This window comes from Collinsella aerofaciens (assembly GCF_028209395.1).
GTDB lineage: Bacteria > Actinomycetota > Coriobacteriia > Coriobacteriales > Coriobacteriaceae > Collinsella > Collinsella aerofaciens_AZ.
The window spans coordinates 115,344-230,686 of sequence record NZ_JAQLDQ010000001.1 but is presented as its reverse complement, the minus strand read 5'-3'; the positions used below and the strand labels follow the sequence as shown (position 1 = coordinate 230,686).

The following is a 115,343-nucleotide window of genomic DNA, read 5'->3' as shown; positions in this document are numbered from 1 at the left end:
GATATCGCCGTACTCGTTGCTATACACAAACGGTGGATAGAGGTCGCTGCCAACGTTGAGCGTCTTAAGGTTGTCGTCTTTGACCTGCGAGGCGGCTGCGCCTTCTGATGCAGACGCCGCGGCCCCATCATTCAACCCGGAACAGCCAGCTATCGCCACGACAAAGGCGCCCACCACTGCAAGCGCAACAAACAACGATATGGCGGCCGAGCGACGAGGTCTTTTCATCGAGCTCCAGACGATCCTGTTTACAGACTCAAGAGCTGAATAATAGCAGACAAAACCGCGCTTGCGCTCAATGGTTACAGATGCTTTACCATACGGGGCCTTCCAGCCAATCTGGCAGACAGCCCCGCATGCAGCACTCACTTACCGTGCATTAAAAACGTAGCGGTCCAAGCGGTCGCACGCCTCCCTTACACGCGAAAGCGGCAGCGCCAGATTCACGCGAATGTGGCAGGGCCCGTGGAACGGACGGCCGTCCTGATACCCCACGCCCACGCGCGCCCCCTCGTCGAGCAACCACTGAATATCGCGGCCATGCTCGCGACACCACTCGGTGCAGTCCAGAAACACCATGTAGGTGCCCTGTGGACGCGAATAGGACACGCCCTCAAAATGCTCGTCCACGTAATCGCAGAAGTAGTCGATGTTGCCGGCAAGCACCTGGTTGAGCTCGTCAACCCACTCGTAGCCCTGCGGCTGGTAGGCACCGATAAGCGCGTGCATGGAAAGGACGTTCATCTCGTTGTAGTGAGTCTTGTTGGACACGGCGCACACGCGGTCGCGCAGCGTCTCGTTATAGATGATGTGGTAGCTGCCGACCAGGCCCGCCAGGTTAAACGTCTTGCTGGGCGCATAGAGAGCAACCGTGCGCATGCGGGCATCTTTGCTCACCGACTGCGTCGGGATATGCTTGTGACCCGGCAGGATGATATCGGACCAAATCTCGTCCGAGATCACCACGCAATCGTGCTGGCGATAGATGTCCATGGCGCGCTCGATCTCGTCGCGCTCCCATACGCGGCCGCAAGGGTTGTGCGGCGAGCAGAACACCGCGGCATGGATGTGGTTTTGAGCGAGCTTTTGCTCCATGTCCTCAAAGTCCATACGCCACACGCCTTGGTCGTCGAGCTTAAGCGGGCTGTGGACAATGCGATAGCCCGCGGCTTCGATAGACTTGGTAAAGCCGATGTAGGTGGGGCTGTGGACCAGCACCGCATCGCCCGGCTGGACATACGCCCGCAGGGTCGACACGACACCGCCCAGCACGCCGTTTTCGTAGCCGATATGCTCCGGGAGCAGACCCTCGACGCCATTACGTCGGCTCTGCCATTCGATGATGCGGTCGAAGTACTCGTCGCGCGGATCGAAATAGCCAAACATGGGATGCTGGGCGCGCTGAATGATGTGCTCCTGGACCGTGGGCACCGTGGCAAAGTTCATGTCCGCCACCCACATGGGGATGCGGTCGAAGCCCTCGTCGGGCGCGTTCGGAGCCATGCCAGGGATCTCGCCCCAGGAGTCAACGGCGATGGCGTCCATGCCGTGGCGGTCGATAAGCGAAGTAAAGTCGTATTTCATGCTGAGCTCCCGTGCAAAGCGGATTGTTTTGATAGGCGTTATTGTCCACCAGCGTGGGCGATTTTGGCACGGGGTTTGGCGTTGAATTTGGCGAGCGCCGTCGAATGGCCAGCTAGTCCCGTGCGTCGTTGACGGCGATTACCGTCAACCTGGTTCCATCAACCGTAAAGGATATGTCGAGTCCGGCGTAGGCCAGATGGTAAACGCGGCTTGGCTCGTGCTTGCTACCCGCGCGGCGCGGATCTTGGCGAAGGACCTCTATCAAGCCGGGGAGCTTTGCGGGCGGAATCATATCCTGCAGCGCTTGCGGAAACTCGACGTCGAGCTCTTGCCACGGCGCATCCTCAATCCAGCCGCCGGTCGCATCCGGGTGACAGTCCGCAAACGGAATGTAGGGCTTGACATCGTAGATGGGCGTGCCGTCACGCAGATCGGCCCCCAGCACATGAATGATGGGACCATCGTCAGTGAGCTCGACACGATCGAGCTTGACACAGGTGAGCCCGATGGGATTAGGGCGAAACGGACTGCGCGTGGCAAACACGCCCACGCGCTCGGCTCCGCCCAGACGCGGCGGACGCACGGTTTTCGACCATTTTGCGTTGGTGCCGGACCTGTCCTGCGTTTTGGCATCGGCGGCAATATCCTTAGCCGTGCCGCCGGGCGTGCCGTTTTCGAAGCGCCAGAGCAGCCATAGGTGAGAGAAGGAGTCCAGACCCTCAACCGCTGCGTTGGAGGCAAATTCCGGCTCAAAAACGATGCGTCCCTGCAGGTGAGGCGCCAAAAAGCTGTTGCGCGGGATGCCGAACTTCTGCGGCAGGTCGGTATGTATGTGTGCGATAGGTTCCATGTCGGTCATTGTACGGCATGGAGGTGTGGGACGTTACGCGCAATTCTTCGCCGCGGTCCCCCGTCGTGCAACCAACGGTTGCTTGGAAGGGCGCCCGCCGCCGCTTATGCTTAAGCCATCAACCAGCAGAAAGGAGCCGTTATGGCCTTTGCAGAAAAGCTCATCGCCGTCCGTCGTGCCCATCACCTTACTCAGGAGCAGCTCGCCGCCAAGCTCTTCGTCACACGCCAAGCCGTCAGCCGTTGGGAGCGCGGCGAGGTCACCCCGGGCATCGACATGATGAAGCTCATTGCCGCCGTGACCGGCGAGCCACTGTCTCATCTGCTCGAAATGCCCGAGCACTATTGCCAGAGCTGCGGCATGATACTCACGCCCGACGATTGCGGTACCGATGCCCACGGCGCCACGACCGACCATTACTGCAAGTGGTGCTACGACCATGGCCAGTACACCTACGACACCACCATGGAGGCAATGATCGAGGACTGTGCCCCGCGGCTGGCACAAAACACCGGCATGTCGCTCGACGAAGCCGTCTCGCTTATGGGCGCTGTCCTGCCACAACTGGAGCGCTGGCGTACCGTGCAGGAAAACGAGGAGCGCTACGGTGCCGAAGCGCGGGCGCGCTATGGCGACGAGGCCGTCGATGCAGCAAACGAGGCACTGCTGGACATGGATCCCGAGACATGGAACGACATGAAGGAACTTGAACGCGCTATTCTGGGCCAGCTCTCGATCGCCATGAGCGTTGGCGACCCAGAGAGCAACGAGGCCCGCAAGCTTATCGCAATGCACCGTCGATGGATTGGCCTTAACTGGGGACGCGAACCCCAAGACGAAGCATACCTGAGCCTCGCCCACGGCTATCTTGCCGATCAGCGCTTTATCGACTACTACGACAAGCCCTGCGGCACCGGAGCCACGGCGTTTCTGGTCCATGCCATCGAGTCGTCGTTGACGCGCGCATAGACTGCGGCGGCTTTGGGTATCTCAACCGAAACCTCAACCGATTGGAGACCTATGGCTACTGATCACAAGCTCGAGCTGTACGTTATGACCGGCTGCCCGTATTGCATAAAGGTCAAGCGCTTTTTGGCGGATAACGGCGTGACCATCCCTGAGCGCAATATCTCGACCGACCCCGATGCCGAGCAGACGCTCATCGCCGTCGGCGGAAAACGCCAGGTTCCCTGCCTGTTCATCGACGGCAAGCCACTCTACGAATCGAGCGACATCATCGCCTGGGTACAGGAGAACCTGATCTAGTACTCATTGGGGACGCACTTAAATGAGTAGTCGTTAAAGAACGTCCCCAATAACTAGTCCCCCGCCGAACCCAAACATATACGCCAGCATCCAAAGTCGACTTTTTTCGACACCTTTGAATGCTGGCGTACAGCTTTTTGTGGGCGGTCGTTGGGGACGTTCTTAAATGACTAGTTGCTTGAGACGGCCTTTGGATTATGGCTGTTTGAAGCCATCCGACGTCTCTGGAAAGGGCTCCTTAGAGGACCGTGTTCAAAAAATGGCAAATATGAGTACTGCTACTTGTTTAGTAACAGCGATTTTAATCATTTCAGGGATCATTCAACGCCCCAAGCGTCCGCAGATGGCGTTATTTATCCCCATATGTTCAATAAAAGAGAAGCCTAATGGTATTAAATCTCATCAGGGACCTTATTTTTGAAGAAGATAAATGCAACCACAATGGCAACAGTACTCATATTTACCCTTTTTTGCACACTGCCCTCCAGAATAGTCGTTAGGGACGACTCAAAATAGCAATTCCGGCACTTAGACGCTCTCTTCTTGAATGACTAGTTGTTAAAGAACACTCAGCGACTACTCCAATTCGCGACACACTGTGTCGCGAATTGAGCTGTTCTCACCACCGAAGACCGGTGAAAGCTCCTGGCCAGAACCTCGATAGTTTGTTAAAGTGCCCCCTCTGCAGGTTCAATGAGCGCTCATGTTCCGACTTGGAAAGTGAAGAAATATCGAAACCATCGATGCCCATTTCCTATCGAAAAAACTAGTCAAAACACGCTAATTAGCTTGATAAGCTGCTTGTATTTTTGTCTACAAAACTGTATACAAAAAGAGATTCCGAGAACCAGCGCTCGACATTATGTCGATCGATAGGAGGCGCTATGGATGCTAAGCAGCTCGAAAAGATGATGGGGTTTGCACCCGGAGAGTTGGAGAAAGCCGCGGAGGCATACGAAAAAGATGAGTGGCCGAAGGGTCGCACCATCAAGCTGGGAAGGCCGTCGATCTCTGATGAGTCAAGCGTTGTTTTATCGGCACGTGTGGGTGAATCGGTTCTTGAGGCGTTTGACGCAAAGGCAAAGCGTCATGGGCAGACACGCACAGAGCGGCTCAGGGAGCTCATTACCCTTGACGCAAGGATTGCCTAGTCCCCCGCCGAACCCAAACGTGTATGTCAGCATCCAAAGTCGACATTTTTCGACATCTTTGGGTGCTGACGTACAGCTTTTGCAACATAGTCGTTGGGGACGCACTTAAATGAGTAGTCGTTAAAGAACGTCCCCAACGACTAACTAGCCGTGAAAGCGGGCTATGGGCGCAAGTGGCTGTTCGCGAAAGACGCGCTCGACGGCGGCGCGGTATTCGTCGACCTTTTTGGTCTTGCGCACGATCTTGTGAACGTTAGCGGGATCGGCGAAGGCGCATTTGGCGTAGAACCACCACTCCTTCATGCGAAAGACCGCATTGCCGCCAATCTCTTCCGCATATGCCGCAAACAGCGTGTCGTGGAAGCGCTGCAGCTCAGCAGCCGTGGCAGTAGGGCCGCCCTTAACCATGCGAGCCAGTGCGGGGTTCGCAAGCAAGCCGCGCCCCAACATTACGTGACGCGTTCCGGGATAGGCCTCCACCAGCGCGTCCATGCCCTCAAGATCAAAAATGTCACCGTTATAGGCCACGGGAAACGGCGCCCGCTCCAGCGTCTCGCCGTAAAACTCTTTGCGCGGCGAACCCGCATAGCGGTCCTTTTGCACGCGCGGATGCACGATCAGCTCTGCCAGCGGCATGCGGCAATAGAGGTCAAGCACACGCTCGTATTCGTCGTCGCTTTCCAACCCCAGCCTGGTCTTGACCGACACCGGCAACGGCGAGCGTTCGCACACGTCGCTCAAGAACACCTCGAGCTCGTCGAGATTGCGCAAGAAACCCGAACCCTTCCCCTTGGCTACAACCGTGCCCGAGGGGCAGCCAAGGTTGAGATTGACCTCGTGATAACCCATGTCGGCGAGCACCTGCGCCGCCCACACAAACTCATCCGCATTCTTGGACATCAGCTGAGGCACCACGTTAAGCCCCTGGTTATTGGCGGGATCGACCTCTTTAAACGCCTTACCGCCAAAGCGGTTGCCCACGCGCGGCGGCGGCAAAAACGGCGTGTAATAACAATCGAGTGCGCCGAAACACTCCGCATGCACGCGACGGAACACATGCCCGGTAATCCCCTCCATAGGGGCCAGCGATAAATACATCAACATCCACTCTCAGATCAATGCGGCAAAGGGACTGCCCCCTTGTCACATCCTATTCAAACGGTTCAGAAACTCTTCGCAGGCGCGAGAACGCAGGCGATATTTTTTCCACACCAGATACGATGCAATGGTGAAGGGGCAAAAGGGCAGTCCCTTTGCCCCAAGTGCCGGCTACCGGACGCAAGCTAGTTGCCGTTCGCGAACGCCGCCCATATTTCGAGGTCTAATACTTTTCCCGAGAAGTGAACGGCTGTATTTGGACCCCCGAAGCATTAGCATTTTTAGGCGTCAAAACCGCAGGATTTGACTGGCAAAACCGCAGGAAATTGCACGCTAAAAGTGTCGATGCTTCGGGAGTCCGTTTTCACTCGTTCACTTCTCGGGAAAAGTATTAGACCTCGATTCCGCAGTCCCCGATGTGACAAAGGAACAGTCCATTTGTCACATTCAGAATTGACCCCCCCCCCCGCAATAGCTCATCGATGGCGGGATTCTCTATACTGGGTCACATATGACGGTATCGCGCCAAAGGAGAACGCCATGACCACCTCGCAGATATCTCTGCTCGCGCTCATCTCGGTTGGAGGCATCGGCATCCTGTTTATCGGAGCGAGCATGCTCATGAAGGCCGCCGCCCGCAAGAAAGCCAAGGCCTGTACCGCCGTGACCATGGGGACGGTCATCGACCATCGCTTTATGGGTGAAGGCAGAATGAAACCCGTTTTGGAATACACCGTCGACGGCACGCAATACCGCGCGAAAAAACAATTCCGTGGCATAAAGACCAAAAGCTTGTCGGGACTCCCCATCCGCACGCAAGCCACCGCCTACGAAGACGCCAAGGGCTGGCTGCACGTGCAGACAGGCCCCATCGCCCGCCTAGGCACCCTCGCGGAGCAGCTTTGGCCCCTCGGTAGCCAAATGACCGTGTACTACAACCCCAGCAACCCAGACAAAAGCTATGTCGAACGCCCCATCGTGGGCAACTTTGCCACACTGATGTTTAACATCGCAGGCTTCTTGCTCATCGCGATGAGCATCTTGTTCTATGTTCTTATCCAGCGCTAGCTCAAACTGATGCGCCCCGCGCCCCATGCGCCGCAACGACCGTTACGACACCAAGGATCAGCCATGGCAACACTTTCCGAACAAGAACGCAAGCGTATCCAGCGATACTGCATCTACCCCAAGGTTGCCGGTGCAGCGCTTGCCATGGCGTTTGTGCTGCCTTTTTTGATCATTCCCTTCGAAATGATTGACGACATCGTCTTCCATCACGAAGGCTTCCAGGAGACGGGCATGATGGCCGCCCTGGTGCTCACCGCCGTCGAGCTCGCCATCTTCTGCTATTGCGCGCTCGCGCCGCGCTTTGGCATGCGCGGCAAGCAGTGGAAAGAAATGCAGCGCCGACTCGCCGTCGAGCAGTCCGAGAAAGACCGCTCGGCACAAATCGCGGGCGTTATTGGCACGCAGGCCGCCGCGCGCCTGCTCAAGAACAGCGACAACGAGACCGCGCGCAACCTGGGTGGCGCGGCAGAAGTCGCCGCTGCCGTAGGCGCCGTCGCCACCGCAGCGGACGTACTTACCGAAAGCTATGTCAACGCAAAGGCCATGGCGGAAGTCCATGGCGTGCCTATCCCCCGTGCAAAAAAGTGGATTATCGCGCTTGTGGCGCTGCCCCTCGCAATCGTGTGCGGTGCCTATATCCCGCAGCTGGCACAGGGAAACATCGAGATGCAGGAGAATGCCGAGGCCGCGGCCGAGCAGATCGCCATCGCCCGCAAGACGCTAGAGCCCGCATGCGAGTACGTGTCCGCCGATGACCCTTACGAGCGATATCAAGATTACGGCTATCACGTCCGCGGCTATCTGCACGACGGCGACTCCGATACCCAGAAGACCTATACGTACCTGGATTTCGACAACAAGGGAACGCTCAAGGAAGTGAGCTACATCGCAGAGATCGGCCCCGACGCGAGCCTTGAGGACAACCTCGCCCGTGTCGAGCTTGACTTGGATGAGCTTTCCTCTGTCGTCCAAACCGTAGACGTCAAGACCGTGAGTCCCGAGCTCCTAGCACCGCAAAAGCTCCCCGAAGAGTTTAGGCAGGCTTTTTTGAACGGTTCGCTCTACGAGAGAATCTCCATCAGGACGAGTGACAGCCCCATCAAAACGTACTATTCGTTTGACACGGATCCCGAGGATGAATTTGACGAGTACACCCATCCAAGCATCCGTATCACATTGATGGGCAAAACGAGCTAGCCACCCAATGTGACAAAGGGACTGTCCCTTTGTCACATTATTCGGAGCGTAGGGCTTCCACAGGGTCTTTCTTGGATGCGCTGCGAGCAGGCAGCAGGCCGGCAACGACCGTCAGCAGCACCGAAATTACAATGAGCATCAGCGCGTCTTGAACGGGCAGGCTCATCAGGTTGGGCACCTGCTTGGCCGCAAGCGCCCAGGCATTAACCGGAAAGCTCACGGCCACCACGACGACAATGGCAAAGACGCCGGCAATGAGGCCTTCGATGAAAGTCTCGGCGTTGAACACGTTGGCCACATTGCGCTTCGACGCGCCGATCGCGCGCAGGATGCCAATCTCCTTTTTACGTTCCAGCACGCTGATGTAGGTGATGATGCCGATCATGATGGAGCTGACGACCAAGCTGATGCTCACAAATGCGATGAGCACCAAGCTGATGGTGTTCACGATGTCGGTTACCGAACCCATGATAATGCCCATGTAGTCGGTGTACGAGATTGCCTGCTCGTCGTGGCCGGCGGCTTTGACCTGCTTGTTATACGCATCGATGTGATCGAGTACGCGCTCCTTGGCCTCAAAGTCGCGCGGGAAAATCTTAACCGAGATGGGATCTGCCTCATCCGCATAGCCCAACGTGGTCAGATTGTTATCGTAGGTGAGCTGCGACGCCTTGGCATAGCTCATCATGAGCGAACTCAGGTCCTCGGCGTCCATGTTGAAATGGATGGCACGAGCAAAGGCGCCCGCATCCACACGCATAGCGCTCGCCAGGTTGGTAAAACTCGAAGACATCTGCGTCGCCATCTGATCCATAAGCCCTGCTGCGCCCGCCTTGAGCTGGGACGATACCGTCGTCGCAATCTGCTCGCTGATCGTCTTCATGACCTGGTCCATAGCCTGCTGCAGATACGGAGCCAGCTGCTTTTGCACATAGTCGGTCATCGCCTGCTGCAGGCGCTCGGCCAGGGCATCGCCGCCCAGCGCCCTGAGCTGAGCCAGGCATTGCTGGGCTGCGGCATCATTCTCAAGATACGACGAGAACGCGGCGGCGAGCTTCGACGCGTCCTTAAGATCTTCGGGCGACAGCGCCTTAAACTGATCAGACTGCAAAAAGCCCTCAAACAGTTGGTTGGCAAGCGTTCCCACCTGCTGCATTTGCTCGGGCGTGAGCTCCAGACCGTCAAAGATGCCCGAGAAATCTGGGGCCGGTGCTTTTGCCATGATGCTGCTGAAGTCGATGTCCTTGCCAACGCCCGAAAGGTCAATATCCAGGCCCGACAAATCGATGCCCGAAAGATCCATGCCACCGGCAGCACCCGAGAGTGCAGATGCATCGAACGAGAACGCGCTCTTCAACGCCGCCTCGTCCACACTGAACATGCTGCCCAGATCCACGCCCTGCTTGGCCTCGCCCTGCAGTTCATCGAAAGATTTGCCCGTAAAGACATCCGTCTCGGGGTGGACAAGCTGCTCCTGCACGATCTGCGAATCGGCGGCGCGCTTCATAAGCTGGCAAGTCAGCGCATGCGTATAGGCAATGCCCGGAGTCAATGCGCTCGCGTTGGCCGTCTCGTTGGGTCGCACCACGCCCACAATGCGCACGTCAATACCGTCGGCAACCTTGGCTTTCATAAAGTCGGCGTCGCCAGACATGTCAGTCCACATGCCGGTCTCTTCGTTTTTGCGATAGGCATCGGACGGCGACAGCACCTTAAACGTCGTGGACAGCGCATCGTCGTAGGTAAAGTCGGTGCCGGCCTTGGGCGTCTCGACCTTGCCGTCGGCCGTCATGGCACTGTTAACCAGGTCGTTGAGCTCATCGATATCCAGCGCACCGATGCTGTAGAGCGTGTAGTCACCCACCGTGCCGCGGCTCGAAAGCACCATCACGGCCTCGTTGGCAGACGTAGGCCAATGGCCGGCAACGACATCGTACTGGCTGTCGAGCAGGCTCTGGTCGTCAATCATCTCGTTAAAGACCGAGGTTCCCATGGAATCCATGCTCACCGTTGCCGCCGAACTTGCGCCGCCGCTCATGGCCTCGGTCATAGCGTTGGGCACCAGCCGGACAGGCTTCTCATCGCCCTTGCCCGCACGATAGACAACCGGCGTCACGCCGTAGCCGTACTGGATAGCGTTGACCTCTTTATTGATACCGTCGCCGTCGTCGTCAAGCCATGCCTTAAAGCTTGTCATATCGTTAGATTTAACACTTGCGAACATGTCCTTTACGGCTGTGACCACAGGGATCTTGTCGGTTCCCTTAGCTTTGCCACCGGTAGCGTCATCGGACGAGCCCTCGCCCTTGGACGCCTCCTCATCGGTAGCCCCATGGCCGCCCATCATGGACGACAGGTCGTAGTCTTGTTTGGAAATCGTCAGCGGGTAGCTCGAGAGCGTGTCCTCCTCGACCTTTTTGATGTAGTCGTTTACGCCGTTGGACAGCGCCAGGATCGCCGCAATGCCGATAATGCCAATCGAGCCCGCAAAGGCCGTCATGGCCGTGCGACCCTTCTTGGTCATGAGGTTTCGGGCAGAAAGCCCCAGCGCCGTCACAAAGCTCATCGAGGTTTTGCGCGTGGGCTTGGCCTCGCGACGCGCGGCCTCGGCAGCATCAAAGGGATCTGAATCGTCGGTGATCTTGCCGTCCGCCAGGGTGACGATGCGCGTGGCGTACTTGTACGCCAGCTCGGGATTGTGCGTGACCATGATGACCAGACGGTCGCGCGCAACGTCCTTGAGCAAATCCATGACCTGCACGGATGTCGTTGAGTCCAAGGCGCCGGTCGGCTCGTCAGCCAGCACAATCTCGGGATCGTTGATCAGGGCGCGGGCAATAGCCACGCGCTGCATCTGGCCGCCCGATAGCTGGCTCGGGCGCTTGTTAACGTGCTCGCCCAGACCGACTGCCTCAAGCGCCTTGCGTGCACGCTGGCGGCGCTCGGCATGCCCCACGCCCGTGAGCGTAAGCGCCAATTCCACGTTTTCCAAAATGGTCTGATGCGGAATGAGGTTGTAGCTCTGAAACACAAAGCCAATGCGATTGTTTCTGTAGGCATCCCAATCGCGGTCGCTGAAGTCCTTGGTCGAGATGCCATCGATCAGCAGGTCGCCGGAATCGAAATGGTCGAGTCCACCAATGACGTTGAGCATCGTAGTTTTACCCGAGCCCGAAGGACCCAGGATGGCTACAAACTCGTTATCGCGAAAAGACAGGCTTACGCTGTCGAGCGCTACCTGCGTAAACGACTGCGTAACGTACCTTTTGCAAATAACTCTGAGATCCAGCATGGACGGCAACCTCTCTCGCGCGGGCGCGCTCGCCCGCTCCCCCGCCGTTCACGTTCGGCGCGTTTGTCCTACTCTATCCTCATTTTTGGCCGATACCAGTGAGGAATGTAACGAACCGCGCCAAAAAACGAACGGGACAGCACGCCGCATGGCGCACCATCCCGCATATAACATCCCCGACGCGACAAAGAGGCTGTCACTTTGTCACATTCCAATGCGCGCTACTTTTCGAGCCCGCACGGCATAACGTTAGCGCTGCCGTGGCGAGCCTCAGTCACGGCTGCAAAGAAGCGATAGCCGCCCGAGAAGTTAAAGCACTCAAAGCCATGCTGCGCCAAAATACGGCAAGCAATGTAGCTGCGAATGCCGCTCTGGCAAATCACGTAGACCGGCTTGGCCCGGTCGAGCTCGCCCAGGCGATTGCGCAGATCATCGACGGGAATGTTTACGAAACCATCGATATGCCCGCGCTCATACTCCCCTTCCGTACGAACATCGAGCAGCTGCACGCTGCCATCGCGTGGCAAGTTGGACTCATCCTCCCAATGCCACTGCGCCAGTATGCCGCGATTGAGGTTCTCGATCATAAAGCCCGCCATATTGACGGGATCCTTCGCCGATGAATACGGCGGCGCGTATGCTAGGTCCAAATCCTTAAGCCTATCGCCGCGCATGCCTGCCTGGATGGCAGTCGCCAGAACGTCGATACGCTTGTCCACACCATCGATGCCCACGATTTGCGCACCCAGCAGGCGCAATCCCTGCTTCTCGAAGACAACCTTCATGGTCATGGGCGTTGCACCCGGATAATAACCCGCATGCGAACCGGGCGACAGGACCACGCTGTCGCAGTCAATTCCCGCCGCGTGTGCCGCCTTTTCGGATAGTCCCGTGCTTGCCGCCGTCAAGTCGAATACCTTGATAACCGATGAGCCCAACGATCCGAGGTAGCAGCTGTCCATGCCGGCTATGACATCGGCGACGACACGCCCCTGCTTGTTGGCGGGGCCGGCGAGCGAAATGACCGCGTCCTCGCCGGTCACCTGATGCGTGACCTGCACGGCATCGCCCACGGCATACACGTCGGCAGCAGAGGTCTCCATGCGGTCGTTGACCACAATAGCCCCCTTGATGCCCAGTTCGAGCCCCGCCTCTTGCGCCAGATGGCTCTCAGGTGCCACGCCAATGGCAAGCAGCACCATATCGGCTCCGATAGGGTCATCGCCCGCAACATGGGTGACAACGCGGCCATCAACTTCCTCAAAACCTGTCACATCGGCCTTGAGGCGCAGATCGATACCGTGCTCACGCACCTCGGTATGCAAAAGGGTCGCCATGTCGTAATCCAGGTTGTTCATAAGCTGGACGGGACGCTGCAGAAGGGTCACCTGGAGCCCCAGCTCACACAGATTCTCCGCCGTCTCGACGCCAATGAAGCCGCCGCCGATCACGACGGCACTGCTCGGTCGCCGCTCTCGAACATAGCTGTGAATACGCAGCGTGTCCTCAACGGTGCGTAGGCTAAAGATTTTATCCGAGTCGATGCCCGGCAACGCAGGGCGAATCGGCTTTGCACCCGGCGACAGGATGAGCTTGTCATACGTCTCGACAAATTCCTCGCCCGTCAGCATATTGCGAACCTCGACCGTATGCGAATCGGGATGGATGGCAAACACCTCGTGACTCGTCTTGACCGCAATGCGAAAGCGATCCCAAAAGCCCTTGGGAGACTGCAGCGTCAATGCGCTCTCTTCTTCTATCACGCCGCCAATGTAGTACGGAAGCCCACAGTTGGCATACGATACAAAACCCGTGCGCTCAAAGATGACAATTTGGGCCTGCTCGTCGAGTCTGCGCAAACGTGCCGCCGCCGATGCGCCGCCCGCGACGCCTCCAACGATAACCACCTTCATAGCTAACGCACCACCTTTCCCGTGTAGCCGCTTATGCCGCCGATATTCTTGACACTGCCATACCCAGAACGCTTAAGAAAACTCACAGCTTGGTTGCTTCGCGCACCGCTCAGGCAATGCACGAAAAGCTGCGTGCCCTTTCAACGTATACCCATGATGCTACCCCGAAGCAGAAAAAGAGTCGCTGTTTCCAGCGACTCCCCTTCAGTTGTCTGTCCCACGGACTTACTGTTCGCTCTTCGCGAGTGCTTGATCGATCAGTTTATTGAGCGCCTCGCGCTGCTCAGCGGAGTTGATGCCGCCCATGATCGGCTCTCCCACAATGTTACCGTTCTGGTCGATCACGTACGTGGTCGGGAACGAGTACAGGTTGGAGGTGAACTTGCCGGCCTCGCTATCCGACTTGAACCAGATGTTCTTGTACGTCACGCCCTTCTTGGAAAGTACGTCCTTGGCGTCTGCCACCTCGTCTTTGTTGCCATCGAGCGTAAAGGAATTAACGCCCACGACCTGGCCGCCCTTCTCGGCAAGCTCCTTGTTGAGCTTCTCCAGATCGCCCAGCTCTCCCACGCACGGCTTGCAGGTGGTAAACCAGAAGTTCATGACGGTGACCTTGTTCTTGGAGAACAGCTCGTCGCTGTTTACATCGTTGCCGTCCAAGTCCTTGCCCTTAAAGCTGGGGAACTTCGTCTCCCCGCTCTCGCCGTTGGTCATGCCTGCGGTCGAGGCATCGACGCTCTCTCCCTCGCCGGGCGTGCTGCCACATCCGGGAAACTCCTTCTCCAGCGCCATGAGCTTATCCTCGATCTCCTTGACCTGCTGCGCGCCGGCCTTAAGCGTCTTGAGCTCGTCAGCCGTAAACTGATCCTTGGCGCCCTCGATGGTATCAAGCAAAAAGTCGCCGTAGTTCTTGCCGTCCTCAATCATGGGAGTGTCTTTGTTGGCCGCAAGAAACACCTTTTCCCATAGGGCGTTATCGCTCGCAAAGATCTCGTTTTCCTTTTGCAGCAGCTGCTGGTACAGCTCGGCCGCCTCCTCGGCGCTCGACGGCTTTTGTGCCACAAGCTCGGCGATTTGCGTATCGCCGCTCGTGGCATCCTTTGCGTCGCCCTTGGGGGCAGAGCACGCTGCGAGAGTCAGCGCCAGCACGGGCAGCATCAACAAGGCCGCAATTTTTGACAGTTTCATGGTTCCTCCGTTTATATCGAAGCTTATATAGATACCTATTTGTTTTCGCAGGCTTGCGCGGGCTGCGCGGGTTTGTCGCCCGTCACACCCAGCCCGTAGCGAAAGCTAATGGCATCGACGGGGCATGCGCCCACGCATTTGCCGCAACGAATGCACTCGGCATGGTTGGGCGTACGCGTAACGTCCACGTCCATCTGACACACTTTGGCGCACTTACCGCACGAGACGCATTTGCACTGGTCAACCTGAATCCCGAGCAACGACACCTTGTTCATGAGTGCATAAAACGCACCGAGGGGGCAAATCCATTTACAGAAGGGGCGGTAGAACAGCACGCTCAGCACCGCAACCACAATGAGGATCGCGAGCTTCCAGGTAAAGAGCTTTCCCAGCGCGGAGCGGATTCCCACGTTCATGATGGACAGCGGAATCGCGCCCTCGAGCACACCCTGCGGGCAGATGTACTTGCAAAAGAACGGGTCGCCCATGCCCACATCGTTGACTACCAGAACGGGCAGTAGCACCACGGCAAACAGCAGCACGGCGTACTTGATGTACGTGAGCGGCTTGAGCTTTTTCGTCGAGAGCTTTTTGCCGGGAATCTTATGCAGAAGCTCTTGCAGCCATCCAAACGGGCATAAAAAGCCGCATACAAAACGTCCCAGCAGCACGCCGATCAGGATGAGTGTTCCGGTGACGTAATACGAAAAGCTGAACTTAGACGAGCCCACCACCGACTGAAACGACCCGATGGGGCACGCACCTGAGGCCGCCGGACACGAGTAGCAGTTGAGCCCCGGCACGCAGACGGCTTTGCCCGCCCCCTGGTAGATGCCTCCCTTGGCAAAATTAGGCAGGTGAATGTTGGTCGCAAGCGTTGCCGCCGCCTGAATCAATCCGCGAAATCTCGCCAAAAGATGCGATACGGTATTTTTTCTTTTAACCAATTCCGATACACTCCAAGCACAGCCTGATTGCCTTGGCCAGCACGGCATCTGCCTCGCCGCGCATAATGCCAAAGCCAACCATGGCTACCCCAACGATCAGCAAAGCCACCTGCGCCACAGGCTTAATCGCTTTGAACAATCTGACCACTCCTTTCGTTTCGCGACCCATTGGACCATACCGACTATAAAATCCGTGTTAAGCGCGAATGACTATGCAAGGAGAACGTTATGCGCATCTTGGTCGTCGAGGACGAGCGGGCGCTGTGCGATGCAATCGCACGCAGCCTGCGCAACTTGGCCTATAGCGTCGACTGCTGCTACGACGGGCAGCAGGCCCTCGATCTGCTCGATATCGAGACCTTCGATCTTGTCGTGCTCGACCTTAATCTCCCCCACGTCGACGGCATGACCGTACTCAGGCAGCTCAGAATTACCGATTGTGAGACCAAGGTGCTCGTGCTGTCGGCACGCGGCGAGGTCTCCGACAAGGTAGCGGGGCTCGATGCGGGCGCCAACGACTACCTCACCAAGCCGTTCCACCTTGACGAGCTGGCGGCACGTATCCGCAGCCTCACGCTCAGGCGCTTTACGCAAAGCGATGTTGTCCTGACCTGCGGATCGCTGAGCTTTGACACCAAGGCGCGCGTCGCCTCCGTGGGCGACGAGGCCCTATCCCTCACACGCAAGGAGACCGGCATCTTGGAGTACCTGATGCTTAACCAGGGACGACCGGTGAGCCAAGAGGAGCTCATCGACCACGTATGGGATAGCAGTGTCAACAGCTTTAGCAACGCGACCCGCGTGCACATCTCGTCACTGCGCAAAAAGCTGCGCGGCGCGTTGGGGCACGACCCCATCCGTAACCGAATCGGCGAGGGCTACGTTATGGAGGACGGCGAATGAAGCGACTGTCCCTGCAATGGCGCATCACGTTGATGACAGCTCTGCTGATATGTTTGACCTGCGTACTTATTAATTGCCTGGTTGGCTACTCCGGCATGCGCTACATGGACTCAATCGGTACTGAAATGTCGGAGCATAGCAAGGCGGAGGCGGCCTCGCCCAACTCGTTCGACCCGACGAGCAAGGAGCTCGACGACGATCTGACCATCGTCGTGAGCGACGCCCAAGAATCGTTTGGTGCGACGAGCTGGTACATAACCGCAGCGGTGACGCTACTCGGTGGCGTGCTGGCCTACTTTGTGAGCGGGCATGCGTTGCAGCCGCTGCGTACCTTTGCAGCGCAAGTCGAGAGCGTGCGGCCCGACAACCTCGCCGACACAAAGATCAGCGAAGATGTGCCCTCTGAGCTTAGGCGTTGCAGCGCGTCGTTTAACGACATGATTGCCCGCCTTGACGAAGGTTTTTCTGCACAAAAACAGTTTACGGGCAATGCGGCGCACGAGCTGCGCACGCCGCTTGCGCTCATGCAAGCTCAGGTTGAGCTATTTTGCGCCGAGCACCCCGACGCCGATGCAGATACAGCGCGTCTGCTCGGGCTGCTGCAAGAGCAGACCGAGCGAATGACGCACATGACAAAGACCCTGCTCGAGATGAGCGAGTTGCGCAGCGTCCCCTGCAACGATGCGATTGACCTGGCGCCGATGATCGAAGAAGTGCTCACCGACCTGGCGCCCCTTGCCGAGCAAAAGGGCATCGCGCTCGCAAGCGAGGGCGACGCGCAAACGACCGGCAGCGACACGCTGATCTATCGGCTGCTGTTCAACTTGGCCGAAAACGCCATTCGCTACAGCACGCCCAACTCGACCGTGCGAATCAGCGCCCGCGTCGAGGGCGACCGTGTACTGCTACGGGTGCACGACCAGGGACAAGGCATTCCCGAGCAATACCAGACGAGCATCTTTCAGCCCTTCTTTCGCGTCGATAAATCGCGCAGCAGGGCATATGGCGGCGTGGGGCTGGGGCTTGCGCTGGTCTGGGAGATCGCCGCACTCCACGGCGGTTCCATCGAGGTCGAAGAGAGCTCAGAGAGGGGAACGACTATGCTCGTGACTCTTCCCGCGCATAACATCGAAGATGCGACAAAGGAACTGCCCCTTTGTCACATCTGTTAGTTCGCAGGATACGTGAGGCCCAAGATGCACGAAATTGGGCGAAGCGCCAGCAAAAAGCCCCCGCTTCCAAGCGGAAACGGGGGCTAGGTGAGTTAGCTTACTCCCACTCCACCGTGCCAACCGGCTTCGGCGTGAGGTCGTAGCACACGCGGCAGATACGGGGAACCTCGGCGGTGACGCGAGCGGTGATGCGCTTGAGCAACGCCCAGTCGAGCTCAGGCACCTCGGCGGTCATAACATCGACGGTGTTGATGCAGCGAATGATGCAGGGCCAATCGTAGGCGCGCTTGCCCTCGCGCACGCCGGTGGCGCGGAAGTCGGGCACGACGGCAAAATACTGCCAGATGGTCAGACCCGCCTTGTCGATCTCCTCGCGCACGATCGCGTCGGCTTCGCGCAGCGCCTCAAGACGGTCGCGGGTGATGGCACCAAGGCAGCGGACGCCCAGGCCGGGACCGGGGAACGGCTGGCGCTCGACCATGTTCTCGGGCAGGCCGAGCTCGCGACCGACCACGCGGACCTCGTCCTTGTACAGCAGTTTGACGGGCTCGCAGAGCTCAAACTGTAGGTCCTCGGGCAGACCGCCCACGTTGTGGTGAGCCTTCACGCCGTCTTGGGACTCAAGAATGTCGGGATAGATGGTGCCCTGGGCGAGGAAACTGACCTCGTCGCCAACCTTGCGGGCCTCCTCCTCGAACACGCGAATGAACTCGGCGCCGATAATCTTGCGCTTTGCCTCGGGCTCCTCGACGTCCACGAGCTTATCCAGGAAGCGATCAGTAGCGTCGACATAGACCAGGTTCGCATCCATCTGGTTCTTGAAGACGTCGACGACCTGCTCGCTCTCGCCCTTGCGCATCAGGCCGTGATTCACATGCACGCAGATAAGCTGCTTGCCGATGGCCTTGATCAGCAGTGCCGCGACAACGGAGCTGTCAACGCCGCCGGAAAGGGCCAGCAGGACTTTCTTGTCGCCGATCTGCTCGCGGATTGCAGCGATCTGCTCTTCGATGAACGCCTGGGCAAGTTCGGGAGTGGTGATTCGCACCATGTCGTCGGGACGCTTGTTGGGATCCATGCAGAGCTCCTTTTCGGTTCGATGGGAGTGCGTTGCATGTATGCAAACGCACCGTCATATGACCTCATTATATGCAGAGCAAGGTCCGTTTCCCATCGCTGCGTCAGGGCTTTTTGCAGGGGTGGCAGTTTTTCTATATTCCAAGGTCAGCTAGGCTTCGACAGCCACCTTGGGAGCATCGCCAATAGACTCTTCCTTTATACGTTCGGCATAATCGTAGGCGATACCCACAAATTCCAGTCCCGAGCAACAGGAGTACAATTGCTGCTAGTGTTGCCAGCTGTTGGGAGATGGAAGATGGACTGCGATGGCTACCCATGCGTTCCCATGCCGTTGATGTGTACCGCCTTTGTGCCGGGGCAGATTGACGCTGCGGTTGCAGGCATTTCCGACCCCGATTCGCGCGCCATTGCCACGGCAGAAGCGCTGTACTTTCGCGGACAGGCCACCCTCGCCGCCGAGACAGCACGCCCCCATCTTGACGCCACCGACCCCGCACTGCGCTATTCCGCATGCTTTATCTGCGGATATGCCAGTCTGTCGCTCAACCGTATCGCCGATGCCCGCCGTTGCCTTGCGGGCATCCTCGATACGCCAACTGACGAGGAATCGTCTGCCGTCCACGCCACGCATATCCTGTTCGCCTCCGCCGCGAGCGTCCTGTTGCACTTGCCTTCCCCGTATTCTGCCGAAGAGTTTTATCCGCTTGCGGCACATCTGCCCGAAGGCCTGCGCCTGTTCGCCAGCTACGTGATGGCGCATGCCCTGTACCTGCGCGGCGAATATGGCCGCAGTCTGGGCATGGCAGAAAACGCCCTGATCATGAAACAGGGAAGTTATCCCATCTCGGAGCTGTTCCTGCACCTGTCGGCTTCCATGGCCTGCATGAGTCTCAAAGACGTCGACGCCGCAAAGGCACACTTCGGAGCCGCTTGGGACATTGCGCGTCCCGACGGCCTTATCGAGCTCATTGGCGAGCACCACGGCCTTTTGCAGGGGCTTATCGAGGCATGCTTAAAATCGCAATACCCCGACGATTTCGCTCGCATCATCGAGATCACGTACCGCTTCAGCTACGGCTGGCGGCGCATCCACAACCCCGATTCGGGCGAGGACGTGGCCGACGATCTAACGACCACGGAATTCACCATGGCCATGCTCGCCTGTCGTGGGTGGACCAACGCCGAAATCGCACGCCATATGGGAGTATCGCCGGGCACCGTCAAAAACCGCCTATCCGGCGTATACGCAAAGCTTGGCATCGGCACGCGCGCCGAGCTGGTCGCGCATATGTTGCGTTAGCGACCGGGCTGCCAAGCGCATCGAACGCGTTCCGGAACCCGGCGCTTCGCTCGATCAATTTGGACATTTTGACCCTTGAACGGCACTACCGCCACGAAGCGGCTTCTCGCAAAATTGGATTATTTCCATCGATACCTGCGGGATGGGAGCCAAAGATGCTTGATCGCCGTTCGTTACTTGTTGCCGGAGCGTCCTCGCTGGCGAGCATTGTGTTGCCGCGCGTGCCGGGAAGCGCAAACGCCTTCATATTGCCGTTTGCGCCCACCGAAGCCTATGCCGACGAAAAAGACCCCTTCAGGGTGCTCGTTCTCTCGCGCACCATGTTTGGTGTGGTCGTGGTCGACGTCGCCAACAAGAATGCGCCCATCGCAGGTGCCCAGGTCACGCTCACATCACGCTATGCCGCAGGCAAGCAGCTCACCGCCACGACCGACGACGAAGGCACGGCCATCTTTGAGGTCGCGCCGCTTTCGGAAGGCTACGTGGACGAGGCAACGCTCCTTGACGCGTACGACTTTAACGGCGGCATCTCCATTAGTGTGGCGGGCTACCGTGATGTCGAGATTCCCCTTGCGCGCATCCAGGGCGGCACCGCCATAACCGCGCCCACGCGTCCGCTTTCCGACGGCGAGCCGTACTTCCGCCAGCTCACATTCGACGAATGGGACATCCAGTACGCTGAAGCCACGTTTATGGCATTGCCGAAAGACGACACGGCAAACGAGCAGCCCGACACGCACGCCTTCGCTGTACAGGCTCATCTGCCGCAGGGTGGGCAGGCAACGCTGCGCATCAACAAAGTGACGTCTGCCGCGGGCAGCTCACCCGAAACCGTCACGCAGATCGGTCAGATCAAGGCCAGCGCATCGGGCGCGGATAATCTGGCGACGTTCACACTCGAAGACATGTTTCTCGACGCGGCATCGGGCCTTCTGGAAGAAGGGTGCAAACTGCGCTTTGTCCTCGACTATCAGGGCAAAACCTACACGCTTTCATCCCCTATGGCCGTTGTCACCGCGCCGGCCGCAAAGGCGGAATCGGGCTCGACCACCATCATTCCCACCACCATGGACCAAGAGATCACTCCGTTTGATTTCCCCGCGGCGTTTCCCGGCATCGGCGGCAATAAGTTCACGTGCTGGATACCCACATTTCCGATCCTCTTCGATTTCTCGTTTGCTGGATACGTGCTGTTTGGCGGAGGATACAAACCAGCCAGCTATATGAACGATTCAGGCAATCCTGATCCGGAATACTGGAAGAAATCGCCGCGCGAGTCGGGTGCCAAGCAGGCGAACCGCTACCTCGACGAGATGGAGGGGAAGTGGAATCAGTACAAGAGCATGAGTGCCGGTTCGGGCACCGACCCAAGAAACACCAAGCTCCTTCGCCACCATTGCACGCTGCTGTTCACGATGGATATCGCCACACAGCTGTACGGCTCGCTCGCCTACGATTGGGCGGGCAAAACCTGGGGTGACAACAACGACCCCGCATACGGCAATATTAAGGCCCTCTTCCAGGTAAGAACCGACCTCAACTGGACCGAACAGTTCACCTTGGGACCGGTGCCGTTTTTCCTAAACGTCAACCCCTGGGTGCTGGCAAAACTGGCGCTCGCCGTGGGCGCCCACACGCACGGTAGCGGCGCGGCGTTTTTTAAAAACATTTCGCTCGATTGGTCAAACACGTCGGGCTCGTTCACCATCCAGATCGGGCTTGCCGTTACCTTTGGAGCCGGCGTTGCGGGCGTCGCCTCGTCTGCCGTGCGCGGCGCCGCATCCCTCACGCTGTTCATTGGGTACGAGAAGGCAGATGGACACCCGCTTCCGCGACTGCGCGTAGGTGCAGACGTCGATGTCGATGTGATACTCCAGTTCGTTATGTTCAAGTGGACCACCAAGGCTTGGTCGGGATCGTGGCCCACACTCGCCGATTCGTGGAATATGTCGGTGAACAACGGCGACCAGTATGTACTCCAGCGCTCTGAGCTGGCCTTGGGTGGAGATACGCCTTATACGCTGAACGCCTGCTTCGGCTCGGGCGGCAACGCCGAGGCAGGTGGTGTGCCGCAGTTTATCGCGTCGGCCACCATCGTCACCAACGCCGAGCTGCTCGCACGCGCCGAGGTTAAGGCCACTGCCGTAAACGCCGCGCCTGTCGTGCGCGATTGGGATCAAGCGGTCACGCGCATTGAGCTCGAGGCGGATGCAGAAAGCGACGACACGGGACAGATCGAGCATTTCGTCCATGCACTGATAGAGAACGACGAAAACGCCGCGTCGATGTATGCGTACACCCATATCGGGCAGGCGAAGGACGCCGCTGCGGACCCCAACGCCAATTCTGCCGGCGTGTCGGAAGACGAGCGTGGCGGTATCAAGCCCTCGAACGACAACGTGCTGTTTACTGGCGTGCTCAGCGAAGCTCACATGAAGCTGGCAATGATTGCCGGCGTAGAATGCCTGTTCCGTATCGCCTCGGTGCGCTACGGCGACAATGGCCGCTCGCGCCTGGTGGTGCACACAAAGGCAAACGGCACGTGGTCCGCTCCCGCGCCCGTGGACTTTCCCCTTGGGTTTGGCGAGGGCGACGTGGAGCGCGACGGCATATACGATTACGACTTCGACGTGGTGGAATATGCGGACGGAAGAGGAAACCGGGACGCCTACGTGTTGCTGGTCTCGGGCGAGCGATGCGACGGCGATAGTACCCTTTTCGATACGGCAAGCACATCCGGCATACTGTCCGTCGTGCGCCTGCGCATAAGCAACGACGGAGTTCGCGTGGTGTCGCATACGTCATGGCGCAGCATCTCGCGCGGCCGCTTGCAAGAGGATGGCTACCATTGCCTGCAGTGCCCGCGTATCACGGTGGGCAAGACGCTGGTCGACGGGCGCCTGTCGGGTGCCTACCTCCACCGCCGCGGAACCACCGCAGAAAAGGCGCTCGGCAGCGAGGCTGAGGTTGCGCTGGAGTGCTTCACCCTGTGGTCGGATGATTTGGGCGACAGCCTGACGTTCCGCCAAGTTCTCCGCTTTCCGCAGGCACCGTCGAGTATCGAGCTGGGCGAGCCCGAGAATATCAACGGTAAAATGGTGGTGCCCGTTGCGTACGAGACCGCAGACGGTTGCGGCTGCGCATCGTACGCCGTGATTGGCCAGTCCATTGCGGGCTGGGGCGTTATGCCGCCGGACGCCACGGTACCCCATGCGGTGCCGTGGCCACAACATTCGGGCTTTTTGGCAACCGTCAACGAGCAACTGCAGCATATTACTTGGAGGCGAGGCGCATCGACATTTGCAACGCAGCCTGTGGGTGCCGCAGGCTGTGGCCCGGCATCGTTTAGCGTAAGCAACAACGGCAGATGCGTGCTCTATGTAGAGAACACCGATGGCAAGGTGGGACAAACCTACGACGAAGAAGGCAACCCGGTAGCAGTGATGGGCAAGCACTTCCGCATCTTCGCCAGCACCTTGGCAGGCGATCTGTTCACGGAGCCGTTCGTGATGTGCGAGCTGGACCATCCCGTCGATCAGATAACGACATTTTTGACGTCGGGAGGCATGCTCTCCGCGCTCGCCACGCACATTGTGAGTGCCGAGCAGAGCAAGGCGGAGCTGCACGGCATCGAAGTGCCCTTGGTGGCGTGTGCCACTCCGACGGGCGCGGTCGCTACCTCGGGCGCGGTGGTACCCGGAGCAGCAGGCGAATCCTTCATGGTCACGGTGCGAAACGACGGCAACACCTTGCTGACCGCCGGCACGATCGATCTGTACCGAGAGGGCTCCAGTCAGCCGTTCTCCAGCGCATCCATCGGATTCGGAGTGAACGCACGCATGGCTTCGATCTACGATCCAGAGCTTGCCGAGGACGCTTCGGCCAACGACATGGCACACGTGAAGTACGCACTCGAGACGCTGGGCACACGTTTTGCAACGCACCCGCTGGTAGCCGACAACGGCAACGCCGTGCTGGCACCGGGTTGCACGGCACAGTTCCGCATGAGCTTCGCCATCCCCGAGAGTTGGAGCGACGAAGTGGGCAAACGCGTAACGCTGTATGCGAAGGCGCGTAATCTGGTGGCGCTCGATCCCGTAACGCTCGAGGAAATTCGACCGGGCGCAAACTCGGCGCTGGGTGCCGTACTGCACGAGCTTCATGTGCCCGACGCGGCATGCGAACGCTCGGAAGTTCAGGTCGGTGTATGCGACAGCGTGGATACGACAGGACTTCACGACGCCCCGATGACGGTCGACGGCGATGGTGGCTCGAGTGGCGGCGGTACTGACGAGGGCGGCGGCTCCGGCGGAAGCAGCTCCGGCAGTGGCAAGGACCACGACAATAACAAGCGCTCCGGAAAAGCGGGCGCACTTGCGGGCACGGGCGATGTCAACGCTCCCCTTACGGCAGCCGCTGCAGCACTCGCCGCGGCAGGCGCCGGCCTCGTCGCCTACAGCGCCCGCCGCACGGCGCTCGAAACCGACACCGCCAATGAGGTCAATTCGGATAGGCCTCGCTAGCTCCTACTTACTTTTGTGAGAGGCGCCGACTCGGCTAATCGAACATCAAAATGGGCTGGTTCTGGATACCCAGAGCCGGCCCATTACACATTAGATGTGGCCAGCGGAATCGAGCTCGGCTTTCTCGCCCCGCATTCCACCGAGGACAGTGGGGCACTATCGTTTAAGGGCTTCCTTATTGCTCGATGGTCTTCTTGACAACTGCGGGGACGCCTGCCGCCACCACATTATCCGGAAGGTCTTCCGTCACGACGCTGCCCGCGGCAATAATGCAACCGCTGCCGATGGTAACTCCCTGCAGCACTGACACGTTCGCGCCAAACCAGCAGTTATCGCCGACAACGATGGGCAGAGCCTTCTCGAGACCCAAGTTGCGGTCCTTTGCCTTTAGGGGGTGCGAAGCGGTGTAGAAGCCGCAAAACGGCCCGATAAACACGTTGCCACCAAAGGTGATAGAGCCGCCGTCCATAAAGTAGCAGCCATGGTTTACAAAACAGCCCTCACCAAAGGTCGTCTTGCTCCCGTAGTCAAAGTAGGCAGGCGAAAGGACCGTCAGCCCCCCGGGAGGATCGGTATCGAGCAAGGACTTCAAAGCATCGAGCTGTGCGTCGCTTCCAGGTTTTGCCATATTAAAGTCATAGCAGAGCGCCTCCGCCTTCGCGCGTTGCGCCAGGAGCTCCTCGTCAAAGTTGGCATCATGCCACTCACCGCGCTCCATCTTCTCTTTCTCGGTCATTGCGCCCCCTCAAACAACATGCAGTCTTGATGCGGCAATTCTACCAGCCGATAAGCCACCGTTTTAACACGAGCACCACACCGCGCAGGGAATGACCGCAGAAGCCAAAGGTGCCCGACTCCGAACGATTGTTCGATGGATTTCGTGTTGGGTGGAATCGCCCAAGGGCTGGGCTATGCTACCTTGACTATCTATATGACTTAAACGCAGCAAAGGAGTATCGAGAGAGCGAGCATGGCAAAAAACACCGCAAACTATGGTAACGACAGTATTCGTCAGCTCAAGGACGAGGAGCGCGTACGCCTGCGCCCCGCCGTCATCTTTGGCTCGGACGGGCTCGACGGTTGCGCGCATGCCGCCTTCGAGATCCTGTCCAACGCCGTTGACGAGGCGCGCCAGGGCTACGGCAAACTCATCACCCTTACCGCCTTTCGCGATGGCTCCATTCAGGTAGAGGACAACGGCCGCGGCTGCCCGCTCGACTGGAACCCTTCTGAGAAGCGCTTTAACTGGGAGCTCGTCTTCTGCGAGCTCTACGCCGGCGGCAAGTATAACAACAACCAGGGCGGCGACTACGACTTCTCGCTCGGCACCAACGGCCTGGGCTCCTGCGCGACCCAGTACGCTTCCGAGTACATGGACGTCACTGTCTGGCGTGACGGTAACAAGTACTCCTTACACTTTAAGAAGGGCAAGGTCGTCGGCGCCAAGAAGAAGGCGCTCGAGATTGAGCCCAGCGACGAGGACCGCACCGGCACCACCATCAAGTGGCGCCCCGATCTTGAGGTCTTTACCTCCATCAGCATCCCCCACGATTGGTATCGCGAGACCATGCGCCGCCAGGCCGTGGTCAATGCCAACGTGACCTTCCGCCTATGCATTGAGGGCGACGATGGCGAATTTACCGAAGAGGATTTTTGCTATCCCAAGGGCATCGAGGACTACGTGCTCGAGAAGGTCGGTGCCGACTACCTCACCGAGCCCTTCTTTATCGAGGCCGACCGCCGCGGTCGCGACCGCGAGGACCTGCCCGACTACAACGTCAAGATTACCGCGTGCATGTGCTTCTCGCGCACCTTCATGATGCAGGAGTACTACCACAACTCATCATGGCTCGAGAACGGCGGTTCGCCCGAAAAGGCCGCCCGTAGTGCTCTGACCAGCGCCATCGATGCCTACATCAAGCAACAGGGCAAGTACAACAAAAACGAGAGCGGCATTAAGTGGCAGGACGTCCAGGACTGTCTGGTGCTGGTGACCAACTGCTTCTCCACCCAGACGTCCTACGAAAACCAGACTAAGAAGGCCATCAATAACCGCTTTATCCAGCAGGCGATGACGGCATTCTTTAAGGAGCGCCTCTCGACCTATCTGATCGAGAACAAAGACGCCGCCAACAAGATCATGGAGCAGGTGCTCATCAACAAGCGCTCGCGCGAGAACGCCGAGAAGACGCGCCAGAGCATCAAGACCAATCTGCAACAGAAGACCGACATGGCCAACCGCGTGCAAAAGTTCATCGATTGCCGCTCCAAGGACAAGAGCCGCCGCGAGATCTACATCGTAGAGGGCGACTCGGCAGCAGGCGCCATTCGCACGTCGCGCGATGCCGAGTTCCAGGGTGTCATGCCCGTCCGCGGCAAGATCCTCAACTGCCTAAAGGAAGATTATCCGCGCATCTTTAAGTCCGACATCATCATGGACCTCATGCGCGTGCTGGGCTGCGGCGTAGAGATCAAGGACAAGCGCATCAAGAACCTCGGTGCCTTCGACCTGGACAACCTCAACTGGAACAAGGTCATCATCTGTACGGACGCCGACGTCGACGGTTATCACATCCGCACGCTTGTGCTCACCATGCTCTATCGCCTGGTGCCCACGCTTATCGACGAGGGCTACGTCTATATCGCCGAGTCGCCGCTCTACGAGATTAACTGCAAAGAGAAGACCTACTTTGCCTACACCGAGCTCGAGAAGAACGGGATCCTCAAGGAGATTGGCGACCAGAAGTGCTCCATCAACCGCTCCAAGGGTCTTGGTGAGAACGATCCGGACATGATGTGGCTCACCACCATGAACCCCGAGACGCGCCGCCTGATCAAGGTAGAACCCGAGGACGTCACCAAGATGGAGACCATGTTCAACCTGTTGCTGGGCAACGACGAGACGGGCCGCAAGCGTCACATCTCCGAGCACGGCAAGGAATACCTGGACCAGCTGGACCTGCAGTAGCAGCAAATCGATAACGACGGCCCATAAGAAGTTCAAGAGGAAATCGTGGCAAAGAAGAAGACGAAGAACCAGCCCAAGAAAAAGCAGGTCAACGCCGAGAACGTCATCGGCCTGCACTCCGAGGTCACCGATCAGCCGATCACGCAGACGCTCGAGGTCAACTACATGCCCTACGCCATGAGCGTCAACGTCTCGCGTGCGTTCCCCGAGATTGACGGCTTTAAGCCCTCGCACCGCAAGCTGCTCTACACCATGTACAAGATGGGTCTGCTCAAGGGCGAGCGCCAGAAGAGCGCCAACATCGTGGGCCAGACCATGAAGCTCAACCCGCACGGCGACGCCGCGATCTACGAGACGATGGTGCGCCTGGCCACCGGCAACGAGGCGTTGCTCGCCCCCTTCGTGGAGTCGAAGGGCAACTTTGGCAAGTACTATTCGGGCGACCTGAGCTACGCCGCCTCGCGCTATACCGAGGCAAAGCTCTCCCCCATTAGCGCCGAGATCTTCAAGGACATCGACAAGGACCCGGTCGACTTCGTCGACAGCTACGACGGCGCCATGAAGGAGCCACGCCTGCTGCCCACCACGTTCCCCAACATCCTCGTCTCGGCCAACAAGGGCATCGGCGTCGCCATGGCTTCTGACATCTGCGGTTTCAACCTCAACGAGGTCTGCACTGCCACGATGCACTACCTCAAGGATCCCGACTGCGACCTGCTCGAGTACATGCCCATGCCCGACTTCTCGACCGGCGGCGAAATTATCTACCGCCGCGAGGAGATGGAAAAGATAATCGAGACCGGCCTTGGCAGCTTCCAGATCCGCTCCCGCTGGCGCTGGATTCCCGAAGAGCGCATCATCGAGGTCTACGAGATCCCCTACACCACCAAAACCGATGTCATCATCGAGCGCATCGTCAAGCTCTCCAAGGAGGGCAAGGTCAAAGAGATCGCCGACATCCGTGACGAGACCGACCTTTCGGGCCTGCGTATCGCCATCGATCTTAAGCGCGGCGTCGACCCCGACAAGCTCATGGCCAAGCTCTATCGCTCGACCACGCTGCAGGATTCGTTCTCGTGCAACTTCAATGTGCTGGTCGATGGTTACCCTCGCGTTATGGGTGTGCGCCAGATCCTGCACGAGTGGGTCAAGTGGCGTATTGAGTCCACGCGTCGCCGCATTAACTTTGACCTGGGCAAAAAGTCCGAGCGTCTGCACCTGCTGCACGGCCTCGAGGCAATTCTGCTCGACATCGACAAGGCGATCGCCATCATCCGCGGCACCAAGCTCGAGGCCGAGGTCGTGCCCAACCTTATGAAGGGTTTCGACATCGACGAGACCCAGGCCGAGTTTGTTGCCGAGCTCAAGCTCCGCAACATCAACGAGGAGTACATCCTCAACCGCACAAAGGACATTGCCAAGCTTGAGGGCGAGATTGCCGAGCTTGAGGAGATCCTCTCCAGCGAGGAGAACATCAAGAAAGTCATCAGCGACGAGCTGGCAGCGGTCAACAAGAAGTACGTGATGCCGCGCCGCACGGGCAGGATCGAGCCCCATGAGGTTATCGAGGTGAGCCTGGAGCCCGAGGTCGAGGAGTACCCGGTCACCATCATGCTCTCGCGCGATGGCTATCTTAAGAAGATGACGGACCGCGTGCTCAAGAAGGCGACCACGCTCAAGTACAAGGACGGCGACAAACCCTTTATCGAGTTCCCGTCCTCCAACACCCACGAGCTGCTGGTCTTTACCAATAAGAGCCAGGTGTACAAGTGCAAGGTTGCGGCGTTTGAGGACACCAAGTCGGCCCAGCTGGGCTCGTACCTGCCGACCGATCTTGAGATGGAACCCGACGAGAGCGTCATCTGGGTCATCGACCCCGAGGATTACAAGGCCGATGTGCTGTTCGTCTTTGAGAACGGCCGCGTGGTGCGCGTCGCACTTTCCGGATACGTCACCAAGACCAACCGCAAGCGCCTCAAGAACGCCATCTACGGCGGCAGCAAGCTGCTGTATGCGCAGGTGCTCAAGGAAGACCGCGACCTCGCGCTGGTCTCGAGCGACTACCGCCTGATGAACTTCAACACGTCGCTGCTCAAGACCAAGACGACCACCAACACGCAGGGCGTCCAGGCTTTCACGGCCAAGAAAGGCCGCTCGGTCACCACCGTCGGCACGACCGAGGAGATTCTTGGCGCCGGTGTCTCGGCCGAGAAGTTCACCGCACAGAGCCTCCCCTCTGCCGGTGCGCTCATGAAGGAAAACGACATGCCGAGCTTGTTTGACTAAAACAACGGCGACCAAACCGTCATGGTTTAACTAAGCAGCGGGGCCCGGAGCGCAGCAACATCGCACTCCGGGCCCCATGCATTACAGCAGCATCATCCCTATAGACAAAATGCCGCATAAAGTGGAACAGACATCAGCCCATCATTCATTCCGAAGGGCTTAGTCGATAGCCTGATTCGGCGCACGCCCGGATGGGTCTTTTTAAGTGAGGACAGGCTTCGAGATCTTGTGTTCTCTCCCGCCTTGACTTCAATCGCAGACAAGCATCCCTGCTTTTCTACTACAAAGTCGATTTCCGCGCGATTATCTCGCGTCCAATAATGCAGCGGATAGCCCATGGCTGAAAGCTGTTGGGCAACGTAGTTTTCGGTAAGTGCACCCATGAATGTGCCGCCGATACCGGCAAGAATATCGGCGCGTTGAGCACCGGCCTTGGAGACGAGCAGCCCTGTATCCGCCTGATAGATTTTAAAAGCAGAAGGGTTAACGAAGGCCTCTAAAGGGCTTTCGATCTGCCCGACTAGGCTGCAGCGCGCCACCGTACCCGACAATACAAGCCAGTCGAGAGCATCTCCAAAGAGAGACGCATTGCCCCCCGCTCGCACTACCTTGTATTGAAATTTACGATTCTCTTTGGCAAGCTGCTGTGGAATGGAATCGAAGCACGCACGCGTCTTTGCGCTCAAGCGCTCATCAGCATATTTATTAGTGTCGGCGGAGTATCCGTCGAGAATAATCCGATGCTTTTCGGCCACATCAATGATTGACTGATCATCGATGTACGTTTGGACCGCCTCGGGCATTCCGCCAACAACAAGATACTGCCGATAGAGCCCAAGCGCCTTTTCATGAAGGCTTGGCGCAAGAGGACTCATTAACTCGAATGACGAGCGTATCTCGCCGACCAGCTGATCGTGTCCCATCGCCCAGAGAAACTCCTCGAAATCGAGTGGAGTCATCTCAATCAAGTCGGTCTTTCCGACGGGGAACGAATACGACTGATGGTTAATGGCAACCCCAAGAAGCGACCCAGCAGCCGCAACGTAATACTCGGGAGCATCTTCGCAAAAGTATTTAAGGGAAGTAAGCGCTTCCTCGCATGCCTGGATCTCGTCAATGAACAGTAAGGTTTTGCCAGGCACGATACGCTGTCCCGTACGAGCCTCGATCGCGCGTACGATCGAATGAGGGTCAAGACCGCCCGAAAAATCCGCTCGCGCCGACCGGTCGTTCTCAAGATTAACGTAGACAACCGATTCGAAAAGATCCTGGGCGTACGTTCTGAGCAAATAGGTCTTGCCACACTGGCGCACGCCTTTGACCAGCAAAGGTTTTCTATCAGCTCTGTCTCGCCATTCCCTAAGTAGCTCGTCTGCCTTGCGACGCATACGCTACCTTCCCTCATTAACTTCTGTTTGACAATATTTTAACGCGGATTAATTTGTTTTCAGTTATTTTTCTGCGTTTAAAAAATGTTCTATACGGCGCTTGAGGGAATACACCCCTATCTCTTGGTAAGGATAGCAAGCATTTCCACCAACGCTGATTGCCATGCGTTCTTCTTGTCCTTAGGCGAGCTTGCGAGCGAGCTCTCGCACCTTTTCCAGCTTGGGCGACGATACCATGCTGTCGCGCTCGGTCATACCGCTGATGGTGACAATGCCCTGGTCCTCCCACTTGCAGTACGCACAGGTTGACTTGTACATAGCGATCGCCGCATCATAGACGCCCTCGCTGTGGCTATCGAGCAAAAGGGCCGTCTTGGTGAACGGGAATCCCGTGGCACCGAAGGCGTACAGGCGGTCGATGGCGGTCTTTTCCTGCGCAGTGATATCAAACCAGTAGATAGGCGAAGCGAAGACAACCATGTCGGTGTCTTTCAGCGACTCAATCACGTTGGCCATGTCATCCTTCTGCACGCAGACGCCCTCATGGGCGAAGCAGTACTGGCATCCCAAGCAGCCGGCGATCTTCTTGCTGGCAACGCGGATGACCTCGACCGTATGGCCGCCCTCACGCGCGGTCTCGGCAAACGCCTCGACCATGGTATCGGTATTAGCGCCCTTACGCGGGCTGCCGCTCAATACAACGATATTCATAGGATTCCCTCTCCCTCATGCTGCAGGCGCGCAGCATGCTTTCTTGTAACCAAAACGAATGGTGTTAATCAATCGCCAGCAGGCCATATCTCTTGTTCAAGTTCCCTAAAGAAGCTCAAGACGATTGCGATTGCCTTATACAACGTCGAAAATCAAAGAGGGCCCATAGCAACGCCACCTACCTGAAATGACATGCGGTCAAGACGAGCTACGAGGATCGTGACGAGCCGATACCGCCCGCATGCCCCCTTCGGAATAGGCGCTGAGCAGCTCCTGAGCGTGAGCAAACTCGGGCCCTCGCCTCCAACCGAGCAGGCGGTTGACCGCGAGATTTCCCTGGACGTTGTGGACGAAGAGCAGATAGGCGTCCTCGCGCGAAAGCCCAGTCTCCTCCATGATCGAGGGAACCATCTGCTCGGCGCCGCGCTCGACGACGCGCTGTGCCACCCGGGCGTACGCGTCGTCATCCGAGTAGAGCAGATAATAGTCATCGTTTGCCGGCGGACGCTGGCAGAGGGCACCCGCCTCCGTTCCCTCGAGCGGCGGCACCGCCGCCAAGGCCTCGTCGATAAGCGCGTCGAGCAGGGCGAACTTGTCCTCGTAGTGCAGATAGAACGTGCCACGGTTGATATCGGCGCGGCGGCAAATATCCGCTACCGTCATCTTCGCGAAGCCGACCTCGGCCAGCAGCGCGAAGAACGCCTCCCGTATGACCGAGAGTGTATAGCGTCGGCGACGATCGATCTTCCCCGCTTCCATTACCCCTCCAATTGCAACGCTCGACAATGCCCGGCAAACGCTCGTTTATCGACAGCAGGCCGAAGCTGTTCATTGCTCTTAAGCAAATCGACATGGATACTTTTTATAGACACCTGTTTATAATAGCTGAAAGAAGGTATCCAGTGACCCTGTACGAGCAGCTCGTTATCGAGCTCACCAACCGATCGTTTTCCCTTCATGCCGCCTACCGCAGCGGCAGCACGCCCTATGAGCTGAGTGACCGCGAGCCCGAGCCCTACGACCAGCAAATCGAGGACTTCGCCCGTATGATCGAAGAAGCCGATTGCGTGCTGGTGGGCGGGGCCTCCGGGCTCTCCGCGGCGGGCGGCGGCGACTTCTACTACGAGGACAACGCGACCTATCGCAAGCATTTCGGCAAATTCGCCGAGCGCTACGGTTTCAAGGGCGCTTTCGAGGGGTCGTTCTACCGCTGGCCCACCGCCGAGGCGCGCTGGGGATACCTCGCCACCTTCCTCGACACCACGCTCAACGCCCCGCTGCGCAAGCCCTACAGGGACCTCGACGCCATTCTCGCCGAGAAGGATTTCTTCGTGCTCACCACCAACCAGGACACGCAGTTTGTGAAGCTCTATCCCTGGGAGAAAGTGGCAGAGATCCAAGGCGACCACCGCTTCTTTCAGTGCTCCCGCTGTTGCACCGACGCGGTGTGGGATGCGGTCGAGCCGGTCTCCAACATGGTAGAGGCCATGGGAGACGGCCTTGAGGTTCCGACAGAGCTCGTGCCGCGCTGCCCGCACTGCGGGGCAGAGGCGTTCCCCTGGGTTCGCGGCTACGGCAACTTCCTGCAGGGCGAACTCTACGAGGAGCAGTACCGCAAGGTGTCCGAATGGCTCGACGCGCACGCACGGCAGAGGATCCTCTTCCTCGAGCTGGGTGTGGGCCGCATGACGCCCGCGCTTATCCAGGAGCCGTTCTGGGCCCTCACGGCGCAGTTACCGCAGGCCAGCTACATCGCCGTAAACAACAAGACGCAGTTTCTCCCCCGCGCGATCGAGGATCGGGGGCTCGCCGTTCGCGCCGACATCGCCGACGTGCTTGCCGACGTGCGCAAGACGCTGGGGAGGTAGCGCATGGAGACGGCGAAAGCAGTTCGCATAGGCAGGGCGCTAGCCGAAGCGGATCTTGTCATCATCGGCGCTAGCAACGGACTCGACATGGCGGAGGGGCTCAACCTTTTCTGCGCCGATGCTCATTTCCAAGAGGCGTACGGGGACCTCGCCCAGGCAGACGGCATCGGCTGCATACTGCAGGGGCTCGCTTCCCCGGATGCCAGCGTGCGACGCCGATGGGCCGAGCGGTTCCATCAAAAGGAGTATCTCGAATATGAGCCCGGCTCGCTCATGAACGGGCTGCGGCGTCTTACGGAGCACGCCGACACCTTCGTGGTCACATGCAACATCGACGGGCACTTCGCGCGCGCCGGGTTCGACGAGAACCGCGTGCTCGAGACGGAGGGGGGCATACGCACGTCGATCGACGAGCGGCGTCTCGCCCATCCAGACGCCCTCGCCACGGCCCAGCTCGAGGAGCTCGAGCGCCTTGTGCAAGCCCATCGCAACGGCAGGGTCGCCATCCTCGAACTTGGCGTGGGACTGCGCAACGGCATCATAAAGCACATGCTCGCCCAGATCGCGAACGTCTGCGAGCACGCCACCTACATCGTGTTCAACTACAGCCAGGCTATGGCGCCCGATGCATCGTGCGAGACGATTCTCGTTGACGGCGATATGGCCCCGGCTTTCGAGGAGATTGCCCAATGCCGTCTCTAGAGAGGGAAGCGTATAGGCTTCGAAGCCTTATCGACGATGCCGACGCCATCATCGTCGGCATCGGCTCGGGCATGTCAAGCGCCGCCGGGTTCAACCATTACAACCGCGCAGGCATGGCGCGCGCCGGAATGACGGACTGGCAGCAAGCCTTTGGCTTCAAGAGCCTTTTCGACGGCTTCTACCACCTCTACCCCAGCCTCGAGCAGCGATGGGCATACTATGCGCGATACATCGACTTCATGCTGCGCGAGCTGGCCTCGCAGCCCTATCTCGACCTACGGTCCCTCATCGGCCATAAGGACTACTTCATCCTGAGCACCAATGTGGACACCCAGGCCGAGAAGACGTTTCCCGACGAGAGAACCTGTAACTATCAGGGAAGCTTCGCGCACCTTCAGTGCAAGCAGCCATGCTGTGACGAGCTCTTCGACGCGAGCCCCTACGTCGAGCGCATGCTCGCGGGCATGGCGGGGTTCGAGGTCCTCAGCGAGGATGTCCCCCGATGCCCGCACTGCGGCTGGCAGCTTGTGCCGTGGGTGCGCGACGACACGTTTCTGCAGGGTGCGGCCTGGCGCGAGAGCCTCGGACGATACGAGCGCTTCGTGCGCGAGCGCAGCGATCGCCGCGTGCTGTTGCTGGAGCTCGGCGTGGGCGAGATGACCCCCGGCATCATCACGCTCCCGTTCTGGAGCATGACCGCGAAGCTGCCGGATGCGCACCTGTTGAGCGTCAACATCTCGAACGGCTCGGCTCCGCTGCAGCTCGGAAGCAAGGCAGAGGCGATTCAGGCAGATTTGGGCGCGCTGCTCTCGGCGGCGCGGACGGGCGACGGTGCTTAAGCCTCCTTGTTGGTCGCTTTAAGGTATGCATCGTCGCCCACGGGCTCCAGCCACTCGTTGGAGGTCTCCTCGCCCGGAACCTCCAACGCGAGATGCGAGAACCAGCTGTCGGGCGCGGCGCCGTGCCAGTGCTTCACCCCCGGGGCGATGTTGACCACGTCGCCGGGGCGCAGCTCCTGTGCCGGCTTTCCCCACTCCTGGTAAAACCCTCGACCAGCCACGCAGACGAGGATCTGCCCACCGCCGCTTTTGGCGTGATGGACGTGCCAGTTGTTGCGGCAGCCGGGCTCGAACGTCACGTTGTGGACACCGACCTGCTCGGTGGAAAGGGGCGCGAGGTAGCTTTGCCCGATAAAGTACTTCGCGAAGGCGTCGTTGGGGGCACCGATGGGGAAAACCATCTCGTTTTGGTGCTGAGCCCTTGCGTCGGCGGCATCGTCGGCCGCCCAGACCTCCTTCGCCATGCGGAAGGCAGCCCACGCCTTGGGCCAACCCGCATAAAACGCCGCGTGCGTAAGGATTTCCGCTATCTCCGTCCTGGTCACTCCATTGTTCTTTGCGGACATCAGGTGATATTTGAACGAAGAGTCCGTCAGCCCCTGCGACATCAGGGCAACCACCGTCACCACGCTGCGGTCGCGCAGGGAGAGCTCACTCTCTCGGCTCCACACCTCGCCGAACAGCACGTCGTCGTTGAGCTGTGCGAATTTGGGAGCGAACTCCCCCAGGGCGTCTCTGCCTGCCGTCTGTTTAACTGCCATGATCGATTTCCTCCTGTCGATAGTTTTGGCACAAATCTGTTTCCGCGCGGCCAAACAGCCCGGCTAGATTCCCATGCCCATTCGCCGCGCCTGCTCCAGAGCGGGATGCCCGGCGATTTCGCCCACGCCGTTCACGCCGCCGGCGAAAACCGTTCCAGCGAGCGTGCAGCGGGAGAAACAGTCAACCCATCCCTGCATCGCCTTTTTCGCCCCGTCGAAGGTCGAGCGCCCGTTCTCCGCCGCCGTCGCCAACAGATATGCCTCGGTGAATGCATAATCGGAGCCAAAAAGCGGGTTAGCGCGGTCCAGCATGGTTTTGAGCTGGCCGCAGACGCTGTAGTAGTAGACGGGCGTTGCAAACACCAGCACATCCGCATCGTGCATTTTGGCGGCAATTTCCACGGCATCGTCTTGGATGACGCAACGCCCCAACTTTAAGCAGGCAAGGCAGCCCCTGCAGAAGCCCATTTGCTTCTCGCGCAGACGCACGGTCTCAACGCTGTGACCTGCCTCCCGCGCGCCGTTGGCGAAAGCCTCCGCCAGCGTCTCGGAATTGCCATTCTTTCGTGGACTTGAAGAAACTATCAAAACCGTTTTGCCCATTACGGAATACCCCTTGCGCTCCCGATTTACATTGACGAGAATGAAGGTAATACCTAAACCTGACTTTAGGTCAAGGAATGAATTCGACATTGTTTCGGAGGAGCCATGTACACAATCGGACAGGTGGCGGAAATGTTCGGTTTGCCCGCTTCAACGCTGCGATATTACGACAAGCAGGGATTGTTCCCGGGGCTGGAGCGGGCATCCGGCATTCGCCGATTCAGCGATACGGAACTCGAAGCGCTTCGGGTCATCGAATGCCTAAAGAAGGCTGGAATGGAGATCAAGGACATCCGGCTGTTCATGGAATGGTGCGCAGAGGGTCCCTCAACATACCCCAAACGCAAGGCCATGTTCGAGGAGCGCAAGGCCCACATGGAGTCGGAGATCGTGAACATGAACCGCGCGCTCGACATGCTGAAGTTCAAATGCTGGTACTACGAGCAGGCAATCCAAGATGGCAACGAGGATAGAGTGAAGGCGCTGATTCCCGGTAATTTGCCAGAAGAAATCAAAGATACCTACGATAACGCCCACACTCAATAATGCCGCCCGATGCTCAAGGGGCTTTGGCAAGGAGTCGTTTTAGGCAGATATGCAAAAAGATAGCCTCCGAACCAGAGGGTCCGGAGGCTTTTATTCCCGTTATTTCGCTGGTGGCTTTACTCTATGGCGGCGCCGAAACAGCATCAGGCGGTACTCGACGGTATCAAAACGCGAGTTCAAAAGCCAGTTCCCGCTATTCCCGCTCAGTGACTAATCCAGGCCGAGTGTTGTCGATGCGTGTCGCGTCGTACCGCCTAAGGGCCAATTCGTGCGCAATTTGGGCGAATCAGGCCCTTAATTCGCGATTTTGTGAATGACTCAATTGATTCGCAAAACCGCAGGTCGCCTTTTTAATCACTCCCTAGTTTCCGCCGGGGTTCGTAGCGGGTGGCGTGAAAAGGGGTGATTCAAAGGGTCGGAGAGATGTCTATAGCGCAATCTTCTGGTATTGGCGCAGTGAGGGACTTCTCACCTCCATCAGTCCAAATCGTCAAGCTCCGAAAGACGTCGAGCTAGAGAAAAGGACCTATTTCCCGTCATGGATTGGGTTTACCTGCATGACTAGAGCCCTGGTGTAATTGGCTGGATCACCGTTCCGGGAACCGGTATCGACCTACCTGTCCGCCAAGCTCCTTCTTCAGCTCCAGCTTAGTATCTGACTCACACCGTTATAAGCAAAACCGAAGAGATGCGTCTTGGCCAAGAAATAAGGTTAGCCTTATCTTACTGCATGATTCGTGTGTTATAGTTAGATTGCTCTAACTGTTTGGGGGGCGATAGCCATGCACGAACGCAAGGGCTTCTGGGACAAGAATGCCGGTCGGTACGACCGTTTCATGCGAAAGGACCGGGCGGCGTATGAGAAGATGTATGAGCTGATCAGGCCGGTGGTGAAAGCAAAAACCGTACTGGAGGTTGCCACCGGCACGGGGCTTATCGCAAAGAGCATCGTGGATGCGGCGGTGCACATCGAGGCTACGGACGCTTCTGCACAGATGATCCTTGAAGCAAAGCGGGACAATCAATCCGCAAAGCTGCACTTTTCCGTACAAGATATGTTCCGCCTGCCCTATGCACAGAAGTCCTTCGAAGTGGTGATCGCGTCCAACGCGCTTCACATAGTGCCGCATCCGGAAAAGGCACTGCAAGAAATCAGGCGGGTACTGAAGGACGACGGCGTGCTCATCGCGCCAACCTTCACCCACGCGGGGAACTCGGTTTCCGGCAAGGCAAAAGCCTTTTTCATGAGTATGGCGGGATTCCCCCTCCACAGCAGGTGGACAAGCGAGGAATACCTGCGTTTCCTGCGTCAAAACGGCTGGGCGGTGCAGAAAAGCGCGGTGCTGAAGGCCTCGTTCCCATTGACCTATGCGGAATGCACGAAATCGGAGGGGCCAGATGTCGTTCTTTGAAAACACCCGCAAGCCCGTGGGCCTCGGCGGAAAACTTATGGTTGCCATGATGAATCTGGGCCACAGCCCTGTGGCGCGGTGGGGACTTCGATTTCTACGACTTGCGCCAAATGCCAAGGTGCTGGATTGCGGCTGCGGCGGCGGGGCGAACATAAAACGGCTGCTGAAAAAATGCCCGCATGGCGTCGTCAAGGGCGTCGACTATTCGCCCGTCAGCGTGGAGAAGACTAGAAAGCTCAACCGAATTGCAATTCAGGAGGGGCGTTGCGCCGTTCTGCAAGGCAGTGTGGCGGATATGGTGTTTGAGGATAGCTACTTCGATGCCGCCACGGCCTTTGAGACCGTCTATTTTTGGCCTGATTTGCCCCGATGCTTCCGTGAGGTCTGGCGGACGCTGAAGCCAGGCGGGACAATTCTTATCTGCAACGAGAGCAATGGCGATACGGACAAGGACGAGAGGTGGACGCAGATCATCGGCGGCATGACCATCTACAAGGACATTGAATTAAAGGCATGTCTGGAGCAGGCGGGTTTTCACGAGGTGCAGATACACAAAAAGAAAAAGTGGCTCTGCGTCACGGCGCGGAAGTAGGGGTATCAAGCACGGGCATTTTTGCATCCATCCTGCACATGGCGATAGGCATGACGGTCATAGCGGCTATGCTGGCGGCAATTATGACAGTTTTTATTCACTGAGGAAGAAACCTATGAAATGTAAAATTGAGAAAAACACCGTGCAGGAGACGCTGATCCTCCCGCTGTATTCCCGGAAGCTGTGTACGGAGTTGTACCCGAACCTTTACAGGGATGAAACAGCGGTTCGTCTGCTCGACCAGATCGACTACGACTTTTCAGAGGCAGAGAAAAACTCCCGCAGCCTGATACAGCGCTTTGGTGCGCTGGAGGTGGCCACACGGCAGAGTGATCTTGCTTTCGAGGTGCGGGATTACCTGAAAGGCCACCCCAATGCGGCGGTGGTCAATCTGGGCTGCGGGCTGGACAACACCGGCAGAACCTGCGACAACGGTAGATGCAAGATCTACAATCTGGACTTCCCGGATGTGATTGCCTTGCGGCAGCAGCTACTGCCCGCCGGGGATCGAGAACAAAATATCCCCTGCGACCTGAAAGACACCGCATGGTTTAGCAAAATCGATGCCTCCCGCGGGGCGGTGTTCTTTGCCTCCGGGGTGTTCTATTACTTTCTGACCCAGCAGGTCCGGGAACTGGTGCGGGGGATGGCGGACGCTTTCCCCGGCAGTGTGCTGGTCTTTGATGCTGCCAATCGGACGGCGGTAAAGATGATCGCAAAAACATGGCTTAAGACTGCAAAAATCAAGGATGTGGGGGCATATTTTGCGGTTTCGGATGCCGCCAAGGAAATCGGCACGTGGGACAGCCGTCTGCAGGTCACAAGTCGCGGCTATATGCTGGGCTACAACGATTTGAGAGACTCTTCTGTCAGCTGCTTTTTCCGGTTTCTCGCAAGGGTCGGTGACAACGGGATGAAAATGCAAATCGTGAAAATAAGATTTTGAGAGGCGAAAACGAAGCGCATTCACTTTGACGTCGAAGAAGACGGCTTTTACGGCGCATATTGGGCGTGCAAGGACACGCATACAGCAGCGGGCACGGATTCAATTGAAACCGTGCCCGCTATCTGATACTATATTATTTTATCGAACGTATGTTCTATTCCCACTCAATCGTCGCGGGCGGCTTGGACGTGATGTCGTAGCACACGCGGTTGGCGCCGGGAACCTCGGCCACGATGCGGCCGGAGATGCGGGCCAGGACGTCGTAGGGCAGCTTGGCCCAGTCGGCGGTCATGGCATCGCTGGACTCGACGGCACGCAGGATAATTGGGCGCTGGTAGGTGCGCTCGTCGCCCATAACGCCGACGGACTTAATGTCGGGCAGGACGGCGAAATACTGCCAGCAGCTATGCTCGGAGTTGCGCTCGCCGGTCTGCTCAAACAGACGCTGGTTATAGGCGTCGAGCTCCTCGCGCACGATGGCGTCGGCATTCTTGAGGATCTCGAGCTTCTCCTTGTCGACCGCACCGATGATGCGGATGGCCAGACCCGGGCCCGGGAAAGGCTGGCGGAACACGATATGACCCGGCAGACCGAGCGCCAGACCAAGCGCGCGGACCTCGTCCTTAAAGAAGTGGTCGAGCGGCTCAATAAGGTCGAAGTGCACGCCCTCGGGGAACGGGATCAGATTGTGATGGCTCTTGATGGTAGCCGTCTTGCCGCCCGTCTTGCGAGCGCCGGACTCAATGATGTCGGGGTAGATGGTGCCCTGAGCCAAGTACTTGACCGGCTTGCCATCGGTCTCGAGCTGCTGCGCCACGGCGAAGAACTCTTTCCAGAACTGCGTACCGATGATGCGGCGCTTCTCCTCGGGCTCGGTCACGCCGGCCAGAAGCTCGGCATAACGGTCCTCGGCGTGGACGTGGATAAAGTCGACGTCAAACTGCTTGGTGAAGACCTCCTCCACCTGCTCGGGCTCGCCCTTGCGCAGCAGGCCGTGGTTGATGAACACGCAGGTCATCTGCTTGCCCACGGCGCGAGCGCCCAGCGCAGCCACGACGGAGGAGTCGACGCCGCCGGACAGGGCCAGAATCACGCGGTCGTCGCCGACCTTCTCGCGGAACTCGGCTGTCATGGTCTCGACCAGGTTATCCATGCTCCAGTTGGGCTCCAGGCCGCAGATCTCAAACAGAAAGTTGCTCAGCAGCTGCTGACCGTACTCGGAGTGCTTGACCTCGGGGTGGAACTGCGTGGTGAAGATCTTGCGCTCGACGCACTCCATGGCGGCAACCGGGCACACGTCGGTGCTGGCGGTAACGGTAAAGCCCTCGGGCACCTCGGACACGGCGTCGCGGTGGCTCATCCACACGGTCTGCTCCATAGGCGTGGAGTTAAAGAGCTTGGCGCCGGCCGTACGCGTGATGGTGGCGCGGCCGTATTCGCCCACCTCGGAGTGACCGACCTTGCCGCCGAGCGTCACGGCCGTGATCTGATGGCCGTAGCAAAAGCCCAGAACGGGAAGGCCCAGGTCAAAGATGGCGGGATCGATGGACGGAGCGTCCTCGGCATACACAGAAGCCGGGCCGCCAGAGAGGATGAGCGCAGAGGCGTTCATTTCGCGAATCTCATCGGCCGAGATGTCGCAGGGAACGATCTCGGAATACACGTTGAGGTCGCGGACGCGACGGGCAATGAGCTGACCGTACTGCGCACCAAAGTCGAGTACGAGGACCTTTGCGGAAGCCTTTTGATCCATGGTTTCCCCCTCTTGTTGGCGGGGAGCCTGTGCCCACCCGCGCGAATAAACGAAAACAGCTTACATAGTGTACACGTTATATGGGGTTTCTCGTCCCTCGCAGCCATCAGCGCACGGCAAACGCACGACCGGGGCCTATTTGACGGCAATTGAAGTGTTACCAAACGTTACAGATGATGTAATACGTTTGAACATTGGACGCCCTGTGCCACAATACTGCCGAACGACTCCGCCTCTGCGGCGGCAAATACGATAGGAATACCAGCATGAAGCGCATCCTTCTCATCGCCACGGGCGGCACCATCGCATCGACCGAGGACGGCAACGGCCTCTCCCCCGCCCTGACCGGTGAGGAGCTCGCCCAGAGCGTCCCCGAGATCTCGGGCCTCTGCGAGCTCGACGTCGTGCAGCCCATGAACATCGACAGCACCAATATGCGTCCGAGCGACTGGATGCGTATCCGCGACGTCATCGTCGAGGGTTATGCCGACCACGACGGCTTCGTGATTCTGCACGGCACCGACACCATGAGCTACACCGCGGCGGCGCTTTCCTATCTGATTCAGGACAGCCCCAAGCCCATCGTACTCACCGGCTCGCAAAAGCCCATGGGCAATCCCTTTACCGACGCCAAGCTCAACCTGTACCAGAGCCTGCTCTATGCGCTCGACGAGCATTCGCACGACGTCTCGATTGTCTTTGGCGGCGTAGCCATTGCCGGCACGCGCGCCCGCAAGCAGCGCACCATGAGCTTTAACGCGTTCATTAGCGTCAACTATCCGCCCATTGCCTATATCCGCAACGACCGCATCGTTCGCAACGGACTCCACGGCACTCACCAGGACGAGAACCCGGTTCGCTTCTACGACAGCATCGACCCGCGCGTATTTGTCCTTAAGCTGACACCCGGCGTGAACCCGGGTATCCTGGACGCTCTTGCCGATAGCTACGACGCTGTGATTCTGGAGACCTTTGGCATTGGCGGTATCCCCGAGTTTGGTGAGTCGGGCGAGTCGTTCCAAGAGGCAATTTTCCGCTGGGTCGATTCGGGTCGCACTGTCGTTATGACCACGCAGGTCCCCGAAGAGGGCCTTGACCTGGGTGTTTATGAGGTCGGCCGTGCCTACGCCGATCATCCGGGCATTTTGCGCGGCGACGACATGACCACCGAGACGCTCGTGGCCAAAACCATGTGGGCACTCGGCCAGTCACGTGATGCGGCCGAGATTCAGCGCCTGTTCTACAGCCAAGTCAACCACGACCGCATCCCGATGGCGTAATTCAGTTGTCGACGGGTATCCCCTATTCGATCCCCTCGAGAAGCTCTGACACCGTCATGCCGAGTGCGGGCGCGATCTTAAATAGAACCTTGAGCGTGAAATTTGCCGTCCCATCTTCGATTCGGTCGAGGTAGGGTCGGCTGATTCCTGTCGCCACACAAAAATCAACCTTGGAGATACCAAGGTCCCTGCGTGTCTCTTCGACCCGCCTGCCAAGAATCTGTTTCGCACGTTCGTCCATGCAGCCGAGTTTGAAATGGAGCTGAACAAAAACGTAAACTATAGTTTACGTTTTGCCGAATACACAGAGTTTTCTATGTCGGGTTCTTCGGTCCGCATGTACCGAGCCACGCTTCGCACAAACAGCGCACCGCCCAAGCTCGTCGTCGTTGAAGCCGAATGCCTTTCGCCCGATGAGCGCACAGCATTTGCATTACTATCAAGTCGCGTCGCCGCCGTTCTGGTCCCTTGCCCGGCGCAAGGCGAACTTGCCATCCAATGCCAAGCGCACAGCTGCTCGCTCAATCAGGCTGCCGTAATCGCAACCAGCCAACGCGGCCTGCCGCTCCTTTTAGAAGCCGGTATCGCACTCGCCCTCCGCGGCTCCGGATACGAAAACGAGGCCGCCGCCGATATGGTCTTTAAACCACGATCGAGCGGCGGCCTCGCAGCAGCCATTGAATATGCGTGCAGGCTCGTTGCCTAAAAGGACAGGCTAGAAACCAAAGCCAAAGCCTGTTCCGGTAATAGCCGAGTACATAAAGTAGACGTTGATTACGTTGAGGAACACACCCGTGATGCAGCCGTTTCGCAGGTAGCGCTCGCACACGATGCGCGCCATGGCGGCGGAGTCATCATTGTTTTTAGCCTGACGTCCTGCCGTAAAGTACGTCGCCACGCTCAGCAGCAGGTTGAGCACCGGCAGTGCCAGCAGCTCGTAGCTCTTGCCCCAGCGCGTCACCTCACCGGCCGCGTTAAACTTCGTTGCCACCTCGGGACCAATGTTGGGGATAACACACGCTGCAACCACCAGCGGAATCACCGCAAGTACGAGCAACGCAATACCCATGTAGCCAGCTTTTTTGCCATATTTAAACATATGCGTCGTCCTTACACGTTAAAGCGGAAGTGCACGACGTCGCCATCGGCCATGACATACTCTTTGCCCTCGATACGCAGCTTGCCGGCGGCCTTGGCGCCCTGCTCGCCACCGAGCTCGATGTAATCGTCGTAGCCAATGACCTCGGCCTTAATAAAGCCGCGCTCAAAGTCGGTGTGGATGACGCCGGCGGCCTGCGGAGCGGTTGCGCCCTGACGAACCGTCCAGGCCTTGACCTCCATCTCACCAGCCGTAAAGAACGACTGCAGGCCAAGCAGCTTGTAGGCGGCCTGCGCGAGCACGTCCAGGCCGGGCTGCTCCAGGCCCAGGCTCTCCAGGTAGTCGGCAGCGTCCTCGGGATCGAGCTCGGAAAGCTCGGCCTCAATCTTGGCGCAGATCGGCAGCGGCTTGACGCCATCGATGGGCGCCAGGTCCTCGTTGAGCATATCCTCGTCCACGTTGGCCACATACAGGATGGGCTTCATGGTGAGCAGGAACAGGCCCTTGGCGGCGGCGCGCTCCTCGTCAGTCATCTCCATGGATGCGGCGCGCTTGCCCTCGTTGAGCCAGGCAAGCAGACGCTTGGCGACCTCAAACTTGGGCATGAGCTCCTTGTCGCGCTTGGCCTCCTTCTCGAGCTTGGGCAGCTGCTTCTCGAGCGTGCCCATGTCGGCCAGGATGAGCTCGGTCATGATGGTGTCGGCATCGCCGGCGGGATCGACGAACTCGCCGGTGCGGCCCACCTCACGCATGACGTTGGGGTCCTTAAAGTAGCGCACGACCTCGCAGATGGCGTCGGTCTCGCGGATGTTTGCCAAGAACTGGTTGCCCAGACCCTCGCCCTCGTTAGCGCCCTTCACCAGACCTGCGATGTCGACGAACTCGACCGTAGCCGGCACAATGCGACCCGGGTTGACGATGTCGGCGAGCTTTTGCAGGCGGCTATCGGGCACATCGACGATACCCACGTTGGGGTCGATCGTGGCGAACGGGTAGTTGGCGGCAAGGCCGGTCTTTTTGGTAAGCGCGGTGAACAGCGTCGACTTGCCCACGTTGGGCAGGCCCACGATACCGATGGAAAGGGACACGACAGCTCCTTTTGATACAGGTACTTCAAACTGCATAAGTATAGCGCCGCCGCAGCATCCAGGCGAACCCGGACGCCACGGCGGCGCAAATGAAGCAGAGATAGGGGTCGCTGACTAGTCTGCGAGCTTTTCCACCTGATCGAGCATCTTATCGAGCTTGGCCTTTGCCTCGGCCTTGACCTTCTCGGCCTCCTCGTGAGCCTTCGCCTTCTGGGCGGCCTTTTCCTCGGCCTCGGGATCGGCGACGACCAGATTGGACGCATCGTGTTCGACCAGCTTGAGCGCATGTTCGGGACAAACCTTGACGCAGGCTCCGCAACCCAAACAATACGTGGACTCCAGTGCAAAGCGACCGCTTCCCACCAAATCGCAGGCGGACGTGGGACACGCGTTAACGCACTCGCCGCACGACGTGCACTTGTCAAAATCGCACTCCGGCGTGCTCACCTGCATGTTCTGGGCAAGCTCGGGGTGGTTTTGCAGCGTCGAGAGCACCAGCTGGCGCCCATGGGTGAGCGAACGGCGACGCTTGGTCGTCGTGGTGCCGCACATGGTGTTGAGCGTGCGCTCCAGCTGGGTGATCTGATGGCGATGGGCTTTGAGCTTCTGCGTCACCGAAGCCAGTGCCGCCGTCGCCGGATTGAGTTTGGTCACGGTCAGGCCCGTGGTACGGGCGATCTTTTCCATGTATTCCTTGCGCTCGTACTCGCGGCGCTTATGGCATTTGAGGCTCTTGGGGTCGACCTCCAGGCCCATACCCGTACCAGCCCATTCCTCGGCCTTCGCAATCGCCTCGCCCAGCATGTCCTCGCCACCGGTGTTGCGGCATTTATCGCACACGCCCAGCGGCAGATACACACTCACGTTGGGATAGTCGGCCAGCACCGAGAACCAGGTCTCGGCTGTAATATCGCCCACGCAGGCAACGACGACCTCGTTCTCGCGCGGCAGGCGCTTAAGGGCGCGCGTGCAGGTAACGTAGGCGGTCTCGTGACTTGTAGCCGCCGAGACAATGTCGTCATACAGGTTTTTGGGCGCCAGGCGCGGCGAGATGATCGCCTCAGTCGGACAGGCAGCGGCGCACAGGCCACACTTGCGACAGGAATCGAGGATCTCGATGGCATCTTCCTCGACCTCGATGGCGTTGACCGGGCACACGTCCATGCACGCGGTGCAGCCACTCTTTTCGTTTTTGCAGGTCAAGCACGGAATGGTGTTGCCGCGCGGACGCTCCTTGTAGTCAGCAGGATTCCACTGCGGCGCCGACGGATCGAGCGCATCGGTCACACCGCCAAGCGGGTTTTTAAGAAAGTCGAAACCCTTGCTGATCTCGATAATGTCATCAAACAGATCGTGTTCCTGCGCCATGCGCGGCCCCTCCCTGAGCAGTGCAAACAAGCAAGAGATAATGATACGCTATCGGCCCACGCCTCGGGCAAATTACACGCGGAGCATCTTTGCGGCAAATAGCCCATGGCCTATCGCCGCCTCGATTGCACAAGGCCAATCAAGCGCCAAACTATGCCTCGCACATGAGCTGCACGAGCTTTTGCCTGGTCACCTTTGTCTGTTCGTTGGCCATGTTGCGCTCGTTCTTAAAAGTTGCGTCAGCAACGCTCAGCAAATCGGCATCGGTAATCTCATCAAGCCCCAGCTCCTCAAGCGTCGTCGGCAGACCGACGCGCTGGCAAAACTCGAGCACCTGATCAAGCTCGGGTGCACGCTCCAGGCGCAGCTGCACCACCAGACCAAATGCCACGGCCTCACCATGCATGGCCTTGCACTCGGGCAGAATCGTCAGCCCGTTGGCGATGGCATGCGCCAACGCCAAGCCGCCACTCTCAAAGCCGACACCCGAGAGCAAAATATTGCACTCGATCAGGCGTTCAACCGCTGGCGACGTACGCCCCTTTTTGAGATCGCGCTTGGCAGCGACACCGCACTCCATAAGTGTGTCGTAGCAGGCACGAGCCGCAACCAGAGCCAAGTGCCCCGGCGCGCCACCGTGCTCGTTGGCGCCGTGCGCCGCGGCGCACGAACGCGCCTCGAAGTACGTTGCCAGCGCATCGCCCATACCAGCGACCGTCATACGCAGTGGGGCCGCTGCGACCACGTTGGTATCGACCACGACCAGATCTGGATTCTTCTCGAGCATCAGGTAGCGGTCGAACGACCCATCCTCGTGATACAGCACCGAAATCGCGCTGCACGGACCATCCATTGAGGCCGCCGTGGGACATACGCACAACGGCAACTCGGCATAAAACGCTACTGCCTTGGCGATATCGAGCATCTTGCCACCGCCAATACCCACCACCATGTCGCAATACTCAGCCTGGGCTTCCTTAGCCATTTCGGCAACAGCCTCTTCCGTACACGGACCGTTGTAAATTTTAAAGAACGGCTCGCTTAGATCGTCGTCCAGAAATCCATCGACAATCTGCCTGCACAGCCGATCCTCGGTGCCCTGGTCAAACAAGACATAGGCAGCGCAGCCCAACCATGACAAATACCTGCCCTGACGCGAAAGTTCGCCCGGCCCCTGAACATACCGACCGGGACCGCCGTAAACCATAGGAAGCGCCATACGAGAATCCGCCCTTCATCAAACAACGATTGGTGCAAAGTAACCTGACCCCTTTGCACCAACTTGGTGCGATGGGGTCAGGTTGGTTTGCACCATAGCAAAAAGGGGCAAAGCCGTCTGCTGGCTTTGCCCCTTCCTTAGCTTGATTTACTCATCCATAAGGTAGTAGTGACCCAGCGCGTCGGCACCCAGGATGGCGTTTGCGACCATCTCGGGCGTCACCTCAAACGGCATGTTGCACATGGTGTCATCGGGCGCGCAGGCGGCCTCGGCAACAATCATGGCCTGCTCGCGCGTAAGCTCGGCAACGCCAAGTTCCTTCATCGTGACCGGCAGGCCCAGCTCAATGCAGAAGCCCAAGACTTCCTCGAGTTTCTCAGTCGGAGCATCCTCGAGTACCAGCTGAACGATGGTGCCAAAGGCGACCTTCTCGCCGTGATACATGCCGTGGCACTCGGGCAGCATCGTCAGGCCATTGTGGATGGCATGAGCAGCAGCAAGGCCCGAGCTCTCAAAGCCAATGCCCGAAAGCAGCGTATTGGCCTCGATGATATGCTCGACGGCAGGCGTGAGCGCACCCTTCTCCAGCGCGACCTTGGCCTTGACGCCATCGGCCATAAGCGTCTCGTAGCAGAGCTTGGCAAGCGCCAGACCGGCCATGCCGCCTTTGCCACCAGCGCAGGTGCCACCGTCGGCATCGTGCGTCGCCTGGGCCTCAAAGTAGGTTGCGAGCGCATCGCCCATACCTGCCACCGTCAGGCGTACCGGGCTCGCCGCGATAACCGTCGTATCCATAAGAACGATATTGGGGTTCGCCTTAAGGAACAGGTACTTATCGAACTGGCCGTCATCGGTATAGAGCACGGAGAGCGCCGAGCACGGGGCATCGGTCGAAGCGATGGTGGGGCAAATGATGACCGGGGACTCCAGGTAGTAGGCGACGGCCTTGGCGGTGTCGAGGATCTTGCCGCCACCGACGCCGACGATGATGTCGCAGCCGTTGTCGCGCGCGAGCGCAACCAGGCGATCGACCTCGCTCTTGGAGCACTCGCCGTTAAAGTCCTCAAACAGCAACTCGGCCTTAGCCTCGGCAAAACCACCCTCGATCTTGGCACCGACGCGCTTCTTGCCCGAAGGCGTCACGATGACGAGGGCCTTAGCGCCGAGCGGCTCGACATAGGAGCCGAGCTTGGCGAGCTCGTCCGGACCCTGGATGTACTTGCTGGGGCTATTGAAAATTGCAGCCATAACTATCCCATTCTCTAAAAGAAAAAAGAAAGGGGCTCCGTACGGATACGTGCGGAGCCCCTCGTTACGATAACAAGAGTCGATTAGAAATCGATGTCGGTGTCGTAGTAGCAGGCCTTGAGGATCTTCTCGAAGTCGGCAGCCTTGGTCTCACGCGGGTTCTCGGGCGTGCAGGCGTCGGTCTCGGCGTTCGCAGCGATCTCGGGCAGCTTGGCGAGGAACTCCTCCTCGGAAACCATCTGCGGGTTCTCGGCGTCGACCTTCACGCCACCATTCGCGTAATCCTTGATGGACTGCGGAATGTTGAGCTGGTCATTGAGGTCGCGAATCTTCTGGACGAGCGCAGCGATGAGCTCCTCGTTGGTCTCGCCGGGAAGGTGCAGGATCTCCTTGGCCACATAAGCGTAGCGCTCGGCAGCACGGGGATCCTTGGAGTTCCACTGGATGACCTTGCCCAGGTACATGGCGTTAGCAGCACCGTGGATGATGTGGCCGTTCTCAAAGGCTGCACCGGTCTTGTGAGCCATGGAGTGAACGATGCCCAGCAGGCCCGAGGAGAAGGCGATGCCGGCGATGCACTGAGCCTCATGCATGTGCTGACGGGCCTCATGGTCGCCAGCATAGGACTTGGGCAGCCACTCGACGATCTCGCGGATGCCGTGCAGGGCGTTGGCGTCGGTGAACATAGAGGCGAAGGTAGAAACGTAGGCCTCCATGCAGTGGGTCAGAGCATCCATGCCGGTGTGAGCGCACAGCTTGGCGGGCATGGTGTAGGTGAGCTCGGGGTCGACGATGGCGACATCAGGGGTGATGTTGAAGTCGGCCAGCGGGTACTTGATGCCCTTGGCGTAGTCGGTGATGACGGAGAAGGCGGTAACCTCGGTAGCGGTACCGGAGGTAGAGGAGATGGCGCAGAAGTGAGCCTTCTGACGCAGCTCAGGGAAGCTGAACGGCTGGATGATGTTATCGAAGGACTCCTCGGGATACTCGTAGAAGACCCACATGGCCTTAGCGGCATCGATGGGCGAGCCGCCGCCGATGGCGATAATCCAGTCGGGCTCGAACTCGCGCATGGCCTCGGCGCCCTTCATGACCGTCTCGATGGACGGATCGGACTCGACGCCCTCGAACAGCTTGACCTCGAAGCCGCCCTCTTTGAGGTCGGCCTCAACGTCCTGCAGGAACCCGCCGCGGCGCATAGAGCTGCCGCCAGAAACGATGATGGCCTTCTTGCCCTTGAGGTTCTTCACCTCGTGGCGAGCGCCCTCACCAAAGTACAGATCGCGAGGATTGGTAAAACGTCCCATACTGTGCCTCCTAAACAAGCCCCTCTTAGACTTGCGTATATAACGGAGCACCCGATTGGCTCCGTTAGGACCGTTTTGCGCGTTGCCGGCGATGACAATGCGCGATGTCTAAACGTCTCAACGCTCAGACAAACACTATTTTACCGTTCTGGTTGGTCAGTTATTCACCTAAAGCCGACAATGATGAAACGTTTTTTCTATCCCTGAAGACCCTTGTGGGGCATTCATACTCCCAAGCTGGGCAAACGTTTTATCAAGGTTGACCACATATCCCGGACAGGACGGTGCCCCTCCAAAATACGCCCCGTTCGCCGCCAAAAATCGACCGTTTGCGGCACCGTGATACCACTCAGTCGTCCAAGGTGCCGACATTTGTGCGACATCCGTCTTCGTGGTGCAAAGGTGCATGTCCAAGTGCGGCACCCCCGGTGTGCCACATGCGGGTAAACTAGAACCTTATATAGAGACATTTGAACCCTAACCGCAGCAAAGGAGGCCCCATGGCATTCGATCCCATTCAAGAGGATTGCCATCGCCTCGTTCTTGAGGCCTTGCGCCGCGACAATATCCCGCTCACCGACGGCCCCGCCGTCGAGCGTCTGATGGAGCAATTCACCCGCAACCCCGCGCCGCTCATCGTGCACGACCGCGACCGCGCCGGGCATCTGATTGCCAAGGTGGTCGAGGCCGTCGACTACCGCATTCCCTTTATCCCCGACGATGCCCAAGCCGAGCAGGAAGAGGCCGCTGCCGAGAACATGCTTCGCGAGGCCGCCGCACTCGATCCGGCCAACTGGGATGCGCAGCGCATGTTGTGCGCCCTCACCGCTGACTCCAACGAGGAATACGTGCAATATCTGGTGTCCAAGTGCGACGAGGTGGAGCACGACCTGGCGCTCAAGATCGCCTCGGCGCAGGACCCCTACGAGCGCGAGGCTGCAGGCGACCTGACCCGCCGTCCCTACCTGCGCTGGCTTGCCGCCTTGGCATCGCGCGCGCTCATTAGCGGCCGCTACCGCATGTCGCTCGAAGCCGCAAACCGCAGCCTCGACTTTGCCCCCAACGATCCTGCCGGCGTCCGCCACACCGCAATGCTCGCCATGGCAAAGCTCGAATACCCCGCTGAGGAGCTCAAGCGCTTTCGCTCTGCCCACTCCGTCCCCTATCTCGCCAACACGCCGCTGCGCCGTCGTCCCAAGGATGCAGAACGCGACTTGGACCCGTGGACGCTCATCGCGCTGATGAGCGCTGCCTGGCGCGAGCTGGATTACGAGGGCGCCGAACACTACCTGCGTATCCTTGCGCGCTCGTGCCCGCACGCAGCCGAGGCGCTCTACTTCCAAACCGAGTTTCCCGATGGCGTCTATGCCCGCGTCAACGTGGGTGCAGGCTCCACCGACGAGCTCGTCCTTGCACTCTCCGAGGCGACGCCGGTACTGCAGGAGGGCCTGGGCGCACCCGACAACGCCAGCTTTGCCGCCTGGGTCGCCACCAACGACATCGTGCGCTCCCAGATCGACGAGCGCATACTGCGGGCGGCCGAGCAGGGCTTGCCGTTTAAGGGAGGAGACCTCTAATGGATCCGAGCGTCTACATCCCCGCCTACCTGGAGCGCACCTATCTGGCGTCGCACCCCGAGCTCACCGATGCAGCACGCGAGCTTGTCCATAACGACATTAGCGCGAATCCCCAAAAGTATGCGCAGTCCGAGCATGCTCAGGCGCTGCTGTCCTATGCCGGTGTTCATCGCCACCTGCTCGACGAGCTCCATCGCATCGAGGACATGGGCAGCGACGAGGAGTTTGAGCAGACGCGCAACCGCTTGTTCGACGATATGCGTGATGAGCTGCTCAAGATCGTCCGCATCGATGCGCTGGCCGTCGATGCCCAGCTGCTCGCCATCATTTTGGCGGACACGCCCGTCGACGCCTGCCTGGGCGACCTGATGAAGCTCGAGACGAGCACGGCCGACTACCTGCAACAGAGCGTGCCCGGGTTTGATATGGAGGCCCCGCACTACTGGGCCAATAATGTTTTGGCCGACGGTGTCACCGCAGCGGACCTTACCGTGAGCGAGCCGGCCCTTATCGGGTGGCTTCACACACTCGAGGCCATCTCGCAGCTGTGCATGGCGAGCGCTCGTTACCGCGCCGCCGCCAACTATTCTCGCCGTGTCCTTAAGACGGAGGGCTATCCCACCCGGGCCGCCGGCACCGTATTGCTTGCCCTCGCCCGCCTGGAAGACCAGGACGGCTTTTTTGCCCTGGCGCATCAGCTCGAGGAACAGGTGGGGGCAGACGCACTCGAAAACTCTCCTTGGTACCTGCTCGCCCGCACGATCTTGCTGTTCAAAACAAACAAGATGCGCCCGGCGACGCGCGCGCTGCGTGAGTTCGCTAACCGTTGCGAGGGTGGCGCGTTCTTCTTGCTGAATCCCATGTACCAGACACCGTACCTTCCCTGCCGGCCCGAGCCACGCGATCCCTGGGATCTTTCGCACCAGGCAGTTTGGGAGGCCGACGGCATTATCTCGGACACCCCCGACTTTGCCCCCTGGGCCAACGCCTGCGAAGATGTATCGCAGCTCGCCCAGGAATTTGCGCGCCGCTACGGCTTTTAGCGACGCGATCGCCCCGACCATGTCATTCACGTTAGGAACGACTTCATGAACTTCCGCTCATCTCTTGCCTGCACCTCGAGCGATATCGCCCGCTGGGGACTGCGCTCTGTCCTCAAACGCCAGGGTGGCGTGCTTCCCGGCCGCATCGCCATGAAGATCGACCCCGAGCTGCTAAGCGACCTCGCGAGCCTGGTCGACCGCAGCGTGGTGATCACCGGTACTAATGGCAAGACCACCACCTCCAACCTCATCGCTGACGCCGTTGCTGCCAGCGGCGCTACCGTGGTGTGCAACCGTGCCGGCAACAATATGGAGCCTGGTGTGGTGGGTGCTCTGCTCGAGGCCCGCGGCGGCCTTAAGCACACCAGCAGCGGCAAGCGCGTGGGCGTTTTTGAGTGCGACGAGCTCTACACGGTGCGCGTCCTGCCCAAGCTCAAACCGACGTACTTTGTGCTGCTCAACCTGTTCCGCGACCAGCTAGACCGCTACGGCGAGATCGACCATACCCAAGACGTCATCGCCCATGCGTTGGAGCTCTCTCCGACGACAACGCTCGTCTACAACGCCGACGATCCGCTGTGCGCCTCGATCGCCGCGCGCGTCCCCAATGCAAGCATCGCCTTTGGCATCGACGGCGCCACGGGCACCGAGTCCGACCGCATTAGCGACTCGCGTTTTTGCTCACAGTGCAACGCACCGTTGGAGTACGACTATGTGCAGTACGGCCAGCTCGGAGCCTATCATTGTCCTTCGTGCGGATGGGAGCGTCCCGCGCTGGTCCGTCGCGTGACGGGCGTGGAGCTCGGCTGCGACGGCTACGGCTTTGACCTGGTCTTTGGACCTGCGCCCGACGCTGCTGCTGCACACATCGCCACACGCTACAACGGCCTGTACATGGTCTATAACGTTGCCGCCGCCTTCTTTGCGGCGCGCGAGCTGGGCGTGGACGCGGCACATCTGCAGCCCACGCTCGATGCCTACGTCCCCGCCGGCGGACGCATGGGCCGCTGGGATATTGCCGGCCGCACCGTCGAGGCAAACCTGGCAAAGAATCCCGTAGGCTTCGATCGACAAATCCAGTCCATCAAGACGGCAGGCGGCAGACTCTGCGCTTTCTTCCTCAACGACAACGATGCTGACGGCCACGATGTATCGTGGATCTACGACGTCGACTTCGAGCGCATCGCCGACACGCCGGGTCTTGTCGCCTTTGCCGGAGGCACGCGTGCGCACGACATGCAGGTACGCCTCAAGTACGCCGGCATCGATGCCGCGATTATCTCGGACGTCGCGCAGGCGATCGGCGCCGTGGCAGACGAGGCCGCCGATGACACCTTCTACGCCGTCGCCAACTACACGGCCTTCCCGCCGTTAGTCAAGGAGCTCGACGGGCTTAAAGACGACGATGCAAGCTCAATTGTCTCCCACGCCGTAACGCGCGCCGATGGTAGCGCTGTCCCCACCGATATTGCGCCGGTCGAGCTTTCGCGCCCGTTGCGCATCGTCTACCTGTATCCCGATGCGCTCAACCTCTACGCCGACGGCGGCAACGTTATCGCGCTCGAACGCCGCTGCGCCTGGCGCGGCATTCCCGTGCGTGTGGACGAAGTCCACATGGGCGAGACGCTCGACCTGACCGACGCCGACATCGTTATGATGGGCGGTGGCTCCGATCGCGACCAGCTGGCGGTTGCACATGAACTGCTCGCTCAAAAAGACAAGGTCGCGGCCTATGTTGAGGACGGCGGCACACTGCTTGCTATCTGTGGCGGTTATCAGCTGCTCGGCCGTTCGTACTACATGGGCGACGATCGCATTGAGGGTCTGGGCGTCATTGCCGCCGAGACTGTGCGCGGCTCCGACCGCCTGATCGGCAACGTCGCCGTCAAGACCGACCTGGCACCCGAGCCCTTTGTGGGATTCGAGAACCACGGCGGCCGCACCCTGCTCGATACAGCGGCCACGCCGCTCGGAACGTCCGTCGTCACTGGCACCGGCAACAACGGCGACGACGGCTTTGAGGGTCTGATCTACAAGGGCGTCATCGGCACGTACCTGCACGGCCCGGCGCTACCCAAGAATCCCGAACTCGCCGACTGGCTGATCGCGCACGCCCTCGAGCGCCGCGGCGACGCACAGGCCAACGCTCTGCTGCCGCTCAAACCCCTCGACGACATCTACGAGCACGCCGCCCACGACGCCGCCATGAAGCTCCTCCCCTAACACCTCACCACCACAAAGGGGACAGGCACCTTTATGGTGGTTTTCCAGTTTGCCAACGATATACGCGCCGGCAAAAAAGTCTGCTATACTCTTTCCCGCTGTCCCCATCGTCTAGCGGCCAAGGACGCCACCCTTTCAAGGTGGATATCGCGGGTTCGAATCCCGCTGGGGGCACCATTTAAACTGAGAAGCCCGTTGCCCTCGCGGTAACGGGCTTTTTGCTGCCGATATGCCGGGATTCGAACCCCGAAGGCATAAAATCACACTGTCATCCAAGGGCCCGTGGACAAAAAATAGCAAATATGAGTACTGTTACCAATTTAGTAACAGCGATTTCATGCCATCAGAAGGCGATTTGGACACAAGGCGTCCTACGGCGGAGGAATTGCAGGCATTTATCAGCTAAGTACTTGGACATATGTTGCGTAACACTGCATATTTTGCAAAAAGATAATGCTACAGGGCTTGTGACAGTACTCATATTTGACGTTTTTTGCCCACGACCCCTTATTGCGTGGGCGAATCAGTTGCAAAGCGGGATCCAAAGCGTCCTTCGCAAACAAATAGCCGGGGCCCGCGCGATGCGGACCCCGGCTCAATACCGTGACGATATGTCAGCTACGTCCTACACGTAGAACAGGATGTCATCGTAGGTCGGAACCGGCCAGTAGTCGGCGGCCACGATCTCCTCCATTGCGTCCACGGCGGCACGCAGCGTATCCATAGCGGGAACGACCTCGTGTGCATACACGTTGGCCTGCTCCTGGCCATCAAGAGCCTCGGCCTTCTGATGCACGGCGTCGAGCGCCTTGATGGAATCGTTGATGGCGGTGATACCGTTGCAGAGCTTGTTGAGCGTGTTCTGCTCGCACTGCATGGCGGCCTCAGCACCGGCGGCACGAATAGTCTCAAGGCCCTTAGCAACCTTGGTGGCATAGGCGGTAATGACCGGACGATAGGTACGACGCGCCTCGCGAACCATCGTGGTGGCCTCGATGTTCATGAGCTTGTTGTACTTCTCGAGCTTGCAGTCGTAGCGGCACTGGGCCTCGGCCTTGGTCAGGACACCCGTCTCCTCAAAGAGCGCAATGGCCTTATCGGAAACAAAGGCGGGAAGAGCGTCGGCCGTGGTCTTGTTGTTGGCAAGGCCGCGCTTCTCGGCCTCGATGGGCCACTCGTCGGAGTAACCGTCACCGGAGAACAGGATGCGCTGGTGATCGGTCAGCACCTTCTTGCAGTACTCGAGCGCGGCGTCCTGGAACTTATCCTCGGGCGTACCCTCGAGTGCGTCGGCGAAAGACTTGAGCGACTTGGCCACGGCAGCATCGAGCACCAGGTTGGAGTCGGAGACGTTCTGCTCGGAGCCGCAGGCACGGAACTCGAACTTGTTGCCGGTGAAGGCGAACGGGGAGGTGCGGTTGCGGTCGGTGTTGTCCTGCATCAGCTTGGGCAGGGTATCAGCGCCCAGGTCGAGCACGCCGCGCGTGGCGTGGACGGAAGCCTTGCCGTCGATGATCTTCTCGACAACCTCGGTAAGCTGGTCGCCCAGGAAGATGGACATAATCGCCGGAGGAGCCTCGTTGGCGCCCAGACGATGATCGTTGCCGGCCGAGGCAACGGAGGCACGCAGGAGCTCCTGATAGTTATCGACGGCCTCGATCACCGCGGTGAGGAAGACGATGAACTGCAGGTTGTCGAGCGGGGTGTCGCCCGGGTCGAGCAGGTTCTCGGACTCGGTGCCAAGCGACCAGTTGTTGTGCTTGCCCGAACCGTTGATGCCCTCGAAGGGCTTCTCGTGCAGCAGGCAGACCAAGTCGTGGCGGGAGGCGATGAGCTTCATCTTCTCCATCATGACCAGATTCTGGTCGATGGCCTCGTTGACCTCGCCGTAGACAGGGGCGAGCTCATGCTGGCAGGGAGCGACCTCGTTGTGCTTGGTCTTGGCAGGAATGCCAAGCGCCCACAGCTCGTCGTCCAGGTCCTTCATATAGGCCGAGACGGTGGGGCGGATAGCGCCAAAGTAGTGCTCCTCGAGCTCCTGACCCTTGCAGGGAGCAGCGCCAAAGAGGGTGCGACCGGTGATGACTAGGTCCCTGCGCTTGCGGTAAGCGTCCTTCTTGATCAGGAAGTACTCCTGCTCATCGCCCACGGAAGGAACGACCTTCTTGGGGGTCTTGCCAAACAGCGCCAAAACGCGCTTGGACTCACGCGAGAGCGCGGTCATGGAGCGCAGCAGCGGGGTCTTCTTGTCCAGGGCCTCGCCCGTGTAGGAGCAGAAAGCCGTGGGGATGCACAGGACATCGTCCTTGATAAAGGCGGGGCTAGTGGGATCCCAAGCGGTGTAGCCACGGGCCTCGAAGGTGGCGCGCAGACCGCCGTTGGGGAAGCTCGAGGCATCGGGCTCGCCCTGGATGAGGTTCTTGCCCGTAAACTTGGTAATGGCGGTGCCGTCGTGGTTGGGCTCCAGGAAGCTGTCGTGCTTCTCGGAAGTAATGCCCGAAAGCGGCTGGAACCAGTGCGCGTAGTGCGTCGCGCCCTTGGAGATGGCCCAGACCTTCATGGCGTGGGCAACGGCGTTGGCCACATCCAGGTCGAGCGGCTCACCGCCCTCGAGGGTTGCAGCAAGGCGCTTCCAAATGTCCTTGGGGAGGTAGTCCTTCATGACTTCCTCAGAGAACACCATGGTCCCGAAGCGGTCAGTAAGTTCGGCCATACGGAACTCCCTTCGTATCGGCACCGCGTGAGAAGCGGTGTTGATTACTAACGAACGAGTCATAGATTAGGCTCGTCGTGTTTCCGCAACATTACCGTTATGTTGCTGTCACGAAACCAATCAATGAGGTTACCGCATCGCGGCGGCGTTGCCGCCCTCAACAGCCAATCAACTGTATAAATTGCAGACCTCTCCCCATGGTTTAAGGGTAGTCAATTTGGGATGGGGCTCTATTAACTGGTATTTCGCATCAGATACCAGTCTTTATAGCCCCATCCTAGATTGACCGCTCTGCTATAGGGAATGTCGATAGCAAGGCATCTTTGATTGGTATCCCCGAATAGCGAGTGAAACTCCACCGTGACACAGTGGTGCTGTAGAATCCTTACAATACATCGCACTAAATATCTAAAGGAGCACGATATGCGCGTCGACGAGGTTTTTAAGCAGGCAGCATCCCAGGGCACTGCACCCGTTTCGTTTGAGATGTTCCCGCCCAAGGGCGAGCTTACCCTCGACACGGCTCGCGAAGTGGCAGGCAATCTGTGCAAGCTTTCGCCGAGCTTTGTCTCGGTCACCTGCTCGGCTGGCGGCTCGGGCAACGGCGCCACCACCGCCCCCATCGCGCATATGATTACGAGCGAATTCGATACGCCCTCGGTGGCGCACCTCACCTGTGTGGGCCGTACCCACGCCGATATCGCCGCCAAGATCGATGAGTACCGCACCGCCGGCGTGGAAAACATCCTGGCCCTGCGTGGCGATCTCCCTGCCGGCGCGACCGAGGACGACAAGCCCGCCTCCGACTACGCCTACGCCCGCGACCTCATCCCCGAGCTCGTCGACGCCGGCTTTTGCGTGGGTGCCGCAGCCTACCCCGAGGGCCACATTGCCTGCGAGGATCTCAACCTCTCGGTCGAACACCTCAAGCAAAAACAGGACGCCGGCGCGAGCTTCTTTGTGACGCAGCTCTTCTTTGATAACGAGTGCTTCTATCGTTTTCGCGAGCTTGCCGACAAGGCCGGCATCACCGTGCCCATTACCGCAGGTATCATGCCGTTTATGGGCAAGTCGCAGATCAGCCGCATGGTCTTTATGTGCGGCGCGTCACTGCCCTCCCCCGTCATCAAGATTCTCGCCAAGTACGAGAACGACCCCGAGAGTCTGCAGGCAGCCGGTGTAGATTATGCCGCCCGTCAGCTTTGCGACCTTAAGGAGCACGGTGCCGCCGGTCTGCACCTGTACACTATGAACCGTCCTGCAATCGCCGCAACCATTATGGAGCGCTTGGGGTAATGGAAAAACCGCACATCGATACAACCGCTGTCGAAGTGCCGGCCGACCTTGCGTCGCCGGCGCTTTATCGTATCGATGATGCCCACCATCCCCGCGTCGATCGTGCCGAGATGCTGCGCTATCTGGGCTACGGCGGTCAGCAGATTGAGCCCGAGCTGTCGCAGCGTATTGAGCTTGTCGTTGAGCGTCTGGAACTGGACATTGAGCCCCGTGGCGTGCGCCGCGCATTTGCCATCGATGCCATGGGCGTGGACGAGCAGGGAAAGCCTTGCATTCGCTTGGTCGGCACCAACGTTGAGCTGCGCGGTCGCGACATCTATCGACATCTCAAAGACGCCCGCTTTGCCGCGCTCATGGCATGCACACTCGGCATGGACGCCGAGCGTCGTCTGCGCACCACGGGAGCCCAGCAGCCCCTGGAGGGAGCCGTGCTCGACGCCGCATGCTCTGCCTATGTAGAAGCCGCCGTCGAGCAGATGGACCAGCAGGTCAAGGCTGCGGCCGCCGCACACGGACTCGCCGGTAACTGGCGCTTCAGTCCCGGCTATGGCGACTGTCCGCTTACGGCCCAGCGCTCAATCGTGAATGCGCTCAACGCCACGCGGCTCATCGGGCTTACCGTCACGCCGACCAGCCTGCTCATGCCCACCAAGAGCGTGACCGCGGTGATTGGTCTGTTTGACGGCGAAGTCCACGACGCCCAGAGCCGCCCCACCTGCAATATCTGCCGCATGCGTGAGCACTGCCGCTTCCGCGCCGCCCACACCACCTGCTATTCCAGCCATTAGGAGCCATCGATGTTTACTCCGCTTATCACTCATGATCTGGACGGTGCCGCGCTGGCGGCACCCGTTGATGCCGCACGCCGTAATGGCGCTGCATACAAGACGCGCACGATCGACGACCTTCGCATTAAGGACGATCGTCTGCACGCCGCCATCAAGGGCACCGGGCACCTGCTGTTTGACGGCGGCATGGGCACCATGTTGCAGGCCGCTGGCATGAAGGCGGGCGCCCTGCCCGAGCTGCTCAACTTTGAGGAGCCCCAGGTCATTACCGACATTCAGCGACAGTACGTCGAGGCCGGCTGCGACGTGATCACCGCCAACACCTTTGGTGCCAACGCCCACAAGCTCGACGGTACCGCCACCGTGGCAGATGTCTTTGCCGCCGCTGTCGCCTGCGCCCGCGCGGCCGGCGCCCACTACGTCGCCGGCGATATCGGCCCCATCGGCGCGCTGCTTCGCCCCTTGGGTACCCTCAGCTTCGACGAGGCCTATGACCTCTTTGCCGAGGAAGTGCGCGCCGGCGTCGCCGCGGGCGTGGACCTCTTTATTATCGAGACTATGACCGACCTGGCCGAGATCAAGGCGGCCGTCCTCGCCTGCCGCGAGAACTCCGACCTGCCCGTCTTTGCCACCATGACCTTTGAGGAAGACGGTCGCACCTTCCTGGGCACGAGTCCCGAGGTTGCCGCCATCACGCTCGATGCCATCGGCGCCGACGTTTTGGGCATCAACTGCAGCCAGGGACCGGCCGAGCTCCGAGGACTCGCCGCTCGCATGCTCACCGTTACGGACAAGCCCGTTATGGTGCAGGCCAACGCAGGACTGCCCCACGTGGACGACGACGGCAACACCGTCTTTGATATCCAGGCGCCCGAGTACGCCGTGGCCGTCGCCGGTATGATTGAGGACGGCGTAAGCGTCGTGGGCGGCTGCTGCGGCACCACGCCGGCGCACATGGCAGCGCTGCGCACGCTTATCGATAACCACACGCCCAGTCCGCGCCACCGCAAGCCCAGCATGTCGGTCACAAGCGCCCAGACCGTGGTGGACCTCCCCTGCGACGGCCACAAGATCGCCGTCATCGGCGAGCGCATCAACCCCACCGGCAAAAAGCGCCTGCAGCAGGCCCTGCGCGACGGCGATCTGGACTACGTGGTGAGCCAGGGCATCAGCCAGCAGGAGCAGGGCGCCGACATCCTGGACGTCAACGTGGGCCTGCCCGAGATCGACGAGGTCAAGATTATCCAACAGGCCACCGAGCAGCTCCAAGGCTCCACGCTGCTGCCGCTGCAGATCGACTCCACCGACCCCGCCGCCGTCGAGGCCGCCGTACGTCGCTACGCCGGCAAGCCCATCATCAACTCGGTCAACGGCAAGCAGCAGATCATGGACGAGATCTTCCCGCTGGTCGCCCACTACGGCACCAACGTTGTCGGCCTTACGCTCGACGAAGGCGGCATCCCCGATACCGCCGAGGCCCGCTTCGCCATCGCCGAGCGCATCGTGGCCGAGGCTGCCCGCTACGGCATCGGCCCGGACCGTATCCTCATCGACTGCCTGGTCATGACCGCCTCGACCAATCAACGCCAGGCCGAGCAGATCCTGCGCGCCATGTCCCTGTGCAAGGAGCGCCTGGGCGTCAAATGCGCGCTCGGCGTGTCGAACATCAGCTTTGGTCTGCCTGCCCGCCCGCTGCTGGGCTCGGTCTTTTTGGCCGCCGCTTTTGGCGCGGGTCTGGACGCCCCCATCATGAACCCGGGCTCCAAGCGTTTTATGGATACCGTCTACAGCTATCGCGTCCTGAGCGTTGAGGACGAGGGCTCGACCGGATACATCGAGCGCTATGCCGGCTGGACCGATCCGTATAAGATCGCCGCCAACCCGGCGGCGGCTCAGACCGCATCGACCGACGCCGCGCCCGCTGCTGGCACCGCCGGCACCGACGGCAACGACGACCCGATTCGTCGCATGGTCGTCTCGGGCCGCAAAGGCGAGATCGCTGCCGAGACCGAGCGTCTGCTGGCAGACCACGACGCCATGGACCTTATCAACAACCACTTTATCCCCGCCCTCGACGAGGTGGGCGTCCTCTTTGACCAGGGCAAGTTCTTCTTGCCGCAACTCATGGCCTCGGCCGAAGCCGCACGCGTGGGCTTCGACACCATCAAGCGCCTGATGCCCGCCGGCGAGATCGCCGACAAGGGCAAGATCTGCGTGGCCACCGTCAAGGGCGACATCCACGATATCGGCAAGAACATCGTCAAGATGCTGCTCGACAACTACGGCTACACCGTCTTTGACCTAGGCCGCGATGTCGACCCGCAAGAGGTGCTCAAGACCGTGCAGGAGCGTGACATCAAGCTCGTCGGCCTCTCGGCGCTTATGACCACCACGGTCGTCGCCATGGAAGAGACCATCAAGTTGCTCCATGCCGAGGTTCCGGGCGTCAAGATCATCGTGGGCGGCGCCGTGCTCACCCCCGAATACGCCAAGCAAATCGGCGCGGACTACTACGCCAAGGACGCCGCCGAGAGCGCTCGTATCGCCGAAGAGGTCTTTGGGAAGTAACACAACGGAAACAACCGAGCACCAAAACGTGCCGCACGCGCCACTTGGCACGTGCGGCACGTTAGAATAGATAAGACTATGCTCGTTTTGGCAGATAGGAGCGCAAGGATGGCGATCACGCCCGCAGAAATCGCGGAAACCCGCGGCATGGTTGAGGAACAGAACCTCGACATCAGGACCATCACCATGGGTGTTTCGCTCATGGGTTGCGGTGACGAGAACCTCGACCGCATGTGCACGAAGATCTACGACCATGTGACGCACACGGCTGAGCATCTGGTCGAGACCGCCGAGAACCTCGAGCGCGAGTACGGTATCCCCATTGTCAACAAGCGCGTTTCCGTCACCCCGGTGGCGCAGATCGCCGCGTGCTGCAAGGATGAGGACCTCACCCCCATCGCGCATGCCCTCGACCGCGCGGCCGAGACGCTCGGCATCGATTACCTGGGCGGCTTCTCCGCACTCGTCCAGAAGGGCATCGGCGACGCCGACCGCCGCGTCATCCAGTCCATCCCCCAGGCGCTCGCCACCACGAGCCGTGTCTGCTCCAGCGTCAACGTCGCCAGCCTGCGTGCCGGCATCAACATGGACGCCGTGCTTATGGCCGCCCAGACCATCATCGATGCCGCTAAACTCACGGCCGACCAGGATTCCGTCGGCGCTTCCAAGTTTGTCTGCTTTGCTAACATGGTCGAGGACTCCCCGTTTATGGCGGGCGCCGTCCACGGCGGTGGCGAGGCCGACGCCGTCATCAACGTAGGCGTCTCGGGCCCCGGCGTTATGGCCGCAGCCCTGGAGACGCTGCCCGATTCCGCATCGATGATGGAAGTCGCCGAGAAGATTAAGCAGACCGCCTTTAAGATCACCCGCGCCGGCGAGCTCATGAGCCGCGAGGCCGCCCATCGCCTGGGGGTCGAGAAGGGCATTGTCGACCTGTCGCTGGCCCCCACGCCTGCCATCGGTGACTCCGTTGCCCGCATCCTCGAGATCATCGGCGTGGGCACCTGCGGCGGCCCGGGCACGACCTGCGCGCTCGCCATGCTCAACGATGCCGTCAAGAAGGGCGGCGTCATGGCCAGCTCCAGCGTGGGCGGCCTCTCGGGCGCTTTCATCCCCGTGTCCGAGGACGCCGGCATGATCGCCGCCGTCGAAGCCGGCGCGCTCTCGCTCGAGAAGCTCGAGGCCATGACCTGCGTGTGCTCCGTTGGCCTGGACATGATCGCCATCCCCGGCGACACCCCGGTCGAGACCATCGCCGGCATCATCGCCGATGAGATGGCCATCGGCGTCATCAACAACAAGACCACGGCCGTCCGCGTGATTCCCGCCATCGGCAAGGGCGTGGGTGACTGCGTCGAGTACGGCGGCCTGTTCGGCCGTGCGCCCATCATGCCGGTGAACCCCAACGCCGGCACCGTGCTTGCCCATCGCGGTGGACGCTTCCCGGCGCCGCTGAACTCGCTGAAGAACTAGCCTAGGGATACGAGGCGAGGAGCCCCGCCGCCGGGCGGCAGACATATAAGGTCGCCTGCTCGGACAGTCCTGACTCGCACGGAGAGCACATTAAGTGCTCTCCGGCTCGTGCGGAACTCGCGATCGACCTTATATGTCTGCCGCCCGGCGGCGGGGCTCCCGCACATCTCAACCTTGGCTGGGTTCTGGCTCAGTGGCAGTCGCTTCGCTTCTGCCCGCCTTGGTTGGTGTGGCGGTTTGGCGTTGGAACGGTTCTTTTTCTGATATATGCTTGTTGCGGCTCTTCTTTTGGGAGGGGCCGCTTTTTTTGTTGTGTGAGGAGGTTGGCCCGTGGTTGATGGGGAGATTCGTTCTGAGCTGCTTGCTGCGGATTGGAATGGCGAATGGATGCGTCTGCAGGCCGCTCGGCATCGGGCTGATGATTCTTTTGAATGGGATAAGCGAGCTCGACATTTTCGACCTCTTGAGACTGCCCCTTATGCTCGGGATTTTATAAAGCTGTTGGCACTTGAGCCCGGCGAGTCGGTGCTCGATATGGGGTGTGGAGCTGGGTCGATTGCTATTCCGCTTGCGCAAGACGGGCATCCCGTGATTGCAGCTGATTTTTCCCCTGCCATGTTGGGCACGCTTGATGCTGGTATTGAGTACTATGGGCTCGAGGATCGCATTACGCCGCTTGAGCTTGCTTGGGATGATGATTGGGATTTGGTTGGACCGGTCGCGAAAACGGTGGATGTTGCCTTTGCCAGTCGGTCGGTTACGACGACCAATCTAAAAGGTGCGCTTGCCAAGCTTGACCGTGCGGCTCGTCGGCGTTGTACTGTCACGATGGTCGCTAACTCCAGCCCGCGCTATGATCTGCACTTGATGAACGCTATCGGCGCCTCGGTTACCTGCAGCAATGGCTTTGTGTACGCCTTCAACATCCTCATTCAGATGGGTGCGTTGCCGCAGGTTACATACTTTGAATCGCCTCGTCGCGATACCTTCGATAGCCTTGAGGCAGGCGTGGCGGATTTTTCCCGTATGCTCGAGCATGGCAACGAGGATAAGATCGACCGCCTGCGCGACTATATCGCTCAGCACATGATCGAAAACCCCCATGCCGGCGAGCCGGGCTCCAAGGGCGTGCCGCAGGGGCGCTATATGCTCGACCATATCCGTAAGGTTCGCTGGGCGTTTATTGCATGGGAACCGGTCTCTGAATCCCGCTCGTAGCCCGTTCACAGCCCGCACTGCCCATCACCTCGGCATCCGCATTCTTTTTGAACTGGGCAAACGCGCTCCACACCGCGCCGTTCCTGCGCTATCGTGGGACAGCTCACGTAGATTAAGGCCCCGTCGCGGGGCGCCCCATACATAGAAAGCGAGAACCCATGGCACTGACAGGAGCCCAGGTCAAGCAGCTTCGCAGCATGGCCCATCACCTCAACCCCGCCATCATCATCGGTAAGTCCGATGTCAACGAGGGCACCGTCGAGCAGACGGTCGCCTACCTGGAGAAGCATGAGCTCGTTAAGTGCTCCGTGCTCGATGGCTCCAGTCTTTCCGCCCGCGAGGCCGCCGAAGAGCTCGCTGAGCGTTGCCACGCCGAGGTCGTCCAGGTCATCGGCCGCAAGTTCTCGCTGTATCGCGAGTCCTCGCGCAAGGACATCGAGAAGATCAAGCTCGTCTAAGAGTCAATGATCCGGCGAACCAACACATAGCAAGCATACGGGTGCCCAAGTACTTCGGGCGCCCGTTTTTTATCGCTCGACCAGCACGCGATTGAGCCGCCCCTCCACCAAGCGCTCGTATAGACGCCGCGTCTCGGGCTCGGGCACGCCATTGACCTGCTCCCTCAGATGGTGCATATGCCCACTGTATAGCTCGACGATATCGCGCCTCCGCCCCGCCGCACTGTAGACACGCATGGCGCAGCGCACCATATCCTCACGCGCCGTTTCCTGTCGAAGACCCGACTCCGCCAGCCAAATCGCCGACTGCAGATCGTTTTCTTCTAGAGCGGCATTTGCTCCCTTAATCATGCAATCGATGTACTTTGACTGCATAATGCGTCGCATACGCAAAAAGTAGGTGGGATTACAGCCATTGGGAACATACAGCGGTCCGGCATAAAGCTGCTCAATCTTAAGGCACAGCTCAACTAAATGGGGCCCGCGCGCACCCGTGCGATTTCCCAAAACCTCGCGGCTTATCTGGTCAAACAGCCGTACATCGGTCTTGACGTAGTCGCCGTTGAGTCCGATGCATTCATTTTGGATGAGCACGCACGACTTGCCATCCGGCGTCGGTCCCAAAGCCGACCGCAAGCGCGATATCGTCGAGTACAGGTTGTTGCGGGCGCTATTGAACTCGGCATGGGGCCACAGCTCCATGGCCAACGTCTCACGATCGACGAGTGCATCCATGCCCAGCGCAAGCCGCTCGGCAAGTGTCGCCGCCTTCTTGCGGCGCCACATTTTGTCCGTGATGGGAAACCCGTCGCGCTCGGCGCGAAACGCACCAAACATGCGAATCTCGATATGGTCAATGGTATCAACGGCTTCAACCTCGCCGGCCTGGAACAGGCGCTCACCCTCCCCTTCCAAATCGTCGCGCAGCGAGTACCGCGACAGCTCGCGCACGGGAAGCTTCTTGCGAATCCTGGTCGCCGGCTCGCCCAGACAATGCATGGCAAGGCGCGCAAAGAGCCGATACGATGGCTCCAGAATCCCCGCACGATTCATGGACATCCAGGCCGCAAGGTCGCTGTCTCGGCCCGCACAGGCCAAATGCAGCGCCACCATCCAGGCCTCCGCTCCACCAACCTGCGTCTGGCTTATATCGAGCAACTCCGCTTCCTCACGTACCGAAACCATCGAGGTGTTACGCAGATACGCCGCGCGCTCCAGCAGCAATGCGTTATCGCGCATGTACGCAATCGACTCCTCGGCAAGTTTGAGCACTTGGACCGCACGGAACTTTGCATTAACCGGCCGTCCCTCTGCCAGCGACTGCCAGCCTTCTAGCAACAGGCCAAACAGCTGAATCTGGTTGTCGCGCATGCGCACGGCAAAACGATCGAGCTCGTTGAATGCCGCGTCGTCGGTTACCGGCAAGCCGGAAAGGAGCCGCCGTGCCGCCAACACCATGCGCACCCAGATAGCCATCGCCTTGAGCCCACGTACGTCGAGCGCCTCCCGCACCACCGTCATCTCGTCGTCGCGCTCGTCGGTTCCCGCAAACGACCCGTCAAAAAGCTCCACCAGCATGCTGTCGGCCCGTATAACAATCCCCGCGATGTCGAGCTCGCAGTCGTAGGCCTTGCTCGTTTTGAGCTGCTGTAGAACGCCGCCGTCATCTCCCCGCTCGGTCAGGCAGCGCTTGACCTCGATATGCGCAGACAACATATCGAGCGCGGTATGGGATGTCTCGATTTCTGGCACGGCCAGGTTCGTAGGAAGCCCAAGCCCGTTGTCCCCATAGCAAACAGCCGTCAGTGTCTGGGCCACCCTCCATGAAACAGGGTCTATTTCGCAGGCCGCCCGTTCGCCCCCGCGCTCGATGACCGATGCCATATAGCGAGCGAGCTTTGTATTGGACACGCTGACCGCTGCCAGATATACGCCAAGCGCCTCGGCAGGCGTTGGCTCTGGAGCCGGATCCTCGGCATCGATCGTGCCCAGCGCTGCTCGGCAGATATCGGCCCCGTGCCCCGTCAGAGCCAGATCGACCCCATACTGCCCAGCAAGTTCAAGGACCGCATCACGGTCCAAAAAGGCGTCCGCCAGGCCCATCGCCGCATCGCATCGGCCCGCCTTAAGCAAAATCCGGGCCGCCCTCGGAACAAGTTCGGGGCGAACCTCGGCCACCAACTTACGCAAGCGCAAGCGTCCGTTATCCTCCGTGCCCAGACACGTAAAACTCCGCTCGGCGGGGTCCAAGCCAAAGATCGGGTAGTCGCGTACGAAGTAGGACTGGTCGACCATCGATAGCCTCACCCCGCAAGCCTCGAGTTCTGCGATATTGCCCTCGCCCATCAAAATCATGAGACATGCCACGCAAAACAGTGCATTATTGTCGAGCGAAGCCAGGTCGACAAGTGCCGCGCCATATACGTTGACAATCTCGTTTTCGAGCAGACCGGCTACGTCGCCTTGGCCATACAGACCCGTCTGCAATGCCGAAACGAGCTCGGGCACGCCCTGCGTGAGCTGATAAAAGTCGAGCGATGTGCTGATCGAAAACGCCGATGCCCACGCCGAATACTCATAGGCATGCACCTTGAGCATCTGCGCATTGATCTTAACCGAATCGCCCAGCCCATGAATCAGTTGACGATTTGAAGGACGGCAGGAGATAAAGACCCCCACCCCCATAGCGCGCAGGCCGCGAATCCTGTCGATGAGGTCTTCGGTATCGTGCTGATCGAGGTTTGGCACATTATCAATCGCGATAAGGGAGTGCGGTTTGTCTTTGAGTTCTTCGGTAACCACCTCGAGCTGCATAAACACCTCGCGCCCAGTGGCGCGATCGGCCTCGATAATCCGCACGGGGCCTCGCGTCGGGTCGCATTTAACCTCATGGGTGTACTGCAGCAGCACCGAGGTCTTCCCAAACCCGTCGGGCGCATAAAGAACCACGATGCCGGCCTTTCGGCCCTTGGCGAGAAGCTCATTCATCAAGCGTTCGCGTCGCACCATATAGCCACCGCCCAGCGGCATCAGCTCGAGGTCGTCCATACTGCCCAAATCGTTTACCATGCCCGCTCCTCAACTCGACCGTATGGACACTGTAACCGCAAGACCATACAAGCCGCGCTATGAATAGAGCGACCTTGTGTTCTAGGTTGTCTTTTGGTACGCAAGCGGCAAGTTTTTGTACAGCGAGGGCCGATTGTTATTAATCCCCCGACTAATCGGTCTTTAAGCAGGTAAATGAGCTTGTCAGCTTGTCCCATCTAAGCGGCAGTGTAACGCAAATGAACAAGGTTCAGCTATGTCATTCAACTCGCCTAGCACCCGCTACCGTCTACGACCTTTTAGTGGCATTTTTGCATAGAATCTGGTATGGAATGAATCAAGCTGTTGGGCATCCGGCATTCGTCAAGCTTGCGGCAAGATTTTGGTCAAGCGGGCGGAGAGGGATAACAAAAAGGCCCCCGCAAAGCGGAGGCCTTAGGCAAGGCTATGTCGAGATGCAGGATTCGCGCTACTCGCAGAGCGAAAGGGCGGCCTCGTCGGCAACGACAACGCAGTTGGTGTGCAGCTGCAGGATCGAAGCCGGGCACGCGGGCGTAACCGGACCATAGCACATGTCATGCACGGCCTGAGCCTTGGCCTCGCCGTTGGCGACGACTAGGATCATGCGGGCATACATGATGGTCTGGGTACCCATGGTGTAGGCCTGACGGGGAACATCGTCGATGCTGTCGAACAGGCGGCTGTTGGCCTGAATGGTGCTCTCGGTGAGGTCGACGCAGTGCGTGCCCTTGGAGAAGTGGTCATCGGGCTCGTTGAAACCGATGTGGCCGTTGTTGCCAATGCCGAGCAGCTGCAGATCCGGGTAACCGGCGGCGGCGACGATCTTGTCGTACTCAGAGCAGGCAGCGGCGGCGTCGGGGTTGGAACCGTCGGGCACATGCGTGTTGTTCAGGTCGATGTTGATGTGATCGAAGAAGTTCTCACGCATGAAGTAGTGATAGCTCTGGGGATCGTCGTGCGAAAGGCCGCGATACTCGTCCAGGTTGTAGGTGCTGACCTCGGCAAAGTCGACGTCGCCCTTCTCGTACCAAGCAGCGAGCTGCTTGTAGGCACCGATCGGGGTGGAGCCGGTGGCAAGACCCAGCACGCAATCGGGCTTGAGGATAACCTGCGCCGAGATGATATTGGCGGCCTTGCGGCTCATATCCTCGTAGTCTTTAGCTTTAATGATCTTCATTACGCGTCCTTTCTCGTACAAGAGAGGCAAGGCTCCCCTTACAAGCACTTGCCCGCGGCCCGCGTCGGCCGCAACCAACGTGTGCGGCCACCAGGGCGAGGTCGCGTAATGTATGTGTCTCGTGTCTAGCCGCGTCGAGGCCCCTGCCCGTCCACGGTGACCCAAAGCCGTTTAGCTTCGGACAAATCCCATCTTGCCACGGAGGGCGCCCTCTTTCAAGGGCGCCCTCCATAAACGTGTTTGAATTGTAGGCTAATGGCCACGTGCACTTGCTAGCGCTCGCGAGCAACGATGAGCTGGTCCATCTCTTCGACATGCGCACCAACGGAGCCCTTGATACTCGAGAACTCAACGGAGTTGCACACCAAGATGGGAACCGTCACATCGTAGCCCTCGGCAGCAATTGCCTCGCGATCGAACTCGATGAGCACGTCACCCTTATGGACGACATCGCCCACCTGTGCATGCACGCTAAAATGCTTGCCCTCAAGCTGAACAGTGTCCAAACCAACGTGGATGAGCACGTCTAGGCCATCGACCGTGTTGAGCGCAACGGCGTGTCCCGTAGGAAAAATGGCCTCGACCTTGGCGTCTGCCGGCGCAATCACACGCGTGCCGGTAGGCTGAATCGCCACGCCCTGGCCCAAAAGGCCGGTGGCAAATGTCTGGTCATTGACCTCGGACAACGGAATGACGTCGCCCGAGATGGGAGCATCCAGCGTAAGAACTCGTCCACGCATACCAAAAGACCTTAGGACTTTAGTGAACATGCTCCCCCTCGGACATACCAATCAATCAAAATAGCTTCAACAGTTTACCACTTGGCACCCGTTTTTGACCATTAGGGAAGTTCGCGCTTGACAACCTCGACGATGTCGTCGACAACACGCTGAGTGAGCTCGTGCGTCTCCGCCTCGGCCATAACACGGACCAGCGGCTCGGTACCGCTCGGGCGCACCAGAATGCGGCCGCGGCCGTCAAGCTCCTTCTCGGCGGCAGCGACGGCGTCCCAAATGGGCTGGCAATCGTCCAGGCCGGCCTTGTTGTCGGAATGCACGTTGACGAGTACCTGCGGGTACTTCTTCATGATGCCGGCAAGATCGGTGAGGGTACGACCGGTGCGCTTGAGCACGGCCAGCAGCTGCAGAGCCGTCACCAGGCCGTCACCGGTGGTGTTGTGCTCCAGGAAGATGATGTGGCCGGACTGTTCGCCGCCGATGACGGCGCCATCCGCGAGCATGCGCTCCAAAACGTAGCGGTCACCCACGGCGGTCTGAACCATCTCGAAGCCCTGCTCCTTCATAGCGATGGAGAAGCCAAGGTTGCACATGACGGTCGAGACGATCTCGGAGTTGGCGAGCTTGCCGCGGGCGGCGAGGTCAGAACCGCAGATAGCCAGGATGTAGTCACCGTCGATCTCATTGCCCTCGCCGTCGACGAACAGCACGCGGTCGGCGTCGCCGTCGTGGGCCAGGCCGATATCGGCGTGGGTGCGCAGCACGAGCTCGCGCAGGGGCTCAAGGTGAGTGGAGCCGCACTCAACGTTAATGTCGGTGCCGCAGTAATCGGTGTTGATGGCATGGACCGTGGCGCCCAAGCGCTGCAGCGCAGCGGGCGTGGTCTGGCAGGAAGCACCGTGACCGCAGTCGACGGCAACAACCAGGCCATCGAGCTTAAGGCCGTCGAGCGTGCTGATGGCATGATCGACATAGGCCTTGCGGGCGTCTTTCATCTTGATGATGTGACCCACACAGGCGCCGGTCGGCAGCGTGTCGGCAGCCATGGCCTCCTCGGACATGACCCAGGCGCTGATCTCTTCCTCGACAGCATCGGGAAGCTTCATGCCCTTGCGGCTAAAGAACTTGATGCCGTTGAACTCCGGCGGATTATGCGAAGCGGAGATGACGATGCCGCCGTCGAGCTCGTTTTGGACGGTGAGCAGCGCCACGGCCGGCGTAGGGATAACGCCGCAGCAATGCGGACGGCCGCCCTCTGCCATAATGCCAGCGGTCAGAGCACTCTCGAGCATGGTACCCGAAAGGCGCGTGTCGCGGCCGATGCAGATGTCCGGGCCAAGGAACTTGGTCGCCGCGCGGCCCAGGCGAAACGCGAGGTCGCACGAGAGGTCGGCATTGGCGACGCCACGGACGCCGTCGGTACCGAAGATGTTCTGGGGCATAGGATCGCTCCTTCCCTAGCAGGCGATATACAACCGCCCGCCCTAGTCGAAAAAGAAAAGCGGGACCCGCCGAGGAATCGGCAGGCCCCGCTTGTACATTGTATCTCGTAAGGAGATAAAACCTTAGCGCTTGGAGAACTGGGGAGCGCGGCGGGCCTTCTTGAGGCCGTACTTCTTGCGCTCGACCACGCGAGCATCGCGCGTAAGGAAACCGGCCTTCTTGAGGTCAGCACGGTAGTCGCCAGCGTTCAGAAGAGCGCGAGCGATGCCCAGACGCAGAGCGCCGGACTGACCGGAGATGCCGCCGCCATCGCACAGAGCGATAACGTCGAACTGACCGGCGGTGTCGGTCACCTTGAAGGGAGCAAGGGCGTTCTCAACGAGCTGATGACGGCCGAAATACTGCTCGGCGTCACGCTTGTTGATGGTCACCTTGCCGGTGCCGGGGACGAGACGGACGCGGGCGACGGCGTTCTTACGACGGCCGGTACCCTGGTAGACAACGGTGTTCTCAGCCATCTTTAAGCCTCCAGCTCAATCTTCGTGGGGTTCTGGGCAGCATGCGGATGCTCGGCACCAGCGTAGACCTTAAGCTTGGTCATCTGGGCACGGCCGAGGGTGGTCTTGGGCAGCATACCGCGAACGGCGCGCTCGATGACCTTCTCCGGGTGCTTCTCCATAGCCTGGCGGAAGCTCTCAGCCTTGAGGCCGCCGTTGTAGCCGCTGTGGCGATAATAGGTCTTCGTGTCGGCCTTGTTACCGGTAAGCTGGACCTTATCGGCGTTGATGACGACAACGAAGTCGCCGCAGTCGCTGTTGGGCGTGAACTGGGGCTTGTTCTTACCGCGCAGGATCATTGCGATCTGGGTGGCAAGACGGCCCAGGACAGCACCATCGGCGTCGACGAGAACCCAGTTGCGCTGGACCTCGCCCTGCTTGGCGTAGTGAGTCGATTTCGAAATCACTTAGACTCCTCCATGTACAGTACGTGTTGTTACAGAGATTCACGGGGCTCTGCAAGTAACCCGTCCATATTACCCCGCTCGCCGTACGAGTCAACAGGTATTTTGGCTCCGACCAGAGTTTCTGCACATGTCATCCACGAGCCGTGATTTTCCAGCTCTTTAGCTGTTGCCATTTTTTGAGGGTTCGCCGTCGTTAGCGCTCAACGAACTCTTGTATTTCCGCGAGCAGGCGCTTTGCCTCCTGACGGCCCTGGATATACAGGTCGAGGAGCTTTGCCGAATCGTGCTCGACATGGCCGACCTCGACCGGCTTTTGCGGAGCGACGACCAACGCGCGGCCCTCGCGCTCATACTTCCACAGGTGCATGCGCTGGATGTTGTAACGGTCGTGGCGCGTCTCGATAGCCTCGAGCAGATAGGGGTAGTCAGCATAGCGGGCGCGTGCGGCGGGCATAAACTCGTAGGGCTTTTTCTCGTATGAACGGTCCTGCGTGACAATGACAACCGCACGGTCGAAGCCCGCCTCCTCGAGCACATGCTCGATGGGGACCGAATCGGCCACGCCGCCGTCGACGTATTTGTGCCCGTCTATCTCGACCGGCGGTGTCACCAGCGGCAACGAGGTCGATGCGCGCACAGCGTCGAGGTCAAGTACGGCGCTTTTGACCGGCAGGTAGGCAGCGGTTCCAAAGAGCATGTCCGTCGCGACGGCGTACATCTCGATGGGGCTGGCGTCGAACGTCTCGTTGTCAAAGGGATCCAGGCGGTCCTGGACATCGTTGAAGATAAAGTCGTAGCCGACGATAGAGCCCGTAGCCGCAAACGACGCGGCGCCCATGAAGCGGTTGTCGTTGCAGAAAGCCAGGTTGATGCGGTTGGCACGGCCGATCTGGTGCGACTTGTAGTTCACGCCGTTGAGGGCGCCGGCCGATACGCCATATACCGCCGGAATCTCGACACCGGCCTCCATGAGAACGTCGAGCACGCCGGCGGTAAACTGCCCACGAAAACTGCCACCCTCCAAGACGAGCGCGACCTTGCCGGCGTTCTTTGCCTTATCTTCTGCAGTCATATTGACCTCCTGCGATTGCGTTTTGGCTTTCTTCTACCCAGTTTTGGAATGGAGGGCGCGCAGGTTTTTCGAGGCGGCAGGTGCAGCGGAAAGTGCGTCCCAGTTTGAGGCGGGATTACGGGATGCGCTTTCCGCTTGGACCGCCGTTGGGAAAGCGCGACCCGTTCTGAGCGCGGATTCCGGGTTGCAGTTTCCGCTTGAGGCGCCATCCGGAAAATGAATCCCATTCCGAGCGTCGATTCCGGGATGCGGTTTCCGCTTGAAACGTCATCCGGAAACCGCATCCCAGTCTGAACCGGAATTCTGGGATGGATTTTCCGCCTGGGGCGACGTTGATGCGGGGCATGGCAGGCTGCAGTCCGATCGGCATCGCATCTGCATAGGGTTGAAGCTTTGCGCGGAGAATCCGCGTATTTGCTTCGCAAATCCGCACCGGCTTCGGCCGCCCGCCGGCGTCCTCGCCCGCTCGCTACAAACGCTTCGCGTTTGCTTAACGCTCGCGCCCTGCACAGAGTTCGATTCTCCGCGGTACGAACTGGAAATAAAAAGTCAGGTAGATATAAGTATCTACCTGCCTGTTACGTATGGTGGAGGCGCGGAGAATCGAACTCCGGTCCACGAAAGCCCCCTGATTGGCATCTCCAAGCTCAGTCGCTGGTTTAGTCTCGGACGCTTTGCGCGCAGCGACACGCTCGCGGCGTCCCAACCGGTTCGATCTTAGCCCGCGCCATACCGATTACATGCGCAGGAGCATTCCCCTAACATGACGTCGCGCCGGTGTCGGGGAAATCACCGGGTTGACGCGCCGCTATTAACTAAGCAGCGAGAGCCATAGGCTCAAAAGAAGAGTTGTTGTCAATTCAATTTGACGGTACCCCTGTTTAACGAGGCGAGGAGACCTCGGCTTGCTTCCTCTCTCAGAGCTATCGTGTCGAAACCAGTCGCCCCCGAATGTCGGGAAAGTCTGGATGGTATCAGGCCTGCAAACACCCGATAACCGTCGACTTTTCAAGGAACACGCGGGGGTGAGCCCCGCTCGTGGAGTGTTATCTTACCACGTTCTGAAAGCGGACAGCTGTTCTATGCACGAGCTGTGAAGACCCTAATGTGCACCACACTTCGCACTTTTGCCACCGAACGCGTCACGTATATTTTCGCCAAGCAAAATTGACCCGTCGAAAGGACCGTTATGGATACCAAGCAGCAACTCGTCAATGCCCTCGCAGGCCTGGGCTCAACCATTACCGAAGCTATGGATGTCATCGAAGGCTTTGTCCCCTGCGGACATCCCGCCCTCACGGTTTCGAACGCCCTTGTTGCGCTGGACGCTGACGATGATGCAGCTCTCGCCCAGCAGCTTGAGACCGTCGAAGGCTTTATCGACCACGTGAGTGAGAACCGCGGCGTGGCCGCCTACCACGGCATCGAGGTCGAGCTCGCGGGTCCCAAAGCCGATCTGCTCGCAGCAATCCGCGAGGTAGGTGCCCTCATGCAGACCGCAGGCGTCAAGAACACCCAGGTCAACGAGTGGGTCTACCGCAGCCTGGCAGCACTCGACAGCTCCGAAGAAAAGGCAGCCGAGCAGCTCGCAGAAAGTCCCGCCATTAAGGCCGAGCTTTTGTAAATAGCAGACGTGGGTCCCTTGGCGCAACGTCGTCCAAGAGGCCCGCAAACAGTTCGCGTCAACCGATAGCCGCGCCGCCGCGTTCGGCCAAAGCCAGAATCGGCATCATTTGGCGCGGGGTCTTTGCTGCAAGATCGGCATGTTCGAGCAGCTTGCGATCGTTGGTCACCAAGTAATCGACCTGCGCGCGCTTGCACGCGGCGAACACCAAGTTGTCCTCGTAATCGCGATGGAGCGCTAAGTATTTGTCGGCCAGCCAAAGGTCCGACGCATCTGCACCCACGGCCGTGGCGTTTTCGGTCATGTTCCGAACAAACGCCAACGCCGCATCGCCAATTGCACGGGCAGATGCCTCGTCGAGCGCTTCCCCACTGGCAAGAACGCTACGCTTCAGCTCGTGTTGGACAACGTACAGCACATCCTTGGCGATATGCACCGGAAAGAACAGCAACGCCCCCGTCTCCGTCGCCCGCTCAATAAACGCACGCGCGGCAAGCGACTCGGCATGGTCGACGCAAAACGAATCGACCCATACGTTGGCATCCACCATTATTTTGAGGGGAGCCCCGCTCACAGGATCATCCCCTTTTGGCGATAGCGCTCGTCCATGGCCTCGGAATAGATTGTGTCCCAATCGCGATCGTCGGATACGGACGACGTAGCGATGCCCAGGTCCGCGTAAAGCTGATCCGCCGCCGCCCATGATGCGGCGAACGGCGTATCGGGCGCGACGGTCTGCTGCCGGTCGTCGACGGCCGCAAGCACTTCCTCGCACGAACCACCGCCCTGCGCGACCTTGGCCACCACCTTTTTGATGAGCTCGGGCAGTGACCCGCCCGAAAGCCGCAGCACCTCCTCGGCACGGTTCTTGACCTGGCGATCTACGCGAACGTTCACCTGCGCCATGCCGCTAACAGCACCCACGTCGATCCCGCCCCCTTCAATTGCTAGCCATGCTAGCACCACTATATAGAGAAGCTAGCACTTGGTCAAACGCAAAAGGCCTGCGCCCGGACGACACCGATGCCGTCTGGGCGCAGGCCAGATAACGTGGGCGAACACGTCTGCTAACGCAGGTAAGCCTTCGCGTTGCTCAGGCTGTAGGCAATCGTCGAGCCGTTGTGCAGCAGTGACGACGTCTGCGGGGTAATCGCGCCGGTAATACCCAATGCCAACAGCGCCGAGTTGGTGAGCATCACCTTAGAGTAGGAGCTCGTCAGACGATCAATGAGGCCCTGGCTCATGCGGCGCAAACGCACGATCGCGGCCAGATCCGTGTCGGTCAGGATGATATCGGCGACCTCCTTGGCGATGTCGCTTCCGCCACCCATTGCCAGCCCCACGTCGGCCAAACCGAGTGCCGGCGAATCGTTGACGCCGTCGCCCACCATGGCAACGTGGCGCCCCTCACCCTTAATGCGCTCCACATAGGCGTACTTGTCCTCGGGCAGCAGCTCGGCCTTAAACTCGTCGACACCCGCCTCGCGCGCAATGCGCTCGGCCGTGCGCTCCGAATCGCCCGTGAGCATAACGACATGCTTGACGCCCAGCGCATGTAGGTCGGCGATGGCCTCACGGACGCCGGGCTTGAGCGGATCCTCGATGCCGAGCACGCCGACGACCTTGCCGTCGACCGCCAGATACAGCGGCGACAGGCCTTGCATCTGGAGCTCGATTTGCTCCTTGATGTCGGACTCGAGCTGCGCACCCTCGTCCTCAAATACAAAGTGCGCCGAACCGATAATGGCGCGACGCCCCTCGATGGACGAAGCGATGCCGTGCGCCACGATGTACTCGACCGCGGCATGGCGTTCGCGGTGCTCGAGCCCGCGCTCGAGGGCGGCGTTGACCACGGCACGCGCCACCGGATGCGGAAAATGCTCCTCCAAGCAAGCGGAAAGGCGCAGGACCTCGTCCTTGCTCCAGCCATCTGTCGTCAGCACGCAAGCCAGGCGCGGCTGCGCCTCGGTAAGCGTGCCGGTCTTATCAAACACGATGGTGTCAGCCTTGGCAAACGACTCAAAGTACTTCGCGCCCTTGACCATGACGCCCATCTTGGCGGCATCGCTCATGGCGGTCATGACGGCGACGGAACCCGTGAGCTTGAGTGCGCACGAGTAGTCGACCATCAGCGCCGCCGAGGTCTTGATAAGGCTGCGCGTGGTGAGCGCAACCAGGCCCGCGAGCAGGAAGTTCCACGGGACGATCTTGTTGGCGAGGTCCTCCATATGCGACTGGCCCTCGGATTTGAGCGAGTCGGCCGTCTGCACGAGCGAGACGATCGAGCGCAGTTTGGTCTGCGCCGTGTTGGCGCGCACGCGCACCAAGATGCTGCCGTCTTCCACGACGGTACCGGCGAACACGTCGTCGCCCACGCTGCGCTCAACGGCCAGCGGCTCGCCGGTCAGGGTCGCCTGGTTGACCATAGCGCTCCCCCGCTCGACGACACCGTCGATGCAAATGGACATGCCAGTGCGCACGGCGACCAGATCGCCGGGCTCGAGCTCGGTCGCAGCAACGCTTACCTCGGTGTCGCCGACAACCTTTTGCGCCTTGTCGGGTACATCGAGCAGCGAGTTGATGAGCTCGTTTTCGCTCATGGCGCGGGTGTAGTCCTCGAGCAGCTCGCCCACGTTGAGCAGGAACATTGTCTGGCCCGCGGTGTCGACATCACGCTTGACGAACGAAATGCCGATGGCCGAAGCGTCGAGCACGGGAACGGTCAGGCGCGGCTGCGCGAGCTCACGGAGGGCGGCACGCAAAAAGGCCATGTAACCGGCCACGACAAACACCGCACGCAGGGGCGTGGGCAAGAACCAGCGGCGCGCGTAGTGGGCGCCGACGAGTGTCGCCAGGTCCATAACGAGTTTGTGCTTGCGCGGCTCAAGCTGCATCACATAGCCCGACTTGGCATCGGCGATAGCTTGAGCATCGAGTGCGCCCAAGGCGTCGAGCACGCTCGCGCGACGTGGCTCGTCGTATTCGAGCGCCATCTGGCCAATACGGCCATATACGCGCACCTTGTGCACGCCGTCGATATCGCCGCTGAGCTTAAGAAGTGCATCGAGATCGCTCTCTGGCACAGGACCCGCCAATTGAAGACGGGTCCTGCCGGGGATCTCGCTAATAATCGAGAATCTCATAGTTTGTGCCTGGGAGCGTTACTCGGCTGCCTCGTCAGCAGCGGCCTCGCTCTGGGTGATGTAAGCAGCCTCGGCAACCATGTCGTCAACATTAGCCTTGGCCTGCTCGACCATGTCCTGGTAGCCGTTCTTGATGCGCATGCCGCACGCGATACCCTGCACGCAGGCGTTCTTTACCGGAGCGCTGGTAAGCAGCTTGATGCCGGCCGTGCCAAGCAGAAAACCGCCACCGACAAGCAGGGTATTGAACGTCGACTTCTTCATGTTGCTTCTCCTTTTTGCCGCATTGGACGCGGCATGGTGCTTCAGCACCCGAGTAAACAAGTTTGCTCGAGCACGCTTTTGAAATATCTCAATTTTATCTAACTATCTAGGTCAGCCATGGCTAACCTTTTGAAAATTAACGATGCGGAGTAACCGATTGTCAATGTGAGAAAGGGACTGTCCCTTTGCCCCTTCTTACAACTGCCAGGTAGCTGCTTCCTTTTGCAGCGCCACCATGCGGGCGAATTCTCCACCTGCCGCCTTGAGCTGCGCCGGAGTGCCCTGCTCGGCAACCACACCATCCTTGAGTACAACGATCTTATCGGCATTTTCCACCGTGCGCATACGGTGGGCAATAACGATAACCGTCTTACCTGCAAGCAGACGGGAGAGCGCCTGCTGAACAACGGTCTCGTTCTCCACATCCAAGCTCGCCGTCGCCTCGTCCAACAGCACGATAGGCGCGTCTTTGAGCAGCGCACGGGCGATAGAGATGCGCTGGCGCTCACCGCCGGACAGCTTGGAGCCGTTCTCGCCGATCATGGTGTCATAGCCCTGCGGCATGCGGCTCACAAACTCGTCGCAGTTGGCGGCACGCGCGGCAGCAAGCACTTCCTCATCGGTGGCATCGCGACGACCAAGACGGATGTTTCCCATCACCGTGTCGTCAAAGAGCAGCACGTCTTGGAACACAATGGCGTAGTCGCGCAGCAGCACCTCGGGATCCACGCTCGCAACATCCACGCCACCCACGGTGACCGTGCCTTCGGTGGCGTCCCAAAAGCGCGCAGCCAGGCGGCTCACCGTAGACTTGCCGGAACCCGAAGGACCGACCAGTGCCGTAACTTCGCCTTCCTTGGCGGTAAAGCTCACGTCGGTAAGAACTTTCTCGCCGGCGCGGCCGTCCTCGCCCGCACCATAGCCAAATGCCACGTGATCGAACACCACATCGTGGCCCACGGGCTCAAATTTCTCGCTGCCCCGCGCCACGGGCTCTTCCATGATGGAACGCATGCGCTTGGCCGACGACTCGGCGGCAAACAGCTCGGACATCAGCATCAGCGCCTGATCAAAGGGCGCATAGATGCGGCTCACCATAAGCAGGAAGGCAAACATCACCAAAAAGTCGACCTGGCCGGAGGCGACCATCGCAGCGCCCGTGACCAACGTGGTGGCAATCCCCAGGCGCAGGATGGCAAAGGCGGAGTTGACCAAAAGCCCATTGGCGAGCTCGCCTTTGGTGGTCTCGCGCTCCTCGGCATCGATCACGGCGTTGAGCCCCTCAAGATAATGAGCCTCCTGGTTGGTGGCGCGGATCTCGCGCACGCAGTCGAGCGTCTCCTGGATCGCCTCGGTAACCTTGACCTTCTCGGCGCGCACATGGTCGAACACCGGGGTCATGGGGCCGCGTGTCAGATACAGCACGGCAAAGGCCACGGGCACGCTCCAAAACGCCGCGATCGCCAGCTGCCAGCAAAAGAACAGCGACGCCACGAACACAATGGCGCTTGCGATGATGGCACCCCAAAGCTCTCCCAGCACGTGGCTGTAGGCGTGCTCCATGGCCTGGACGTCGCCCATGATGGTCTCGGTTAAATCGGCCAGATCACGACGGCCAAAAAACGACAGCGGCAGCTTGCGCAAGCGCTCGGCAATCTCCATACGCTGCTTGCCGCACTCCTCGTAAAAGATGCAGTAGGTGTAGTAATACTGCTGCCAGTTAGAGGCAAAGAGCAACACGAAAAAGACCAGGAGGCCGCCCACAATCGGCAGGGCATCCGGCAGGTCGGCACCGGTGGCGAGATGTTCGACAAAACCGGCCATGACCAGGAACAATAAGCCCATGCCGGCCATGGTAATGAGATTGGTGAGCGCGGTCCAGAAAATGCCGCGTTTTACGCCGGCGACGCCTTTATCGGATAGGAAATACTTCTTTTGGAATGAGGCGAACATTTAGGCCTCGCCTCCCTTCGTGACGGCGGCATCCGCGGCAGCAGTGATCTTCCAGCTCGCGGCCTGTTCGTATTCGGCCCACATCTTGGCGTATAGACCGTTTTGGGACAGCAACTCGGCATGGGTACCCGACTCCTGCACGCTGCCCTGGTTGAGCACCACGATTTGGTCTGCGCCCACTACAGTCGAGAGTCGGTGCGCAATCATAATGACCGTGCGACCCGCTGCCAGCTTGCTAAAGGCGCGCTGGATGAGCGCCTCGTTCTCGGGATCGGCAAACGCCGTGGCCTCATCGAGCACCACGATAGGTGCGTCTTTAAGGATCGCGCGGGCGAGTGCCACGCGCTGGACCTCGCCGCCCGAAAGATATGCTCCGCCGGCACCGAGCATGGTATTGATGCCCTGTGGAAGCTTGGCCACAATGTCGTCGCACTGAGCTGCGGAGAGGGCCGCACGCACTTCGTCGTCAGTGGCCGTGGGCTTGGAGGCACGCACGTTGTCGGCAAGTGTTTGCCGGAACAGCTGGTTGGTCTGGAACACGAAGGCGACCTGGTCCATAAGCTCGTGCGGATCCATATCGCGAACGTCCACACCGCCTACGAGCACTCGACCCGAGGAGACATCCCAAAAACGCGGAATCAGGCTTGCGCAGGTTGACTTACCGCCACCCGAGGGACCCACCAGGGCGAGGGTGCTACCAGCGGGAACGCTGAAACTCACATGGCTAACGGCAGGTGCTTCGGCACCTTCGTACGTAAAGCTCACGTCCTCAAAGCGCACATCGCTACCGGCGGAGTGCTTGGGCTGGGCAGGCACGGAGAGCTGTTTGGAACCCATGACGCTTCGAATACGAGCCAGCGAATCGGCACTCATCTGAGAGGCCTCGCCCACAAACATGAGCCTGGTCATGGCCGTCGGCACCACGGCCGAAAAAATCGCGTAAAACGTGAAGTTGGTCATAAAGCGTGCAAAGTCCGTCTCGCCCGGCGCCAACAGCAACGCCACGGGCAAAAGGAATGCCACAAGACCATTGAGCGCGGTAAGGTTGAGCACCTGTGGACCTCGGCAGAACGTGCCCGCATAGCTTTGCGCCATGTCGGCGTATTCGGCGATCGCATCGTGGAAGGCCTTAAAGGAGTAGACCGTCTGCTGGAATACCTTGACCACGGGGATGCCGCGTACGTATTCGGTGCCGGTCTTGTTCATCTTGACCAGCGCGCCCATGTAAGCCTTCATAAACTCGGCGCCCTTGCCGCTCATCATGGCGGCCATGGCGCAAAACGAAACGACGACCGAGATTAAGCATGCCGCGCCCAAACGCCAATCGAGGGCAAATAGCAGCACAAGCAGGCCCACGACCATGGCGGTGGCACCGGCGATATCGGGCAGCATGTGCGCGAGCAGCGTCTCGGTGGAGGCGGCACAGCCGTCTACGATACGGCGCAGCTCACCGGTGGCGTGCGCGTCAAAGTAGCCGAGCGGCAGCTTAAGCAGATGCTCGCTCGTAGCCTTGCGGATATTGGATGCGCAGCGAAACGCGGACAGGTGCGTGCACATGAGCCCCACGAAATAGACCACGATGCTTGCCAGGGCAAAACCAACAGCCCACCAACCATACATCGCGATGTCGGCGGCCTCGCTCCAGTTGGGCGCCACGGCAATCAGGTCTCGCGCAACAAGCCAGATGCACACGTACGGGCCAAAGCTCAACAGCTGCGAGAACGCCGAGAGGGCCATGCCCAAATACGTTAGGAATTTACGGTCACCGGCATATGCAAGTAGCTCGCCGATGCCGCCGCCTTCCTTTTTTGATCCCTTTGCCATGAGATTCCTTTCTAACGGCTTGAGAGTTAACCGTAAGAAACTTATCATGGGCGTGTTAGCCAGGGCACACAATTGGGCCAGGCGTGGACGTTTTCGCAAATGAAGGGGACGCTTTTGAAAATGCGGCGGGCAGCAACCGATATAACCGAGCTCTACGCACCGCAGTTTGAGCAGTTTGGTCTGCAGCTTTCCGGCAAGGGCGCCGTCTTTACCGGCGAGGTGGCAAACGATCGGGCACACGGACGCGCATGGATCATGCCCCTTTCCCCCACCTGCATCGTCATGGAGCATTTCATTACCCCGACGCACAACATGCAGCTAGCCGAATACACGCCCGAACCGTACGCGTGCGTGAGCGAGGTCAGCGCGCCCACGCTCATGTGCATGCCCGAAGCCGGCATAACGCCTGCGAACCTCAAGCCGCTGCATGGACCGTGGCCGAACAGCGCGATCTGCAGCTTTGTCCAAGATAGCTGCGGTGAGGAGCTAAGCCCGCTGTTTGCAGGGCAGCTCTACCACTCGCGCTCGGTCCTCTTTTTGCCTGGATATTTTGACGAACTGGAGCACCGCTATCCCACCGAGTTCGCGGGGGTCTTTAAGGCGTTTGCCGAGTCATGGCACGAGGAGGCAGCGTCTGCCATCTACCACACGCTGCGCAGGATTAACGAGGAACGCGCCCGTACCGTAGGCGGACACGTCTATATGCAAGGCATCGTAGAGACCATGGTCGCGGAGCTCGCCTGTTCGCGCGCGGCCCACAGGCAAGCGCAGCAAGCGACAGACACGCGCGCCAGCGTTACCATTGCCCAAGAAGCAGCGAGCCTTGTGGAGCGCTCGCTCGACAAGGGCAGACATGTGAGCATCAACGAGGTGGCCGAGGCGCTCTTCTCAAGCCGCTCCAAGCTATGCGCCACCTTTAAGGCCCAAACTGGCGAGTCCCTGGGCGCCTACATTCGCAGACGCCGTATGGAACGAGCACAGGACCTTTTGGCCGACAGCTCGCTGACGATAGCGCAGGTGGCAGAGCGTCTAGGCTACCCTCAGCAGGCCGCCTTCGCCCAAGCCTTCAAGCAACACACCGGCACCACCCCCACCGCTTGGCGCTCCCAACATTTATAAAGAATGAGGGCGCCAACGGCGCCCTCATTCACCAAATTCAATCCAGCCTACCTGACCCGAACGGCCGAGTCGTCACGGAACCCGGGAGCCCCGGCAGGGCGGGTGCTTCCTCAAAATGAGTTCCCTTCAAAACAATGGGCGCGCCGACGGCACGCCCATTCACTCGATTCCATTCAGCCCACCTGACCCGAACGGCCGAGTCGTCACGGAACCGAGGGGCCGGGCGCAGGGCCTTGCCTCTCAATGAGTTCCGCACGAACAGGAGGCGCCAGTGGCGCCTCCGTCGTGAGTCAGGACTGTCCGAAATTGAGAGGCAAGGCCCTGCGCCCGGCCCCTCGGTTCCCGTTTACGAGAGCGACGTTCTCAGCAACTCGTTGAAGAGCTTCGGGTTGCCCTTGCCGCGGCTCGCCTTCATGCACTGGCCCACCAAAAAGCCGATGACTTTCTGGTTGCCGTCACGATACTGCTGCGCCTGGTCGGCACAGTTAGCCAGCACCTCGTCCACGATCGGCTGCAGCGCGCCGGCATCGCTCACCTGACGCATACCGCGCTCGTCGACGATCTTGTTGGGGTCGTCGCCGGTCTGGGCCATAGCCTCAAAGACCTCGTGCGCCTGGTTGGAGCTGATGGCATCGGTCGCCAGCAGCTTGGCAAGGGCTGCCACCTGAGCCGGCGCGATGCCGGACTCGGCGAGCGACACACCCGCGCCCTTAAGGTAGGCGATCATCTCGTTCACCAGCAGGTTTGCGACCGTCTGGGCCTCCTTGCCAGCCATGCCGGCAGCGGCGGCCTCAAAGAACTCGGCAAACTCGGGGTCGCCGGCAATCTGCTCGGCGTCTGCCGCCTTAATGCCAAAGTCGGCCTCAAAACGGGCGCGCTTGGCATCGGGCAGCTCGGGAATCTCGCCACGGCAGCGATCGATAAACTCGTCGTCCAGATCGAACGGCGCCAGATCGGGATCGGGGAACAGACGATAGTCGTCGGCCGTTTCCTTCACACGCATGACCACGGTGCGCTTGCGGCTGGGCTCCCAGTGACGGGTCTCCTGGTAGATGATGCCGCCCTCCTCGAGCACCTCGGCCTGGCGACAAATCTCGTAGGCGAGGCCGTCATGCAGGCTCTTAAACGAGTTGAGGTTCTTGAGCTCGGTCTTGGTGCCCAGCTTGGTCTCGCCGCGGCGGCGCAGCGACACGTTACCGTCGCAGCGCATGGAACCCTTCTCCATGGAGCAGTCCGAAATGCCCAGCGTCACAAAGATGCGACGGAGCTTCTCCATAAACAGGCGCGCTTCCTCGGGCGTGCGCAGGTCGGGCTCGGTGACGAGCTCGATCAGCGGCGTACCGCAGCGGTTGTAGTCGACGAGCGACTCGGCCGCGGCGGTAATGCGGCCCTCGGTGCCACCCACGTGGACCATCTTGGCGGCGTCCTCCTCCATGTGGATGCGCAGGATGCGGATGGGCACCGTGTAGGAACCGTCCTCGCGACGCTCAGGCATCTGCAGGTTAGATGCATCGTAGCTGGCCAGGTGGCCGGCACGCTGGTTGCCCTCGTGCATGGTCGACGTCATGGACGTGGACAGGCCCTCGGCGTTGGCCGAGGCGCTCGCCAGGCTCTGGGCCTCGGCCTCGCCAAACGCGCAGTCGGGGCGTTCGGCGGCACCGCGACCGGTCACGTCCAGGTCCAGGTGACCGTACATGGCAAAAGCGACCGGACCCTGCGTGGTCTGGAAGTTCTTGGCCATGTCGGGATAGAAGTAGTGCTTGCGGTAGAACATCGAGTGGCGCTGAATCTCGCAGTTGGTGGCGAGACCGGCCTTGACGATGCTCTCGATGGCGCGCTTGTTGGGCACCGGCAGGGCGCCGGGCAGGCCCAGGCACACCGGGCACACGTTGGCGTTGGGCTCGTCATCGTGGCTGAGCTTGCAGTTGCAGAACATCTTGGTATCGAGTGCGGTGAGCTCGGTATGGATCTCCAGGCCGATCACGGCCTCCCAATCCTGCAGGACCTCGGAAAGCTCCTTCATTACAGCTCGCCTCCCTTCCCGGCAAAATCGGGCGCGACGGAAAGCGCGGGCGCACCCGTGGCGGCATCGGCAAAGCCGCGCTCCAGGGCGCGGGCAAACGTGAGCAGTTGACGGTCCTTAAAGGCCGGACCCACCAGCTGGGCAGAAACGGGCAGATGAGTATCCTCGCCCAGGCCCAGCGGCACCGAGATGCCACCGTTGCCGCAGATGTTGAGCGAGATGGTGTACAGGTCGGAGAGGTACATCTGCGTGGGGTCGCTGATCTCGCCAAACTTAAAGGCCGTGCGCGGCGAGGCGGGCATGAGGATGGTATCCACCTTGGCATACGCGGCATCGTAGTCCTGCGTGATGAGCGTGCGGGCCTTTTGCGCAGCGTAGTAGTACTTGTCGTACACGCCCGAGCTCAGCAGGTAGGCGCCGAGCATCTGGCGGCGCTTGGCCTCGGCGCCAAAACCGTGGGCGCGCGAAAGCGAACTCTGGTCGGACAGGTTGGCGCAGCCCTCCTCCTGGTAGCCGTAGCGAATGCCGTCGAAACGGGCCAGGTTGGAGAATGCCTCGGCCGGGCCGATGACGTAGTAGGCGGCGATGGCGGCGTCCAGGTGCGGCAGGTCGACCTCGACCAGCTCGGCACCCTGGTTCTGCAGCTCCTGGGCGGCGCGCTGAACAGCGGCCTTGACCTCGGGCGTCAGGCCCTCGGCCTCCATAAACGCGGGGATGATGCCCACGCGCTTGCCCTCGATGCTGTCGTTGAGATGCTCGGTAAAGTCGACGGCGCAGTCCTGGCTGGTGCAGTCGTACGGATCGCGCCCCGCGCCGGTAAGCGCGTTCATGGCCAGCGCGACATCCTCGACCGTGCGGCCAAAGGGACCCACCTGGTCGAGCGACGAGCCAAAGGCAACCACGCCGTAACGGCTCACGGCGCCATACGTGGGCTTAAAGCCCACCACGCCGCACAGCGACGCCGGCTGGCGAATGGAGCCGCCGGTGTCCGAGCCCAGCGAGAGCGCGACCTCGCCCGCGGCGACGGCGGCAGCGGAGCCGCCCGAGGAGCCGCCGGGCACGCGTTCGGTATCCCAGGGGTTGTTGGTGCGGTGGAACGCCGAGCTCTCGGTGGAGCTGCCAAAGGCAAACTCGTCCATGTTGGCCTTGCCCATGGGCAGGCAGCCGGCGTCGAGCATGCGCTGGACGCAGGTGGCGGTGTAGACGCTCTGGTAGTTCTCGAGCATGCGGGAAGCGCAGGTGGTGCGCGTGCCCACGAGGTTCATGTTGTCCTTGATGGCCAGCGGCACGCCCGCGAGCGGGGGCAGCGGCTTGCCTGCAGCGCGGTCGGCATCCACGCGCGCGGCGGCCTCGAGCGCAAGCTCGGGCGCCACCTGCAGGAATGCCTGGACCCCGTCCTCGCGCGCCTCGATGACGGCAAGGGAGGCCTGGGCCACCTCGGTAGCGGTAAAGTCGCCGGCGGCAACGCCCGCGGCGATCTGGGCGGCGGTAAGGGAATCGAAGCTCTGCGCCATTACTCGCTCTCCCCCTCTCCCAAAATGGACGGCACGCGGAAGTAGCGGTCGCGCGCGCTGCCGGCGTTTTCGAGCGCAACGTCGAGCGGCAGGTCGCGCTCGGGCTCGCGCAGGTCGTCGCCCATCACGTTGGACAGGCTTCCGATAGGATGGAACGTGGGCTCCACGTCGGGCAAGTCATATTGCAAGACGGGCTCGAGCATCTGGACGGCGTCGTTCATGTAGGACGTCATCTGGGTGAGCTCGTCATCGGTCAGTGCGATCTTTGCGTACTCGGCGATGCCGCGCACGTCTTTCTCGCTGAGTGCCATAGGCGCTCCCTTCCGCATAACAGATAAACCGCTCTAGTATACAAGGCAACGCCGCTTGGAGCAGGTGCTTTACCCAAATGCAGCGAAAACGTAACGAGGACGGCGGTTGGCAGGCTGCGGGCCGGCGGTTCTTCAGCGAAACCGCACCGTCCATAGCGAAAACCGTCTCGCCCACAACGAAAACCGCGCCGTCCACAACGAAGACCATCACAACATTCGACGCTTTTCGCCAAAATCGCGATTTTCATCGAATGTTGTGATGGTTTGGAAGTCCCGACCACCACAAAGGTGCCTGCCCCCATTGTGGTGGTTCTGGAGAATGCCCTATGCTGAGGCCTTGGCCTTGCGGTGCTTGCGGACCGCGTGGATCACGATGTCCAGCAGCAACAGCACAATGGCTACGACCACGATGAGCACGGCAAACTCGCGCTTGCCCCAGTGGCGGCCGGCCAGTGATTTTTGCTTGTCGACGTCCTTCTTGTTGTACTTGGTGCGCACGCAATGCACCAGCAGGCGATGGTCGTTCACGCCGTAGGGCGTGCAGGTGACGAGCGTCACCTTGTCGGCGCCGGGCTCGATGGTCAGCGACTCCATCTCCTCGGGCAGCACCACTTCGGAGTCGACCACTTTATAAGCGAGCGTCTTGTTCATGGTGTGCAGCAGCACCAGGTCGCCGGGTTCCAGCGAGTGAATATCGTCGAACATGCTCAGGTTGCGCATGCCCGAGTGCGCGGTGAGCACGCAATGCGTCGAGGCGCCGCCCACCGGCAGGCTCGTGCCCTCCAAGTGGCCGACGCCCGCCATAAGGACTTCCTCGCTCGTACCGTGGTAGATGGGCATGCTCACGTCGATGGAGGGGATCTCGACCCAACTCATCATGGGGTCGCGGTCAAAGATGAGCTGCTGAGCATAGGGCTCGATCTGGTCGGCCGGAAGCTCGGTGGCCTCGCCGGCAAGCTGCTCGTTATAGGAGCGCGCCTGAAGCAGAATGCGCTCGCGCTCCTCGGCAGAGAGTGCGTCCACGGTGCTGGACACCGTGCTGATCTGGTTGAACACGCCCGAGGCCTCGAGCCGGTCCAAGATCCACGGCCAGGTCATAAGGCCCACGCCGATAAGGATGATGACGATGGTGATGAGCCGGTCGGCCCAGCGCGGCAGTCGCTTGCGGCGGCGCTTGGGCTTTGGTTGAGGGCTCGAGCCGCCACTGTCCGCGGCGTTATTGCTCTTCATATGTTTGGCGCCCTGCACCATCGCCGGTCACTCCTCTACAGCTCAGGTTGTCTAAACAAATAATAGCCGATTAGCGAGCTCATGCGCCGGACAACGCAGCTAGGACCGAAACGCCGCCTACGGTTCGAATTCTTGGAGACCTTCTACAGCGCTTCTTGCCATGGATATTCCTTTCCAAACATGCGATCGACTTCGAGCTGAATTCGCTCATCGTCGATTGCCGCCAAAGATAGCGCAAGCGAAATGTCATCGACGCAGGAGGAGTCGGCAAACACAGGCGCATAGCGCCACACTTGGATCATCGCCGTCTCGTTATCCGGCAACTCCCCGTCTGCGACTTCGAGGTCGCTCAGTTGACGCCATGTACTTCTTAAGACGGCCTTTTGTTCCATGCCCGGCGCAGCGAGCATCGAACGCGCGGCGAGCGCCGTCTCCCCGGCGTCAACAAGATAGTCGATCTGCGGCGTCTTCCTTGCAAAAAAGACCTTCGAGACAGGCGAGGAGAGCTCTGCCATGTGCTCACTGAGCAGAAGATCAACGGCAACAGGGAACACGACGACACGTCGCTCGAAACGCTCGCGCCTCGCGAGCCCCCTGTCAACAAGCTCGGTTATAGCCTCACTTGCGCGGCTTGCCGAGATCCCAAGCGCACGACAAAGGTCATAGGGACGATATGGCTCCTGGGCTGCTCCCCAGATTGCGGCAGCCTGTGCGTTGGGTGACATCTTGGTCGCGTGATTATGAAACCGGGCACCGCCCCTCTCCGTGCAAGCTGTGCCCATAAATGGAAGAAAAGCCTGTCTACCGGGGCAAACAAACGGAATCCCTTGTGCAACCAATGCTTTGCGCTGACGTGCATCGGCATCAGGAAACGAAACGACAACAGGAGTCTCCGCGCGCAAGGCTAGCTGACTATAGACTCTCTTAGCCTCGGGAAGCCCGACGCCAGTAGGCAAGCTTGCAAGCAAAAACGAAAAACCGCTTGCGTCAACAGCGCAGACTTCAATCGTCCGCAGATGCAGCGGCAAGTGTGCGGATCCAGGCCAAGTTTTGGTCTTGGCGGAAAGGCCTAGTGCTTCTTGTAAGTAGATTAGTGCTTCGTTCATTTCCATTGTTTTCGTTCGATTCCAGTTTGTATTGGAATTATACATAATTTTCGGAATTAAAGAGATACCGTTCGTGCCTAAGCCTACATTTGCGTTTTCAAAATGTCCCGAATCGACTGGGCGATTCGGGATACAATGTCAATAGAAAACGACGCACCCCGCGTAAGTGTACGAGAGCGCGGGCGGCCTAGTTTTCTGGTTTTGTTAAATGCCCGGGATCCGACCCCCGGGCATTCTTATTTGCGCTTGTTGCGGCGCAAATGCCTTCTAACGCCCGCACTGCGCGTGCGCCTACGGACCTTAATCCGAACCTCATACGAGTCAAGAAACGCGATGACGAACGCCCGCATCGGACGATGGAGGCTGGCTGCGTTATCCAAAAAAACGGGGCAAACTCCAGTGCGGAGTCTGCCCCAAAAAGAGAATGGCAAAGCAAGAACGTCAATGGACGAGAAAAGTGTCCGCAAGTCTCATGGCCATCACATCCCACCTGCCAAAGGGATGGGTGAGCGAGCGTTACTCCTGCTCGGACTCCTCAGCCTGCTTACGGCTGCGGATGAGGTGCGCCACGCCGATGCACAGCACCGCGCCACCAGCGATCCAGGTGAAGGTCACGCCGTTAAGGCCAGTGAGGGGAAGGCCGGAGCCCTTCTTGTTCTTGACGGTAAGGGTGACGGTGCCGCCGTTGCCGACCGGATCGAGGACGAGGTCGGATTCGCCCTTGGTCGCGCTGACGGTCAGGGTGTTATTGCCCTCGTCCTGGTTAAGACCGGACGCGGAGATGGTCAAGGTAAATTTGGGCAGGGTGTTATAGACGTCGAGGGCATGGGTCTCCTTGACGGTGTAGGTGCCGGCGTCAAGGCCCTTGACGTTAATCTCGCCGTTTTTATCAGTCGTGAACTCATGCTCGTTGGGCCCAAGCGAGCCATCTTCTTGGACGTACAGGCCCTTGGAGTTGGAATCGTCGGGTTCGGTGGCTTGGATGGAGAACCTTACTCCCTCGAGCTTAATGGTTTCCTTGGCAGAATCCTCCTTGATGAGCTTGAGCGCGTAGGTGTAGTCGCGCACGGTATCGGACACGGAGGTGCCGGTACCCTCTGCCATGGGGTTGTTGGAGTAAACGAGCTTGACGGTGTTCTCGTTGCCGTTGCCGCCCACGACGATATTGGCGTCCTTTTTGGGGTCGAGCTTGGCGGTATACTCGACATAAATCTTCGTCTGCGCGGAGAGATCGGCCACGGCGGTCTTGAGGTCGGTGAACTTGACAGTCAGGGTCGACTTGCCGGTGGTTGCGTCGGCGGTGACGTCAGCAGTGTAGTTGTTGTCTGCCGCGATCGCAGTTGCAGTATCACGATCCGTCCCGGCGTAAACCTTGATGCTGCCTTCGTCTGCGGTCAGGCCGGCGGACAGTTCGTCGTAGAACTCATACTTGTACGCGCTAAAGGACGCAACGTTGTCAGCAACAGTGCCGGTAAGCTGGTAGTTCACGTTCTGGCCCATCTGCGAATCGGCCTTGTCCGCCCAGTTGCTGTTCGACTTGTTGTCCTTGACCTTCTTGGTCACGGTAGGAATGCTGGTCTTCTCGGTAACGGTCACGGACTTGCCACCAACGAGGGCAAAGATGGGCGAGGTACCGGTGTTGGGCTTAGAGGCGTCCAGCACGTCGGTCACAAAGAGGTAGTAGCCGTTGCTCGGAGCGGTAAAGGTTGTGCCGGCATCGAAAGAAGTGCCCGTCTGGGTGGAATTCTTGGCCACGGCGTCCGCGATCTTGTAGAGCAGGTCGCTGTTTTTCACACAGGTCTTGTCAGTGGTGTCCCGCACGTTCTGGGCGAGGTAGTCCGCGACGTCCTCGGCGGTCGAGGAGTCGTTGATATTGGGGGCCGCGACCTGCTTGAGAACACCGATGACGGCCTTCTCCGTCTCATCGTTCGCCCAATTAATGTCCGAGGCGACCTTGGATTCGTTCTGGTCCACAACCTTGGCCCTAAAGATCTGATACGCCTTAAACTTGGTCGTGCCGTTCTTGTCGGCCTGCGAGATTGTAATCGTATTGTCACCCTCAGCAAACGCCATGGTCACCGGGGCCATGACTCCGCCGAAGCTCAGGGCTGCGGTGAGGCCGGCGGTTACTGCCAGGCGTGCGATGTTCTTGGTTGTTTTCATGTTGGGACCTCTTTCTTGGAGGTTGCTTTAATTCTTGTCATCACCAAAAGTCAGCAGGCTCATTTCCCTGCGCTCTAATCGCTACGGAGGCAGTACGCCATTGAGCAGGGGGGGGGACAATTATTTATCATGGCGACCTCCTCCCCGCTTGATGACGAGCGCGACGACAATAGCCACTACTCCGATGACGACCAAAGCCGTCACCAACACCAACGTTCTATCTCCTGTCGAGGGCATAAAGCCTCCGGTGGTAATGCTAGGGGGTGTGCCGGTGGGCGTGTTAATGAGCGACGCCTCCAGGCTGCCCGTCGACCCGTCCGCGCTGTCGGCGCGCAGGGGCGACTCGGCAGTGATGGTGAGCTTGGGCTTGGCGGCGGCCACCTGGTCGACGTCCAGGCCCTCGGCCTTGACCGTCACGGAGCGCGTGCCCTCAAAGGCGGTGTAGCCCTTGGGCGCCTTGAGCTCACGGACCTCCAGCTTGCCCGAGTCCACGCCCGAGACGGTCACGCGGCCGTCCTCGCCCGTGGTGACGGTGGCCTTACCTTGCGCATCCCACGTGCTGTCGGCCGCCAGTGTGCGACCGCGGTCGTCGGCGATGCTCAGGACCGCCCCAGCAAGCGGCTTGTCGCCGTCGCTGCCGCGCTTGGTGAGCGCGAGATCCCAGGTGTAGGCACACGCGTCGTCGCTCGGCGTGCGGGTAAAGCCGGCGTCACCGGACTGGTCGGCAAAGGGAGAGCGCGGGTAGTGCAGGTAAACCTCGTTGGGGTTGCCCTTCGCGATGCCGTGGTTGCATGCGCTGTTGAGCGGCGCGTTGTACACGGCGACCACGCGGGCGCCCACGGTGAAGGCATCGGCCCCGCCGAGCGCGGCGATCAGGTCGCCGGTGCGCACGGTGAAGGTCTTGCCGTCGGCCGCTACCTTGGTGGCGCACTGGGCCGTGATGTCGGTCCAGCCCTTCGCGGGCTCGGTGCCGGCGCGGCCGTCCTTGCCGGTCTGGACCGCGTCAAAGCCGCCGTCCGCGCCCGCCGCCACGTACACGCGCATGCTCGCGGCCACCTTGGAGGGGTCGAGCCCCGCGCTCATGGTGTCGACGAACCGCACCGTATAGGTGTCGTAGGCAGCAAGACCCGCCGGGACCGTGGCAGAGAGGCGCCAGTACAGGTCGTCGGCGACCGTGGCGTCGGCGGCCTTCTGCCAGGCGGCGGTGCTGTCCTCCAGCACGTGCTTGGACACCTTGGGGGTCGCGGCCTTGGGCTTGACGGTGACGGCGCTGCCGCCGACCAGGGCCATGATCGGCGCGGTGCCGGCCTCGCCCTGGGCGATGGCGTCGTCGTCGGCGACGATGAGCCAGTAGCCGCAGGGCAGCTCGGCCGCCGTACCCGCGTTAAGGGCCACGAACACGGCGCCAGAACTCTGGAGGGAACGAGCGAGCTGTGCGCTCAGCGCGCCCGTAAGGTGGGAATCGGTGTTGAGCCACTCGGCAGCTTCCTGCGCGGTGGTCTGGGAATTGGGCATACCGGCGCTGTGCAGCACAGGCAACACGGCATCGCGCGCGGCGTCGCTTGCCCAGGCGAGGTCGGTAGCAATCTTGGCGTCGCCGTTGTCGTCGATAACGTTGGCGCTAAAGATCTGGTAGGCATCGTAGCTGCGCGCCACGGTGCCGCTCACCGTGATGGATCCGGTCGCGCTCGGCGCGGCCTGCGCGGATGCGGGGAACACAACCGCGCAGGTGCCGATCAAGAGGGCAAGCAGCGCAAACAAGATCGGGAAGGAGCAAACTTTCTTATTCACGACGCTCACCTCCCTTCGCGCTCGCCTTGCGACGAACGTGCATCCAGGCCGCAGCAGCGCAAAGCACCGCCGCGCCGGCAAGGTACGTCAGAGTGACGCCCGACATACCAGAAAGGGGCAAAGAGGTGGAGTAGGTGTTGGTGAAGGTGGGGTTGGAGGTGTCGGTGAGGTTCTGTTCTTCGGCATCGACGTCTGCTTTCCAGTTGCCATCGGAGTCAACGGTTCCCTTCATGTAGGTCACCGCACAGTCGATCCTTCCTTTGGTGTTATCCGTTGCCACAACCTTGAACCTATAGACAGACTGATCAAACTTGTAATGCGGATAGGTCGAGCTTTCGCCCTTCTCGCGCACATAGTACGTGAAGGTCTTGGAGGCGCCACGGCCAGTAGAGTCGGTCTTGAGCTTGTCGAGTTGATCGAGTTTGTACTCAATTTCGTCGAAGCTCCGGGTCTGAGACTTCTTGCCGTCGGCAGCGGTGAGAATCTCGCCCTTGGGGTCGGTCTTAACCGTCGTGGCATCTTTGAAGTCCGCGTTATTCGCAAACTCGAGCGTGAACTCCTTCATCTCGCCGCCCTTTACGACCTTGGTCACCTTAGGAGTCCAGGTGCCGGTAGAGGTGTACGGAGTGTACTTGTTGGTGAAGGTCTTTTCCCCGCCGGGGCCGTTAATCGAATAATAGCCTTGGTCGTCCTTTTCCAGCGAGTTAGTTGAATCTCCCGGACTCACGCTTGTGATCGTGTAGTTGTGAACGTAAAGAGGAACGTCCGAGTTTGGATTTTCCCTGCTCGGCACCTTCATGAGTAGCGTTTGGTTGTCCCGAACCGTCACCACAATCTTGTACACGGCTGGGTCGTACGTGATGTCGAGATCATTGCCAGCATTTTCGACCAAGTAGTATGTAATCTTGTTAGCCTCAACAGTCTTATCAATGAACTGTTCGCCAAGGTCAAAGGTGATGTTACCGTCCGCATCATTCTTGGCGGTTCCGACCAAGGTGCAGCCGCCACTGTTGAATGTCTTGTCATTCCAAGAGGGCTCCGTCGCGCCATCCGAATCCTTACGGTAGACCGAGAAGGAGAACTGGTCTTTGGCGAGCGCTATGCTTTCCTCGGTCTGCTTATTTTTCATTTTCAGCGCCTTGGTTGCCTTCAGCTTAAGGCTCGGATAGACATACGTATCCGCAGGCACGCCCAAGTACAGGTCGCCGTTCGACATGATGCCGCCGCCATGGTTCCAGGAATAATTGCCCGTGATGAAGGTTGTCGCATTTTTCTGTACTGCTTCAGTCGCCGTATTATCCGTGGCACTAACACCCGAAGTCAGACCGATGCTATTTTTTACCTGAGCAACACCGTTGGCGGGGATGGTGATGCGATCCGTTAGCTCAATGCTTCCCGAATACTTGGCGTCTATATCGCCAAGCATCTTGCCGGTTACTACTGCGACCGGCGTTATGTGACCTTCCGCTGCGAGGAAGAAATCGGCATGACCACTGTCACGAAAAACATGTTCGCCGTTTTTATCGACCGAGTTATAGGCGTACTTGTCTTGAGTCTTCTTGTGGCCGCCGCCAGAAAGATGAGGGTTACCATTATTGTCATTTTTATCGTAAGAATTAGCGTTTTGAGCGTCAGCGTTGCCAAAGATTGCCGTGCCTTCAGTGTTCGTTACCAACGTCTTGCCCGTCGGGCAGACTGCAACGCCACCACCATAGCCACCAGCGGTATTGCTGCTTATATACGAGCTGTATACAAAGAGCCTGCCAGCATTAGATGCGTCGTTATCCGAATCGCCCTGAACGAAGACGCCGCCTCCGCCCCAGTCAAAGCGAGACATGCAGTGGTTATTAGTGATGTAGACTGGGCTATCTTTTGACGCTCCACTTATCATCGCGTCAACCTTCTGGCCCACTCGAATGCCAGCACCCTCAGATTTGTAGCTCACGTTAGAGGCAATATTTCCTCCCGTAATGTCGAGCCATGCCATACTTTGTTGGCCAAGATTGGTAACGTAAACGCCGCCGCCAGCTTCATCAGAATAATTGCCAGTAATCTGGCCACCGGAAATGATGACATGAGTGCCGTTATTGGCAGCAAGTCCGCCGCCGCCATGGTCACCCTGGCCATCGATGCCGCAATACCTGGCGTATTTATTGTTAGTGATGTAGCCACCAGAAACGGTCACACTACCGCCCGAAACCAAGATGCCGCCACCGAGACCAACCGCCTCGCCGTACGTAGCGTTGCCAGAGATGATTCCACCCGTAAGCTTCAAGGTGGCTCCTCTGTCAGCATAGATGCCGCCGCCAGAAGCTGCCTTGTTTCCCGCGACCACTCCGCCTGTCATTTCGAGGCTGGCTTTCGCACCCGTTACGCACAGGCCACCGCCCCAGCCACCGCCATTGCCGTTGGTGACGTAACCGCCCTCGATTTTGACCGTACCCTGAGAAAAAATCACATGACCGTCGTTACTCAGGTTGGCAGCCGTGGTAATCATGCCGCCCTTGAGATTGAGTATGCCGCCCGCTTCAACGTTGACCACATACTTTACGGAACCGCTTTCCGATGCTGCATCAATAGCGCCAAAGCCCGTAACGACATGCTCGTACGTAGTCTCGGTGGTGCCAAGTCCATTTGTATTGGGCGTGCTCTTAGTCTCATAGTAAGTAAGACTCTTAGGAGTGACGTTATTAGAGCCGCTTCCCTTTTCCCACTCCATACTCGCAAGCTGACCCGCCGGCGTCTTGGCCGTATCGACCGGTCTTGATACATCATTTGTTTTTTTGCTTAAATCCTCGATAGTGAGTGTGGCCCTTTCTTTGACCAAAAAGAAGGAGTCTAAGCCGCCAGAACGGTTACAGAGCATGTTGCCGTTAAGATCGATGGTGGTGTTTTTGCTGATAGTGATCCGCTTATCCGAATAGGCAGGACCCGTCAGTTGAAACTTGCCGCCGCTGCCGAATTTCCCAGAAACATCACCATTTACCTCGGCATAGTCATCGTCACTGACGCTGGCGGGGGCAATTGCGTTTTCGTCGCTATTTTCATCATCAGAAGTCTGTGCGTCGGAAGGCTGCGCGGCGCCCTCGGCCTCCGCGTCATCGGCTGTCGAGTCTGGTGCAACGGTATCCTCGTTCGCCTCATTCTCGGCATCGCCGCTATTCAGCTTTTCGGTATCCCCGTTGTTGGTGTTGTCTACATCAGTAGACTCACTTGAGGAACCCCCCCCCATCACAGTTTCCTCGGTAGAAACCGTCTGGGCATCATTGGCAATGGCCTGCGATATTGGAGGCATGACGAGCGACAGTACCAGGCTCAAAACGGAAGCTCCGCACAAAACGCCTGCCAGTACACGGCGCGTCGCTTTTTTGCTCTGCTTAGTTTTTTCTGAATTCGCTTTCATCGATGTCTCCTCCCCAAGAGACCGCGATCTTGCTCTTTCACCATCAAACGTATCTGCGCAATCTGTAATTGCGCTCGTTTAGTAATGCAATTATAACGATTGTTTAAACATCTGAGCAACAAAACCGACATTTTTGTAGCGAGTTCTCAATTCTCTTGACATTTACTCAGATTTACCTTCGTTTATTCGCTATCTATTTTTTGTTTCTGCTGGTAATTTAGTTGCCTATTATTATTTAATGGCATTAGTTTTATTTGCACAACATTTTGCTCAAGAGCGAACATCCTGTGAACGGTCGAAAATCGACCGTGAGCGGTGACTCATTAACCGGAAGGAATACCCTACCAAATTGATGAGAATATCTTTAACCCATCGGTGGTTAGAAGCATGATGTTCTGACGACCATATTTGAATTTGCGCGCAGATTTTAGGTATCAATTCGCCCAAATCGCCTGAGGCCGGCGCAAAGGCGCCTGCCCCCTTTGTGGTAGTTCTCCCCCGCGCTACAGCAGATGTTCCTCAATAAAGATCGCGATGCCGTCTTTGTCGTTGCTGGCGGTTACAAAATCGGCGGCGGCACGGGTGGCGTCGCTGCCGTTTGCCATGGCCACGCCCACGCCGGCGTCAGCCACCATGCAGGTGTCGTTATCGGCATCGCCAAACACGCAGATGTTCTGGAGCTCCATGCCGTTGAGCTCTGCCACGCGCACCAGGCCGCGCGTCTTGGACACGCGCGGATCCATGAACTCGTAGAGCCGCTGCGTGGTCTGCAGAGCCGCCGCCTTAACGGTGTTATCGGCAAACGTCGACGCCCGCTCAATCACCCGCGGCATTACCTCAGGCGCCATGGTAAACATCACCTTGGGCTGTGGCTCGCGCAAAAACTCGGCAAAATCGACCACCTGGTAGGGCACGCCGTCGACGCGCGACAGGTGCTCGACGCACGCGTTGCTCTCGGGCACGTAGAACACGCCGTCTCGGGGGCAGACGGGCGTTGCCGGAAGGTCCGCCATGTGCTTGCAGATGCGCGCGATGGTCTCGCCCGACAGCGGATAGCTCAGCTCGTTGATGTCGTGCGCGCGGTCGATGACCTCGGCACCACCGCAGCCCACGAGCACGTCCACCAAGCCTTCGATGCCCCAGAGCTCGTACATGGCCTCGGTCGCGTGGGCGTCGCGCCCGGTGCACAGGCCAAAGAGCACGCCGCACTCGCGCAGGGCGCGGATCGCCGCCACGGTGCGCGGGGACACCGTGTGCCGGCTCGTGAGCAGCGTACCGTCGATATCGCAGAACACGGCTTTGATGTGGCTGAAGGTGGCGTCCATGGGGGCCTTTCTGAGTTGTGCGGCGGTGTGGGGTGTATCTGGAAGTGGCGTTCATGGTATACCAAAGCGCACACGGGGCGCTTTGGCGCAAAACCACCACAAAGGTGCCTGGCCCTCTGTGGTGGTTGCGACGTCTGCGGGCCAAACCATCACAACATTCGACGTTTTTCGGCAAAATCGCGATTTTCATCGAATGTTGTGACGGTTTCTTACCGCTTTACGGCACGATCAAAATGCCTGCGACCAAACAGCAGCAACGCCGCAGGGACCGCCGTCACGACCATGCCTGCCCCCACGAGTGTCCGTTGTACGCCAAATGTTGCCGCCAGCCACGGGGCAATTGCCAGAGGGGCCACGCCAGCGAACATATTGCCAAAGCCCATGACCGAATTGACGCGACCAAGCTGCTCGAGCGGAGCCGTCGTTTGCACAATGGTGTTGTGGAGCGGGTTGACGACACCCCAAGCAATGCCCAGGGCGATCTGGCCGACGAGGGCCACGCCCACGTACGGCGTCCCCACATAGAGCAGACTTCCCAGGCCCACGGACATGAGCGCCACGAGCAGCGTTTTAAGGTTGACCAGGTGCGGCGGCAAGCGGAGCGCGAGGACGGCGCCCAGCACCGCGCCCACGCCGCAAGCCGACGAGAGCCAGCCCATCCACTCGACACCGACATGCAGAACATCACGGTAGAAGAACGACTCCAGCGGATCGAAGGCTCCGTAGCCAAAGTTCGAAAGAAAAATGATGCAGAAAAGTAGCGCGAGGACGCTGTTGGTGAAGACTGTCTTGATGCTGGTCGCGAAGGTTGCGCGGGCGGACGTGCTGGGGCTGGGGCCTTGCCCGGCCTTGTCCGATGTGATGCCACCGGTCGCGGGTTCGCCTTCGTGCGCGGCGGTCTGACCCGCCCGTGGCCTAAAGCCCCAACCGACGACGAACGCCAGCACGGTAAAGAGCATCATGAGCACAAACACCGCGCGCGACGACGCAGCCGCCGCGACAAAGCCACCCAACGTGGGTCCGACGATAATACTCACGTTTGAGAACATGGCGATGGCGGAGTTGATGTCTTTGAGCTCGACGGGATCATCGGTGAGGTAGGCCGGATAGGATGTGGCAATGGGCTGGGCGAATCCCATCGTAAAGCCTAGGAACACCGCGCCGAGCAGAACGATGCCGGTCGCGCTACCAAAGGCGATGATTGCCGTGCCAGTTGCAAGAGCGCCGATGATGCTCAGCAAGAAATGGCGGCGCGGACCCCAGGCGTCGAGCGCAGCGCCACCCGCAAAGGATCCCAGGATCACGAAAACGTTCATAAACAGAACGGCCAGCGATGTCGCCACGACTGAGGCATCGTCTGCATAGGTGAGCGTTCCGATGACGCCGATAAAATAACTGGTCTGAAACCCGGTGTAGATGAGAAAGCGCATCGCCACCAGCCGCTTGGCCTGCACGGACAGCGATGATTGAGGCTTTGAGAAAAGAGATGCGAGCATGGAGACTCCTTGTTTCATACGAATACGGGCGGTGGGCATTCGCCACCGTCTGTCAAATCAATCTATCCGCATGAAACATTAAGGACGCATCAGGACCCTTCTCTCCGTTTTTCGCCCGTCATGAACTACTTGGTAGATTGTAAGGCATGTCCCACACATCTACCAAAGCAAAAACCACCACAAAGGTGCCTGGCCCCTTTGTGGTGGTTGCGACGTTTACGCTGGTTGAGACTTGGCTAGGCCAGGTCGGCGCCGTTGGTGGCGATGACCTTCTTGTACCAGAAGAAGCTGTCCTTGCGGCTGCGGGCGAGCGTGCCGTTGCCGTCGTTGTCCTTGTCGACGTAGATGAAGCCGTAGCGCTTCTTCATCTCGCCGGTCGAGGCGCTCACCAAATCGATGCAGCCCCACATGGTGTAGCCCATCAGGTCCACGCCGTCCTCGATGGCAATCTCCATCTGCTTGATATGCTCGCGCAGGTAATCGATGCGGTAGCCGTCGTGAATCGCACCGTCCGCCTCGACCTCGTCCACCGCGCCCAGGCCGTTCTCGACGATCATCAGCGGCACCTGGTAGCGGTCGTAGACCTCCTCCAGGTAGTAACGCAGGCCCTCGGGGTCGATCGCCCAACCCCAATCGCTCTTCTTGAGGTACTCGTTGCCGGCGCCACCAAAGATGTTGCCCTGCTCCAGCAGCACCGGGTCAGCCGTGGCCGTGGCGCTCATGTAGTAGCTAAAGCTGTAGAAGTCGACCTTGCCGGCGGCCAGCGTGGCGGCGTCCTCGGGCGAAACCTCCACGTGCACGCCTTCGCGGCGCCACACGCTGGGCGCCCACGAGGGATACGCACCGCGCACCTGCACGTCGCCGCAGTAGAAGTTCATCTCGCGCTGCTGCTTTTGTGCGGCCAGAACGTCTGCCGGATTGCACGTGTGCGGGTAGCAGGCGTTGCCGGCGATCATGCAGCCGATCTTGTTCTGGGGATCGATCTGATGGCCCATGGTGACGCACTTGGCGCTCGCCAGGAACTGATGGTGCAGGGCATCGAAGCGCGCCTGCGGGTCGTCCCAGTCGCAGTCGCCAAAGGCCATGGGCGTGTCGGTTGCCTCGGGCACCATGCCGCCGCCCATCACGCCGCCAAAGCCGCCCATGAGCAGGCAATTGATTTCGTTAAAGGTGAGCCAGTAGCGCACCAGGCCCTTGTACTCGGTCATGACGGTGCGGGCGTAGTTGAGGTAGAAATCGATGAGCTTGGGGTTCTTCCAGCCTCCGTAGTTTTTGGACAGACCATAAGGCAGCTCATAGTGGCTAAGGGTGACCATGGGCTCGATGCCCTGCTCCTGACAGGCCTGGAACACACGGCGGTAGAACTCGATGCCGGCCTGGTTGGGCTCGGCCTCGTCGCCGTTGGGGAAGATACGGCTCCAGTTGATGGACATGCGGTAGCACTTAAAGCCCATCTCGCCAAAAAGCTTGATGTCGTCGAGATAGTGATGGTACATGTCCACGGCCTCGTGGCTGGGATAGTGGTACTGGGGCAGAATGCCGTCGGTAATGTGGCGCGGCTCGGAGACCGTGCCGCCGGTCATGATGTCGGGAACGCCGAGGCCCTTGCCGTCCTCGTTGTATCCGCCTTCGCACTGATTGGCGGCAGTGGCACCGCCCCACAGAAATCCATCGGGAAAAGCCATGTTGGCTCCTTTCGTACGTGTTGGGATGTTGCGTGGACGCCGAAGCGGCGTCCACGAGGTAATTTGCGTCCCGATCGGAGTTCGCGTTGAGTCGGCCGCCACGAAACCGGCCCATCTACTACGTTTAGTCGTGAACCCCCGACCACGCCGCAATTGTCAAAAATAAAACCGCAGGTAGACGGCTTGGCGGTTTTCGAAAAACCACCGTGTGGTTGGCCCCTACCACTTAAACGTAGTAGATAGGCCGGTTTCGTGGCGAGGCATGTTGCGGGACGCGCACGGACCGACCCATCGAAACTATGCCGGCTTAAGATATGCGGACGGAGCTGACGGAGACGACGTTTGCCCAGATAAAACCGACCAAAATAAACCTGTCCCTTATTGGCAGGTTCAAAACCATGCCGGTTTACGGGGCAGAACCAGTGCCCCTTGAGCATGCCAGAAACGGCAAGGACAAAACCGCAGGTAGAAGGCTTGTCAGTTTACGGAAAAACGGGGTATGGTCAGCACTCACCGTTTCAGCCCCGTAATCCGGCATGGTTTTGATTTTGGGCAGTCGCTCGGACGAGCGCATGGCATCTAGCCCCTTTGAAAAAAACCGGCGGGGCGCTCCCCCCCCCCCCCCCCCCCCGCCGGCTTGGTACCGAGTCTTTGTCGTTTGGGCTACTTGGCAGCCTCGGGCTTGTAGGTGGCAAACTCGATCGCAAAGCCCACGGCGGCACCCACGAAAGAGGCAACGATAGCCCAGATCATGTGGTTGATGCCGTTAACACCGGAGGGGTCGATGAAGGACAGCCAGTTGAAGACGCCCAGACCACCGGACATGTACACCACGGCGCCGGAGAGACCAATGATGAGGCCGCCCACAGCAGAACCGATGCTGGCGTTGATGAAGGCCTTCTTATCGGGCAGGGCGACACCGTAGATAGCGGGCTCGGTGACACCAAAGAAGAAGGCGGAGATCATGGCCGGCAGCGCGATACCGCGGAACTTCTCGTCCTTGTTCTTGAGATACATGGCGAAGAGCACGGCGCCCAGCGAGAAGGAGTGGGCGATAACGGAGCCCAGGATGTAGTCGTGGCCCAGAGTGGACAGGTTGACCAGCGCGATGGGCACGAGCGACCAGTGGAAGCCAAAGATGACCAGGCACATCCAGAAGGCACCGACGAGGGTGCAGCCCAGGAGGGAGCCGATCATGGGCAGGCCAAACAGCAGCGCGAAGAACTCACCAAGCAGGTTGGTGATGAGCGTGGCGATGGGGCCAATGACCAGATAGCCAAGGGTGACGGTAACGGTGACGACGATCAGCGGGGTGAAGAACATCTTCATAGAAGCGGGCATCCACTTCTTAACCCAGTGCTCGAGGGTGGAGCCAAACCAGACCATGAGCAGGATGGGGATAACGGAGCTGGTGTAACCCGAGGCAGGCATGATGAGCGGCAGGCCCAGGAACGTGGTGTACCAAGAGAAGGTGCCAGCAAAGCCGAGCTCGACGGAGCCGACAACCTCGCCCGAGGTCAGGGCAACCATGGTGGGATACACCAGGGCAAAGGCGATGGCCATGCCGTTGAACTCGCTCATCTTGAACTTCTTGGCCGCGGTAAAGCCAAGCACCACGGGCAGGAAGTAGAACATGCCGTCAGCGACGGTGTAGAGCAGCGTGTAGGCGCCGTCGTTGGCAAAGCTCGGGACCAGGAAGGTAGCGAGCGCCAGCAGGCCCTTCATGATACCGGCAGCGGCGAAGGTGCCGAGCATGGGGGCGAAGATGCCCGAGATGAGGTCGATGATCACATCGGTAACGCCCTTGGGAGCGGCATCGTCGTCATCGGCGTCGACGGCGCCGCCGTCGCTAAAACCGCCGGCCTTGAGAACGGCGTCGTAGACGTCCTCGACGATGTTGCCCACAACAACCTGGTACTGGCCGTTGGCGTGCATGACCTTGATGACGTTGGGCAGCTCGGAGATTGCCTCGTCATTGGCCTTCGACTCGTCCTTGAGCTTAAAACGAACACGGGTAATGCAGTGTGCGACGCATTTGACGTTGGACTTGCCGCCAACCAGCTCTACGATCTGGGCAGCAAGATCGTCGTATTTACCTGCCATGATCTGTCCTCTCTTTTCCAAATTTCGACAAAAATATCCCCTACCGCGAGCCGGTACCTTGCCCGCAGTTAGAAACCAAAAAGAATTGTTGCGATTGCCGCCGGGCTGGCGGCTTTACTCACTCGGTCTGCGAAGCCGATCGCAGACGGTTGATATGCATCATCAGATACAAGAGCTCCTCGTCCGAGCAGCTCTGCTTGAACTCTTTCTCGAACACGCGGTTGATGGCGTACGCACACTGGTAGGCCTCGGGAAAATCGCGGGCGGCCTGCATAAACAGTGAGGAGTTCTCGGTCTGCGTGCAGCTGCCCTTAACAAGGCGGCGAACCAAAAAGCGCAGGTGCGCAAGAAAGCGAATGTAGCAGTACGACGCCGTGTCGAGCGAGCAGCCGAGCTGCTTTTCCACGGAATGGGTTACCTCGTCAAGCACGCGGGTGCTCTTCATGATGAAGTCCATGTCCTTGGCGCGGCCCATGCCGTCGACCTCGGCGTTAACGATGTGGAGCGCGATGCTCGTGGCCTCGTTCTGACCCAGCTTGGCGCCGGTGTGCTTTTGCACGATGGCGAGCGCGGCCTGACCGATTTCGAGCTCACGCGGGTAGATGAAAGCCACCTCATGCTCGAGCGGGTTGGGAGCGCTGATCTGGTCGTCGTCGCGCTGAACGGCAAACTGCAGGTGATCTGCCAGGATAAAGGGCAGGCCACCGGACAGCTTGCAACCAAGCTGCTGGGATGCGAAGCAGGCAATGTCGCTTGCCGCGAGCAGAACGTCGTCGGTAAGTGTGCCGACCATATCCTGCAGGCTCTCGGGAACGTTATAGAATTTGCGCTGGATGAGCGACTCATCGGCAAGCTCGTAGGGCATCTCGTGAAAACCGATGCCCTTGCCAAAGACAACAACCTCTCGGCCGTCATCGCTGGCGGCGAGAGCAACGTTATTGTTGATCTTCTTTAAAATGAGCATGAAAAAACTCCTCGGACATCGGCGCTAGACGACGGGGCGATATTCCTCGTCTTCTATTATGCGCAAGTGATGCCTCCAGAGGAGTAACAAACTTGTGAGCACGTGGGCGATTGTAGGATGAAACTTGCATGCAGCGTAAGCCCCATTGGTGCGAAAGTCCGCTGAACGGTAGGAAATCGCCTGTAAACGGCAAAACCACCACAAAGGTGCCTGGCCCCTTTGTGGTGGTTTTAGCTGATGCCCCGATGTTACTCGCGCGGGGTGCCGTAGGGGTTGTACAAATCTGCAAGAGCAAATGTGCCGGTAGTAGCATCAAAGTCGAGTTCGAGCACACAGCAGTTGCCAATGCGGTGCTTCATCTTGAGCGGCTCCACGCCCACGCCGCGCATGACCTGAGCCGCTGCGGCGCCATGGCTCACGCACAACACGCTCTCATGTCCAGGGCGCTGCATGAACTCGGTGATGGTCGCCATCATACGCTCGCGAAACTCGACTTCGCCCTCGCCGTCATACTGCTTGTAAAAATCGCCGTACGGCAGGCGCGGATTCAAATCCTCGCTCGCGCCCTCAAATTTGCCAAAGTTCCACTCCTTAAGGCCCTTGACGCGCTCGTAAGGCTGACCGGGGAACGCAAGCTCAAGCGTGTCGCACGCACGCTCGGACGTCGAACTGTACGCATGGTCAAACGTAAGGCCACGCCCTCGCAGGGTCGCACCGACAGTTTTAGCCTGCTCGATTCCCAGCTCGGTGAGCGGCGAGTCACACCAGCCCTGCTTGCGACGAAGCAAGTTAAAGAGCGTTTGACCGTGACGCATAAAGTACAGTTTTGACATGAGGCCTCCGTGATCGCAATCGTTTGTCAGCGATTATGACACCTTGAGCTAACTTTAAGTCAAAGCTTTTTTGCAAAAACCACCACAAAGATGCCTGTCCCTTTTTGGCATGTTATGGCAGCGCAGCGAGCCGGTTCCAAGTGCCCCAGGTCGCCCCGAAAGAGGAGCGACGCGTACTTTGGTACGCGAGCGACGGCTTGAGGGGCGAGATGGGGTGCTTGGGGCCGGCGCAGCGTCAAGCCTTAAAGGTGGTCTTGGATGAGATCGCAGATGGCTCGGGCGTCGTTGATGTTGATGGCTCGGGTCGCAAAACCGGCGTCGAAGGCCTGACGCGCCAGGGCTTCGTTGCAGGCAAGGGCCAACGTGTGACCGTCGACCAGGTCGAGCGAGCTCTTGCCGCGCAAACGGTCGACACCCGATCGCGCGACGACGATGTTGTCGAAGCCCTCGGTCTTGTAGCCCTCGATGATCACCACGTCAACATCGTTGTAGCGCGACAGCAGCTCGCGCGCGGGCATCTCGTCCTCCTCGCGCGTGTCGGCGTACTCCGCCCAGCGCGTGGCGCAGATGAGGCCCACGTGCTTGGAGCCGGCCTGGTGATGGCGCCAGGTGTCCTTAGCGGGCACATCGATATCAAAGCCGTGGTGCCCGTGATGCTTGAGCGAACCCACACGCAGGCCGCGGCGGGTGAGCTCGGCGATAACCTTCTCGACGAGCGTTGTCTTGCCCGAGTTTTGGTAGCCGATAAACGCGATCGCGGGGACGGCCGGTTTCGGAGCTGCAGGCGCGACGGCGACGGGTGCGATCGCGGGCGCGTCGCCCGCGGCCCCCACGGCCCCAGTAGCAGCGGCCTGACGTTCGGCACGATCCCACACCCCCGAGCGGCCGCCCTCCTTGTGCAGCAGGCGCACGTCGACGATCTCCATGCCGCGATCGACCGCCTTGCACATGTCATAGATGGTCAGACACGCGGCACTCGCGCCGGTCAGGGCCTCCATCTCGATACCCGTCTTGCCCGTCACGCCCGCCGTAACCAGCACGTGAAAGCCAACCTGCCCGTCCGCGCGCGCCGGTGCCCAGCCCTCGGGCATGTCCTCGGCCGGCGTCCCCGCCGGAGCGATGGGCGCAATGTCGCACTTGCTCTTGGTAATGAGCAACGGATGGCACATGGGGATGATGTCGCTCGTACGTTTGATGGCCATAATGCCCGCCACGCGCGCGCAGGCAAGCACGTCGCCCTTTTTGGCGCGGTCCTGCAGCACCATGGCCTGCGTCTCGGGGTGCATGAGGATGGTGCCCTCGGCGATGGCGATGCGATGGGTCTCGGCCTTGTCGGACACGTCGACCATGCGAACCTCGCCCTTGGCGTCCACGTGCGTCAGCTCGTCGCGACGGGCGTCGCGGGCGGGCTCGGCGGCAGCGCTGGCAGTCGGCTGCGCGGACGCGTCGGCGTTGCCAGCATTCGCTGCAGCCGTGGCTTTATGGGCAGACATCGCGGCCCTGCGAGCGGCCTTGGTGGCATCGGCGTACCTGCTCTTGGCCATATGATCATCCTCCGATTTGGGACATAAATCGTTGCGTTCCCTCAATTATCGCGTGTTCCTGCGGTTTGTGGGCCACGGCATCGCGCCAAATCGAAAGTACCTGATTATCATCACCACGGCGCAGCGCCTCACGCACCGAATACTCGGCATCGCTGAACAGGCACGGACGCACGTTGCCATCGGCCGTCAGGCGCAGACGGTTGCAATTCGCACAAAAATGGTTGGACATGGCGCTGATGAAGCCGACTGTTCCCGCCGCGCCCGGAAAGTGCCAATAGCGCGCAGGGCCCGCGCCGGCAGGAGCGTCGTTGATGTCGAGCGGTTCAAGCTCGCCCAGTCCCGTCGCGGCGGCCCCGGCATTGATGCGCGCCCGCAGCTCGTCGCTCGGCACGGTATCGCTCGCGTCCCACAACTCGGGATTGAGCGCGGGCGCGTGAGGGTCTACGGCACAATGCGAGCTCGTGTGCTCGTCGCCGATGGGCATGTATTCGATAAAGCGCAGGTGGATGGGGCGGTCGACGGTCAACCGTGCAAGGGCCGCAACATCCTGGTTGAGCCGGCGCACCACAACGCAGTTGACCTTAACGGGCTCAAAGCCCCAAGCCAGCGCTGCGTCGATGCCAGCCATGGTCTGCTCGAGTCGGCCCAGGCGCGTGATCTTTCCAAAGAGCGTAGGGTCGAGCGTGTCGAGCGAGATATTGACGCGGTCAAGCCCAGCGTCTTTGAGCTGCGGCACCAGCTTGGGCAGCAGGGCGCCGTTGGTGGTGAGCGAGATGTCCTCGATCTGCGGAATCGCGCGGATGTCGCGAATGAGCGGAATGATACGGCGGCTGACCAGCGGCTCGCCGCCCGTCAGGCGCACGCGGCGAATGCCCTCTCCCGCTACCAAGCGCACAAAGTGGGCGATTTCCTCGGCGCTGAGCAGCTCATCGTGCGCACGGGGTGCCACGCCATCGGCCGGCATGCAGTAAATGCAGCGGAAATTGCACTTGTCGGTAACGGCAATGCGCAGGTAGTTGATATCGCGGCCAAAGCCGTCATGTTGCACGTGCCCGTCCACGCAGCCCTCCCTCACGCGGCGTTTTATTCTTCGGAAAACATAATACCCCACGAGAGAATCATGCCGACACCCGTACGACAGGACAGGTCGCTTCGAGCAAAACGGACTTTCCAAGCCCATCCTCAGCACAGACCATCACAACATTCGATGCTTTTCCCGTTTTTGGCAAAAAACGTCGAATGTTGTGATGGTTTGCCTGCCCGCAGCACCCCGCGGAAGGACCAAAGCGCCCCTAAAGACCGCCGTCCCAGTGCCGAATCACGAATTCTCGCAGGTCGTTCTGCCGCTTTTGGAACGCTTCGCTTCGGTCGCACTTAAGGCCCATAGCGAGCGCGATAGCGTTCATCGCCCGGTGCAATTGCAGCTGATGGGCAAACTGAGTCCCGGTGAGGACGATCATCCTAAAGCCCAGCGCGCTCAGCACGGTCATACGCTCCGCATCCGACGCGCTGCGCTGTTTATCAAGATGGTCCGAGCCGTTGTACTCAATCCCCGTACCGCTCGCAGGCACATATACGTCAATCTCGAAATACCCGGCCTTTGCGAGATACTTGAACTCGTTGGGAACATCGACCCGATGGTTGAGCTCGATCTTGGCGTATCCCAGCCCGCCCTGGGAACGTTTTGCTACGACCATGATTGCGGTGGCCGTCTCCATGGGCGATCGCGCGCCATCGTGCACGCGCTTGAGCATGGCGGCCGCGCGCACAGCCCCCTGGCGAGATCGGTTCTCATTGCAATAGGCAATCAAGTCGGCAACGGTATACCTCTGCCCCATCTCGATATAATCGCCTGTCGACAGATGATTCAAATGGTATCGGGCGCAGATTTCATACCCATATTCCAGCTGCTCGGGCTCACTCATCCACGAGCCCGCCTGGACAAAGCACATGGCCTCATCAACCACTAGAAGGTCCTCTGCCACCTCGATAAGATGGCCCGGAGGTACCGGCGACCCAAACACGTGGCACCTAAATCCAGCCGGCGTCGAGCGCTCAAAATCGAAGTTGACGAGCGTGTCGACATGATCGAGCTCTTCTCGTGGAATACCGAGCGAGACCAGATAGTCGGTAACGATCCCAACTGCCGTTGAAGCCCTCAGCCCCTTGGCATCGAGCCCCAATTTGGGCAGGTCCGCAGTCGGCTCCGCCTCGTTGGCAAGCGAGTCCTCATCGTATAGGCTGCTTGCTCGCGAGAGCGGCTCGGACGGGCGCACCACGTTGTGGTACAGCCAGGCAGTCTTATGGGACAGGACGATTGGCAGGTCCATGAGCCCTCCAATGGAGTCGGATAACCAACCTTGTTCCCCTGCCCACGGGTCCGCACACCTTCGTGCGCAAGAAAGCGATTCCACCCGGTCGAGTGGCAGAAAAACCATCACAACATTCGATGCTTTTCCCGTTTTTGGCAAAAAACGTCGAATGTTGTGATGGTTCGAGGCGAGGTGAGGGGCACGGAGGACCAAAGCATCGTGCTCGAACGGGTTAATCCAACTCTTTTAAGCCATGCGCCAGCTGCCAGTACTCGCCGTGCTGGGCGAGCAGCTCTTCGTGCGTGCCGCGCTCGATGATGCGGCCGTGTTCGAGGACCATGATGGCATCGGCGTCGCGGACGGTGGACAGGCGGTGCGCGATCATAAACGTGGTGCGTCCGCGCATGATGCGGTCCATACCGCGCTCGATGAGCTTTTCGGTACGCGTGTCAATGGAGCTCGTGGCCTCGTCCAGGATGAGCACCGGCGGATCGGCGACGGCCACGCGCGCGATGGCGAGCAGCTGACGCTGGCCCTGCGACAGGTTGGCGCCATCGGCCGTGACCGGTGTGTCGTAGCCCCGCGGCAGGCGGCGGATAAACGAGTCGGCGCAGGCGGCCTCGGCAGCGGCGCGCACCTCCTCGTCGGTCGCGTCGAGCTTGCCAAAGCGGATGTTCTGCGCAATGGTGCCGCTAAACAGGTGCGTGTCCTGCAGCACAATGCCGAGCGACCCGCGCAGGCTGGCCTTGGCAATGTGCTTGACGTCGATGCCGTCGTACGTGATCTCGCCGTCATCGACCTCGTAGAAGCGGTTGATGAGGTTGGTGATGGTCGTCTTGCCGGCACCCGTGGAGCCCACAAACGCGATCTTTTGCCCCGGCTTGGCAAACAGGTTGAGGTCCGTGAGCACGCGGGTGCCCGGCACGTAGGAAAAATCCACGGCATGGAAGCGCACGTCGCCGGCAAGCGGGACCAAGCCGCACGTGAGCTCGGTGCCGTCGGCAGCCACCGCGCGGCCCGACTCATCAACGGCTGCCACATCATGCAAATGCCCGTACGCGCCCACGCCCTGGCCCTCGGGAATCTTCCACGCCCACGCGGCGTCGCCCGTCTGCACCAGCTCCACGCAGCCCTCGTCCACCTCGGGCTTAAGGTCCATCGCGGCAAACAGGCGCTCGGCACCGGCCAGCGCGTTGAGTAAGAAGTTGCCCAGCTGCGTAAACTGGTTGATGGGCATGGCCGCCTGGCGCACAAAGACCAGGTAGCTCGCGAGTGCACCCACGTCGGCAAGTCCCTTGATGCAGAGCATGCCGCCCGCCACGGCGACGATGGCGTAGTTGACGTAGCCGATCACCACGGTCATGGGCGCCATCGAGTTGGCGTAGGTCTGCGCGGCGCCACCGGTGCGGCGCAGCTCCTGGTTGCGCGCGTCAAAACCTGCCACGTTGGCCTGCTCGTGGTTGAAGACCTTGATGACCTTTTGGCCCGAGACCATCTCCTCGACATATCCGTCCAAGTCGCCGAGCGATGCCTGCTGGGCGGCAAAAAAGCGCTTGGAGCGGATACCCGAGTAGCGCGCGTACAGCACGATGGCCGCGTCGCACACGAGCGTGATAATCGTGAGCTGCCAGTTGAGGATGATGAGCATGGCCGTGGTGCCGATCACCTGAATGGTCGCCTGAATCACGTTGGCAAAGCTGTTGTTGAGCGCCTCGGAGACGGTGTCGACGTCGTTGGTGAAAAAGCTCATGATGTCGCCCGAGCGCGTACTGTCGAAATAGCTGAGCGGCAGCGTCTGAATGTGCGCGAACAGGTCGCGACGGATGTCGGACACCACGCGTTGGGCCGCGCGCACCATGATCTGCGAGTAGCCTAGGGCCGAGAGCACGCCCGCGGCGTAGATGATCGCCGTTACGATGACCTGCTTGGCGAGCAGCTCCTCACCGCCCGTGGCCAGGCCGTTGACGATGGGGCGCACCATGTAGGTGCCGGCGAGGCTCGCGATGGCCGCGACGGAGGCAAGCATACCCACCGCCAGCAGCGAGAACTTGGCATGGCCCATGTAAGAGAGCAAACGGCGCACAGTGCGCTTGAGGTCGGCCGGGCGCGCTTGGGCTGCGGTCTTAGGCATGGCGCTCGCCCCCTTCCAAGGGTAATCTGCTGGGGACGGAGGAAAACGGATTATTCGCGCAGCCATCGTCGCTGCCGTCGCCGGCGTCTACGTTCCCCGCAAACTCCATCTGCGAGGCGTAAATCTCCTGGTAGATGTTGTCGCCCGCTAGCAGTTCCTCGTGCGTGCCCACGCCGTGGACACGACCGTCGTCCAGCACCACAATGCGATCGGCATCCATAACGCTCGCGATGCGCTGGGCGATGATGAGCACGGTCGTATCGGGGATCCGAGCGATGTGCTCGCGAATCTTAGCGTCGGTCGCCATATCGACCGCGCTGGTGGAGTCATCAAAAATGAGCACGCGCGGATGCTTGAGCAGCGTGCGCGCGATGCACAGACGTTGCTTCTGACCACCCGAGACACCGGCGCCGCCTTGGCCCAACTCGCCGTCCAGCCCGCCGATGCGATCAAGGAACTCGTCCACGCACGCTGCGCGGCAAGCCGCGAGGAGCTCATCGTCCGACGCCTGCGGATTGCCCCACTGCAGGTTCTCGCGCACGGTGCCCGCGAACAACACGTTCTTTTGCAGCACAATGCCCACGGCGTCCCGCAAGGCGACCAGGTCGTAGTCGCGCACGTCGTGTCCGCCCACAAGTACGACGCCCTCGGTGGCGTCGTACAGACGCGCAATCAGCTGCACAAGCGAGCTCTTACCCGAGCCCGTGCCGCCGAGGATGCCCACCGTCGAGCCGCTCTCGACGCGAAGGTCGATATGCTCGAGCACATCCTCGGCTGCATCCGCGCGGTACTTAAACGACACGTCGCGAAACTCGATGCTTCCGTCGGCCACCCCGTGCACGGCAGTGGCAACGTCGGGCGCCTGGATAAGCGAACGCTCGTCGAGCACCCGCGAGATGCGCTCCACGCTGGCAAGTGCGCGCGTGATCAGCAAAAACACGTTGGAAATCATCATGAGCGAGTTCATGATGAGCAGCACATAGCTCATAAAGCCCGTGAGCGAGCCCACGCCGAGCTCGCCGGCAAGAATCATGCGCCCGCCGATCCACAGAATGGAAAGCGCCGCCACGTACATCGACAGCTGAAACACCGGCAGGTTGAGCACGGCGTTGCCAAAGGTCTTCGTCGCCGTATGCGCAAGCTCGGTATTGACGGCATCGAACTTGGCCTCCTCGTGCTCGGCACGCACGTACGCCTTGACGGCGCGCACGGCGGTGAGGTCCTCCTGCACCACACCGTTGAGATGGTCCATCGAGGTCTGCAGCTGGCGGTAGAGCGGGCTGACGCGATAGGTGATAACGCCCAGTACAATCGCCAGCACTGGCAGAATAATCGCGAATACCGTAGCGAGCGGGCGCGACAGCACCAGCGCATAGACCAAGCCGACGATGAGCGTCACGGGGCCGCGCACCATGGGGCGAAAGCCGTTGCCGATGGCGTTTTGAATCACGGTGATGTCGGTGGTCATGCGAGTGACGAGCGAGCTGGCGTCGTAGTTGTCCAGATTGCCAAAGGCGAGCGTCTGGATCTTGCGATACTCGGCCTCGCGCAGGTTAGCGCCCAGCCCCGAGGCGACGCGAGCAGACGTGCGCGCATAGCCCAAGCCAAGTACCAGCGAAAATGCGGCACATACCAACATATACGTGCCCTGCAACAGCATGTAGTCGATGTCGCCCGCGGGCACGCCTACATCGATGATATTTGCCATGATGACCGGGATAAACAGCTCGAGCGCCGTCTCGGCCGTCACAAAGAGCACGCCGAGCATGGCATCGCGGCGGTATGCCCCCAGATAGGAAAACAGAATCTTGAGATTGCGCACGCAGGTTCATCCCCCATCAAACGTTGTTCGCAAACCCACGTATTATGGCGCGCCGTGCGGCGGTGTCAAGTGTTCCGAAATCGATTTCTGCAAGGCTAGTGCAGGCACCAAGCTCGCAGGACGCGCCCCTGTATTCAATTAGAAATGAACGCGAGCGTGACTTTTTCGCCCCACTGCCAACATAAACCTTGACTCTATAATCGTTGTAGGGTTTTCACTACACTGGTACGTAAACAGACCAAGCCAGAAAGCCCCGCCCATGGAACACGACCTCACACGCGGCAATGTCCTTAAGACCATCGCGGTCTTTGCCCTGCCTTATATGCTCTCGTACTTTTTGCAGATGCTCTACGGCATGGCCGACCTGTACATGATGGGGCAGTTTAGCGGCGCCGCCGGCATCACCGCCGTGGGCAACGGCGCGCAGACGCTCTATATCATTACCGTGACGCTCGTGGGCCTGGCCATGGGAACGACGGTTATCGTCGGCCACGCCGTGGGTTCGCGTCGGTTTGACCGCGCCGAGACCGCCATCGGCAACACCATCACGCTCTTTATGGGTGTCTCGGTGGTGCTGGCCGCTGTCCTGCTCGCACTGTGTCCGCAGATTGTGGCACTCATTGGCACGCCGGCCGAGGCGGTCGAGGGCACCGCCGCCTACCTGCGTATCTGCTTTATGGGCATTCCCTTTATCGCCGCGTACAACATCCTCTCGGCCATCTTTCGCGGCCTAGGCGATTCGCGCTCGCCCATGTACGTGATTGGCGTGGCATGCATCATCAACATCGCGCTCGACTTTCTGTTTATCGGCCACATGGGGCTCGGCCCCGTAGGCGCGGCACTCGGCACAGTCATCGCGCAGACGGCGAGCGTGGCTCTCGCGCTCGTGTGGCTCAAGAGCCGCCGTACGCACATTCACCTCAAGCGCAGCGACCTACGCCCCCAGCCCGAGGTGCTCGGCAGCATCCTTAAAATCGGCGTGCCCGTAGCCGTGCAGGACGGCTGCATCCAGGTGGCGTTTATGTTCATCACCGTCATCGCCAACCACCGCGGCCTGGTTGATGCCGCCGCCGTAGGCTTGGTCGAAAAGATGATCAGCTTTTTGTTTATCGTGCCGAGTTCCATGGGCGCTACCGTCAGCGCGCTCACGGCGCAAAACGCCGGCGCAGGCAAGGGCGACCGCGCGCGCCAGGTGCTCAAGGATGCCATGACCGTCTCGGTGGTGTACGGCTGCCTGATCACGGTGCTGATGTGGCTGGTGGCGCCGGCGTTTATCGGCTTTTTTGCCAAGGACCCCGCGGTGGTCGCCGCCGGCACCGGCTATA

General features: G+C 59.7%; 89 protein-coding genes, 1 tRNA gene and 1 other RNA gene (2 of these 91 cut by a window edge). 33 read left to right on the top strand and 58 right to left on the bottom strand.

Going from position 1 to position 115,343, the window contains the following annotated elements:
• From PMW67_RS00940 to PMW67_RS00930, 3 genes are all read right to left on the bottom strand, one after another.
• A protein-coding gene (locus PMW67_RS00940; RefSeq protein ID WP_271738534.1) for a substrate-binding periplasmic protein crosses the window boundary here: on the bottom strand, positions 1-228 show its 5' end (the start). Its footprint begins 642 nt before the window's first position; only the first 228 of its 870 coding nucleotides appear in the window; the start codon lies at positions 226-228; the stop codon falls past the left edge of the window.
• Between the two features lie 141 nt (positions 229-369).
• A complete protein-coding gene (locus PMW67_RS00935) occupies positions 370-1,584 on the bottom strand; it encodes a MalY/PatB family protein (RefSeq protein ID WP_271738533.1) in 1,215 nt (404 codons plus the stop codon).
• 112 nt (positions 1,585-1,696) lie between these two features.
• Positions 1,697-2,434, bottom strand: coding sequence for an SAM-dependent methyltransferase (locus PMW67_RS00930; RefSeq protein ID WP_271738532.1), 738 nt, complete (start codon positions 2,432-2,434; stop codon positions 1,697-1,699).
• Between the two features lie 141 nt (positions 2,435-2,575).
• Here PMW67_RS00930 and PMW67_RS00925 point away from each other — a divergent pair, with 141 nt between their 5' ends.
• The 3 genes from PMW67_RS00925 (at position 2,576) to PMW67_RS00915 (ending at position 4,851) form a co-directional block, all read left to right on the top strand.
• Positions 2,576-3,403 (top strand): TipAS antibiotic-recognition domain-containing protein, encoded by an 828-nt coding sequence (locus tag PMW67_RS00925; RefSeq protein ID WP_271738531.1) that lies wholly within the window; start codon positions 2,576-2,578, stop codon positions 3,401-3,403.
• A gap of 51 nt (positions 3,404-3,454) precedes the next feature.
• A complete protein-coding gene (locus PMW67_RS00920) occupies positions 3,455-3,700 on the top strand; it encodes a glutaredoxin family protein (protein ID WP_271738530.1) in 246 nt (81 codons plus the stop codon).
• Between the two features lie 884 nt (positions 3,701-4,584).
• Positions 4,585-4,851, top strand: a complete 267-nt coding sequence (locus PMW67_RS00915; RefSeq protein ID WP_271738529.1) for a ribbon-helix-helix protein, CopG family — start codon at positions 4,585-4,587, stop codon at positions 4,849-4,851.
• A gap of 144 nt (positions 4,852-4,995) precedes the next feature.
• Here the strand turns inward: PMW67_RS00915 and PMW67_RS00910 are convergent, their stop codons facing one another.
• The gene (locus PMW67_RS00910) at positions 4,996-5,949 is read right to left on the bottom strand and encodes a tRNA dihydrouridine synthase (protein WP_271738528.1); all 954 of its coding nucleotides are present in this window, start codon (positions 5,947-5,949) and stop codon (positions 4,996-4,998) included.
• 540 nt (positions 5,950-6,489) lie between these two features.
• Between PMW67_RS00910 and PMW67_RS00905 the strand changes: the two genes are divergently transcribed.
• Positions 6,490-7,017 (top strand): DUF3592 domain-containing protein, encoded by a 528-nt coding sequence (locus tag PMW67_RS00905; protein ID WP_271738527.1) that lies wholly within the window; start codon positions 6,490-6,492, stop codon positions 7,015-7,017.
• A gap of 63 nt (positions 7,018-7,080) precedes the next feature.
• Entirely contained in the window at positions 7,081-8,214 is a 1,134-nt protein-coding gene (locus tag PMW67_RS00900; RefSeq protein WP_271738526.1) for a hypothetical protein, read from the top strand.
• A 37-nt stretch (positions 8,215-8,251) separates the two neighbouring features.
• On the opposite strand, the gene PMW67_RS00895 is transcribed toward PMW67_RS00900, so the two are convergent.
• From PMW67_RS00895 to PMW67_RS00875, 5 genes are all read right to left on the bottom strand, one after another.
• A complete protein-coding gene (locus tag PMW67_RS00895) occupies positions 8,252-11,506 on the bottom strand; it encodes an ABC transporter ATP-binding protein/permease (protein ID WP_271738525.1) in 3,255 nt (1,084 codons plus the stop codon).
• A gap of 221 nt (positions 11,507-11,727) precedes the next feature.
• Entirely contained in the window at positions 11,728-13,419 is a 1,692-nt protein-coding gene (locus tag PMW67_RS00890) for an FAD-dependent oxidoreductase (protein ID WP_271738524.1), read from the bottom strand.
• A gap of 225 nt (positions 13,420-13,644) precedes the next feature.
• Positions 13,645-14,607 carry a redoxin domain-containing protein gene (locus tag PMW67_RS00885; RefSeq protein WP_118270512.1) on the bottom strand — a complete coding sequence of 321 codons (963 nt, stop codon included), beginning with the start codon at positions 14,605-14,607 and terminating at the stop codon, positions 13,645-13,647.
• A 35-nt stretch (positions 14,608-14,642) separates the two neighbouring features.
• Entirely contained in the window at positions 14,643-15,503 is an 861-nt protein-coding gene (locus PMW67_RS00880; protein WP_334204036.1) for a 4Fe-4S binding protein, read from the bottom strand.
• 43 nt (positions 15,504-15,546) lie between these two features.
• A complete protein-coding gene (locus tag PMW67_RS00875) occupies positions 15,547-15,693 on the bottom strand; it encodes a CD1871A family CXXC motif-containing protein (protein WP_197032826.1) in 147 nt (48 codons plus the stop codon).
• Positions 15,694-15,782: 89 nt separating this feature from the next.
• Here PMW67_RS00875 and PMW67_RS00870 point away from each other — a divergent pair, with 89 nt between their 5' ends.
• Together PMW67_RS00870 and PMW67_RS00865 are read left to right on the top strand one after the other, a co-directional pair.
• Positions 15,783-16,457 carry a response regulator transcription factor gene (locus PMW67_RS00870; protein WP_253056629.1) on the top strand — a complete coding sequence of 225 codons (675 nt, stop codon included), beginning with the start codon at positions 15,783-15,785 and terminating at the stop codon, positions 16,455-16,457.
• Positions 16,454-17,629, top strand: a complete 1,176-nt coding sequence (locus tag PMW67_RS00865) for a sensor histidine kinase (RefSeq protein WP_118270514.1) — start codon at positions 16,454-16,456, stop codon at positions 17,627-17,629. The genes PMW67_RS00870 and PMW67_RS00865 overlap by 4 nt, the downstream gene beginning before the upstream one ends.
• Positions 17,630-17,726: 97 nt before the next feature.
• Here the strand turns inward: PMW67_RS00865 and guaA (PMW67_RS00860) are convergent, their stop codons facing one another.
• Entirely contained in the window at positions 17,727-18,707 is a 981-nt protein-coding gene (gene guaA, locus PMW67_RS00860) for a glutamine-hydrolyzing GMP synthase (RefSeq protein ID WP_117655542.1), read from the bottom strand.
• 297 nt (positions 18,708-19,004) lie between these two features.
• On the opposite strand from guaA (PMW67_RS00860), the gene PMW67_RS00855 reads away from it, so the two are divergent.
• Positions 19,005-20,009, top strand: a complete 1,005-nt coding sequence (locus PMW67_RS00855; protein ID WP_271738523.1) for a helix-turn-helix domain-containing protein — start codon at positions 19,005-19,007, stop codon at positions 20,007-20,009.
• Positions 20,010-20,164: 155 nt separating this feature from the next.
• On the top strand, positions 20,165-24,532 hold the full coding sequence (locus tag PMW67_RS00850) for a hypothetical protein (RefSeq protein ID WP_271738522.1): 4,368 nt from the start codon (positions 20,165-20,167) through the stop codon (positions 24,530-24,532).
• A 175-nt stretch (positions 24,533-24,707) separates the two neighbouring features.
• On the opposite strand, the gene PMW67_RS00845 is transcribed toward PMW67_RS00850, so the two are convergent.
• Positions 24,708-25,268, bottom strand: a complete 561-nt coding sequence (locus PMW67_RS00845) for a sugar O-acetyltransferase (protein WP_271738521.1) — start codon at positions 25,266-25,268, stop codon at positions 24,708-24,710.
• Positions 25,269-25,502: 234 nt separating this feature from the next.
• On the opposite strand from PMW67_RS00845, the gene PMW67_RS00840 reads away from it, so the two are divergent.
• Both PMW67_RS00840 and PMW67_RS00835 read left to right on the top strand, forming a co-directional pair.
• The gene (locus PMW67_RS00840; RefSeq protein ID WP_195404656.1) at positions 25,503-27,500 is read left to right on the top strand and encodes a DNA gyrase/topoisomerase IV subunit B; all 1,998 of its coding nucleotides are present in this window, start codon (positions 25,503-25,505) and stop codon (positions 27,498-27,500) included.
• A 45-nt stretch (positions 27,501-27,545) separates the two neighbouring features.
• Entirely contained in the window at positions 27,546-29,786 is a 2,241-nt protein-coding gene (locus PMW67_RS00835) for a DNA gyrase subunit A (RefSeq protein WP_271738520.1), read from the top strand.
• A gap of 98 nt (positions 29,787-29,884) precedes the next feature.
• Here the strand turns inward: PMW67_RS00835 and PMW67_RS00830 are convergent, their stop codons facing one another.
• From PMW67_RS00830 to PMW67_RS00820, 3 genes are all read right to left on the bottom strand, one after another.
• Complete coding sequence (locus PMW67_RS00830; RefSeq protein WP_271738519.1) at positions 29,885-31,174, bottom strand: ATP-binding protein; 1,290 nt, start codon at positions 31,172-31,174, stop codon at positions 29,885-29,887.
• A 180-nt stretch (positions 31,175-31,354) separates the two neighbouring features.
• Positions 31,355-31,885, bottom strand: a complete 531-nt coding sequence (locus PMW67_RS00825) for a flavodoxin family protein (RefSeq protein ID WP_117648498.1) — start codon at positions 31,883-31,885, stop codon at positions 31,355-31,357.
• 198 nt (positions 31,886-32,083) lie between these two features.
• Complete coding sequence (locus PMW67_RS00820) at positions 32,084-32,644, bottom strand: TetR/AcrR family transcriptional regulator (RefSeq protein ID WP_089572815.1); 561 nt, start codon at positions 32,642-32,644, stop codon at positions 32,084-32,086.
• Between the two features lie 143 nt (positions 32,645-32,787).
• On the opposite strand from PMW67_RS00820, the gene PMW67_RS00815 reads away from it, so the two are divergent.
• The 3 genes from PMW67_RS00815 to PMW67_RS00805 are packed head-to-tail and all read left to right on the top strand — an operon-like array spanning position 32,788 to position 35,294.
• Complete coding sequence (locus PMW67_RS00815) at positions 32,788-33,753, top strand: SIR2 family NAD-dependent protein deacylase (RefSeq protein WP_271738518.1); 966 nt, start codon at positions 32,788-32,790, stop codon at positions 33,751-33,753.
• A 3-nt stretch (positions 33,754-33,756) separates the two neighbouring features.
• Entirely contained in the window at positions 33,757-34,455 is a 699-nt protein-coding gene (locus tag PMW67_RS00810) for an SIR2 family NAD-dependent protein deacylase (RefSeq protein WP_055252414.1), read from the top strand.
• Positions 34,443-35,294 (top strand): SIR2 family NAD-dependent protein deacylase, encoded by an 852-nt coding sequence (locus PMW67_RS00805; protein ID WP_271738517.1) that lies wholly within the window; start codon positions 34,443-34,445, stop codon positions 35,292-35,294. The genes PMW67_RS00810 and PMW67_RS00805 overlap by 13 nt, the downstream gene beginning before the upstream one ends.
• On the opposite strand, the gene PMW67_RS00800 is transcribed toward PMW67_RS00805, so the two are convergent.
• Together PMW67_RS00800 and PMW67_RS00795 are read right to left on the bottom strand one after the other, a co-directional pair.
• The gene (locus PMW67_RS00800; protein ID WP_055251066.1) at positions 35,291-36,055 is read right to left on the bottom strand and encodes a carboxymuconolactone decarboxylase family protein; all 765 of its coding nucleotides are present in this window, start codon (positions 36,053-36,055) and stop codon (positions 35,291-35,293) included. The two genes, PMW67_RS00805 and PMW67_RS00800, sit on opposite strands and share 4 nt — an antisense overlap.
• A 63-nt stretch (positions 36,056-36,118) precedes the next feature.
• Entirely contained in the window at positions 36,119-36,658 is a 540-nt protein-coding gene (locus PMW67_RS00795) for a flavodoxin family protein (RefSeq protein ID WP_117563601.1), read from the bottom strand.
• A gap of 105 nt (positions 36,659-36,763) precedes the next feature.
• Here PMW67_RS00795 and PMW67_RS00790 point away from each other — a divergent pair, with 105 nt between their 5' ends.
• The 4 genes from PMW67_RS00790 (at position 36,764) to PMW67_RS00775 (ending at position 40,154) form a co-directional block, all read left to right on the top strand.
• Complete coding sequence (locus tag PMW67_RS00790; protein ID WP_271738516.1) at positions 36,764-37,204, top strand: MerR family transcriptional regulator; 441 nt, start codon at positions 36,764-36,766, stop codon at positions 37,202-37,204.
• 782 nt (positions 37,205-37,986) lie between these two features.
• Entirely contained in the window at positions 37,987-38,616 is a 630-nt protein-coding gene (locus PMW67_RS00785; RefSeq protein ID WP_117563603.1) for a class I SAM-dependent methyltransferase, read from the top strand.
• The gene (locus PMW67_RS00780; RefSeq protein ID WP_055251058.1) at positions 38,603-39,208 is read left to right on the top strand and encodes a class I SAM-dependent methyltransferase; all 606 of its coding nucleotides are present in this window, start codon (positions 38,603-38,605) and stop codon (positions 39,206-39,208) included. The genes PMW67_RS00785 and PMW67_RS00780 overlap by 14 nt, the downstream gene beginning before the upstream one ends.
• A 115-nt stretch (positions 39,209-39,323) precedes the next feature.
• Positions 39,324-40,154, top strand: a complete 831-nt coding sequence (locus PMW67_RS00775; protein WP_055251056.1) for a class I SAM-dependent methyltransferase — start codon at positions 39,324-39,326, stop codon at positions 40,152-40,154.
• Between the two features lie 154 nt (positions 40,155-40,308).
• Here the strand turns inward: PMW67_RS00775 and guaA (PMW67_RS00770) are convergent, their stop codons facing one another.
• Positions 40,309-41,907, bottom strand: a complete 1,599-nt coding sequence (gene guaA / locus PMW67_RS00770; RefSeq protein WP_035136929.1) for a glutamine-hydrolyzing GMP synthase — start codon at positions 41,905-41,907, stop codon at positions 40,309-40,311.
• A 266-nt stretch (positions 41,908-42,173) separates the two neighbouring features.
• Between guaA (PMW67_RS00770) and PMW67_RS00765 the strand changes: the two genes are divergently transcribed.
• On the top strand, positions 42,174-43,187 hold the full coding sequence (locus PMW67_RS00765) for an asparaginase (RefSeq protein ID WP_089572789.1): 1,014 nt from the start codon (positions 42,174-42,176) through the stop codon (positions 43,185-43,187).
• Positions 43,188-43,209: 22 nt separating this feature from the next.
• Here the strand turns inward: PMW67_RS00765 and PMW67_RS09745 are convergent, their stop codons facing one another.
• Positions 43,210-43,428 carry a helix-turn-helix domain-containing protein gene (locus PMW67_RS09745; RefSeq protein WP_035136926.1) on the bottom strand — a complete coding sequence of 73 codons (219 nt, stop codon included), beginning with the start codon at positions 43,426-43,428 and terminating at the stop codon, positions 43,210-43,212.
• 15 nt (positions 43,429-43,443) lie between these two features.
• Between PMW67_RS09745 and PMW67_RS00760 the strand changes: the two genes are divergently transcribed.
• Positions 43,444-43,893, top strand: a complete 450-nt coding sequence (locus PMW67_RS00760) for a hypothetical protein (RefSeq protein WP_271738515.1) — start codon at positions 43,444-43,446, stop codon at positions 43,891-43,893.
• Between the two features lie 9 nt (positions 43,894-43,902).
• Here PMW67_RS00760 and PMW67_RS00755 read toward each other — a convergent pair whose 3' ends face one another.
• The 6 genes from PMW67_RS00755 to PMW67_RS00730 all read right to left on the bottom strand — a co-directional run bounded on the left by PMW67_RS00755 (position 43,903) and on the right by PMW67_RS00730 (position 50,516).
• Positions 43,903-44,256, bottom strand: a complete 354-nt coding sequence (locus tag PMW67_RS00755) for a DUF1648 domain-containing protein (RefSeq protein WP_225093255.1) — start codon at positions 44,254-44,256, stop codon at positions 43,903-43,905.
• A 41-nt stretch (positions 44,257-44,297) separates the two neighbouring features.
• Complete coding sequence (gene ychF / locus PMW67_RS00750) at positions 44,298-45,374, bottom strand: redox-regulated ATPase YchF (protein WP_089572784.1); 1,077 nt, start codon at positions 45,372-45,374, stop codon at positions 44,298-44,300.
• 114 nt (positions 45,375-45,488) lie between these two features.
• Positions 45,489-46,742 (bottom strand): 4Fe-4S binding protein, encoded by a 1,254-nt coding sequence (locus PMW67_RS00745; RefSeq protein ID WP_271738514.1) that lies wholly within the window; start codon positions 46,740-46,742, stop codon positions 45,489-45,491.
• A 151-nt stretch (positions 46,743-46,893) separates the two neighbouring features.
• The gene (locus PMW67_RS00740) at positions 46,894-47,961 is read right to left on the bottom strand and encodes a glycerol dehydrogenase (RefSeq protein WP_117645896.1); all 1,068 of its coding nucleotides are present in this window, start codon (positions 47,959-47,961) and stop codon (positions 46,894-46,896) included.
• Positions 47,962-48,108: 147 nt separating this feature from the next.
• Positions 48,109-49,209, bottom strand: a complete 1,101-nt coding sequence (locus PMW67_RS00735) for a glycerol dehydrogenase (RefSeq protein ID WP_117635909.1) — start codon at positions 49,207-49,209, stop codon at positions 48,109-48,111.
• An 83-nt stretch (positions 49,210-49,292) separates the two neighbouring features.
• Positions 49,293-50,516, bottom strand: coding sequence for an iron-containing alcohol dehydrogenase (locus PMW67_RS00730; protein ID WP_271738513.1), 1,224 nt, complete (start codon positions 50,514-50,516; stop codon positions 49,293-49,295).
• 500 nt (positions 50,517-51,016) lie between these two features.
• Here PMW67_RS00730 and PMW67_RS00725 point away from each other — a divergent pair, with 500 nt between their 5' ends.
• From PMW67_RS00725 to PMW67_RS00710, 4 genes are all read left to right on the top strand, one after another.
• Positions 51,017-52,093 (top strand): tetratricopeptide repeat protein, encoded by a 1,077-nt coding sequence (locus tag PMW67_RS00725; RefSeq protein ID WP_195535753.1) that lies wholly within the window; start codon positions 51,017-51,019, stop codon positions 52,091-52,093.
• Positions 52,093-53,136, top strand: coding sequence for a hypothetical protein (locus tag PMW67_RS00720; RefSeq protein WP_271738512.1), 1,044 nt, complete (start codon positions 52,093-52,095; stop codon positions 53,134-53,136). Before PMW67_RS00725 ends, PMW67_RS00720 begins: the two co-directional genes overlap by 1 nt.
• 45 nt (positions 53,137-53,181) lie before the next feature.
• Complete coding sequence (locus PMW67_RS00715) at positions 53,182-55,359, top strand: MurT ligase domain-containing protein (RefSeq protein ID WP_271738511.1); 2,178 nt, start codon at positions 53,182-53,184, stop codon at positions 55,357-55,359.
• Positions 55,360-55,459: 100 nt separating this feature from the next.
• Positions 55,460-55,536, top strand: a tRNA-Glu gene (locus PMW67_RS00710).
• A 448-nt stretch (positions 55,537-55,984) separates the two neighbouring features.
• On the opposite strand, the gene PMW67_RS00705 is transcribed toward PMW67_RS00710, so the two are convergent.
• On the bottom strand, positions 55,985-58,072 hold the full coding sequence (locus PMW67_RS00705; protein WP_055309943.1) for a glutamine synthetase III family protein: 2,088 nt from the start codon (positions 58,070-58,072) through the stop codon (positions 55,985-55,987).
• 423 nt (positions 58,073-58,495) lie between these two features.
• Here PMW67_RS00705 and PMW67_RS00700 point away from each other — a divergent pair, with 423 nt between their 5' ends.
• The 6 genes from PMW67_RS00700 (at position 58,496) to PMW67_RS00675 (ending at position 65,873) form a co-directional block, all read left to right on the top strand.
• Complete coding sequence (locus tag PMW67_RS00700) at positions 58,496-59,368, top strand: methylenetetrahydrofolate reductase (protein ID WP_117805959.1); 873 nt, start codon at positions 58,496-58,498, stop codon at positions 59,366-59,368.
• Positions 59,368-60,156 carry a hypothetical protein gene (locus tag PMW67_RS00695; RefSeq protein WP_271738510.1) on the top strand — a complete coding sequence of 263 codons (789 nt, stop codon included), beginning with the start codon at positions 59,368-59,370 and terminating at the stop codon, positions 60,154-60,156. The genes PMW67_RS00700 and PMW67_RS00695 overlap by 1 nt, the downstream gene beginning before the upstream one ends.
• A 9-nt stretch (positions 60,157-60,165) precedes the next feature.
• Positions 60,166-62,724 (top strand): homocysteine S-methyltransferase family protein, encoded by a 2,559-nt coding sequence (locus tag PMW67_RS00690; protein ID WP_271738509.1) that lies wholly within the window; start codon positions 60,166-60,168, stop codon positions 62,722-62,724.
• A 108-nt stretch (positions 62,725-62,832) separates the two neighbouring features.
• Positions 62,833-64,197 carry a PFL family protein gene (locus tag PMW67_RS00685; RefSeq protein WP_035136908.1) on the top strand — a complete coding sequence of 455 codons (1,365 nt, stop codon included), beginning with the start codon at positions 62,833-62,835 and terminating at the stop codon, positions 64,195-64,197.
• 501 nt (positions 64,198-64,698) lie between these two features.
• Entirely contained in the window at positions 64,699-65,415 is a 717-nt protein-coding gene (locus PMW67_RS00680) for a methyltransferase domain-containing protein (protein ID WP_233505631.1), read from the top strand.
• Positions 65,416-65,573: 158 nt separating this feature from the next.
• Complete coding sequence (locus PMW67_RS00675) at positions 65,574-65,873, top strand: YhbY family RNA-binding protein (protein ID WP_006234690.1); 300 nt, start codon at positions 65,574-65,576, stop codon at positions 65,871-65,873.
• Between the two features lie 69 nt (positions 65,874-65,942).
• On the opposite strand, the gene PMW67_RS00670 is transcribed toward PMW67_RS00675, so the two are convergent.
• The 8 genes from PMW67_RS00670 to ssrA form a co-directional block, all read right to left on the bottom strand.
• Positions 65,943-68,942, bottom strand: coding sequence for an AfsR/SARP family transcriptional regulator (locus tag PMW67_RS00670; protein WP_117648552.1), 3,000 nt, complete (start codon positions 68,940-68,942; stop codon positions 65,943-65,945).
• A gap of 448 nt (positions 68,943-69,390) precedes the next feature.
• Positions 69,391-70,119, bottom strand: a complete 729-nt coding sequence (gene nagB / locus PMW67_RS00665; protein ID WP_055251013.1) for a glucosamine-6-phosphate deaminase — start codon at positions 70,117-70,119, stop codon at positions 69,391-69,393.
• Between the two features lie 272 nt (positions 70,120-70,391).
• Positions 70,392-70,889: a PTS sugar transporter subunit IIA gene (locus PMW67_RS00660; protein ID WP_117563620.1), complete on the bottom strand. Its 498-nt coding sequence runs from the start codon at positions 70,887-70,889 to the stop codon at positions 70,392-70,394.
• Positions 70,890-70,960: 71 nt separating this feature from the next.
• Positions 70,961-72,298 carry a phosphoglucosamine mutase gene (gene glmM / locus PMW67_RS00655; protein ID WP_117563621.1) on the bottom strand — a complete coding sequence of 446 codons (1,338 nt, stop codon included), beginning with the start codon at positions 72,296-72,298 and terminating at the stop codon, positions 70,961-70,963.
• Positions 72,299-72,421: 123 nt separating this feature from the next.
• The gene (gene rpsI, locus PMW67_RS00650) at positions 72,422-72,817 is read right to left on the bottom strand and encodes a 30S ribosomal protein S9 (RefSeq protein ID WP_022094634.1); all 396 of its coding nucleotides are present in this window, start codon (positions 72,815-72,817) and stop codon (positions 72,422-72,424) included.
• A gap of 2 nt (positions 72,818-72,819) precedes the next feature.
• Complete coding sequence (gene rplM, locus PMW67_RS00645; RefSeq protein ID WP_022094635.1) at positions 72,820-73,263, bottom strand: 50S ribosomal protein L13; 444 nt, start codon at positions 73,261-73,263, stop codon at positions 72,820-72,822.
• Positions 73,264-73,456: 193 nt separating this feature from the next.
• The gene (locus tag PMW67_RS00640) at positions 73,457-74,335 is read right to left on the bottom strand and encodes a patatin-like phospholipase family protein (RefSeq protein WP_271738508.1); all 879 of its coding nucleotides are present in this window, start codon (positions 74,333-74,335) and stop codon (positions 73,457-73,459) included.
• Positions 74,336-74,920: 585 nt separating this feature from the next.
• Positions 74,921-75,284, bottom strand: a transfer-messenger RNA (tmRNA) gene (gene ssrA / locus PMW67_RS00635).
• A 240-nt stretch (positions 75,285-75,524) separates the two neighbouring features.
• On the opposite strand from ssrA, the gene PMW67_RS00630 reads away from it, so the two are divergent.
• On the top strand, positions 75,525-75,959 hold the full coding sequence (locus tag PMW67_RS00630) for a hypothetical protein (RefSeq protein WP_271738507.1): 435 nt from the start codon (positions 75,525-75,527) through the stop codon (positions 75,957-75,959).
• Between the two features lie 58 nt (positions 75,960-76,017).
• Here the strand turns inward: PMW67_RS00630 and PMW67_RS00625 are convergent, their stop codons facing one another.
• The 6 genes from PMW67_RS00625 to PMW67_RS00600 all read right to left on the bottom strand — a co-directional run bounded on the left by PMW67_RS00625 (position 76,018) and on the right by PMW67_RS00600 (position 83,143).
• Positions 76,018-76,533: a type II toxin-antitoxin system VapC family toxin gene (locus tag PMW67_RS00625; RefSeq protein WP_271738506.1), complete on the bottom strand. Its 516-nt coding sequence runs from the start codon at positions 76,531-76,533 to the stop codon at positions 76,018-76,020.
• Positions 76,530-76,883: a hypothetical protein gene (locus PMW67_RS00620; RefSeq protein WP_271738505.1), complete on the bottom strand. Its 354-nt coding sequence runs from the start codon at positions 76,881-76,883 to the stop codon at positions 76,530-76,532. The genes PMW67_RS00625 and PMW67_RS00620 overlap by 4 nt, the downstream gene beginning before the upstream one ends.
• A gap of 143 nt (positions 76,884-77,026) precedes the next feature.
• The gene (locus tag PMW67_RS00615; protein ID WP_271738504.1) at positions 77,027-79,042 is read right to left on the bottom strand and encodes a heavy metal translocating P-type ATPase; all 2,016 of its coding nucleotides are present in this window, start codon (positions 79,040-79,042) and stop codon (positions 77,027-77,029) included.
• 78 nt (positions 79,043-79,120) lie between these two features.
• On the bottom strand, positions 79,121-79,366 hold the full coding sequence (locus tag PMW67_RS00610; RefSeq protein WP_055250999.1) for a DUF6110 family protein: 246 nt from the start codon (positions 79,364-79,366) through the stop codon (positions 79,121-79,123).
• A 195-nt stretch (positions 79,367-79,561) separates the two neighbouring features.
• Entirely contained in the window at positions 79,562-81,319 is a 1,758-nt protein-coding gene (locus PMW67_RS00605) for an ABC transporter ATP-binding protein (RefSeq protein WP_271738503.1), read from the bottom strand.
• Positions 81,320-83,143 (bottom strand): ABC transporter ATP-binding protein, encoded by a 1,824-nt coding sequence (locus tag PMW67_RS00600; RefSeq protein ID WP_271738502.1) that lies wholly within the window; start codon positions 83,141-83,143, stop codon positions 81,320-81,322.
• Positions 83,144-83,263: 120 nt separating this feature from the next.
• On the opposite strand from PMW67_RS00600, the gene PMW67_RS00595 reads away from it, so the two are divergent.
• Positions 83,264-84,262 (top strand): helix-turn-helix transcriptional regulator, encoded by a 999-nt coding sequence (locus PMW67_RS00595; RefSeq protein WP_271738501.1) that lies wholly within the window; start codon positions 83,264-83,266, stop codon positions 84,260-84,262.
• Between the two features lie 346 nt (positions 84,263-84,608).
• Here the strand turns inward: PMW67_RS00595 and gatB are convergent, their stop codons facing one another.
• From gatB to PMW67_RS00500, 19 genes are all read right to left on the bottom strand, one after another.
• Positions 84,609-86,285: an Asp-tRNA(Asn)/Glu-tRNA(Gln) amidotransferase subunit GatB gene (gene gatB / locus PMW67_RS00590; protein WP_271738500.1), complete on the bottom strand. Its 1,677-nt coding sequence runs from the start codon at positions 86,283-86,285 to the stop codon at positions 84,609-84,611.
• Positions 86,285-87,799, bottom strand: coding sequence for an Asp-tRNA(Asn)/Glu-tRNA(Gln) amidotransferase subunit GatA (gene gatA, locus PMW67_RS00585; RefSeq protein WP_271738499.1), 1,515 nt, complete (start codon positions 87,797-87,799; stop codon positions 86,285-86,287). The genes gatB and gatA overlap by 1 nt, the downstream gene beginning before the upstream one ends.
• On the bottom strand, positions 87,799-88,110 hold the full coding sequence (gatC, locus tag PMW67_RS00580) for an Asp-tRNA(Asn)/Glu-tRNA(Gln) amidotransferase subunit GatC (RefSeq protein ID WP_055250987.1): 312 nt from the start codon (positions 88,108-88,110) through the stop codon (positions 87,799-87,801). Before gatC ends, gatA begins: the two co-directional genes overlap by 1 nt.
• 324 nt (positions 88,111-88,434) lie before the next feature.
• Entirely contained in the window at positions 88,435-89,340 is a 906-nt protein-coding gene (locus PMW67_RS00575) for a class C sortase (protein ID WP_271738498.1), read from the bottom strand.
• Between the two features lie 143 nt (positions 89,341-89,483).
• Positions 89,484-90,452, bottom strand: coding sequence for a hypothetical protein (locus tag PMW67_RS00570; protein ID WP_271738497.1), 969 nt, complete (start codon positions 90,450-90,452; stop codon positions 89,484-89,486).
• 510 nt (positions 90,453-90,962) lie between these two features.
• Positions 90,963-92,609: an isopeptide-forming domain-containing fimbrial protein gene (locus PMW67_RS00565; protein WP_271738496.1), complete on the bottom strand. Its 1,647-nt coding sequence runs from the start codon at positions 92,607-92,609 to the stop codon at positions 90,963-90,965.
• Positions 92,610-92,729: 120 nt separating this feature from the next.
• Positions 92,730-94,400 (bottom strand): SpaA isopeptide-forming pilin-related protein, encoded by a 1,671-nt coding sequence (locus PMW67_RS00560; protein ID WP_271738495.1) that lies wholly within the window; start codon positions 94,398-94,400, stop codon positions 92,730-92,732.
• On the bottom strand, positions 94,393-97,803 hold the full coding sequence (locus PMW67_RS00555; protein WP_271738494.1) for a Spy0128 family protein: 3,411 nt from the start codon (positions 97,801-97,803) through the stop codon (positions 94,393-94,395). The genes PMW67_RS00560 and PMW67_RS00555 overlap by 8 nt, the downstream gene beginning before the upstream one ends.
• A gap of 503 nt (positions 97,804-98,306) precedes the next feature.
• Positions 98,307-99,128: an HAD family hydrolase gene (locus PMW67_RS00550; RefSeq protein WP_271738493.1), complete on the bottom strand. Its 822-nt coding sequence runs from the start codon at positions 99,126-99,128 to the stop codon at positions 98,307-98,309.
• Between the two features lie 209 nt (positions 99,129-99,337).
• Positions 99,338-100,624 carry an MFS transporter gene (locus tag PMW67_RS00545; protein ID WP_271738492.1) on the bottom strand — a complete coding sequence of 429 codons (1,287 nt, stop codon included), beginning with the start codon at positions 100,622-100,624 and terminating at the stop codon, positions 99,338-99,340.
• 236 nt (positions 100,625-100,860) lie between these two features.
• On the bottom strand, positions 100,861-102,309 hold the full coding sequence (locus PMW67_RS00540; RefSeq protein WP_117563637.1) for a glycoside hydrolase family 1 protein: 1,449 nt from the start codon (positions 102,307-102,309) through the stop codon (positions 100,861-100,863).
• A 663-nt stretch (positions 102,310-102,972) separates the two neighbouring features.
• On the bottom strand, positions 102,973-104,412 hold the full coding sequence (locus tag PMW67_RS00535; protein WP_117635881.1) for a PTS transporter subunit EIIC: 1,440 nt from the start codon (positions 104,410-104,412) through the stop codon (positions 102,973-102,975).
• 118 nt (positions 104,413-104,530) lie between these two features.
• Positions 104,531-105,376 carry a PRD domain-containing protein gene (locus PMW67_RS00530; protein WP_271738491.1) on the bottom strand — a complete coding sequence of 282 codons (846 nt, stop codon included), beginning with the start codon at positions 105,374-105,376 and terminating at the stop codon, positions 104,531-104,533.
• 248 nt (positions 105,377-105,624) lie between these two features.
• Positions 105,625-106,209: a histidine phosphatase family protein gene (locus PMW67_RS00525; RefSeq protein WP_117563640.1), complete on the bottom strand. Its 585-nt coding sequence runs from the start codon at positions 106,207-106,209 to the stop codon at positions 105,625-105,627.
• A 242-nt stretch (positions 106,210-106,451) separates the two neighbouring features.
• Complete coding sequence (mobB, locus tag PMW67_RS09740) at positions 106,452-107,753, bottom strand: molybdopterin-guanine dinucleotide biosynthesis protein B (RefSeq protein ID WP_271738490.1); 1,302 nt, start codon at positions 107,751-107,753, stop codon at positions 106,452-106,454.
• Between the two features lie 4 nt (positions 107,754-107,757).
• Positions 107,758-108,813: a GTP 3',8-cyclase MoaA gene (moaA, locus tag PMW67_RS00515; protein WP_271738489.1), complete on the bottom strand. Its 1,056-nt coding sequence runs from the start codon at positions 108,811-108,813 to the stop codon at positions 107,758-107,760.
• Between the two features lie 232 nt (positions 108,814-109,045).
• On the bottom strand, positions 109,046-110,083 hold the full coding sequence (locus PMW67_RS00510) for a hypothetical protein (protein ID WP_271738488.1): 1,038 nt from the start codon (positions 110,081-110,083) through the stop codon (positions 109,046-109,048).
• Positions 110,084-110,297: 214 nt separating this feature from the next.
• Positions 110,298-112,196 carry an ABC transporter ATP-binding protein gene (locus tag PMW67_RS00505; protein WP_271738487.1) on the bottom strand — a complete coding sequence of 633 codons (1,899 nt, stop codon included), beginning with the start codon at positions 112,194-112,196 and terminating at the stop codon, positions 110,298-110,300.
• Positions 112,189-113,964 (bottom strand): ABC transporter ATP-binding protein, encoded by a 1,776-nt coding sequence (locus PMW67_RS00500; protein ID WP_271738566.1) that lies wholly within the window; start codon positions 113,962-113,964, stop codon positions 112,189-112,191. The genes PMW67_RS00505 and PMW67_RS00500 overlap by 8 nt, the downstream gene beginning before the upstream one ends.
• Positions 113,965-114,277: 313 nt before the next feature.
• On the opposite strand from PMW67_RS00500, the gene PMW67_RS00495 reads away from it, so the two are divergent.
• Positions 114,278-115,343: the 5' portion of an MATE family efflux transporter gene (locus PMW67_RS00495; protein WP_117862461.1), read on the top strand. It continues 281 nt past the right edge of the window; the window shows 1,066 of its 1,347 coding nt (coding positions 1-1,066); it begins with the start codon at positions 114,278-114,280; its stop codon lies off the right edge, out of view.

Bases quoted from the DNA above. Each gene is read 5' to 3' on its own strand.
- guaA (WP_117655542.1), bottom strand. From the start codon at position 18,707: ATGGATCCCAACAAGCGTCCCGACGACATGGTGCGAATCACCACTCCC.
- PMW67_RS00810 (WP_055252414.1), top strand. From the start codon at position 33,757: ATGGAGACGGCGAAAGCAGTTCGCATAGGCAGGGCGCTAGCCGAAGCG.
- PMW67_RS00690 (WP_271738509.1), top strand. From the start codon at position 60,166: ATGTTTACTCCGCTTATCACTCATGATCTGGACGGTGCCGCGCTGGCG.
- PMW67_RS00695 (WP_271738510.1), top strand. From the start codon at position 59,368: ATGGAAAAACCGCACATCGATACAACCGCTGTCGAAGTGCCGGCCGAC.
- PMW67_RS00740 (WP_117645896.1), bottom strand. From the start codon at position 47,961: ATGGCGCTTCCTATGGTTTACGGCGGTCCCGGTCGGTATGTTCAGGGG.
- PMW67_RS00530 (WP_271738491.1), bottom strand. From the start codon at position 105,376: ATGCTCATTTTAAAGAAGATCAACAATAACGTTGCTCTCGCCGCCAGC.
- PMW67_RS00840 (WP_195404656.1), top strand. From the start codon at position 25,503: ATGGCAAAAAACACCGCAAACTATGGTAACGACAGTATTCGTCAGCTC.
- PMW67_RS00870 (WP_253056629.1), top strand. From the start codon at position 15,783: ATGCGCATCTTGGTCGTCGAGGACGAGCGGGCGCTGTGCGATGCAATC.
- PMW67_RS00510 (WP_271738488.1), bottom strand. From the start codon at position 110,083: ATGGACCTGCCAATCGTCCTGTCCCATAAGACTGCCTGGCTGTACCAC.
- glmM (WP_117563621.1), bottom strand. From the start codon at position 72,298: ATGCCCCAGAACATCTTCGGTACCGACGGCGTCCGTGGCGTCGCCAAT.
- PMW67_RS00565 (WP_271738496.1), bottom strand. From the start codon at position 92,609: ATGAAAACAACCAAGAACATCGCACGCCTGGCAGTAACCGCCGGCCTC.
- PMW67_RS00890 (WP_271738524.1), bottom strand. From the start codon at position 13,419: ATGAAGGTGGTTATCGTTGGAGGCGTCGCGGGCGGCGCATCGGCGGCG.
- PMW67_RS00500 (WP_271738566.1), bottom strand. From the start codon at position 113,964: ATGCTCGGCGTGCTCTTTGTGACGGCCGAGACGGCGCTCGAGCTGTTT.
- PMW67_RS00760 (WP_271738515.1), top strand. From the start codon at position 43,444: ATGGAGCTGAACAAAAACGTAAACTATAGTTTACGTTTTGCCGAATAC.
- PMW67_RS00920 (WP_271738530.1), top strand. From the start codon at position 3,455: ATGGCTACTGATCACAAGCTCGAGCTGTACGTTATGACCGGCTGCCCG.
- PMW67_RS00545 (WP_271738492.1), bottom strand. From the start codon at position 100,624: ATGCTCGCATCTCTTTTCTCAAAGCCTCAATCATCGCTGTCCGTGCAG.
- gatC (WP_055250987.1), bottom strand. From the start codon at position 88,110: ATGGCACTCAGCGAGAAAGACGTGCGCGGCATCGCCGAGTACGCAAAG.
- PMW67_RS00605 (WP_271738503.1), bottom strand. From the start codon at position 81,319: ATGTTCGCCTCATTCCAAAAGAAGTATTTCCTATCCGATAAAGGCGTC.
- PMW67_RS00795 (WP_117563601.1), bottom strand. From the start codon at position 36,658: ATGGGCAAAACGGTTTTGATAGTTTCTTCAAGTCCACGAAAGAATGGC.
- PMW67_RS00550 (WP_271738493.1), bottom strand. From the start codon at position 99,128: ATGGACGCCACCTTCAGCCACATCAAAGCCGTGTTCTGCGATATCGAC.
- PMW67_RS00535 (WP_117635881.1), bottom strand. From the start codon at position 104,412: ATGGCAGGTAAATACGACGATCTTGCTGCCCAGATCGTAGAGCTGGTT.
- PMW67_RS00730 (WP_271738513.1), bottom strand. From the start codon at position 50,516: ATGGGACGTTTTACCAATCCTCGCGATCTGTACTTTGGTGAGGGCGCT.
- PMW67_RS00715 (WP_271738511.1), top strand. From the start codon at position 53,182: ATGAACTTCCGCTCATCTCTTGCCTGCACCTCGAGCGATATCGCCCGC.
- PMW67_RS00775 (WP_055251056.1), top strand. From the start codon at position 39,324: ATGAAATGTAAAATTGAGAAAAACACCGTGCAGGAGACGCTGATCCTC.
- PMW67_RS00885 (WP_118270512.1), bottom strand. From the start codon at position 14,607: ATGAAACTGTCAAAAATTGCGGCCTTGTTGATGCTGCCCGTGCTGGCG.
- PMW67_RS00705 (WP_055309943.1), bottom strand. From the start codon at position 58,072: ATGGCCGAACTTACTGACCGCTTCGGGACCATGGTGTTCTCTGAGGAA.
- PMW67_RS00670 (WP_117648552.1), bottom strand. From the start codon at position 68,942: ATGGTAAACGATTTGGGCAGTATGGACGACCTCGAGCTGATGCCGCTG.
- PMW67_RS00900 (WP_271738526.1), top strand. From the start codon at position 7,081: ATGGCAACACTTTCCGAACAAGAACGCAAGCGTATCCAGCGATACTGC.
- PMW67_RS00735 (WP_117635909.1), bottom strand. From the start codon at position 49,209: ATGGCTGCAATTTTCAATAGCCCCAGCAAGTACATCCAGGGTCCGGAC.
- PMW67_RS00700 (WP_117805959.1), top strand. From the start codon at position 58,496: ATGCGCGTCGACGAGGTTTTTAAGCAGGCAGCATCCCAGGGCACTGCA.
- PMW67_RS00925 (WP_271738531.1), top strand. From the start codon at position 2,576: ATGGCCTTTGCAGAAAAGCTCATCGCCGTCCGTCGTGCCCATCACCTT.
- PMW67_RS00930 (WP_271738532.1), bottom strand. From the start codon at position 2,434: ATGGAACCTATCGCACACATACATACCGACCTGCCGCAGAAGTTCGGC.
- PMW67_RS00845 (WP_271738521.1), bottom strand. From the start codon at position 25,268: ATGACCGAGAAAGAGAAGATGGAGCGCGGTGAGTGGCATGATGCCAAC.
- PMW67_RS00825 (WP_117648498.1), bottom strand. From the start codon at position 31,885: ATGAATATCGTTGTATTGAGCGGCAGCCCGCGTAAGGGCGCTAATACC.
- PMW67_RS00855 (WP_271738523.1), top strand. From the start codon at position 19,005: ATGGACTGCGATGGCTACCCATGCGTTCCCATGCCGTTGATGTGTACC.
- PMW67_RS00850 (WP_271738522.1), top strand. From the start codon at position 20,165: ATGCTTGATCGCCGTTCGTTACTTGTTGCCGGAGCGTCCTCGCTGGCG.
- PMW67_RS00640 (WP_271738508.1), bottom strand. From the start codon at position 74,335: ATGACTGCAGAAGATAAGGCAAAGAACGCCGGCAAGGTCGCGCTCGTC.
- PMW67_RS00610 (WP_055250999.1), bottom strand. From the start codon at position 79,366: ATGAAGAAGTCGACGTTCAATACCCTGCTTGTCGGTGGCGGTTTTCTG.
- PMW67_RS09745 (WP_035136926.1), bottom strand. From the start codon at position 43,428: ATGGACGAACGTGCGAAACAGATTCTTGGCAGGCGGGTCGAAGAGACA.
- PMW67_RS00745 (WP_271738514.1), bottom strand. From the start codon at position 46,742: ATGGCGCAGGAACACGATCTGTTTGATGACATTATCGAGATCAGCAAG.
- rpsI (WP_022094634.1), bottom strand. From the start codon at position 72,817: ATGGCTGAGAACACCGTTGTCTACCAGGGTACCGGCCGTCGTAAGAAC.
- PMW67_RS00785 (WP_117563603.1), top strand. From the start codon at position 37,987: ATGCACGAACGCAAGGGCTTCTGGGACAAGAATGCCGGTCGGTACGAC.
- PMW67_RS00780 (WP_055251058.1), top strand. From the start codon at position 38,603: ATGTCGTTCTTTGAAAACACCCGCAAGCCCGTGGGCCTCGGCGGAAAA.
- PMW67_RS00935 (WP_271738533.1), bottom strand. From the start codon at position 1,584: ATGAAATACGACTTTACTTCGCTTATCGACCGCCACGGCATGGACGCC.
- PMW67_RS00895 (WP_271738525.1), bottom strand. From the start codon at position 11,506: ATGCTGGATCTCAGAGTTATTTGCAAAAGGTACGTTACGCAGTCGTTT.
- PMW67_RS00555 (WP_271738494.1), bottom strand. From the start codon at position 97,803: ATGAAAGCGAATTCAGAAAAAACTAAGCAGAGCAAAAAAGCGACGCGC.
- PMW67_RS00570 (WP_271738497.1), bottom strand. From the start codon at position 90,452: ATGGAAATGAACGAAGCACTAATCTACTTACAAGAAGCACTAGGCCTT.
- PMW67_RS00660 (WP_117563620.1), bottom strand. From the start codon at position 70,889: ATGTTCACTAAAGTCCTAAGGTCTTTTGGTATGCGTGGACGAGTTCTT.
- PMW67_RS00765 (WP_089572789.1), top strand. From the start codon at position 42,174: ATGAAGCGCATCCTTCTCATCGCCACGGGCGGCACCATCGCATCGACC.
- PMW67_RS00725 (WP_195535753.1), top strand. From the start codon at position 51,017: ATGGCATTCGATCCCATTCAAGAGGATTGCCATCGCCTCGTTCTTGAG.
- PMW67_RS00820 (WP_089572815.1), bottom strand. From the start codon at position 32,644: ATGGAAGCGGGGAAGATCGATCGTCGCCGACGCTATACACTCTCGGTC.
- mobB (WP_271738490.1), bottom strand. From the start codon at position 107,753: ATGGCCAAGAGCAGGTACGCCGATGCCACCAAGGCCGCTCGCAGGGCC.
- PMW67_RS00830 (WP_271738519.1), bottom strand. From the start codon at position 31,174: ATGCGTCGCAAGGCAGACGAGCTACTTAGGGAATGGCGAGACAGAGCT.
- PMW67_RS00675 (WP_006234690.1), top strand. From the start codon at position 65,574: ATGGCACTGACAGGAGCCCAGGTCAAGCAGCTTCGCAGCATGGCCCAT.
- guaA (WP_035136929.1), bottom strand. From the start codon at position 41,907: ATGGATCAAAAGGCTTCCGCAAAGGTCCTCGTACTCGACTTTGGTGCG.
- gatA (WP_271738499.1), bottom strand. From the start codon at position 87,799: ATGGCGCAGAGCTTCGATTCCCTTACCGCCGCCCAGATCGCCGCGGGC.
- PMW67_RS00910 (WP_271738528.1), bottom strand. From the start codon at position 5,949: ATGTATTTATCGCTGGCCCCTATGGAGGGGATTACCGGGCATGTGTTC.
- PMW67_RS00600 (WP_271738502.1), bottom strand. From the start codon at position 83,143: ATGGCAAAGGGATCAAAAAAGGAAGGCGGCGGCATCGGCGAGCTACTT.
- PMW67_RS00905 (WP_271738527.1), top strand. From the start codon at position 6,490: ATGACCACCTCGCAGATATCTCTGCTCGCGCTCATCTCGGTTGGAGGC.
- PMW67_RS00540 (WP_117563637.1), bottom strand. From the start codon at position 102,309: ATGGCTTTTCCCGATGGATTTCTGTGGGGCGGTGCCACTGCCGCCAAT.
- PMW67_RS00630 (WP_271738507.1), top strand. From the start codon at position 75,525: ATGGATACCAAGCAGCAACTCGTCAATGCCCTCGCAGGCCTGGGCTCA.
- PMW67_RS00755 (WP_225093255.1), bottom strand. From the start codon at position 44,256: ATGGGTATTGCGTTGCTCGTACTTGCGGTGATTCCGCTGGTGGTTGCA.
- PMW67_RS00790 (WP_271738516.1), top strand. From the start codon at position 36,764: ATGTACACAATCGGACAGGTGGCGGAAATGTTCGGTTTGCCCGCTTCA.
- PMW67_RS00685 (WP_035136908.1), top strand. From the start codon at position 62,833: ATGGCGATCACGCCCGCAGAAATCGCGGAAACCCGCGGCATGGTTGAG.
- PMW67_RS00505 (WP_271738487.1), bottom strand. From the start codon at position 112,196: ATGCCTAAGACCGCAGCCCAAGCGCGCCCGGCCGACCTCAAGCGCACT.
- gatB (WP_271738500.1), bottom strand. From the start codon at position 86,285: ATGAAGGAGCTTTCCGAGGTCCTGCAGGATTGGGAGGCCGTGATCGGC.
- nagB (WP_055251013.1), bottom strand. From the start codon at position 70,119: ATGAAGATCATTAAAGCTAAAGACTACGAGGATATGAGCCGCAAGGCC.
- PMW67_RS00865 (WP_118270514.1), top strand. From the start codon at position 16,454: ATGAAGCGACTGTCCCTGCAATGGCGCATCACGTTGATGACAGCTCTG.
- PMW67_RS00595 (WP_271738501.1), top strand. From the start codon at position 83,264: ATGCGGCGGGCAGCAACCGATATAACCGAGCTCTACGCACCGCAGTTT.
- PMW67_RS00800 (WP_055251066.1), bottom strand. From the start codon at position 36,055: ATGGCAGTTAAACAGACGGCAGGCAGAGACGCCCTGGGGGAGTTCGCT.
- PMW67_RS00525 (WP_117563640.1), bottom strand. From the start codon at position 106,209: ATGTCAAAACTGTACTTTATGCGTCACGGTCAAACGCTCTTTAACTTG.
- PMW67_RS00720 (WP_271738512.1), top strand. From the start codon at position 52,093: ATGGATCCGAGCGTCTACATCCCCGCCTACCTGGAGCGCACCTATCTG.
- PMW67_RS00575 (WP_271738498.1), bottom strand. From the start codon at position 89,340: ATGAAGAGCAATAACGCCGCGGACAGTGGCGGCTCGAGCCCTCAACCA.
- PMW67_RS00915 (WP_271738529.1), top strand. From the start codon at position 4,585: ATGGATGCTAAGCAGCTCGAAAAGATGATGGGGTTTGCACCCGGAGAG.
- PMW67_RS00805 (WP_271738517.1), top strand. From the start codon at position 34,443: ATGCCGTCTCTAGAGAGGGAAGCGTATAGGCTTCGAAGCCTTATCGAC.